The sequence below is a fragment of the Bacillus sp. FSL E2-8887 genome (assembly GCF_038007205.1).
Lineage (GTDB): Bacteria > Bacillota > Bacilli > Bacillales > Bacillaceae_G > Bacillus_A > Bacillus_A mycoides.
This window is the reverse complement of sequence record NZ_JBBOWS010000003.1, coordinates 1-106,805: the sequence shown is the minus strand read 5'-3', so window position 1 is coordinate 106,805 and position 106,805 is coordinate 1. Positions and strand designations below refer to the sequence as shown.

90 protein-coding genes, 7 pseudogenes and 1 riboswitch are annotated in these 106,805 nt (G+C 33.6%); of the genes and pseudogenes, 60 read left to right on the top strand and 37 right to left on the bottom strand.

The genetic code is table 11. The features are described from left to right. The first annotated feature begins 215 nt into the window (after positions 1–215). Positions 216–1,070: a phospholipase C gene (locus NSQ08_RS29615; protein ID WP_193658943.1), complete on the top strand. Its 855-nt coding sequence runs from the start codon at positions 216–218 to the stop codon at positions 1,068–1,070. A gap of 143 nt (positions 1,071–1,213) precedes the next feature. On the opposite strand, the pseudogene NSQ08_RS29610 reads toward NSQ08_RS29615, so the two are convergent. The 4 genes and pseudogenes from NSQ08_RS29610 to NSQ08_RS29595 form a co-directional block, all read right to left on the bottom strand. Beyond that, a pseudogene (locus NSQ08_RS29610) lies at positions 1,214–1,695 on the bottom strand (helix-turn-helix domain-containing protein); the annotation flags it as partial. 428 nt (positions 1,696–2,123) lie between these two features. Continuing rightward, positions 2,124–2,435, bottom strand: coding sequence for a heavy metal-binding domain-containing protein (locus NSQ08_RS29605; protein ID WP_000637500.1), 312 nt, complete (start codon positions 2,433–2,435; stop codon positions 2,124–2,126). A gap of 233 nt (positions 2,436–2,668) precedes the next feature. Next, a pseudogene (locus NSQ08_RS29600) lies at positions 2,669–2,945 on the bottom strand (discoidin domain-containing protein); the annotation flags it as partial. Between the two features lie 36 nt (positions 2,946–2,981). Continuing rightward, a complete protein-coding gene (locus tag NSQ08_RS29595; RefSeq protein WP_193649153.1) occupies positions 2,982–3,188 on the bottom strand; it encodes a hypothetical protein in 207 nt (68 codons plus the stop codon). Positions 3,189–3,712: 524 nt separating this feature from the next. Between NSQ08_RS29595 and NSQ08_RS29590 the strand changes: the two genes are divergently transcribed. Then, complete coding sequence (locus NSQ08_RS29590; RefSeq protein ID WP_340780627.1) at positions 3,713–6,175, top strand: PAS domain S-box protein; 2,463 nt, start codon at positions 3,713–3,715, stop codon at positions 6,173–6,175. 443 nt (positions 6,176–6,618) lie between these two features. On the opposite strand, the gene NSQ08_RS29585 is transcribed toward NSQ08_RS29590, so the two are convergent. After that, on the bottom strand, positions 6,619–13,662 hold the full coding sequence (locus NSQ08_RS29585; protein ID WP_340780626.1) for a Cna B-type domain-containing protein: 7,044 nt from the start codon (positions 13,660–13,662) through the stop codon (positions 6,619–6,621). A gap of 2,224 nt (positions 13,663–15,886) precedes the next feature. On the opposite strand from NSQ08_RS29585, the gene NSQ08_RS29580 reads away from it, so the two are divergent. Both NSQ08_RS29580 and NSQ08_RS29575 read left to right on the top strand, forming a co-directional pair. Then, positions 15,887–16,699: a carbonic anhydrase gene (locus NSQ08_RS29580; protein WP_340780625.1), complete on the top strand. Its 813-nt coding sequence runs from the start codon at positions 15,887–15,889 to the stop codon at positions 16,697–16,699. A gap of 10 nt (positions 16,700–16,709) precedes the next feature. After that, positions 16,710–16,949 (top strand): annotated as a pseudogene (locus NSQ08_RS29575) (zinc ribbon domain-containing protein); the annotation flags it as partial. Positions 16,950–17,118: 169 nt separating this feature from the next. On the opposite strand, the gene NSQ08_RS29570 reads toward NSQ08_RS29575, so the two are convergent. The 4 genes from NSQ08_RS29570 to NSQ08_RS29555 all read right to left on the bottom strand — a co-directional run bounded on the left by NSQ08_RS29570 (position 17,119) and on the right by NSQ08_RS29555 (position 20,630). Next, on the bottom strand, positions 17,119–18,528 hold the full coding sequence (locus tag NSQ08_RS29570) for an amino acid permease (protein WP_340780624.1): 1,410 nt from the start codon (positions 18,526–18,528) through the stop codon (positions 17,119–17,121). A gap of 1,144 nt (positions 18,529–19,672) precedes the next feature. Then, positions 19,673–19,885 (bottom strand): hypothetical protein, encoded by a 213-nt coding sequence (locus tag NSQ08_RS29565; protein ID WP_340780622.1) that lies wholly within the window; start codon positions 19,883–19,885, stop codon positions 19,673–19,675. A gap of 114 nt (positions 19,886–19,999) precedes the next feature. Beyond that, positions 20,000–20,200 (bottom strand): helix-turn-helix transcriptional regulator, encoded by a 201-nt coding sequence (locus NSQ08_RS29560; RefSeq protein ID WP_000790480.1) that lies wholly within the window; start codon positions 20,198–20,200, stop codon positions 20,000–20,002. 13 nt (positions 20,201–20,213) lie between these two features. Then, on the bottom strand, positions 20,214–20,630 hold the full coding sequence (locus NSQ08_RS29555) for a hypothetical protein (RefSeq protein WP_340780621.1): 417 nt from the start codon (positions 20,628–20,630) through the stop codon (positions 20,214–20,216). A 269-nt stretch (positions 20,631–20,899) separates the two neighbouring features. Here NSQ08_RS29555 and NSQ08_RS29550 point away from each other — a divergent pair. Further along, positions 20,900–21,271 (top strand): annotated as a pseudogene (locus tag NSQ08_RS29550) (N-acetylmuramoyl-L-alanine amidase); the annotation flags it as partial. A gap of 198 nt (positions 21,272–21,469) precedes the next feature. On the opposite strand, the gene NSQ08_RS29545 reads toward NSQ08_RS29550, so the two are convergent. Next, the gene (locus tag NSQ08_RS29545) at positions 21,470–23,236 is read right to left on the bottom strand and encodes a M60 family metallopeptidase (RefSeq protein ID WP_340780620.1); all 1,767 of its coding nucleotides are present in this window, start codon (positions 23,234–23,236) and stop codon (positions 21,470–21,472) included. Positions 23,237–25,105: 1,869 nt separating this feature from the next. Here NSQ08_RS29545 and NSQ08_RS29540 point away from each other — a divergent pair. After that, positions 25,106–26,248 (top strand): SH3 domain-containing protein, encoded by a 1,143-nt coding sequence (locus NSQ08_RS29540; RefSeq protein ID WP_340780619.1) that lies wholly within the window; start codon positions 25,106–25,108, stop codon positions 26,246–26,248. Between the two features lie 313 nt (positions 26,249–26,561). Here NSQ08_RS29540 and NSQ08_RS29535 read toward each other — a convergent pair. Further along, positions 26,562–26,750 (bottom strand): annotated as a pseudogene (locus NSQ08_RS29535) (IS4 family transposase); the annotation flags it as partial. Between the two features lie 625 nt (positions 26,751–27,375). Next, positions 27,376–27,461: riboswitch (cyclic di-GMP riboswitch) on the top strand. A gap of 133 nt (positions 27,462–27,594) precedes the next feature. Between NSQ08_RS29535 and NSQ08_RS29530 the strand changes: the two are divergent. The 3 genes from NSQ08_RS29530 to hfq (NSQ08_RS29520) all read left to right on the top strand — a co-directional run bounded on the left by NSQ08_RS29530 (position 27,595) and on the right by hfq (NSQ08_RS29520) (position 30,781). Then, the gene (locus tag NSQ08_RS29530) at positions 27,595–29,991 is read left to right on the top strand and encodes a discoidin domain-containing protein (protein WP_340780618.1); all 2,397 of its coding nucleotides are present in this window, start codon (positions 27,595–27,597) and stop codon (positions 29,989–29,991) included. A gap of 238 nt (positions 29,992–30,229) precedes the next feature. Beyond that, positions 30,230–30,565, top strand: a complete 336-nt coding sequence (locus tag NSQ08_RS29525; RefSeq protein WP_340780617.1) for a transposase — start codon at positions 30,230–30,232, stop codon at positions 30,563–30,565. A 27-nt stretch (positions 30,566–30,592) separates the two neighbouring features. Beyond that, positions 30,593–30,781, top strand: a complete 189-nt coding sequence (gene hfq, locus NSQ08_RS29520) for an RNA chaperone Hfq (protein ID WP_098815943.1) — start codon at positions 30,593–30,595, stop codon at positions 30,779–30,781. 513 nt (positions 30,782–31,294) lie between these two features. Here the strand turns inward: hfq (NSQ08_RS29520) and NSQ08_RS29515 are convergent. From NSQ08_RS29515 to NSQ08_RS29505, 3 genes are all read right to left on the bottom strand, one after another. Continuing rightward, on the bottom strand, positions 31,295–31,783 hold the full coding sequence (locus NSQ08_RS29515) for a DUF2716 domain-containing protein (RefSeq protein WP_340780616.1): 489 nt from the start codon (positions 31,781–31,783) through the stop codon (positions 31,295–31,297). A 166-nt stretch (positions 31,784–31,949) separates the two neighbouring features. After that, positions 31,950–32,360, bottom strand: coding sequence for a DUF1878 family protein (locus NSQ08_RS29510; RefSeq protein WP_340780615.1), 411 nt, complete (start codon positions 32,358–32,360; stop codon positions 31,950–31,952). A gap of 217 nt (positions 32,361–32,577) precedes the next feature. After that, complete coding sequence (locus NSQ08_RS29505) at positions 32,578–33,285, bottom strand: IS6-like element IS240C family transposase (protein WP_142953757.1); 708 nt, start codon at positions 33,283–33,285, stop codon at positions 32,578–32,580. A gap of 541 nt (positions 33,286–33,826) precedes the next feature. On the opposite strand from NSQ08_RS29505, the gene NSQ08_RS29500 reads away from it, so the two are divergent. Beyond that, the gene (locus NSQ08_RS29500; RefSeq protein WP_340780614.1) at positions 33,827–34,057 is read left to right on the top strand and encodes a helix-turn-helix transcriptional regulator; all 231 of its coding nucleotides are present in this window, start codon (positions 33,827–33,829) and stop codon (positions 34,055–34,057) included. Here NSQ08_RS29500 and NSQ08_RS29495 read toward each other — a convergent pair whose 3' ends face one another. The 5 genes from NSQ08_RS29495 to NSQ08_RS29475 all read right to left on the bottom strand — a co-directional run bounded on the left by NSQ08_RS29495 (position 34,058) and on the right by NSQ08_RS29475 (position 39,176). Beyond that, complete coding sequence (locus NSQ08_RS29495) at positions 34,058–34,672, bottom strand: replication-relaxation family protein (protein WP_340780613.1); 615 nt, start codon at positions 34,670–34,672, stop codon at positions 34,058–34,060. It abuts the gene before it with no gap. Beyond that, on the bottom strand, positions 34,611–35,792 hold the full coding sequence (locus NSQ08_RS29490; protein WP_340780612.1) for an FtsK/SpoIIIE domain-containing protein: 1,182 nt from the start codon (positions 35,790–35,792) through the stop codon (positions 34,611–34,613). The genes NSQ08_RS29495 and NSQ08_RS29490 overlap by 62 nt, the downstream gene beginning before the upstream one ends. Before the next feature lie 100 nt (positions 35,793–35,892). Then, entirely contained in the window at positions 35,893–36,078 is a 186-nt protein-coding gene (locus tag NSQ08_RS29485) for a hypothetical protein (protein WP_340780611.1), read from the bottom strand. Between the two features lies 1 nt (position 36,079). Next, entirely contained in the window at positions 36,080–36,376 is a 297-nt protein-coding gene (locus tag NSQ08_RS29480) for a hypothetical protein (RefSeq protein ID WP_340780610.1), read from the bottom strand. Positions 36,377–37,475: 1,099 nt separating this feature from the next. Continuing rightward, entirely contained in the window at positions 37,476–39,176 is a 1,701-nt protein-coding gene (locus NSQ08_RS29475) for a hypothetical protein (protein WP_340780609.1), read from the bottom strand. A gap of 1,123 nt (positions 39,177–40,299) precedes the next feature. Here NSQ08_RS29475 and NSQ08_RS29470 point away from each other — a divergent pair. Together NSQ08_RS29470 and NSQ08_RS29465 are read left to right on the top strand one after the other, a co-directional pair. Then, a complete protein-coding gene (locus NSQ08_RS29470) occupies positions 40,300–41,979 on the top strand; it encodes a helix-turn-helix domain-containing protein (protein ID WP_340780608.1) in 1,680 nt (559 codons plus the stop codon). A 759-nt stretch (positions 41,980–42,738) separates the two neighbouring features. Further along, the gene (locus NSQ08_RS29465) at positions 42,739–43,323 is read left to right on the top strand and encodes a YrrS family protein (protein WP_340780607.1); all 585 of its coding nucleotides are present in this window, start codon (positions 42,739–42,741) and stop codon (positions 43,321–43,323) included. Positions 43,324–43,463: 140 nt separating this feature from the next. Here NSQ08_RS29465 and NSQ08_RS29460 read toward each other — a convergent pair whose 3' ends face one another. The 5 genes and pseudogenes from NSQ08_RS29460 to NSQ08_RS29440 all read right to left on the bottom strand — a co-directional run bounded on the left by NSQ08_RS29460 (position 43,464) and on the right by NSQ08_RS29440 (position 51,041). Further along, on the bottom strand, positions 43,464–43,910 hold the full coding sequence (locus NSQ08_RS29460) for a hypothetical protein (protein WP_340780606.1): 447 nt from the start codon (positions 43,908–43,910) through the stop codon (positions 43,464–43,466). Between the two features lies 1 nt (position 43,911). Continuing rightward, complete coding sequence (locus NSQ08_RS29455) at positions 43,912–45,099, bottom strand: ParM/StbA family protein (RefSeq protein ID WP_340780605.1); 1,188 nt, start codon at positions 45,097–45,099, stop codon at positions 43,912–43,914. Positions 45,100–46,010: 911 nt separating this feature from the next. Further along, positions 46,011–46,194 (bottom strand): annotated as a pseudogene (locus tag NSQ08_RS29450) (hypothetical protein); the annotation flags it as partial. Between the two features lie 2,045 nt (positions 46,195–48,239). Then, the gene (locus NSQ08_RS29445) at positions 48,240–48,794 is read right to left on the bottom strand and encodes a MerR family transcriptional regulator (RefSeq protein WP_340780604.1); all 555 of its coding nucleotides are present in this window, start codon (positions 48,792–48,794) and stop codon (positions 48,240–48,242) included. Positions 48,795–50,072: 1,278 nt separating this feature from the next. After that, on the bottom strand, positions 50,073–51,041 hold the full coding sequence (locus NSQ08_RS29440) for a Replicase RepFR55 (RefSeq protein ID WP_340780603.1): 969 nt from the start codon (positions 51,039–51,041) through the stop codon (positions 50,073–50,075). A gap of 438 nt (positions 51,042–51,479) precedes the next feature. Here NSQ08_RS29440 and NSQ08_RS29435 point away from each other — a divergent pair, with 438 nt between their 5' ends. Then, the gene (locus NSQ08_RS29435) at positions 51,480–52,610 is read left to right on the top strand and encodes an AimR family lysis-lysogeny pheromone receptor (RefSeq protein WP_340780601.1); all 1,131 of its coding nucleotides are present in this window, start codon (positions 51,480–51,482) and stop codon (positions 52,608–52,610) included. Positions 52,611–53,118: 508 nt separating this feature from the next. Here the strand turns inward: NSQ08_RS29435 and NSQ08_RS29430 are convergent. Beyond that, positions 53,119–53,502, bottom strand: coding sequence for a helix-turn-helix domain-containing protein (locus NSQ08_RS29430; RefSeq protein ID WP_340780600.1), 384 nt, complete (start codon positions 53,500–53,502; stop codon positions 53,119–53,121). Between the two features lie 131 nt (positions 53,503–53,633). On the opposite strand from NSQ08_RS29430, the gene NSQ08_RS29425 reads away from it, so the two are divergent. From NSQ08_RS29425 to NSQ08_RS29265, 33 genes are all read left to right on the top strand, one after another. Continuing rightward, entirely contained in the window at positions 53,634–53,843 is a 210-nt protein-coding gene (locus tag NSQ08_RS29425; RefSeq protein ID WP_340780599.1) for a helix-turn-helix domain-containing protein, read from the top strand. Positions 53,844–53,999: 156 nt separating this feature from the next. Continuing rightward, positions 54,000–56,276 carry a SpaA isopeptide-forming pilin-related protein gene (locus NSQ08_RS29420; protein ID WP_340780598.1) on the top strand — a complete coding sequence of 759 codons (2,277 nt, stop codon included), beginning with the start codon at positions 54,000–54,002 and terminating at the stop codon, positions 56,274–56,276. Positions 56,277–56,291: 15 nt separating this feature from the next. Next, positions 56,292–56,423: a hypothetical protein gene (locus tag NSQ08_RS29415; protein WP_309515460.1), complete on the top strand. Its 132-nt coding sequence runs from the start codon at positions 56,292–56,294 to the stop codon at positions 56,421–56,423. 25 nt (positions 56,424–56,448) lie between these two features. Further along, entirely contained in the window at positions 56,449–56,907 is a 459-nt protein-coding gene (locus NSQ08_RS29410) for a TRAG family protein (RefSeq protein ID WP_340780596.1), read from the top strand. Between the two features lie 40 nt (positions 56,908–56,947). Continuing rightward, the gene (locus tag NSQ08_RS29405; RefSeq protein ID WP_340780595.1) at positions 56,948–57,523 is read left to right on the top strand and encodes a TraM recognition domain-containing protein; all 576 of its coding nucleotides are present in this window, start codon (positions 56,948–56,950) and stop codon (positions 57,521–57,523) included. 103 nt (positions 57,524–57,626) lie between these two features. Next, on the top strand, positions 57,627–57,875 hold the full coding sequence (locus NSQ08_RS29400; protein ID WP_113710522.1) for a hypothetical protein: 249 nt from the start codon (positions 57,627–57,629) through the stop codon (positions 57,873–57,875). 561 nt (positions 57,876–58,436) lie between these two features. Then, positions 58,437–58,880, top strand: coding sequence for a hypothetical protein (locus NSQ08_RS29395; RefSeq protein WP_262787270.1), 444 nt, complete (start codon positions 58,437–58,439; stop codon positions 58,878–58,880). A gap of 29 nt (positions 58,881–58,909) precedes the next feature. Next, entirely contained in the window at positions 58,910–59,134 is a 225-nt protein-coding gene (locus tag NSQ08_RS29390; RefSeq protein ID WP_262787271.1) for a hypothetical protein, read from the top strand. 31 nt (positions 59,135–59,165) lie between these two features. Beyond that, positions 59,166–59,474 (top strand): hypothetical protein, encoded by a 309-nt coding sequence (locus NSQ08_RS29385; protein WP_215575560.1) that lies wholly within the window; start codon positions 59,166–59,168, stop codon positions 59,472–59,474. A 104-nt stretch (positions 59,475–59,578) separates the two neighbouring features. Next, positions 59,579–60,664, top strand: a complete 1,086-nt coding sequence (locus NSQ08_RS29380) for a hypothetical protein (protein ID WP_262787272.1) — start codon at positions 59,579–59,581, stop codon at positions 60,662–60,664. Between the two features lie 15 nt (positions 60,665–60,679). Next, entirely contained in the window at positions 60,680–62,275 is a 1,596-nt protein-coding gene (locus NSQ08_RS29375) for a hypothetical protein (protein ID WP_340780593.1), read from the top strand. Between the two features lie 78 nt (positions 62,276–62,353). Beyond that, the gene (locus tag NSQ08_RS29370; protein ID WP_262787233.1) at positions 62,354–62,863 is read left to right on the top strand and encodes a hypothetical protein; all 510 of its coding nucleotides are present in this window, start codon (positions 62,354–62,356) and stop codon (positions 62,861–62,863) included. A gap of 49 nt (positions 62,864–62,912) precedes the next feature. Beyond that, on the top strand, positions 62,913–63,344 hold the full coding sequence (locus tag NSQ08_RS29365; protein ID WP_262787234.1) for a hypothetical protein: 432 nt from the start codon (positions 62,913–62,915) through the stop codon (positions 63,342–63,344). Then, complete coding sequence (locus NSQ08_RS29360; protein ID WP_340780591.1) at positions 63,341–63,523, top strand: hypothetical protein; 183 nt, start codon at positions 63,341–63,343, stop codon at positions 63,521–63,523. Before NSQ08_RS29365 ends, NSQ08_RS29360 begins: the two co-directional genes overlap by 4 nt. Before the next feature lie 24 nt (positions 63,524–63,547). After that, positions 63,548–66,118 (top strand): VirD4-like conjugal transfer protein, CD1115 family, encoded by a 2,571-nt coding sequence (locus NSQ08_RS29355; protein WP_340780590.1) that lies wholly within the window; start codon positions 63,548–63,550, stop codon positions 66,116–66,118. A gap of 57 nt (positions 66,119–66,175) precedes the next feature. Then, on the top strand, positions 66,176–66,385 hold the full coding sequence (locus NSQ08_RS29350) for a hypothetical protein (RefSeq protein ID WP_201040208.1): 210 nt from the start codon (positions 66,176–66,178) through the stop codon (positions 66,383–66,385). A 23-nt stretch (positions 66,386–66,408) separates the two neighbouring features. Next, positions 66,409–69,015, top strand: coding sequence for a pLS20_p028 family conjugation system transmembrane protein (locus NSQ08_RS29345; RefSeq protein ID WP_340780587.1), 2,607 nt, complete (start codon positions 66,409–66,411; stop codon positions 69,013–69,015). 47 nt (positions 69,016–69,062) lie between these two features. Next, the gene (locus NSQ08_RS29340; protein WP_002130425.1) at positions 69,063–69,350 is read left to right on the top strand and encodes a DUF5592 family protein; all 288 of its coding nucleotides are present in this window, start codon (positions 69,063–69,065) and stop codon (positions 69,348–69,350) included. A 14-nt stretch (positions 69,351–69,364) separates the two neighbouring features. Continuing rightward, positions 69,365–70,174 carry a hypothetical protein gene (locus tag NSQ08_RS29335; RefSeq protein WP_098769585.1) on the top strand — a complete coding sequence of 270 codons (810 nt, stop codon included), beginning with the start codon at positions 69,365–69,367 and terminating at the stop codon, positions 70,172–70,174. Between the two features lie 15 nt (positions 70,175–70,189). After that, positions 70,190–72,127, top strand: a complete 1,938-nt coding sequence (locus NSQ08_RS29330) for a VirB4 family type IV secretion system protein (protein WP_219375879.1) — start codon at positions 70,190–70,192, stop codon at positions 72,125–72,127. A 4-nt stretch (positions 72,128–72,131) separates the two neighbouring features. Further along, on the top strand, positions 72,132–73,259 hold the full coding sequence (locus NSQ08_RS29325; protein ID WP_340780586.1) for a bifunctional lytic transglycosylase/C40 family peptidase: 1,128 nt from the start codon (positions 72,132–72,134) through the stop codon (positions 73,257–73,259). A 29-nt stretch (positions 73,260–73,288) separates the two neighbouring features. After that, entirely contained in the window at positions 73,289–73,558 is a 270-nt protein-coding gene (locus tag NSQ08_RS29320; protein ID WP_044440889.1) for a hypothetical protein, read from the top strand. A 13-nt stretch (positions 73,559–73,571) separates the two neighbouring features. After that, positions 73,572–74,150, top strand: a complete 579-nt coding sequence (locus NSQ08_RS29315; RefSeq protein ID WP_078203790.1) for a MerR family transcriptional regulator — start codon at positions 73,572–73,574, stop codon at positions 74,148–74,150. 21 nt (positions 74,151–74,171) lie between these two features. Then, positions 74,172–75,068: a hypothetical protein gene (locus tag NSQ08_RS29310; protein WP_340780585.1), complete on the top strand. Its 897-nt coding sequence runs from the start codon at positions 74,172–74,174 to the stop codon at positions 75,066–75,068. A gap of 259 nt (positions 75,069–75,327) precedes the next feature. Next, positions 75,328–75,588: a hypothetical protein gene (locus tag NSQ08_RS29305; RefSeq protein WP_002156580.1), complete on the top strand. Its 261-nt coding sequence runs from the start codon at positions 75,328–75,330 to the stop codon at positions 75,586–75,588. Further along, complete coding sequence (gene mobP2, locus NSQ08_RS29300; protein WP_340780584.1) at positions 75,581–76,774, top strand: MobP2 family relaxase; 1,194 nt, start codon at positions 75,581–75,583, stop codon at positions 76,772–76,774. The genes NSQ08_RS29305 and mobP2 overlap by 8 nt, the downstream gene beginning before the upstream one ends. Beyond that, a complete protein-coding gene (locus NSQ08_RS29295) occupies positions 76,775–77,212 on the top strand; it encodes a hypothetical protein (protein WP_289405429.1) in 438 nt (145 codons plus the stop codon). A 42-nt stretch (positions 77,213–77,254) separates the two neighbouring features. Further along, positions 77,255–77,530, top strand: a complete 276-nt coding sequence (locus NSQ08_RS29290; RefSeq protein ID WP_061530243.1) for a hypothetical protein — start codon at positions 77,255–77,257, stop codon at positions 77,528–77,530. After that, on the top strand, positions 77,523–80,762 hold the full coding sequence (locus NSQ08_RS29285; RefSeq protein WP_340780583.1) for an LPD25 domain-containing protein: 3,240 nt from the start codon (positions 77,523–77,525) through the stop codon (positions 80,760–80,762). Before NSQ08_RS29290 ends, NSQ08_RS29285 begins: the two co-directional genes overlap by 8 nt. A gap of 143 nt (positions 80,763–80,905) precedes the next feature. Beyond that, entirely contained in the window at positions 80,906–81,040 is a 135-nt protein-coding gene (locus NSQ08_RS29280) for a hypothetical protein (protein ID WP_340780582.1), read from the top strand. A gap of 15 nt (positions 81,041–81,055) precedes the next feature. Next, complete coding sequence (locus NSQ08_RS29275; RefSeq protein WP_340780581.1) at positions 81,056–83,713, top strand: type IA DNA topoisomerase; 2,658 nt, start codon at positions 81,056–81,058, stop codon at positions 83,711–83,713. A gap of 85 nt (positions 83,714–83,798) precedes the next feature. Further along, positions 83,799–84,776 carry a DUF3991 and TOPRIM domain-containing protein gene (locus NSQ08_RS29270; protein WP_340780580.1) on the top strand — a complete coding sequence of 326 codons (978 nt, stop codon included), beginning with the start codon at positions 83,799–83,801 and terminating at the stop codon, positions 84,774–84,776. Next, the gene (locus NSQ08_RS29265; RefSeq protein ID WP_098815942.1) at positions 84,769–85,431 is read left to right on the top strand and encodes a restriction endonuclease; all 663 of its coding nucleotides are present in this window, start codon (positions 84,769–84,771) and stop codon (positions 85,429–85,431) included. The genes NSQ08_RS29270 and NSQ08_RS29265 overlap by 8 nt, the downstream gene beginning before the upstream one ends. A gap of 214 nt (positions 85,432–85,645) precedes the next feature. On the opposite strand, the gene NSQ08_RS29260 is transcribed toward NSQ08_RS29265, so the two are convergent. Further along, positions 85,646–85,798 carry a hypothetical protein gene (locus NSQ08_RS29260; RefSeq protein WP_000290205.1) on the bottom strand — a complete coding sequence of 51 codons (153 nt, stop codon included), beginning with the start codon at positions 85,796–85,798 and terminating at the stop codon, positions 85,646–85,648. Positions 85,799–85,913: 115 nt separating this feature from the next. Here NSQ08_RS29260 and NSQ08_RS29255 point away from each other — a divergent pair, with 115 nt between their 5' ends. From NSQ08_RS29255 to NSQ08_RS29220, 8 genes are all read left to right on the top strand, one after another. Next, entirely contained in the window at positions 85,914–86,102 is a 189-nt protein-coding gene (locus NSQ08_RS29255) for a hypothetical protein (RefSeq protein WP_000440213.1), read from the top strand. Positions 86,103–86,131: 29 nt separating this feature from the next. After that, entirely contained in the window at positions 86,132–86,392 is a 261-nt protein-coding gene (locus tag NSQ08_RS29250) for a hypothetical protein (RefSeq protein ID WP_340780579.1), read from the top strand. Between the two features lie 429 nt (positions 86,393–86,821). Next, positions 86,822–87,100 (top strand): AbrB/MazE/SpoVT family DNA-binding domain-containing protein, encoded by a 279-nt coding sequence (locus NSQ08_RS29245; RefSeq protein WP_002193623.1) that lies wholly within the window; start codon positions 86,822–86,824, stop codon positions 87,098–87,100. A 288-nt stretch (positions 87,101–87,388) separates the two neighbouring features. Then, the gene (locus NSQ08_RS29240) at positions 87,389–87,724 is read left to right on the top strand and encodes a hypothetical protein (RefSeq protein ID WP_002130394.1); all 336 of its coding nucleotides are present in this window, start codon (positions 87,389–87,391) and stop codon (positions 87,722–87,724) included. A 27-nt stretch (positions 87,725–87,751) separates the two neighbouring features. Continuing rightward, on the top strand, positions 87,752–87,940 hold the full coding sequence (gene hfq, locus NSQ08_RS29235) for an RNA chaperone Hfq (protein WP_316281189.1): 189 nt from the start codon (positions 87,752–87,754) through the stop codon (positions 87,938–87,940). Positions 87,941–89,067: 1,127 nt separating this feature from the next. After that, complete coding sequence (locus NSQ08_RS29230; RefSeq protein WP_340780578.1) at positions 89,068–89,877, top strand: toll/interleukin-1 receptor domain-containing protein; 810 nt, start codon at positions 89,068–89,070, stop codon at positions 89,875–89,877. Between the two features lie 32 nt (positions 89,878–89,909). Further along, positions 89,910–90,563 carry a hypothetical protein gene (locus NSQ08_RS29225; protein WP_316281186.1) on the top strand — a complete coding sequence of 218 codons (654 nt, stop codon included), beginning with the start codon at positions 89,910–89,912 and terminating at the stop codon, positions 90,561–90,563. A gap of 399 nt (positions 90,564–90,962) precedes the next feature. After that, positions 90,963–91,535 (top strand): tyrosine-type recombinase/integrase, encoded by a 573-nt coding sequence (locus tag NSQ08_RS29220; protein ID WP_340780576.1) that lies wholly within the window; start codon positions 90,963–90,965, stop codon positions 91,533–91,535. A 206-nt stretch (positions 91,536–91,741) separates the two neighbouring features. Here NSQ08_RS29220 and NSQ08_RS29215 read toward each other — a convergent pair whose 3' ends face one another. The 9 genes from NSQ08_RS29215 to NSQ08_RS29180 form a co-directional block, all read right to left on the bottom strand. Continuing rightward, on the bottom strand, positions 91,742–92,134 hold the full coding sequence (locus tag NSQ08_RS29215) for a hypothetical protein (RefSeq protein WP_340780575.1): 393 nt from the start codon (positions 92,132–92,134) through the stop codon (positions 91,742–91,744). A 113-nt stretch (positions 92,135–92,247) separates the two neighbouring features. Continuing rightward, on the bottom strand, positions 92,248–92,358 hold the full coding sequence (locus NSQ08_RS30015; RefSeq protein WP_445686775.1) for an HU family DNA-binding protein: 111 nt from the start codon (positions 92,356–92,358) through the stop codon (positions 92,248–92,250). After that, positions 92,321–92,500 (bottom strand): HU family DNA-binding protein, encoded by a 180-nt coding sequence (locus NSQ08_RS30010; protein WP_445686773.1) that lies wholly within the window; start codon positions 92,498–92,500, stop codon positions 92,321–92,323. The genes NSQ08_RS30015 and NSQ08_RS30010 overlap by 38 nt, the downstream gene beginning before the upstream one ends. Positions 92,501–92,951: 451 nt before the next feature. Beyond that, a complete protein-coding gene (locus tag NSQ08_RS29205) occupies positions 92,952–93,746 on the bottom strand; it encodes a DUF817 domain-containing protein (RefSeq protein ID WP_340780574.1) in 795 nt (264 codons plus the stop codon). Positions 93,747–93,788: 42 nt separating this feature from the next. Beyond that, positions 93,789–94,565 carry an ABC transporter permease gene (locus tag NSQ08_RS29200; RefSeq protein ID WP_340780573.1) on the bottom strand — a complete coding sequence of 259 codons (777 nt, stop codon included), beginning with the start codon at positions 94,563–94,565 and terminating at the stop codon, positions 93,789–93,791. Further along, positions 94,565–95,470 carry an ABC transporter ATP-binding protein gene (locus NSQ08_RS29195; RefSeq protein ID WP_340780572.1) on the bottom strand — a complete coding sequence of 302 codons (906 nt, stop codon included), beginning with the start codon at positions 95,468–95,470 and terminating at the stop codon, positions 94,565–94,567. The genes NSQ08_RS29200 and NSQ08_RS29195 overlap by 1 nt, the downstream gene beginning before the upstream one ends. A 52-nt stretch (positions 95,471–95,522) precedes the next feature. After that, positions 95,523–95,738: a DUF3955 domain-containing protein gene (locus NSQ08_RS29190; protein WP_340780571.1), complete on the bottom strand. Its 216-nt coding sequence runs from the start codon at positions 95,736–95,738 to the stop codon at positions 95,523–95,525. Continuing rightward, positions 95,735–95,971 (bottom strand): helix-turn-helix domain-containing protein, encoded by a 237-nt coding sequence (locus NSQ08_RS29185; RefSeq protein WP_340780570.1) that lies wholly within the window; start codon positions 95,969–95,971, stop codon positions 95,735–95,737. The genes NSQ08_RS29190 and NSQ08_RS29185 overlap by 4 nt, the downstream gene beginning before the upstream one ends. An 11-nt stretch (positions 95,972–95,982) precedes the next feature. Further along, complete coding sequence (locus tag NSQ08_RS29180; protein WP_340780569.1) at positions 95,983–96,498, bottom strand: DUF2975 domain-containing protein; 516 nt, start codon at positions 96,496–96,498, stop codon at positions 95,983–95,985. A 465-nt stretch (positions 96,499–96,963) separates the two neighbouring features. On the opposite strand from NSQ08_RS29180, the gene NSQ08_RS29175 reads away from it, so the two are divergent. Together NSQ08_RS29175 and NSQ08_RS29170 are read left to right on the top strand one after the other, a co-directional pair. Continuing rightward, positions 96,964–97,524: a recombinase family protein gene (locus NSQ08_RS29175; RefSeq protein ID WP_340780568.1), complete on the top strand. Its 561-nt coding sequence runs from the start codon at positions 96,964–96,966 to the stop codon at positions 97,522–97,524. Between the two features lie 142 nt (positions 97,525–97,666). Next, positions 97,667–97,948: pseudogene (locus NSQ08_RS29170) on the top strand (DUF4158 domain-containing protein); the annotation flags it as partial. Positions 97,949–98,256: 308 nt separating this feature from the next. Here the strand turns inward: NSQ08_RS29170 and NSQ08_RS29165 are convergent. Next, complete coding sequence (locus tag NSQ08_RS29165) at positions 98,257–98,463, bottom strand: recombinase family protein (protein ID WP_445661884.1); 207 nt, start codon at positions 98,461–98,463, stop codon at positions 98,257–98,259. 894 nt (positions 98,464–99,357) lie between these two features. On the opposite strand from NSQ08_RS29165, the gene nheA reads away from it, so the two are divergent. From nheA to NSQ08_RS29145, 4 genes are all read left to right on the top strand, one after another. Next, positions 99,358–100,527 carry a non-hemolytic enterotoxin subunit A gene (gene nheA, locus NSQ08_RS29160; RefSeq protein WP_340780566.1) on the top strand — a complete coding sequence of 390 codons (1,170 nt, stop codon included), beginning with the start codon at positions 99,358–99,360 and terminating at the stop codon, positions 100,525–100,527. A gap of 51 nt (positions 100,528–100,578) precedes the next feature. Next, a complete protein-coding gene (nheB, locus tag NSQ08_RS29155; RefSeq protein ID WP_340780565.1) occupies positions 100,579–101,745 on the top strand; it encodes a non-hemolytic enterotoxin subunit B in 1,167 nt (388 codons plus the stop codon). 273 nt (positions 101,746–102,018) lie between these two features. Further along, positions 102,019–103,161 (top strand): non-hemolytic enterotoxin subunit C, encoded by a 1,143-nt coding sequence (nheC, locus tag NSQ08_RS29150; RefSeq protein ID WP_340780564.1) that lies wholly within the window; start codon positions 102,019–102,021, stop codon positions 103,159–103,161. 440 nt (positions 103,162–103,601) lie between these two features. Next, a complete protein-coding gene (locus tag NSQ08_RS29145) occupies positions 103,602–105,830 on the top strand; it encodes a M60 family metallopeptidase (RefSeq protein ID WP_340780563.1) in 2,229 nt (742 codons plus the stop codon). A 554-nt stretch (positions 105,831–106,384) separates the two neighbouring features. On the opposite strand, the gene NSQ08_RS29140 is transcribed toward NSQ08_RS29145, so the two are convergent. Continuing rightward, the coding region (locus tag NSQ08_RS29140; protein WP_340780562.1) for an Rpn family recombination-promoting nuclease/putative transposase at positions 106,385–106,805 on the bottom strand (421 nt) is incomplete at its 5' end.

Here is a 106,805-nt window from a genome sequence, read left to right as displayed (position 1 = left end):
TGCTACCCCATGTAGTTTTCTATGTCTCTTTCAAATGATTTTTGCACCAGAACCAAAATTCATCATATCGACCTAAATATATTCACCGTAATGTAATAATGAATTTAAATATGAAATTTTGCATATATTCAAAAAGCAATCTACTTCCTTACTGATCAATGCTAGGATTATACATGAGGGTGATGTTAGATTATATATCAAATGGAGGAATATTTATGAAAAGAAAAATTTTTGCTTTAGCTTCAGTAATTGCTTTATCAGCCCCTATTCAAAGTGTGGCGTTTGCACATGAAAATAGCCATCAATATGGGACATCTTTTGGTCATAAGTGGTCCGCAGAAGCCATCCATGATGAAGGAGTAAGTACTCATTTATGGATTGTTAACAGAGGCATTGAAGTTATGGCCCAAAATAAGACCGTTGTGAAGCCAAATGAGATATCTCTATTAAATGAATGGCGTAATGAGTTAGAGAAGGGTGTCTACTCTGCCGATTATGAAAATCCGTACTTTGATAATGGCACATTCGCTTCACACTTCTATGATCCTGATACAGGAAGTACGTATCTTCCACTTGCCAAACACGCAAAAGAAACAGGAGCAAAATATTTTAAATTAGCTGGTGAATCCTATCAAAATAAAGATTTTAAAAATGCATTTTTCTATTTAGGATTATCACTTCATTATTTAGGGGATGTTAATCAGCCTATGCATGCAGCGAACTTTACCAACGTTTCGCTTCCTATTGCCTTACACTCAAAATATGAAAACTTCGTCGATACTGTGAAAGACAATTATAAAGTAAAAGATGGAAATGGCTATTGGAACTGGAAAAGTGTAAATCCAGAAGATTGGGTTCATGCTTCTGCAGTTGGTGCAAAAGCAGATTTCCCACTAATTGTTAATGATAAGACAAAAAAGTTGTTTCTAGATGCCGCTATATCACAAGACGCTGCTGATAAATGGCGTGCTGAAGTAACACCGGTTACTGGAAAACGTTTAATGGAAGCGCAACGTATTACAGCTGGATATATCCACTTATGGTTTGATACGTATGTGAATAATAAATAATAAAATACGAAAAGATAGTCCTTTTTCAAAGAAGGCACTCTCTTTTTTCAATTAGATAGTTTCTCCATGATTTAAACAAATTAGATTAGCTTTAGCTGATGGCTCTTCAATGGATTGATTAGCAGCACCAACAGACGAATCTTTTTTTCTACTGGTTGCGCTTCTGATTCTCCAAGAATAGACACAAGGTATGTACCGCCCTGGGTTTCGTCTAATCGTAACATTTAGAATATGCCCTTTTATTGTCCATTACAGCAATATTACCGTTAGTTAGTTTGTTTTGTTGTATAGGATTGAACTTTATTGTTTTTAGACTTGAATCGTGGCATATCATTCTGTTTTGTGAAAAAACGTGAAAAAGCATCTGCGAGGTTTTTTTATGTGGATTGAAGAGCAATACTATCTACTTCTTTTAACCAAAGCGTATCCTATTGCTTCTTTAATTGAGTGGGCTCAGCAGAGCAAGAAGGATAGTTAATCCTTTGCCAGTTTCTTTAGAGGTGTCATTCCGAAGAGCAAGAAAATGATTAAATACAAAGCGACTGCACCCAATGGTCTTAGCAATTAATATTTCTTGTCGCTTATTTGGATAGATACGGAACTTATATGCTTTATTTACTAACACGGGTTGCACCTCGCTTTCTTGTATGATGCCTTCAGTATACAAAAAACGTAGGATTATGCCTACAGACATTCATCTCTTACCTAAAATTGGTGTTTCACACCTTCACATTTTTGAGGAAGAAGTTTTCTGTCGGAACAAGATAAATATAATAAGGGAATGCATGTATACTGATTTATACTGCATTCCCTTATTGTAATTGTATGTCCACTATATTTTATTCTTCCTTTTCTAAAATTTAAAAACTAACATCCAAATTTCTTAGTTTTCACCTCTTTCTAGATCCACTCCATTGTAAAAAAACTCTTCATTAAATGTCCAAACTATTAACTAGTGTCCCCCCTAAACTATAATAACTTTTAAAATTTTCCCAACAAAAAAATCCCCGTAAAGCATATACACTTTACGGGGAGAGCCTGTTTTCTATCTTATTATATACGTACAGCCGTACCACTTACAGCAACCATTAACATACCATCACGAACAACTTCGTAGTCTACGTCAACACCAACGATTGCATTAGCACCTTTTTGTCTTGCAAGTTCTTTCATTTCGTCCATTGCAATATCACGTGCTTCTTTTAATTTACTTTCATAAGCACCAGCACGACCACCAACAACATCACGGACTGAAGCGAATAAATCGCGGACAATATTCGCACCCATAATAGCTTCACCATTTACAATATCAATATATTCACTAATTTCTTTCCCTTGAATTCCCTGCGTTGTTGTTACAATCATGATTGACACTCTCCTATAACTTATAATTTTTAATCGGCGTTTCTTATGTCTTTATTATGACATGGAAAAAGTAGCTAGACTATCTAATAACCTTACAGGAATGTGACATTTTTGTAAGGAAAACTTACTCATTTTCTATTCGGATTTCTTTAAATATTAGACGAGAAATCTAAAGCAAATACCACGGAAAATATATGTTTTTTTACAGATGATGGTTGAGTTCAAACATATTTTTAATATCCAAAAATATCTACCTCAACTGCAGAAGCATATCCATTTTTTCCATTTGTCACTTCTATTTTTACATATTTAATAGCAAACCGGTTCAAATGTTACAGTTTTGTTATCCTTATTATTTTCCCATGTTCCAAACGATACTTTTTCATACTTAAGACCATCCACACTCGTATAGATATTGTAATTTAAAATATGACCATTTTCTGACCAATCTTGTCGGGGTAGATATACTAATTCTGTAATTGTTCGCTTTCCATCAAGCTCTAACGATAAAAAAGCCTTGCTGATTGCAAGACTCCTCTCCTCATTTCATACAATTGTGTATCGACTATTCTCTGAAACAAGTAAACTTGTATGATCAATCTTGACACGACATTTCCCTAACCTCCGCTTTACTTCCGATTGTAATTTCTTGTTTGCTTCTTCTAAAGAATGTGCTGGAATAATTGCTGATTGTAAGTCTGTTACCTTGCCATCATACATCACAGAAAAATCAATTTCATATCGATGTATCATAATTTCTCCACTTCCTTTCCAGTAGTTCGCTTACAACTCATCCTTACATGCTTTTTGTTTTCGTATATTTTTACAATTACACTAAGTTTCTTCACAATCCTCGCTAACCCTACCAAAATAACCTTTAAAAATTCCAATACTTAATAAAATATATGCAACAACCTTAAAAAATCATTCTCACACCTTTTTTCTGAAACTTCATTTAAGCTACTTAAAATCCCGAATAACAAGCATAATCTCATTCGATACCAAATGTATTAACAATTCATTAAAAATCGATTACAAACAAATCTGGAATGTTATTTTTTCTGGAATGGAAACTTTTTGTGCTGAAAATTAAATAAATATTATTATCCATCACAACCAATTGATAATCCTGGTAAAAAGGATCTAGATTTTCATCACTACTCATATCTCTCTCCCGAAAACAAACTTATTCTTTAGAATAATAAGTCTAATTATGATGTAATTTGTAGGATTTTTACACTCTTTGTCGAATACATGTAAAAAGGAGGGAATATGGCATGCTATTCACAGGATTCTTCATTAATCTATCTATTTTTTCTTTCCTAGCTAGTTCAGCTATTTTTATTCAAGTATTTATAAGGAAAACGGATCACAAATTTATCCATTTATTTCAGGGCACATATGCGGGTATCGTAGCTGCTATTTTGATGATTTTTAATTTTAAGCACATGGGATTGTTTTATGACTTGCGAGCCGTTCCTCTTATTATTTCGTTTATTTATTTTGGTCGTACAGCTGGTTGGATCACGTTAATGTTTATTTTATTTATGCGTATTTTCTACCTTGGTGGTGATTGGGGACCAGCTTTGATAGCTGCTTTAGGAATTGCTACTATATATACTATATTCAAAACATATCTCAAAAATACCCATCCCTTTAAAAGCGTCTTTCTTTATCTAGCTGTTTATCTAGCCATAATTCATTGGGTATTTGGATTCTTTTTTCCTTCTATCTCACTTATACTTCTTAACATCCAAGGTACATTATTTATATCTTGCGGACTCTTAATTGGCGTTTTCCTTATGGAATCCTATCAAAATTTATATAACTTAACACAAGACCTAGCTAAAGCGAATGAAACTTTATTAGAATCAAAGCAAGAATTAAGGGATACCGTACATGAACTACAAGGAGGTATTTTTAAATTTAAAAAAGCAAATGGGAAATTTATTCATACTCTGTGTGATGGACAATTATTTTATCAACAAGGATTTCACTCTGAACAAGTTGTAGGGAAGAATTTACCTACTATAGATTCTTCCATTATTTCATCCCATTTAGTTTCTCGAATACTAAAGTATTATCAACAGGCATGGAATGGTGAAGAAATAACTTTCGAACTACCATGGCCGAATGATGAGACTATGATACTTGTCTCTCTTAGGCCTGTTAAAAGAGAGGGAACAGTGGTTGAGGTGGTTGGTTCTACTGTTGATATAACGAAAAGAATAAATGCGGAAAATGAACTAAAGGTAACGAAAGAGCGACTGGAATCATTTATTAATCATAACGTAGATGCTATCACTATATTTGATTTAGACGGACATATGTTGCAAGCGAATAAAGCCTATGAGAAGATTTTTGGTTGGTCAGAAAAAGAATCCGTAGGAAAAAAATTACCTTGCGTACCTGATTTTTTAATGAATGAAACTTTAGAGTTAATCAAAAATATTAGTAATACCAATATACAAGACCCTATTATTACTAGGTTAGAAACAGTTAGACAACGAAAAGATAAAACTCTAATTGATGTAAACGTGACGGTTTCACCAATTCTAGATTTAAGGGGCAATATAATTGCTTTATCAGGAATTTGTAGAGACATTTCTGAAAGGAAACAAGCAGAAAGAGAACGCCGTCAATTACATCAACAATTAAGAGACAGTGAAATGAAATACCGTGCGCTCATCGAACAAGCAACTGATGCGGTTTACGTAGTAGAACTGAATGAGGATAAGGTTCCAACTCAATTCATTGAAGTAAATCCTGTCGGGTGTAAAAGATTTGGGTATAGTAGAGAAAAGCTTCTCTCAATACCGTTTTTCAATATTGTTTCTCAAGATTCTAGAATGATCATAAAAATGTTAGAAAAAATTAAAGAAGGACAATCTTTTTTTACTTTACAAGATGAATATACTTTTCCAACAGGAAAAACAATAACAACAGAATTTAGTATCCATATTTTCAGCTTGAATGGCAAAAACGTTTTCTTAAGTATCTCTCGAGATATCACTGAACGATTAAAAACAGAGGAATTATTACGAAAATCGGAGAAACTTGCTGTAGTAGGTCAATTATCCACTGCAATTGCTCATGAAATTAAAAATCCTTTAACAGCAATGAAAGGATTCATGCAGTTATTAAAATCAATGGAAAATAAGAACATTGAGCATTATATAGATATAGTGTTATCAGAGATTGAACGTATAGATAGTATTACTAATGAATTTATGACATTAGCAAAACCTGAGGCATTAGAAATTAAAACTAATGACCTGAATGTATTAATGAAGCAAATTGTAATGTTACTTGAACCTCAAGCGATAATGAATTGCATACAAATTACAACTGAGTTTACATCTGATACTTCATTCATACTTTGTGAAGGGAATCAATTAAAGCAAGCTTTTATAAATATCTTAAAAAATGCGATTGAAGCAACACCAATGGGAGGGCAAATCTTGATTCAAATCGAATATGCACCTGATAAAAAACAGGTAAACATTCAATTTACCGATTACGGGTGTGGAATTGAAAAAGAACGTTTACCTTATCTAGGGGAACCATTTTATAGTATCAAAGAAAATGGTATCGGTTTAGGATTAATGATTTGTTATAAAATTATTGAAAAACACCAAGGAAAGATACTTATTGAAAGTGAAGTAGGAAAAGGAACAACAGTTAATATAAATCTTCCTATATCTACTCTCGAAAAAGAAAACTCTTATTCATCTTTTTAGGTACATCCTAGAACCATGAAGTATTAGTTAACAAACAAGTAGTTTCTGTGAAAAAAACGGAAATTTCATTCCAAACCTAAAAGTTAGACTAAAGTCTTTCATACACTTTCCCATATCGCAAAACCTGTTATAACAAAAGATTTTAAAATAAGAAAAGGCCGTAAAGCGTTTTATACAAAGCGCTTTACGGCCTTTTGATTTTGAATCAACGGTACGTTATAAATCATAATGATGAATCCAGATTATAATCACTACATAAGCAATATACATTCTATTTTCACCTATTATTTCTACTAAGTCACTTATGATTAAGATTATTCCTAGTTGATAATAGTTTCCCATTGAAATTGCTTGGCTTAGATATACATAATCTCTAGTCTTTCTAAGTTGATAGTATTAGTATGTCCAAGTTTGATAGATTTTTTATACCATAACCAGTCTTTTTATCTCATTCGTTGACGAACAAATACGAATCCACCTAAAGCCATCAACAACATTCCTACAATATATGAAATCATCTCCATTGATGTTCCACCTGTGTTAGGAAGCCATACTGATGTCTTAGTATTTTCTTTAGTAGGTGGAACTTTTGAATCCGTGCTTGGATCTTTTGGATCTACGCTCGGATCTTTTGGATCTGTGCTCGGGTCTTTTGGATCTACGCTCGGATTTTTTGGATCTTCCTTGATTTTTGTATTCGTAATATCATAACCTTTTACTTCAGATTTATATCCATCTACCGGTTGTTCTTTTACTTCATACTTATACACCTTACCTTCGGCATCATATGCCGCTAAGCCTTTGAATCCGTATTTCCAACCTGTTGCTTCACTTACTTCTTGCGTCGCAACTACTTGGCCATTTTGTAGTAGGTCGACCTTGATCATTGCCGGACGATCTTTCGCATTGTCGTCCTTCCATGTCTTCGTTCCTTCTACTGTTGTTTTACCAACCTTTGTATTTGTAATGTCATAACCTTTTACTTCGGATTTATATCCATCCACTGGTTGTTCTTTTACTTCATACTTATATACCTTACCTTCGGCATCATATGCCGCTAAGTCTTTGAATCCATATTTCCAACCTGTTGCTTCACTTACTTCTTGCGTCGCAACTACTTGGCCATTTTGTAGTAGGTCGACCTTGATCATTGCCGGACGATTTTTCGCATTGTCGTCCTTCCATGTCTTCGTTCCTTCTACCGTTGTTTTACCAACCTTTGTATTTGTAATGTCATAACCTTTTACTTCGGATTTATATCCATCCACTGGTTGTTCTTTTACTTCATACTTATATACCTTACCTTCGGCATCATATGCCGCTAAGTCTTTGAATCCGTATTTCCAACCTGTTGCTTCACTTACTTCTTGCGTCGCAACTACTTGGCCATTTTGTAGTAGGTCGACCTTGATCATTGCCGGACGATCTTTCGCATTGTCGTCCTTCCATGTCTTCGTTCCTTCTACTGTTGTGTTACCAACCTTTGTATTTGTAATGTCATAACCTTTTACTTCGGATTTATATCCATCCACTGGTTGTTCTTTTACTTCATACTTATATACCTTACCTTCGGCATCATATGCCGCTAAGTCTTTGAATCCGTATTTCCAACCTGTTGCTTCACTTACTTCTTGTGTCGCAACTACTTGGCCATTTTGTAGTAGGTCGACCTTGATCATTGCCGGACGATCTTTCGCATTGTCGTCCTTCCATGTCTTCGTTCCTTCTACTGTTGTGTTACCAACCTTTGTATTTGTAATGTCATAACCGTGAACTTCGGATTTATATCCATCTACTGGTTGTTCTTTTACTTCATACTTATATACCTTACCTTCGGCATCATATGCCGCTAAGTCTTTGAATCCGTATTTCCAACCTGTTGCTTCACTTACTTCTTGTGTCGCAACTACTTGGCCATTTTGTAGTAGGTCGACCTTGATCATTGCCGGACGATCTTTCGCATTGTCGTCCTTCCATGTCTTCGTTCCTTCTACTGTTGTGTTACCAACCTTTGTATTTGTAATGTCATAACCGTGAACTTCGGATTTATATCCATCTACTGGTTGTTCTTTTACTTCATACTTGTATGCATTGCCTTCGGCATCATATGCCGCTAAGTCTTTGAATCCGTATTTCCAACCTGTTGCTTCACTTACTTCTTGCGTCGCAACTACTTGGCCATTTTGTAGTAGGTCGACCTTGATCATTGCCGGACGATCTTTCGCATTGTCGTCCTTCCATGTCTTCGTTCCTTCTACTGTTGTTTTACCAACCTTTGTATTTGTAATGTCATAACCGTGAACTTCGGATTTATATCCATCCACTGGTTGTTCTTTCACTTCATACTTATATACCTTACCTTCGGCATCATATGCCGCTAAGTCTTTGAATCCGTATTTCCAACCTGTTGCTTCACTTACTTCTTGCGTCGCAACTACTTGGCTATTTTGTAGTAAGTCTACTTTGATTGTTGCCGGACGATTTGTTGCGTTTCCGTCCTTCCACGTTTTTGTTCCTTCTACTGTTGTTTGCGCTACTTTTGTATTTGTAATGTCATAACCTTTTACTTCAGATTTATATCCATCCACCGGTTGTTCTTTTACTTCATACTTGTACGCATTGCCTTCGGCATCATATGCCGCTAAGTCTTTGAATCCATATTTCCAGCCTGTTGCTTCACTTACTTCTTGCGTCGCAACTACTTGGCCATTTTGTAGTAAGTCTACTTTGATTGTTGCCGGACGATTTGTTGCATTTCCGTCCTTCCACGTTTTTGTTCCTTCTACTGTTGTTTGCGCTACTTTTGTATTTGTAATGTCATAACCGTGAACTTCGGATTTATATCCATCTACTGGTTGTTCTTTTACTTCATACTTGTACGCATTGCCTTCGGCATTGTATGCTTGAAGTTTTTCAAATGTATACTTCCAGTTTGTTGCCGCTGTTACTTCTTTTGTGTCTACTACTTTACCGTCTTGTAGTAAGTCTACTTTGATTGTTGCCGGACGATTTGTTGCATTTCCGTCCTTCCACGTTTTTGTTCCTTCTACTGTTGTTTGCGCTACTTTTGTATTTGTAATGTCATAACCGTGAACTTCGGATTTATATCCATCTACTGGTTGTTCTTTTACTTCATACTTGTACGCATTGCCTTCGGCATTGTATGCTTGAAGTTTTTCAAATGTATACTTCCAGTTTGTTGCCGCTGTTACTTCTTTTGTGTCTACTACTTTACCGTCTTGTAGTAAGTCTACTTTGATTGTTGCCGGACGATTTGTTGCATTTCCGTCCTTCCACGTTTTTGTTCCTTCTACTGTTGTTTGCGCTACTTTTGTATTTGTAATGTCATAACCGTGAACTTCGGATTTATATCCATCTACTGGTTGTTCTTTTACTTCATACTTGTACGCATTGCCTTCGGCATTGTATGCTTGAAGTTTTTCAAATGTATACTTCCAGTTTGTTGCCGCTGTTACTTCTTTTGTGTCTACTACTTTACCGTCTTGTAGTAAGTCTACTTTGATTGTTGCCGGACGATTTGTTGCATTTCCGTCCTTCCACGTTTTTGTTCCTTCTACTGTTGTTTGCGCTACTTTTGTATTTGTAATGTCATAACCGTGAACTTCGGATTTATATCCATCTACTGGTTGTTCTTTTACTTCATACTTGTACGCATTGCCTTCGGCATTGTATGCTTGAAGTTTTTCAAATGTATACTTCCAGTTTGTTGCCGCTGTTACTTCTTTTGTGTCTACTACTTTACCGTCTTGTAGTAAGTCTACTTTGATTGTTGCCGGACGATTTGTTGCGTTTCCGTCCTTCCACGTTTTTGTTCCTTCTACTGTTGTTTGCGCTACTTTTGTATTTGTAATGTCATAACCGTGAACTTCGGATTTATATCCATCTACTGGTTGTTCTTTCACTTCATACTTGTATGCATTGCCTTCGGCATCATATGCCGCTAAGTCTTTGAATCCATATTTCCAGCCTGTTGCTTCACTTACTTCTTGCGTCGCAACTACTTGGCCATTTTGTAGTAAGTCTACTTTGATTGTTGCCGGACGATTTGTTGCGTTTCCGTCCTTCCACGTTTTTGTTCCTTCTACTGTTGTTTGCGCTACTTTTGTATTTGTAATGTCATAACCGTGAACTTCGGATTTATATCCATCTACTGGTTGTTCTTTCACTTCATACTTGTATGCATTGCCTTCGGCATCATATGCCGCTAAGTCTTTGAATCCATATTTCCAGCCTGTTGCTTCACTTACTTCTTGCGTCGCAACTACTTGGCCATTTTGTAGTAAGTCTACTTTGATTGTTGCCGGACGATTTGTTGCGTTTCCGTCCTTCCACGTTTTTGTTCCTTCTACTGTTGTTTGACCTACCTTTGTATTTGTAATGTCATAACCTTTTACCTCGGATTTATATCCATCTACCGATTGTTCTTTCACTGTATAGATGTAAGCTATCCCGTTTGTATCGTATGCTTGGAGTTTTTCAAATGTATACTTCCAGTTTGTTGCCGCTGTTACTTCTTTTGTGTCTACTACTTTACCGTTTTGTAGTAAATCTACTTTAACTGAGCTTGGGCGATCTGTTGCGTTGTTATCGTTCCAAGTCTTTGTTCCTTCTACTTTCGTTTCGCCTAATTTTGTATTCGTAATGTCATAACCGCTTACGCTAGATTGATATCCCACTACTAGTTGTTCTTTCACTTCATACTGATAAGCTATTCCATTCGCATCGTATGCTTCTAAATCTGCAAATATATATTTCCAACCCATTACTGCTAGTACGTCTTGTGTTTTGATCACGTTTCCGTTTTGTAGTAAGTCTACTTTGATCATTGTCGGACGATTTATTGCGTTTCCGTCTTTCCACGTCTTCGTTCCTTCTACTGTTGTTTGCGCTACTTTTGTATTTGTAATGTCATAACCTTTTACTTCAGATTTATATCCATCCACCGGTTGTTCTTTTACTTCATACTTGTACGCATTGCCTTCGGCATCGTATGCCGCTAAGTCTTTGAATCCATATTTCCAGCCTGTTGCTTCACTTACTTCTTGCATCGCAACTACTTGGCCATTTTGTAGTAAGTCTACTTTGATTGTTGTCGGACGATTCGTTGCGTTTCCGTCCTTCCACGTTTTTGTTCCTTCTACTGTTGTTTGCGCTACTTTTGTATTTGTAATGTCATAACCTTTTACTTCAGATTTATATCCATCCACCGGTTGTTCTTTTACTTCATACTTGTACGCATTGCCTTCGGCATCATATGCCGCTAAATCTTTGAATCCATATTTCCAGCCTGTTGCTTCACTTACTTCTTGCGTCGCAACTACTTGACCATTTTGTAGTAAGTCTACTTTGATTGTTGTCGGACGATTTGTTGCATTTCCGTCCTTCCACGTTTTTGTTCCTTCTACTGTTGTTTGCGCTACTTTTGTATTTGTAATGTCATAACCTTTTACTTCAGATTTATATCCATCCACCGGTTGCTCTTTTACTGTATATGTATAAGCAACACCGCTCGCATCATATGATTCTAAATTTGTAAATGTATATTTCCAACCATTTGCCGCTGTTACGTCCTGTGTTCCGATTACATTGCCATTTTGTAGTAAGTCTACTTTGATCGTTGCCGGACGGTCTGTTGCATTTCCGTCTTTCCACGTCTTCGTTCCTTCTACTGTCATTTTCGCTACTTTTGTATTTGTAATATTGTAGCCATTTACTTCCGATTTGTATCCCGCTACCGGTTTTTCTTTTACTGTATACGTATAAGCAACACCATTTGCATCATATTGTGCTAGGTCTGCAAATGTATAATTCCAACTGCTTGCTGCTGTTACGTCTTGTGTTTGAATTACGTTTCCATTTTGCAATAAGTCTACTTGGATTGAGCTTGGACGATCTGTTCCATTGTTGTCATTCCAATTTTTCGTTCCTGAAACAGATGTTTTTGCATCTTTTGTATTCGTAATGTTGTAGCCATTTACTTCCGATTTGTATCCCGCTACCGGTTTTTCTTTTACTGTATACGTATAAGTATTACCATCATTATCATATGCTGGTAGATCTGCAAACGTATAGTTCCAGTTATTCGCTGCTGATACATCTTGTTTTTTGATTGAATTTCCATTTTGCAGTAACTCTACTTGGATTGAGCTTGGGCGATCTGTTGCATTGTTGTCATTCCAATTTTTCGTTCCTGAAACAGATGTCGTTTTCACTTTATTCGGAATAGCAAGCTTTACGCCTTTTTCAGCATTTGCATCAATTGTAAAAGGCACTTTTACTTGAGGATCAAAATCCAAATAGTTTGGACCTGCAATCTCTTGTACATAGTAATTTCCTGGGTCTAGATTAGGGACCTCAACCATACCTTGTCCATCCGTTGTATAAGTATCGCCAATTTGCTGACCTGACTCTGTATATAAGTTAAATGAAACATTCGGTATAAATTTCGTCTCATCTCCGGCAATGTGCTTCACAATTCTTAACGTTCCTTTAGGGGGTAAATCGCCTTGTGCACCGCCGCCCTGATCTATATTGTTAACTCTAGCATTACCCGAAGTTGATACAGGATTTTCATTCGTAATCTTGTAATCAACCGTATATTGATTATCAAAATATGATTGACTCTTTCCGCTTGCAGTTATAGTAGATGTATAGGAGAAAGCAAAAGTAATACCACTTGCCTTATCCTTATTAATCACAACTTTAAACGCGTTATCACCGATAAAAGTAACCGTTCCATAACCTTGGGCTTGAAATTCTTGAGGTGGCATTGGAGCGGCAAATCCTCCAATACGGAAACTATCTTGATTAAGTGTTTGTCCCGGTTGCAAAGTATCTGTCAAAACAATATCTGTATCTACATTTTGTTTTGCACCATTTATATTTAACCACCAATTTACTATACCGGTGTCTTCGGGTTTAATACTGCCCCCTTTAGAGTGAAATGTTCCAGGGCTACTTCCCCCATTATTAGTTGGACCAGTAATCGTTACCTTTTGAGCCTCTAAATTTGTACCTAGATCCGTATTGATTGTTTTCTTTTCTCCCGATGCTACATCCTGAGTCGCTTCAATTTGAAAATAAAAATGCCCCCTAACATTTAGAAGTTTCTCAGCTACATCACTAAATGTACATACCACATTAGTTGTATTTATTTGACAAGTACCAAAATTTTGCCCTTGCTCATTGTTCAATGGAATCGTTCCTTTGAATCCTTTTAATTCCGGGGGCAACGCTAACATTAATGTATCTCCCGTTTTTATTTCCAATCCAGGTTTTTCACTAAAATTAACGCGTATTCTCGTCTGTTCACCGACACTTAGTTCCGTTTTATCAAATATAAAACTATCAACTAGTCCTGTTTTATTTAATTCTTGTGCATTTGCTATTATAGATGTGAAATTCTGACCTATAGTAAATATAAAAATCATTATAATCGAAAAAATCGAAGTCACTCTTTTTATCATGTCATTCTCCTATAAATTATATTTAGATGGATTCTAATATGAATATACAATGACAATGACTTAATAGGCTGATGGCATACCGTTTCCTTCAACTGTTATAAACTAAAAAACTTGAAAATAGATTTCTATAAACGATTTCTCTACCCTCCAATAAGCTTCAATTCTTTAATCTAACATTAATTTTACTAAGTTTACTATTTACAAATTTAATAGTTATTGATATCATTGTAACTATTGAAGTTACGTTTATCATCATCCCTATCAAATCTTGAAAGCTTGTATCATATCTACCATCTTATGGATAGCATAAATTTCTGATTAATAATGTTTTCATTTCAATGCTATTAGTTTATTCATACTACTTTCCATTATTTTCAGATTCATAGCATCAGTATGTCCCAATTTGATAGAACCTTTTTATTGATTCACAATTTTATTTACCAGAACCTTTTGCCCCCTCCTACAGGCATTACCCCCATGCTCTCATCCATACTATAAAACTATTTGGATACCAAAAATAGTTTCCGTAACTTTTGTAACTGATTTTGTAATTTAAAAAACCAAACATAAATTAATACCTCATTTGGGATAAACTTCTTATTTTATAATCCCTCCTACATACACTCAAATATCATCCTTAAGTGCTTGTGCTAAGCCTCTACCTCATTTTTGATTCATTTAGTAAAAATCACAAACAATTTTGTTTATTCATGTACCTCTTACATATCATTTCTTAGGTTTATAATTAAGTAGTCCTATGCTTTTTAAAAAAATGAACAGTAACGTTCACTAATTTGTGTTAGCTTATGAATTTAGAATTTTAATCTACATGACTTATAAACTTCATGGTTAAATCTCACTATACCAAACCTTCAATTAAATTCTCAGCATGACGACTAGATTCATAATTAATTGTAGTTGCTTATTTCTTTATTTGCATGAAACCAAACTTCACATTGCTAGATTGGCACAATGGGCCTCAATTCCCTTTACAAATATTTGTAATAAATGTGCACTTAAGTAATTAGGGTGTTATAAGAATAACAGAATACTCACACTCTACTTTTACCAATTAATCACATCTCAGTCACCTCCTTATCTATACCCGATATAATATATAAAATAAAACAAAGAAAGAGTAGTAAACGTAAATATCAATCAGACATACAACAAACTGAATTTTCAATATTTTCAGTTTAAATTAGGGTTTTTCAGCTACTCTTTCTTTGTATTATGAGTTTAGCACTAAATATAAAGTATAACAAGACAAAAAAATTCAAATTTCGCATAATTTCGACATTTTTTTCACAAAACAATACCAGTCGTTAATTAACATGGATTTCTATATATATCCATCAAATTAAGAATTTTATGACGCTCTCAAAATAAAAAATTGTACATTTTCATCTTGAGAAGTCATTTTTTTATTTTTGGGATATTTTCTTAGCTTGATGGTGATGGAAAGTGACCCCAATTAAGCTAATTCCCCCATTTCACAGATTTGAGCAAAAACACCCCAATAATATCTTGTTTGAATTGTTTTACTTTAAAACATTTAACTTATTACGCTTCCGTTTATCTTTTCAAAAACATAACTTCGTTTCGAAAGATTTGCAACAGAACTAGAAATATATAGTATCACATCAAAAAATATAAATCTATATTGATTTTTTTTTAATAATTTATATATAATTATAATGAATATAAATTGAAAGTCAATCTCAATTAGATATAAGGGGGGAATATAGACAAAACAAAACATTTAGTCGGAAAGCAAGCCCATGTTTCAAAATAAATGAAGTAGTGCCAAATAAAAATGACCAGATTAATAAAATTGGAACCCAAATTAGGCTACAAAATCGATTTTGGGTATTGGTAAGATATCATTCTATTTAATGCTACATAAGGACACACAGAATAATAGCAATTTAGGAAATATAATATGTTCTTGCTTCTATTTCTTATAGTATTTAATAACTTTTGACTTCAATCTGGCTTTGTATAAAGCTTTTCTAACTTGAGAAATGATCACAGTTACACCTTTGTTCGCAAATTAACTGTATAACTTCTGATATCCCATTTTTCTATTTAAAAGTTTAAATTGCATAACAATGGAACGATGCTTCTCTAGATTCTTGATATTTTTGGTGAATTTGTAACAGAACCTTTAGTTACACGCAATATTCTTTAAATACAATATTTTATCATCTTAGGAGGAAACAGTATGAAAGGCTTAAAGTTTCTTTATAAAACTCCCCTTATATTGACAATGAGTGCGGTGTTAATGGGGTGTAACACAGCAAAACAAGAACAGTCAAACAAGGATACAGCTACACAAGAAAAATCTACGAAAAAAAATACGCAATGGTCATATGAAGGGACTACTGGTCCAGAACACTGGGGAGAATTGAAACCAGAATACAAAATGTGTTTAAATGGGCAAGAACAATCTCCGATAGATATCAAAACGGAACAAATAAAATCAACAGTTGAGGATGCTAATCATTTGCAAATTAATTATCAACCAATATCATTTTCTATTAAAAATAATGGGCATAGTATTGAAGGGAAAGCAAATAGTTCTGATGATTATCTCACGCTTGGAGAAAGTCGTTACACATTAAAACAATTCCACTTTCATACACCAAGTGAACATCAATTTGAAGAAAAACATGCAGACATGGAACTACATCTGGTCCATCAAAATGATCAAGGTCAGTTAGCAGTAATAGGTATTATGATAAAAGAGGGACAAACAAATGAAGGTTTTGCAGAAATGTGGAAAAATCTCCCGAACAGCAAAAATACACAGAGTGATGTGCAGCATACCATTGATATAAAACAGCTTTTTCCTTCAGATCATTCGTCATTCCGTTACATGGGTTCTTTGACAACACCTCCTTGTACAGAAAATGTCCAGTGGATTGTGATGAAACAGACAATAGAGATGTCCAAAAAACAAATTGAAACGTTTCATAAATTATTCCCAACGAATAACCGACCAGTTCAGCCAATTAATGGAAGAGAAGTATCGTAAACATAAGGAATTGTTGGAATATAAAGCAAAGTGGTATAGCAAACAAGTGGTTTTGGTATCTAAAACATTCGCTTCTAGTCAATTATGTTCCAATTGTGAATATAAAAACAAAGGCGTAAAAAATCTAAACATCCGTGAGTGAGAGTGTCCTTCTTGTGGCACACATCACGATAGAGATCGAAATGCAGTGCTCAATCTTAGAAACGAAGCAATTCGCCTTTTAACCGTAGGAACTACGGGGATAGCCTAATGAATTAGAAACCGTTAGGTTTCTGTACTTAGGAATCTCCTACTTCAAACAGTCCATAAGGATGTTAAGTGGTGAGTAGTTCAAGAATAATTTCAGTATACACAATGATATTATTTTTTGTACCAGAACGGAAAAAAGCTGCTGTCATAATGGGACAACAGCTTTTTCATTATGCTACGTCTTCTTTTTGTTCCTTTTGTAGTGTACTATTTTTGTAACCGTAACTGAAATAGACACCAAGTCCAATTACAAGCCATATTGCAAAGCCTATCCATGTTGTTGCTGGGAGTTGTAATGCTAAGTATCCACAGAATAGAACAGCTAAAGCAGGAATCCATGGTACCAAAGGCACTTTAAAAGCGCGCGGTAGTTCTGGTTGTTTTTTACGTAAAATAATTACTCCAATTGATACAACGATGAATGCGAATAATGTACCGATATTCGTTAATTCTGCTAGTTTACTTAAAGGAACAAAACCAGCAAAGAAAGCAACCATAGTGGCAGTAATCCAACTATTGATAACAGGTGTTTTTGTTTTTTTATTTACGCGAGAAAGTACTTTTGGTAGTAAGCCATCGCAGCTAATTGCATAAAATAATCGTGTTTGTCCATATAACATAACAAGTAATACAGTTGTAATTCCAGTAATCGCTCCTAAAGAAATGAAACCAGCAACCCAATCTTGTTGAATGTATTGTAGTGCAAATGCAACAGGGTTTTTCACACCTAACTGACCGTAAGGTACAATCCCAGTTAAAACTAATGAAACAACGATATATAGAATCGTACAAATTGTTAAAGAAGCAATAATGCCGATTGGCATGTTACGCTGTGGATTTTTGACTTCTTCAGCAGCAGTTGATACAGCGTCAAATCCGATGTAAGCAAAGAATACAGTTGCAGCCCCAGTTGTTACGCCAGAGAAGCCGAACGGCATAAAGGGTGTCCAGTTTTCAGGTTTTACATAGAAAGCGCCAACGCCGATAAATAGTAAGACAACAAAAAGTTTGATAGCTACCATGATAGCGTTAAAACGCGCTGATTTTTTTGCTCCTCTTGTTAATAACAACGTCATTAGAAAGATGATACAGATTGCTGGCAAGTCTATATATGTTCCCGCTTCAGGATTATATGCGCTTGTTAAAGCCGTAGGTAATGTAATCCCAAATCCACTTAATAGACCTTGTAAATACCCTGACCAACCAGATGCAACAGCTGAGGAAGCTAATCCATATTCTAAAATTAAATCCCAACCTAAAATCCAAGCGATTAATTCTCCAAATGTTGCATAGCTATAAGTGTACGCACTACCGGATACCGGTACAGTTGATGCAAATTCAGAATAACATAATGCTGCAAATACACAGGCTAAACCGGATAAAATAAACGACAAAACAAGTGCGGGTCCTGCGTGTTCTGCTGCGGCAACACCGGTAAGAACGAAAATCCCAGTTCCGATGATAGCGCCGACCCCGAGCATAGTAAGATCAAATGCACCGAGTTCTTTTTTTAAAGATGCTCCTTTTTGTTCTGACTGTGCTAATAATGCTGAAACAGATTTTTTTCGAAATAGATTCATATAGATACCTTACTTCTAGTTGTTGTAATATTCTGAAAAATTATATCATTTTGTCGTACAATGTCGAATCTTTGTAGTTCGTATTTTAATTCAAATAAATATTTTTGTAAATGTTTTTTCAGAAAATTCAACCTCTTAAGAGGACTTTAAGTATCTCCTTATTTCCTTTTGGCTATTTCCCATCATTCCAAAAGGTATTAAATATCCAATCTATTACCTGTCGCCTCCCTATAAACCATAATAATTTTAAAATAGTAATCCCAACTGTTATAAAAACAACAAATTAAATTTTTACAAAAGAAAACAACCTGTATAAAAACAGGTTGTTTTCTTTTATAGGGTAAAACAAAGAAAGAGTGGAAAAAAATGCACAAACTTCTACGGCACAAGAAGTAAACTGATCTGAGAAAACTAAAAATTCTGACATCTTACTAGATAAGGGTTTTTGTTTTCTCTTTCTTTGTTGTTATGAGTATAGCATTAAAAACGACATAAATCAACAAAAAATCTCATAATTCTTTTTTTTCGACATTCTACCATAATTCCTCCACACATTATTTTTTTAAGCGTTATGTATATTTTATATCTGTTACATGATTAATATATATATTACATTATTATGATTATTCCTAATTCCTAATTCCTAATTCCTAATTCCTAATTCCTAATTCCTAATTCCTAATTCCTAATTCATTACAAATCATGTCGTAGTAATTGGGGGAGCACCCCATCGCTATCAAACTAAGAAGACAAGTCACCCCCAAAACGATAAAATATGCTTCTTTGTTACAAGAAAGCCTGAAAATTTCATTCTGGGGGTGCAATAAAACTTTAACTTGATGGGCATGGGGTAATTCTGAGTTATTAACTTGATAGGCATGTATGGTAACCCCAACTAACGTAAAAACTCCATTTTGAATAAAGATTGTTCAAAACGGAGTTAATTCTTTAAATTATGTTTTTGATTTTTATAAAAAAGTTTAAGCATTTCTTGTGATTGTTATTAAAGAAAAGCGCCCGGTGCATCTTTGTTTCAAACCGACACTATATTATTGTTATTACAAACAACGTTTAATAAAGGAGACTACTTATACTTGTTGGTTTAGAATAAAGTTTGATTAAAGCTACCTCTTTTGTTTGCAAATTATTTAATTATAAAGGATACGATTACTGCAATTACAAGTAGAATTCCACCTAATAATTGTCCTAATCCAGAAGCTTCTCCGAGAATCAACAAATTGAAAAGATTTTTTCTTGTTTGAGTTTTTCCTACGAATGCATCATCTTTTTTCATTCTATATAATCCCCATAAGATTAATACCACTCCAAAAACGATACCAAATAATTTTAAAGCCATTATATTTACCTCCACTTATTATACAAATAATGAATTTTTTCCTACTTATATTCATTATTTGTATTTTGCTATATTGTTTGAATGTTTCTTGTCAATTATATTTGTATACTACTATTAGTCATCTTCTTCAAATATAAAAACTTCTTCAATTGATAGGTTGAAAACAGCAGATATTCTATATGCTAGTAAAACAGATGGATTATACTTTTGCTTTTCCAACGAAATAATCGTTCTTGAAGATACAAATACTTTATCAGCTAATTCTTGTTGTGTTATTCCATGTTTTAAACGTAGCTCTTTTACTATATTTTTCATAGTAACCTCCTAATTAAAGAAAACAACTATAATATTTTTTAGCTAATGTTTTAGTAATTAGGCAACATATTATAATGAGAAATAGCCCAGCATTAATTGGAATTATAATCCATTTCGAAAGAAACATCATAAGAATAATCATGACCATTAGAATACTTATGGTAAATTGTGAAGCTTTTCCTTCTATTAAATCATCCCTCTCATCATATTCTTTTGATAGCTCTCTCTCTAACTGTTTACGATTGGTATTAGATTTAGTTTGAGAAACTAAAGCGAAAATTAAAAAGATTATTCCTGTAAGTATCTTTAAATTACCTAAATAAAATCCCTCAGCAAAACTCGCTTCATTGTGATCAAAAATTATTTCACTAAAACCTATTGCAATAATTGCAAACGAACATAAATAAAGTTCTTTAAATCTATTGTTCAAACAAATCACTCCTAACACAACTTTATGTGAAGTTTATTTCATGTGAAGTCCTCTTCATGTTATACTACCTTGAAGAGGATGTCTAGCATTAATTGGTTCTGACGCGAAAACTTCAAAACATATGCAAGTAATCTCTAAATCTGGTTCTGGTGAAAATATATAATGAAGAACAAAAATAACAATAGATTCCTAACAGAGTTCCCCTTATACTACAAGATCAAATACTTTATGAATGAATTTTTTTTGATTTTGAACAGACTGGTTTTCTAAATTACGGTGCTATCCGTCAATTAGGTAAAAGTGAAGCATATCAAGTATGGGCAAAACAAGGAGATTGGTTAAACCTTGGCGGTAATCAATGGTTTTACTACAACCCATCTTATATCCGATATGAATGGGAGAAAACTTCTTCTGCAAGCTCTGTAGCAGGTAAACGCGTTGTTTCTAAAGTGGACAACCTACGTTTCTATGACTCTGCTTCCTGGTCTGATAAAGATGTAGCTGGAACTGTAGATGAAGGTTTAGGATTTGTTATCGATGCAAAAGTTACGGTAAATGAATCGGCGCAATATAAAGTACACAATAGCAGAGGAATAACATCCTATGTTACTACGAATGAAGCCTATGTATATATGAAGTAGAAAAAAGGGTATGTCCAAGTTTTGGCATACCCTTTTTTGTTGGTGGGACCCCATCGCTATCAAGCTAATATTTTTAATTACCCCCATAACGAAAAAAATGAGCTGGATTCTCATAAATAACTATACATTAATAAATTTTTTGTTTTGGGGCACTTCAAGAAATCGGTTTCTTTATTTACGATTTTTAAAATCAAAAAATTAATACCCCAAAATATCTATTTCTGCTGCTGAAGCATATCCATTTATTCCGTTTACTATTTCTAACTTCACATATTTAGCAGATACGGGTTTGAATGTTGCCAATTGTTGTTTTGTACTATTTTCCCATGTTCCAAAAGCTACCTTTTGATAATCAACACCGTCTGTACTTGTGTAAATGTTGTAGATTAAAATGCGACCATTTGTAGATGTATCTTGTCTCGGAAGATATGATAGCTGTGTAATTGTACGAGTGTCACCAAGGTCTAGTGTTAAATTGAACGGATATTGGTTTGGTGTACTCCATTTGCTATGCCAAATTGTATTTGGATTACCATCAATCGCATTGCTAGCAGGGTCATGCCATGATTCCTCACTGTTTGCATTTGCTTTCATGATTGTTTTAGATAATACAGCTAGCGGCTTCACAGGTTTAGAATCCTTTGCTTCCCAAATAGGCGCAGTTAATGTTGGGTAATGTAAAGCTTCTATTTTTTGTTTTGTTTCCGCTGATGCCATAAGCCCCCATTTATCAAAAAACGGAAGTAAATTTTGCTTTGCTACTTTAGATGCATTGTAAATAAAGGCTTGGGTTTTCTCTTCACTTGTTTTTGGAAGCTCTGCTCTAGGTATGGAGCGATACAATTGATGTAATTTCGGATAAAATTCCTCTCCAAAAGCTAAGTCCAATTGCCAAAACATTGTAAGTTTCACAAAGCCATCATCAATTTTATTATAGTCTTTTTCCGATTGAGGCTTACTTAAATAAGTAAATGCTTTTTCATATGTTCCATCCGTCTCTAATCTCGATGGATTTCCAAAAGCACGTTGGACAGACATACTATAAATGTTTGTAGTCACTTCTCCTAATCCATCCCACATCCAAGGAGTTTGTTGTCTTTGATGTCCCATTTCATGCCAAGGTCCCCATCCATCTTTTGTAAACTTATTTATATCTAATACGCTTTTAATCGCATCTCCAACGTATGCTGTTCTACTAGGATACGCATACATATAATAATCAGATTGATTATCCTCCACAAAATGCACGTAATGCTTATCTGCTTGTTCTTCAGTTAAACCAGAAACCCGATCTTCAATTCTAATCGCTTCGTCTATTTTTTTTAAGAGTTCGACAGGATCTGTATTAGAACCTACTAAATATTTTTTCACCCGTTCAGGAGTTGCCGTTATTAATGAGCGCTCTCCTTTTAATTCCACCGCATGGGCGTTAGGATATGTATCTAGCATATGAATTAAATCTTGTTTCGTATGTTTGCCTAATTCAAAGAAAGGCGTAGGTACTCCCCCAGTTTTTATCTCAGCTTGTACTGTTCCGCCTTGTAGTGGATTGTTGAAATAAATCATTCCACCGTTTGGAGATTCAATTGTATTTTCGCCTGGTGCTAAAGTAAATGATTTTATTAATGAATCTTGATTCCATTTGGCATCATATGAAAATGTTCCTATATAAGCTACAATAGGCTGTGTTCCTTCTACTCGAATTGTTATTTTTTCATTGGGGCTTGCATATAATCCGGTTGGTTCATATGGACTAAATTTAAATTGACGTCTATCCATATTTTGGATTATATCTACATTCCCCTTACCCATAACATGAAAAATTCGTTCGGTGAATACTTGTGTTGCAACAGTTTGTTCTTGAGTTTCAGCACGAGCAACTACATGATTTGTCATGATAGGTGTAAATAACGTAGTTGTTAAAATGGCAGAAGTTGCAAGTACTTTTAATGGTTTTTGTAACATTTGAAGCCTCCTTTTGTCACAAGAATTATTTTTTTACTTTAAGGATAATACCACATGTCCATCAAACTAAGGTTTTAATATATCCCCTAAATGAAAATTTTCTTTCTCTACAGGTAGCTACTTTAAGAAGTCAGCTCATCTTTTTGTTTTTGGGGCGTTTATTTTTCTTAAGTTGATGGATATGTATGGTGACCCCTATAAGAGTATTAACACATGCATGCTACCCGATTTTACAAGTATCTTCATACTACATTCATGACCAAAGTACTTTAAACAAACGTTTGATTAATAAAGAACACCTGATTAATAAGCCTCCCAAAAACTCATCTTAAAAACTATGTCCCTGATACGTACTTTCTTGAATTACTACCTCAGCTATCATGAAAAAATAAATTAAATCTTTACAGAAAAAAACAACTTGGATAAGGACAAGTTGTTTTTTTCTGTAGGGTACAACAAAGAAAGAGTGGAGGACACGATACACCCATGTCAATGAGGTAAAGCAAACTAACTAATAAAACTAAAAATTCTGATAATTAAATCACTAAGGGTTTTTGTTTACTCTTTCTTTGTAAGAATGAGTTTAGCATGAAAAATAAAATAAAACAACAAAATTATACAAATTTCCGATAAATTCGACATTTTCTTATTACCATTTCCAAAATTAACAATAATGAAATAAAAAAGAAAGTAGTAAGTACAGATCAATAATAGGTTTATGCTACGTAATACACACTAAATTTATGTAAATGTCTCTCATATATCGTTTTATTATTTATATTTTTGTTATTTCCTGTTGCAGAACCCTTAAGAAGATAAGAATTCTTTTTTTATATTAAATTTCTACAAAAAAAGATAAGATCGGAGAAGTCGATCTTATCTTTAACACATGGAGTAAACAATAGTGATGACCATCATATTTTTATTTTACTTTATTTTTCGTTAATTAAGAATATTAATCTCATAATCAACAAGTATATCTATATTGAGAAATATGTTGTAAATGTTTAAAAAATCGAATGTAAACTTTCATCCAAAAGTTTACATTAGTACATATTAATAGTTTGGTGTCGCATAGATCGCAAAAGTTTCCCCGATTGAGAATGCCCCAAAAAAATAACACCTACAAACATTTGTAGGTGTTATTTTGATTTATTTAGGATTGTAATAATAGAGCATTTATTTGATTCAAAACTGAGATGACTGCTGGTATCTATGAACAAAAAAATATAGAAAGAAAAAAATAAATATAATAAGGGAATGCAAGTATACTAATCTATACTGCATTCCCTTATTGTAATTGTATATCCACTATATTTTTATTCTTCCTTTTCCAAAATTTTAAAAATAACATCCGAATTTCTTAGTTTTCACCTCTTTCTAGATTCACTCTATTGTAATGCAAACTCCTCATTAAATATCCAATCTATTAGCTATCGCCCCCCTATAAACCATAATAACTTTTAAAATAGTAACCCCAACTGTTATAAAAACAACAAATTACATTTTTACAAAAGAAAACAACTTGGATAAAAACAGGCTGTTTTCTTTTATAGGGTAGAACAAAGAAAGAGTGGAAAAGCAATACACAAACGTGTAAATCACATGGAGTAAACCGATAATTAAGACTAAAAATTCTGAAAATTTAATCGATAAGGGTTTTCGGTGACTCTTTCTTTGTTGTTATGAGTTTAACATAAAAAATAACAAGAATCAACAAAAAAACTAAAAATTCCGTTTAATTCGACATTTTTTGATATTTTTTTACCACAACTTTTAAAAATCTGCTATTCTTTTTATATATCTTTCACTTTAATATTGTTTTCATTTTAATGTTGTAATACATTCCCGAAGGAGGCTTATTATTATATGAAGATGATCACTACCACTTTTTCATTAACAACTGCTGCAATTGCTACACTTCTCCCTTCAGTAGTAGCAGCTGATTCTCATGCTGTATCAATACAACAAAATGACAAAGTAAAAATCGGATTTGTAAATTTTGACAAAGTACATCTGTATCAGGGCGCTACTACAAATAGCAACTCTATTGAAAGTATTACATTCAATACTCCAGTTAAAATATTAGAAACAACACCTGACTGGTATAAAGTAGATGTACAAAATAAAATTGGTTACATGCAAAAATCTTATCTTTCTCCCACAAAACAAACACAACCAAAAAATCAATATATTGTAAATGCGATTGTATTAAATGTTCGTATAGAGCCAAATGCAGAATCTACTATTCTCGGTGTACTACCAAATGGAAAATACATCTCCATTTTAGAAGAATGTGGTGAATGGTATAAAATTTCTTATAATGGAAAAACAGGATATGTGAAAAAAGAATTTGTCTCTGATGGTTCCCATTCAATGGTTAAAGGAACCACCGTACAAGGAAATTCATCTTATTATGTTGCAACTCCTGTATTAAGAGTGCGAAGCGGAGCGGGAACTAACACTTCTATAATTGGATCTTTAAAAAATGGTACCCAATTACAAGTTGTAGAAACAGTAGGTTCTTGGTATAAAATACGTTTCGGTTCAGGTTTTGGATATGTAGCTAAACATTATGTATTACAAAACAAACCACAAGAAACTCCTTCTATTCCAGCTGTTTTCAAGTCCCCAACGAAAGGGATAGTCAGCTCTACATTTGATGTTCGTTGGGGAGAAATGCATTACGGAGTAGATTTCACAGCTCCAGGTGAAGTTCCAATCCTGGCAGCAACAAGCGGAAAAGTAATAAAATCCTACTACTCTAATTCCTATGGAAATGTTGTGTTTATTGCTCATACGATAGATGGGAAATTATATACAACCGTTTATGCACATTTGAAGGATCGTACAGTACAAGCGGGTGATCGGGTTGAAACCGGACAAATGATAGGACACATGGGGAATACAGGACATTCAACCGGGCAACATCTTCATTTTGAATTACATAACGGCGAGTGGAATTTTGAAAAAACAAATGCAGTGAATCCCATACCTTATCTAGTTCAGTAAAGTATTCTACCAAGTATTTGTAAAGAGAACCACTACGGATCTATTTCCGGGTGGTTCTTTTGTTTTCTATGAATAGATTATAAGAATTAACAGCTTTTTATTCGTGCAATCATCCTGCCCATCACTACATCACTTAATAATCCAATTATAAATATAATATTAAAACAAATTAATATAAATTTACAATAATTTCATAGGAATAACTTCCGCATCAAAAGGTACACTTTTCATAACATGTTGAATGATATGTCGGTAGGAAAAAAGTCGAGATTCACTTTAAGAATGATTTAAAGGTTATATTTTGTTACAACAATAAATTTGTCGAACTACAATAAATTATATTTAAATTTAAATATTGGTTAATAAGTAATAATGCTTGGTACTTACTGGTTCGTTGTACAAAACCAACATCTCTAGCAAAATCCCGTAAGGTATTTGGAGATAAAAAACTTTGAATCTTTTGAGCAAATAGTTGTAATTCGTCAGACACAGAAACAGACATAAAAAACGCCATCCTTTCCTATGATTCTACAGAAAGAATAGCGTATTTTTTCATTTTAGGGGGCATTTCTTTTTATTAGCTTGATAGCGATGTGGCGGTAGCCCTTCTATAGCTAATTGATTAAGTTTAGCGAGAGACATATAGCGATATAACTCTTCGGCAAATAAAGACAACTCTTGTTTTTGATGCATATTCATAAAAAGCACGTTACTAGTTAGATGAATTATACCCAAATCGATTTATAAAGAGCATGTTATTTGGTTATAAAGGCTGAGATAACATTAAGTTAATTTGCAAAAAAAATGTCGAATTCATGCGGATTTTGTTGTTTTATTTTATTTCCAGTGATAAAGTCTTAATTATAGATAGAGTGGAAACAAACCACTTTTCAGTTTTATTTTCTGAAAATTTAGAATTATAGCGATTGACATGTTTGTACACTTTCCATCTCTACTCTTTCTTTTTTCTTCCATGAAAGTTTTATTTATCATTTTAGATGTTACACGATGAACCGTAACGATAATAACTAGTGGTAAAAAAACTATAGAAGAGTTTATTCCTTAATTAAGGAATACCACATTATTAAATGAAATTGAATTTTGTTATGATTCCATCCGAGAGTGAAATTCGATAAAGGCAAAATTAGTGAAAGCTAATGGCGCAAAGCTATAGGGACTAAGGTGCATTCCACTATGTCAGCCAGTTGCCGAAAGGTTAGGAAACTACCAAATTATATTCATGTTGGCTGTTTAATTCCTCATGCCTTTAGGTGTGGGGAATTATTTTATATAAAGGAGGATAATGCAGCAGTTAAAGGTCAAAAACAAAACAAGGGGGACTTATTTTGAAAAAGATTTCATCTTTATTATTAACTATGCCGATTATTTTAGGGAGTATTGCTACGATTCCGTATACAAAAGTTTCAGCTGAAACGGTGTCATCCAATCTAGAAACATTCAATCTAGAAACATTGAACCAAAAGACAAATCAGGCAATTGCAAATGGTAATTTTGAGGGTCATTTGAGTTATCTCACAGCGTATCTGAATGGAAATATTGGGAATATCACTGAAGCGAATTTAAAAAATAAGCTTGGAGACCCAGTATTTGCAGCGGCTTTGGCTCAGTGGCAATTCATATCACAAACAGGCGCTGCAGCAATGAATACATTCGCTAAAAAAGATGCTGCTCATCAAAATTTTCTTAATTGGGTTATGAAAAATACAGATGTAATGAATACGTTTCTTGAAGGAGGTAGTCCAACTGGAAAGAATCCAGTAAATGCACTTGAAATATGGAATACAATATGGAATACAGATGCAGATTCTCATGAAGGATTGTATTTGAAATTAGCGATAGCGACATCGTTAGCTCATGCTGAACCTATAAAATATTGGACAAATAATACACCTATTAATCCATTAACAAGGTACCAACATTATAAATTAGCAGATCACAATAATGAGTTACTTCCTTGCTTTAGAACATATGATGTTTGGCATTTAAGATTAGTAGTGAATACTTGGTCACCAGAAGAAGATTTAACTTGGGCAAGAAAAATGATTAATACGGAACATCCAGAACTGAAAAGTCAAGAAAAGATAGGAAAAAGTGCATATTTGATTAAATATGTAACAAAGAACAAAGATGGGGTTAGCGTTCAAGCTGGAAATAATGCATTCTATGGTTTAGGTTGGAATCTTTCCTCAATTTACAGAAATGGTGCGGTATGCGGTGGTATTTCAAAGTTTGGTGTGCAAGTAAGTCAAGCCTTTGGTGTGGCAGCTATGCCTGTTACACAGCCTGGACATTGTGCACTCATATGGAATGACAAACCATCTTCTTGGAATTTAGGAAATGATATATCTGGATGGGGAGAGTCGGGCCGTCATGATGTAACTGTTATTCCTTGGTCAGATAATAGTTTGAAAAATCAAGTACCGAACATATTATTATTTGAAAATGCTGAACGTGATTCAGTAAAACTAGATCAATCAGAGCGATTACGCTGGTTAGCGAAAGCGATGTCTTCATCAGATAAGAAAAGTGCAATTTATAAAACGGCTACTAATATTCTACCAATTAATGTTTTAGTATGGAAAGATTACGTTTCTCTCATGTTACAAAATCCAAATGTAACAGATGCTGAGTGGCAAGAATTAAATAACGGTATAGTTACTGCTTTTGCTAATGAGCCAAGACCTATGTTGGATCTTCTTACTCAAATTAGAAGCCATGTTCTTAATACAGGTGATAGAGCTAAGCTTCAGCAATATACTTTAAATATATTAAATGCATTCTCCACAATAACAAATGTTAATGAGAAGCAAGTAGCTAATAATATAAAAGCCAAAATGCCAAGTTTAGGGTTGTCCCTTGCTACTTTTAGTTTTGATGGAGTAAATGCAGGGAAATTAATGGGAATTAAAACCGATACGGAATACAGTATTGATGGAGGGAAAACGTATAGAGCTGCTACAAGCAATGATATGCTTCTTAGTAATGAAGAAATATCAGCAATCAATTCAACGAATGATATTTTAGTAAGAGTGATTGGAACAACGCAGCCTTTACTAATTCCAATTGGACAAGCTGCTAAATTAAATGTTTCTTCAAATGATGATGAGAACTTAGTTTTTGGTATAAATGGTACGATGGAATTCAGCACGGATCAAGGTTCGAACTGGACAAAATATAATCCAACTTCACCTAACTTACCAGATTTAACAGGAAATGTTACTTTAACAGTTAGAAAGTTTGCTGTTGGTTCAAATCCAGCAAGTGATGCTGTTAACTTAAAGTTTACTGATAATTCTGTATTAGGATTAATACCGCATACAAGTTTATCTGTTGCAGGTTTCTCAAGTCAACAAAATGCAAAGGATAATGCTGCTGCAAATGCAGTTGACGGAAACTCTACAACAATGTGGCATACGTTATGGAATGGAAGCGATAAGGCTCCATACATTACGATAAAGCTTAATGAAGTTACTAACATATCGCAATTAGCTTATGTTCCAAGACAAGATAGTAATAATAACGGTAACATAACTAGCTATAATATATACACAAGTTTGGATGGAGTTAACTTTACAAAGGTTGCTACTGGAAGTTGGGAAAATAATAAGCTTACAAAGAATGTAAGTTTCAGTAAAGTAGATACGCAATATGTAAAGCTTGAAGTGGTATCAGGACGTGGTGGATTTGCTTCAGCTTCAGAAATAAAATTATATAATAACTAGTTGAAAGATGAATGGGGACTGTAGCAAAAGTATTTTATATTTTTGTTACAGTCTTTTTTCTATTTGTTCTTTTATCAAGGTTTATTAAGTTAATTTAATCAAACTTTATTCAAAAGCTACATTTCCATCTATATTTTGGATAGATTTCTTGCGAAATATGTCCCTAAAGCAGTATTTCAATTTAAATGTGATACGATAGTTATATATTCGTTTTGCTAGTAAAAGGAGATGAGTGTCGATGAAAAACCATATAAAAGTAAATGGCAAAATCCTTCAAACAAATAAAAAATGGTCACATCTCAAACAAAAACAAAAAGAACATATTTCTAATTGGTTACGTAGAGAATATACACAGTTTGTAAAAACATATCATAGAAAACCTAGGAAGTATGAACATGATGAGATTCTTCATGAAGTGATGAACCAAATACAGGAACGTGAAATTTGGATTCCTTATGGTGAAGTAAAAAGATATTATCTAAGCAAAATAGGAAAATGGTTTAGAAAAATAGAAAGTGAATGGGAATCACAAATATCCAACAGTGAAAAGCAGCAGGTATTAGAAGAAAAGTAAATACAAACAAACCAGGGGGCGCATTCCATGTTTAATTTACAAGAAGATATGTATGAACAATTGAAAGAGAAAAAAAGCGAGGTCACTATATTTTTAAAGAGTGGTGTTCGCATACCTGGGCAGATTATTGCAATGGATAAATTTACTGTCCTTATGATGGTTCATGGTAAGCAACAGCTAGTCTATAAACAAGCCATTTCTACAATTGCTACGTAATACATACTGGATTTATGTAAATATATCTCAATATTTCTTTATTACTATATACACTATAATATAAGTAATTCTTTTTATTATTTATATTTTTGTTATTTCCTGTTGCAGAATCCTTATAATAAGGATTCTGTTTTTTTTGCATTAAATTTCTACAAACAAAAAAATAAGATCGGAGAATTCGATCTTATCTTTAAAACAGGGGGTAAATAAAATTGATAACCATCATATCTTTATTATATACTATTTTTTGTTAATTTTGAACATTGATAACATTATTAACAAGTATATCTATATCAAGTAAATTTATTGAAAAATTAGTTGAGAATGTTATAAAAATCGAAAGTATTGACTTCATTAGCCTTATCCGACTTCAGCTATTTTTAGCAAAATCACAAACAAAAGTATACATTCAAAACTTGATGAGTAAAGAGATTAAAACACCCGTGATCAAAAAAGAAAAAGCTAGATTCATGCTAGCTTTTTTATATAATTCCCGTTAGCGGTAGTGAAAAATTATACTTTATCATTTTTTTTAATATTAGATCTCAATTCTTTAAATGTTTCAATTAATTTTTCCCCGAAAATATAAATAGTTTTTTCCCAAGGATGCCCTAAATAACCCCATTTAAAGTCTTTTTGCAAAAAGAAATAGTAATCTCCATCCGGAAAAAATGGGATTTTCCAGTGATTATCATCTTCGTTTAGATTTAGATTTAAACTAGGATTCATCCAGTAGCCAGCATGCTGCCAATCTAACGCATATATATATTCATGTTCCGTGGTACATAGAATAAGAGATCCCAATAATATATGATCAAAATTATCATAATCGTCATCAGTCCATTTCCCTTCAAAACAATCAGATAAATCATAAGTAATATATGGACAAGAAAATTTAAATGATTGGTCACCATCTATATTAGGATTAAAACAAAATTCATCTTCAAATCTATCCCAAACATCCTCATACTCTTTCGTATTTAACAAAATCCACTTATTCAAAATCATTACCTACTTTCTAGTATAATCACATAATTAAAAATAACATGATGGAACTGCTTATTCTATTCGCATCTGGTTACCATAACCCCACTTATCAGCAGTCAATCTATCTAGAATCCTATTAAAGTCCCTTTAGAATATCTGAAGGGACTTTTCGTTTACATGATCAAACGTTATTACTAATTTGTAATTGCTCTAAAAGATAATCACAGACATTCACAAAAATACATTGTTTTTTTAAATTTAATAACAAGTATTTCAATTCAAATTCTTGATAAAAAATCTTAGTAATATATAGTTTAAACTCATCTAAATTAGGCTTTTCTGAGCTGTATAGTATATCTAAAGGAAGTTTAAATTTAGAAAATAAATGATCATTTTGGGCAAAAATCGAAACTTCTTCTCTAGTTAATCGATCACGAAATGCAATTAAAATTTTTGTTAAATCCTTTACTTGTTCTTCTTCAAATTCATAATCTATAGCAAATCTATAAAATGGGAATTCGTCTGACTGAATCATACTTTGCATAAGTCTAAATTGATATCTTAATAAAGTCACTTCTTTGATTAAATCCATGTTCCTCCTCCTTTTTTTCCTAAATTAACCAGATTATCATAACAATATATAATTTGAAATACACATACTTATGATATATCACCCATACAATCTTTGCACCAGAACCCTACATTTCCAGATCTTTCACCCATTTGTATATCATCACGATTTAAAGGGTTTTGGTGCAAATAAAGGATACATCCCAAAAAACAATGAGGATTCCTACCGGAATCGTTCTTTACGCTGTTAATCCAAATAATTGATGAATGAATTGTTTTTGATTTTGAACAGACTGATCCCGTAAATCAATCTGTTCTTTTTTTATCATATGCATGGCTTCTACTCCTGCAAGAATAAATGTAGCTGTGCGAAAAGATTTAAGTCCTAACATAGAGCGTATACGTTTTTTAATGAAACGATGGTCTTGCTCTACGATGTTATTTAGATATTTTATCTGCCTGATTTGAATGCCTAACGGCATTTTTTTCTCTTTCTTCAACCCGCTGATAGCAATGGGATAGGCGGGATTTTTATCAACTGTGATTGCACGAGGTTTTGAAACATGAAAAGACCGCAAAGCCTTCTTGAAGAATCGCTTTGCAGCCTTATGGTTTCTAGATTTACTGAGATAAAAATCAATCGTGTTCCCTTCAGAATCAACGGCACGATATAGGTACATCCATTGTCCTTTTACTTTTATGTACGTTTCATCTACTCTCCAGGAGTCATTCGTTTGTTTGAGATGACGTCGAATTCGCTTATCTAACTCCGGCCCATATTGATGGACCCACCGCATAATCGTTGTATGAGCCAAGGATAGTCCTCTTTCCTCCATCATTTCTACCAAATCACGAAAACTAAGATTGTACCGTAGGTACCAACGTACAGTTAATAGAATAATATCTGGCTGATAGTGCTTCCATTTAAACAAAGTTTCCTTTTTCATACTGATTACACACCCTTTTGTAGAGTAATAGTATCAGTATGTCCAAGATTTACAGATTCATTGCACAAGTGTTATATTTTTTGCACTAGAACCCTTTATTCTCTTTTACTTTATTTCTGCACCAGAACCGTTATACAACCATTTAGGAAATATTTTTTTATTATCACTATGGTACGTGAAATTATATATATTCTTCAATATTCGACCACTGAACAATATAATATCTCTTAATTTATTAAACTCGTTTTCATTCCTCCATAAATTAAGAAAAGCCTAAACCCTTGTGTACCAACGGGTTTAAGCTTTTAATTTTATAGGAATACCTTTTGCAACAAGTTGCCATTAGAATAGTGTATCAGCAACTTGTAGCTATTACTATGAATGCTAGATTCCACAAAATTATTACAAGTTTTTTCACTTTATTATTTTGTTTATTCTATGCGTTTAAGATTTAAAACATGTTAATTAATTGACATGTTTTAAACATTGAACTTTAGGACAAGCTAATAGTAAAAAACTTAGATTAATTGAGGTGAATATAATGGATTGGTTTGATATTGGCAAACCCAGAAGTAAATTTGGTAAATTCCTAGATAAGCACCATTTAACTCAACAAGATATCGCTAAAGAGAGTGGCGTTAGTAGAGGAACCGTTAGTCGGTTGTGTAAAGGAAGTGCTTTTCATCCATCTCTAAAAAACGGTAACAAAATTATTAGAGCTTTAAAAAAGTTAACTAATAAAAATGTAGATCATCAAGATTTTTGGTTTTAATCAAAAAATATCATTCATCACAAAAGTTCTCATAAATACATTTTGTTTTACAGCATATTGCTCCAGCTTTGATTGTCTATAGTCTGATAATGTGAAAAAGATAATTACTGGAACAATAGCATTCTGTCTTTTATAGATATCTGTTATATGGCCATATAACTGTATTTTATGTTCGTTTGCTTTCATATGTTGCATACGATCTATTTCAACGAAATGGGGAACATTATCCTCAAAATACGTTGCGTCAGGAATAATCTGATACCGTTGACCATTGATTGAAAACTCGATAGGTCTTTCTGTTTTCCATTCTGGAAATCCAAGCCACATCCAACTCTCGTTTCGCATTAAAATGTGCTGTAATTGACTACTTTTCTTTACTTCTTTTGTAATACCTAATAAATCCCGTCCTTTTTTATTTAAATAATATACGTGTTCACGAGCCATTTTAGTAATGTGACAATACGGGTGCATATCCTTTAACACACGATTTGCATTTCGAATACTTCCTAGACAGTGGATGGCTTGCAATTGCCTCCTGGTTGCAAAATCCAACTTACTCAAAGTGGATAAAATCTCGATTTGTCTCGCTTTCTGTTTGAGTGTTTGATGCCTCATTTTGCTTCACCACCTTATATTGCTTCAGCAACTCCCACATGTCTGTATCCTTTAAAAAAGGTACCTGGATTTCTTCTGTACGATCTGTCTTAAATAATGCTCTTCCTGGAAGAGAAGGCAAATCCTCCAGACCTGGTTCATCCAATGCAACTTGGGAAGCAACCGCTGTTGGTAATCGAAAACCTAGCTTTGCATCAGCATTTTGTTTGATCTGTCTTGGCAATGTATCAGAGGTTGGATATTGAGTACAAAATATGAGCCGGAATCCTAAACCGCCTCCAATTCTTGCGATTTCAGATAACATCTCCTGGCACAAAAATAATACATCACGTTGTTTTTTAGGTAATCCTTGTGTAGGACAAAGGTTGGCTCCTTCATCTACTATGATGAAGCAACGTTCTCTAATCGATGTGTCTATGATATTGGTAAAATAGGACTTCTTCATCATTTCAATCTGTTTTACCATCTTTTCACGTACTCTCCCCAACATCTCTAACGTCTGTTCCGGGTTTTCAGCTACTTCTACAACTTGGGATAGCTCTTTGTAAGGACTAAATTCTAGTCCTTCTTTCAGATCAACAATAAAAAATTTCACGTGTTGAGATTGTTGTAAAATTAAACTAGTCATCACATTTTTTAAGAATACTGTCTTTCCAAAACGAGTCATTCCACTTACACACATATGCGGTGTTTTCTCGAAATCATGATATACGTATTTATCTAACGCTTTCCCCATCATAACGCTCCATGTGTGCTTTTTTAACAGATCCTTAGACCAATTCCGTATTTCAGGTATTTGTTGCTTAAATACGCGAATATGAAGCTCTCTTTGATGGAACGATATTTTAACAGGTTTGTATAGTCCTTCTTCTAATACTTCAACTAACTTCTTGATAAGTTGACTAGGTACGCCAAGTGGTAACTTGTAAACATAATTCATACTTATGTCATCTTCAATTTCTTTTATAAAAATGGGGTATTGTAATTCACCTTTATGTTGAACACATATCTTTGCAATTTCAAAAAACGTTGCAATTTTTTTCTTATCACTCATTCCGTTACTTTGATAAAAATAAGCTACAGTTATAAAGGTTGCTGGTATTAATAAAAGTGACAACATTCCCTCCATACCTCCTTAAGGTAGTTGAGCCTGTATGGAAGCTTAGAAACAAATGTTTAAGATGCGCTATTATAATCATTTTCAACTACCAGATATAATACTAACGTAGAAACACATCTAGTATATCCATTAGAACGTACCAAACACTCCCTATCAGCAAGCATTTAAGACCCGCATGTAGCAACCAATCTGGAAGGTAAAGACCTTTCTTTTTCAGCAATTTTATTCCTAAAACTGAAACTCCTGTCACGCCATAAACAATCCCTAGCTCTCCAATGATTGTCATGTTAATCCCATCCTTTTGGTTTAATGGACAAATTCCCCTTACGATCCCTGTAAAGTTGATATTCATCTAATAGCTCATTCCAAGACACAGTCTGTTCATCGCCATATAAATCCTCTTCAATTTTTTGGCTTAAATAATAATAACCTCGGTATTGTCGGTCCAGGTATACTTCATGGCGTAGCATGTGCTCTCGTATAGCACAAAGGTTATCATCCTTCTTGGTTCCTTTGTACATTTGTCTGAGCGTTTCTGAAGAGTAGAGATACGGAGTGCTGTATAACATTTGATATTGGCTCATATTTTCACCATCCATATAGATTTCTAGTTACACTAAATACATATGAGGATGATCCGAATTTTTGAAGTTGTACCTTAAAAAAGTACAAAAATACGCCTCCCCAATTTTGGGATGACGTTCAACAAAAATTTCAACTTATCCGAATCAACACTATAATGACAGCAGCTATTGGCATAAATCAATCTGGAATCACATAAAAATATTGCAGTAATATCTTTCTCTATATATTTTTTAGCATCTCATACAGGAGACATGTTTTGTAAAACGTAAAAATGATACTTTTATCCTCTGTCTAAAGAAAGACTTAATTCCTACAAGGATTTTCTTGTATCGTAAATTTGTAATTAAAAATTAGTTAATAAAATCTAATATAAATATATATCTTATATATATTTAAAATATAAAGATAAAACTTATATAGGACTGGTAAATGTACGTATATCCTTACTGTAACAAAGGCCTGTAGCATCTCAGAGTGTAAAAAATCATAAATAGTAGAATCTAACAACGGAAAATTAGGTATTATTATGATTTAAAATCTACAAATAATCATAAATGAAATTTAGTGTTCCTACATAAAAAATGAAACAAATTGATACATTGTTAAACATATTTATTCAATCGTAGAATTCCATATAAATCCACTGAATCTCCACAATTTTATTATCTTTATCCACAAAAGATTCACATTATGTGTTAATTAATCAACATCATCCAAATCCATCACATAACTCACATTAATATTGATGATTTTTGATAGATAAAGGTGTATAAGCTATTTATATCAATGATAATTGCACTAAATTATTCACATTATGTGCTATTTATCTACTTATCCACGAAATTTAATTTTTTTCTTATGATTTCTTGTAGATATTTGAATGTATTTAGACAGCTCATAACGTGTTTATATGAAAGTATGTGTGGAAATTTAGATAGGTACCATACTATTTTTGTATATGATTGCATAAAAAAAGACTCTATTATGAATAGAATCGAGTAAAGTTACTTATTGTGAAAAATGAGTAAAAGTCTTTTAAAGAAACGTATCAACACGAATAGCCCTCTATCTTGAATTTTTTCAAAAATAGAGAGCTGATTAGTTTGTTTTCATTGCTGTTAGTACTTGCTCAGCTGTTGTTACTGGGACACCAGCGCGTATTAACTGTTCAAAGGCACGCATAAATGTAATTAAATTGAAGCTATCTGGTACTTCAATAACGCGAAGCTTTTCTTTTGGTAATCTATCTATCTTTTCAATGAACAATTCACGAACATCACTTGGAATAAAGCGATCTTTATGTCCTCTTGCTTTTAAGAGTTCACGTATTTCTATTTCTAAAGCCATATAAGCGTTTAGGTTTGTACCTTGTTCATAGGCATACTTTCTAAACAACGTTTCTTCTTGATACTTTAGATAGTTGCGGTGATACGATTCCTCTGTAACAGGTACAGCAAATTTGTAGTTTAGTAATTCATACGTTTTGCGGAACAGCTTTTTGATGTTTCGAAGAGAGTACATAGAGAAATGCAATCCGAAATCAAATACAGCTTGTTCTTTTTGTTCTTTTGGAACATGTTGTGTAATAAGAGGATAAATACCTTCTTTAGCCGCTGTATCAAGAATTTGATATTGTGATGTTTGATTTAATAATTTTTTCAGTGTATATACTAACTTGCTTGGATATTCTTCATTACGATCTATCATGTCACGTAAGCTATGAATTACGCTTCGAATTTGTCGATGGCATGTATATTTAAGTACAGCAATAAATTTATTCATGTCTTGTGTAAACTCACCAATATTCATCTCTTGTAGCACGGATTCGATAAAACGAGCTTTACGAGCATAAGTAAGCTTTGGTGTGAATGGATCGCGATACTGTACTTCGCCTGTTTCTTTTGTACATAAGAAATCCGTATGTAAGGATAGATATAGAGTTGTATATCTTTTTTTATTCTTAGTCCCTTTTTGTAATTTACAAATTTTGAATAGTGGAGTCCCTGTACATGGTAATGCAGTCGTTAATTCTGTTATAACTGCGCGTATTTGATGTGGGTATTTTTTATGTAAAAAGCGGTACATCCCACCAAAATGAGTTCTATTCCCTCTTTCATCTTGTTTGTCTAAGGAACGTTTTAGTGTAGTTTCACTGTGCTGTTGCATAGCAATATCTAAGAATAGCTTCTTAGCTGCAACTGATAACTCAAAGAAAGCTTTCGTAAACACCACTGGGCTAATATAAACATATGCATTGGCCTTTTCAGTTTCTTCATTCATAAAATGAGTTAATTTAATTGTATATCGGCCATCTAATTCATTTTCAATCGTAATAATGTTATGTAGGTTTAATTTTTTTAATGAAATATAAAATTGAGAGTGCTGTATGTAAGCAAATTCTTCTTTATATAGTTTGTAATCTTCCCACATCATATGTATTGTTACATTTGGAATGACTCCATTCGTGTAACATTTTTTGTGTAAATATAAGAAGACTTCCAAATCTGCGTTTGTAATGCCATATAATTTATGCTTTCTTCCCATTGTTTCCGAAATAGCAGATAGTGTACGACGTGAAAAAGATGGTTTAGCCTGTGCTACGAAGCCATCCACATCGGCAATACGCTCCTCATATGTCATATGATCAACAATATCCTCAAGGTATGTATCTTTATAGCTGTAGTATTTCTCTTCGAAAGTTTCAACAAGTTTTTGCCAAGACTTCAGTGTTACTAAAACTGCATTTGTAGATTGTCCATTTAGACTACGTTGATTACGAATAATAAATGATTTTCCCATCTTTTTCACCTCCTACCTATAAATTCAGAAATAAATGCCAAAACAATATAAAATATACCAGTTTTAATTATACCAAATCGGAATTTGCTGAAATACGTCCCTTTAAGAGGAAAAATGAAAAGATGAAACGTCCTTTAATCCCTTGTGTATCAAGGGGTTTCAGGATTTGTGTATTTTTTTTTATGGACATGATATAGCTATGAATTTTCATATTGGTAGAAAAGATGAAAAATAGAAAAAAAGCCTTGTAAACATGATTAAATCAACGGTTATATCGATTTTTTTAAAAATAAAAGGGACATCATATAGCTATGGATTTTCATGTTTATAGTTGTGAGATAAACAGATAAAACCCTTTAAATAGTGATGTTAATGGGTTTTATCTGTAATTTTATAGTTTCAAAAGGAACATGAAGTGGCTAGATAAGTTTTCATGTTTGGTTAAAAAAAGGGACATCATACAGCTATGGATTTTCATGTTGCATAAATACGTGAAAATAAGGTTATAAACGCGTAAAGCCTTAAGATGAAAAGGTTTATGGGATTTTCATCTAAAAAAAAAGGGACATCATATAGCTATAAATTTTCATAACTAATAATATAGCGTAATAGAAAAGCTTATATATCAAGCTTTAAGCACTTTTATAAAAAAATTTCGAGTTAGTAAAAAGAGTTACATAATGTCATTTTTGTTTCATGTTTTGATGGAAAGGGGAATGATATGACTATAAATTTTCATTTTTGATGAATTTGGGGTATTCGAAGTAAAATGTATATTTTCATTTTTACATTTTGGGTTTTACTTCTCTTTTAAATATAAGAGCAACTTAGGGAGATAAATATGAATAATAGTACTGAAAATCTAATAGAAAAAGAGTTAATGAATGAAAGATAGGTTATTGTATAATTGCTATTTGGATTTTACAAATCGATTGAGTCTTGTATAATCAGTTACAGAGTGGACTATGAGTATGCAAAATAGAGGCCTTAACATGTTAACAGCGAAACGAAAGAATGAATATTCTGACTTTATTTCTAGTTTTATAAAAAGGAACATCATATAGCTAATTATTTTCAAATTAAGATCAATAATAACTAAATGTGTGTAAGGAGCCGAATTTATATGGAAGACGTTCTACAATTGTTTAGAGATGCACTATCAATAACAGAACAACTGTATAAACAAGATGAGCAATTGTGGCATAAATGGGTTTCCTATTATGTTGAGGTTGAAGCAGATCAAAGTAAAATTGTGACTTCAAAATACCTTTCTCCATCATTTTCAATGCTTGTACAGTGGCTAGAACAACAACAAAGAAAAGGTATTTCTTCTCTAGATATATTTAAAAATATAGATGATTACAGATTAATCATTCATGAGACAATAGGTGTCTTTATTGAACAAGAGTTTCGTAAAAATCAGACACCTAGTACTATAATGGATACAGCAACAAGTAAATCAGATGCAAACATATTGAATGAAAACTATTTAGAAGTAAATAACTCTGCTGTCTATTATAAGTTAAGAGATGGAATAGCTAAAAATCAATTTGAAGAAGATGAAAACACACGGTTAAAGTCATATCCCATTGAAACAAAGGATAGTAATGGAGTGGCCCAGCTGTCCTCTCATAAAGATGAAGATCTAAGGTTAACGAATATTGAAGAGACAGCAAGATGGAATACATTAGTAGATGGCGTAATGAGTAATATGGATGATTTAACTGCAGATTGTTTAGATACCATCACAATTCAATGGTTGAATGAAGCAAAATCGCCGGATGAATTTATTGATTTTTCATATGAACAAGTTTTAGAAATGTGCAGTATTTCAAAGGCTAAGGCAAATGGTGTCGAATATTATAGGGTAGAAGATAAAATTAAGGTAGCGAAGCGGATTGCAGCCCTAGCGAGTATTTTTATATATCTAAATGATGAAAATGAAGTAGTCGTATTAAATGATCGCGCTGAAACAGGTAAGCATTATGAAGTAAAACGCGAGGTAATTAAAAGACTATTTGTATTAGATTCCGTAGTTCTATGGAGAGATAAAAATACAAACGAATACATGGGGATAGAATCGTGCCGAATCAAACCGGGAAGTTTCTTATCCGGATATCTATATGGATCTAATAGTACTACCGCACTATTATCAAAGAAGGCACTTGAATATAATAGTTATAGACACAAATATCATAAAAGATTAATTCGGTATTTGACATGGCAATGGAGAATCCGTCAAATGTTTTCTAGCTTACAAAGACCTTATTCTATAGGTGGAGATAAAGGTTTGTTAGCAGTTGTGGGTATAAACCAGAAACAAAAACCTAATCGTATCCGCGAACAATTAGAAAATGTTCTTAGTGATTTAGAAAAAGAAGAAGTAATTTCTCATTGGGAATATCATAATGGTTTAGAAGAAGAAAAACTGACAAAGAAGAATTGGTTTAAAAACTATTATTCACAGTTAGGAATAGTAATATTACCACCAAAAGAATTAATTAGTTCAATGGAAAACTTAGCGAAAAAGAAAACAATTGATACAATACATGAGGAAAATCATCGAATAAAAATTGTAGAAAAACCATTAGATACGAATGAAAATGAACAACTAATCAGGGAGAAAATAGAGTTGATTCATATGAAAAAAAATATAACTATGCGAGAACTTTCAATAGAGATAGGTATATCACAGCCTACTCTTTCTAGATTCTATAATAAAAAAACAAAACGTCTCTCTGGTACTGCGAGAAGCAAATTAAATCAATGGTATAAACGACAGTTAATTATTGATAAGATGTAAGTTGAAAATTAAAGTCTAAAAAAAGAGTCCTATTTCTAGGACTCTTTTTTTTAGAGTATTTACATACTAATTCCCCCACTTCAGACAGTCCGTTAGGACGTTAAGTGGCGGGTAGTTCACGATGGATTTATAGCGTCATTCTCTTTATCCCCTCGAACTCGGTGTGAGCACACTCGACCTCGTCAAACGTTACAAAACTAAGAAAGTGTGGATGAACATAGAAACGAAGGTGGAGGCAGGTGCACCAAATGAAACCGTTCCCCGTGAAGAATTCGTGCAAATCGTAGCCCGCCAGGTTCGCGAGGTCAGGATGCTCGACTAATAGTCCGGAGTTCTTGTAGCCTGGACAACCTAGGGTATTTTCATTGTTGGGTGGTATTGACATCGTCGACTTTTGGGGCGATTTTGTGGGAGCAACCCACTCATCCGGCGTAGACGCTATCTCCCCCGTACATGGTTTCCCCTACCACAGAACGGAAAAATTACCGACGAGAACTACGAGCCCGACGTGACGAAACAAATGCTAGGACATGCATGAAGATATGTACATATTCATTATTGAAGCTATTAATAATAAAAAGTATTATAGAAAAGCGCAATTTATAATTCAAGTAATTAGGACTATTTATTCGGAGTAAATTAAATATTCAGAAATAACACTATTATCTGAAAAAAGAGGTGAAATTAATAGAAACAGTACATATTTAATGGTATGGATCGTATAGTTTAAATGATTTTTATAAACACGGAGGTTTGAAAATGGGACAAGGAAGCAGGTTTCAAGAAAAACAACAAAATCGTCGTCAAAAGGGAATTTTTAATATCGCATTTAGTTTAGTATTAGTGACAGTTGGTCTAGTGACATATCAGTTGTTTTTCATTTCTGATACATCAAAGAAAGCAATTGCTCAAGAAAAGAAAGCAACAAAGATAGAAGAGAAGAAAAGTGAAGATAAAGAAGTAGCAAAGTTAGAAGAGAAACAAAAAGTAGAAGAATCAGTAAAAACGAACGGAAATGAAAATAAAGAGGGAGAAAAAACGATACCTCAAGAAAAAGGTTCTCAAACCAATTCTTCTTGGAAGCCAATTGGTACAGAGCAAGGAGCAAAACCTGCAATGAAATTTGAAGAAGGAACAGTAGATTGGAATGAGATGAAAAAAGCAATTTCTTATGCTGTTGATGTTCCAGAGAGCCAATTGATTTTTGAATTCATTGGAAATAATGGTAATAATAAAGCCTACGGTAATGTACGAGATAAGCAAAGTAATAAAAAATATAAGGTTGATATTGATTGGGTAGAGAATCAGGGATGGAAACCTGCATCTGTTCAAGTGGTAAAATAAATGAGAGAAATGTAAACGTTCCCCTCTCTCGTTATGAGGGACTAAGCTATTAAGATAAACCTGGTTCTATATGATGTTTGACGTAAATGCTCAAAAAAGAGTCCGTATCACTCAGGACTCTTTTTGTTATGTTGACAGCATTAATTACCAAATAAACTTGCTGTATCAAGATCTTCATATTCATCATTCAAAACGTTTGTTTCAGATTTAGAAACATCTTCTTTTTTTACATCTTTATTATCGGATTGCTCTTCAGAAGTCTCAATTTTCTCATTAGGAGATTTTCTTTCATTATGGATGGTATGGATGCTTGAGTCTTCATTTTCGATAATGAGATTTGAATCATTTAATATGACCCGTTTAATCTCATTTAGAAAATCTTTATCTTGAAGCAAGATTTCTCTTTGCATTTGTTGTTGAATCTTATAATCCCCAACATCTTGTAAGCCATGTTTATCAATAAAGTAACAGACAAGTTTATATAATGAATCTGCTATATTTCCTTGAGATTCAAACCATTTAAAGAATTCCTCGTTCTCAATTTTTTTGAGATTCCAAAAGAAAGATTCTCTTTTCTTGTCAGACATATTATCTCACCTTTTTTCGAGTAAGAATTTTCTTGATAACTTGCATCCCTCTAGCATTCATATCTACAGCATATTTTTCTGGAATCCATAATAAGTACATACCCACTCGCTCACAGTACTCTAATAATTGGTCATATAATTCATCTTTAAAAGTAACACTTCCCCCACCATATACACATAAAATTTCAGCTTCACTAGCTGTATTACTTACATATTTTTCACCTGTATCTTCTAAGATAAGTTCAGCCTGTTCCACTTTTGTGATATTAAAGTACCCAGTTGCTTCTTCATGATATTTATGGTCTGGATCTTGAAGGATTTGTGAGAATTGTTGGCGTTTAATGTTTGTTCCACGCTCTTGGTTTAATAGCTTAACAGCTTCTTCTGTAGCATGCCCAACTCCACGTCTTTCTCCACTACAAGCATCAATTACTGGATTTACGCCAACTGTGTATATATACTCAGTTGTTCCATCTCCAATGTCACTATGCAAGATTTTTTTGTTCTTAAAGAATGATTTTTTTACAGTCTCTACCTCAAGTTTGTCTTTATATAGTTTAATAAAATCACTAAACATATCTTCTTCGCCTTCAAGGATTGCATATAAAGGAGGAACACCTTCTTGAGTAATGTTTGCACTGTTAAATGCTAAGCTGACCGTTACTTGTTCGTCCCCTACATAAACAACTACAACATGATTTGAATTAGTAAAACGTTGCTCTAGGTGCTTAGCATTTACAGGTGTCCATTGGCTTGCTGGAATAGCTGAAATAAGATCAACAGTCACATTAATTGATTGTGGTAGTTGTTCAGTTCTTTCCCACTCAAGCTGAACTGATTTATTTGCAATTAGTCCTAGCATATTAATTAACGGTAAATCATCATTATATTTTTGGCCTACTTTAATGTTCATGTTTTTTGGGTTCTTCCCTGTTAGCATTGCTCGATTACCAATAAAATACATCCCGGATCTTCTAATTGATTTACTAGCAATATTTACAAACATGTTGTCTACTAAATTGATTACATTTTTTTGAGTGTTTGTTTCAGTTACATTGGGCATTGAGTAAACGCTTTGATATACGTTTTTCATTTTTATGTATTCACCATTGATGTAACCTTTAAAAGAATCGTTTCCAATATCGCCTTCAATGTCTATATGAAGATTATTCCCTTTTAAATCTGTCATTATACATCACCTCTATAATTTTTATTTCTTATTTATATTCATTAACTATATTATAACTTAAAATCAGAATGAAATCAAGGGTTTGAAAGGAATTGATATCAATAAAATATAAAATAGATATATTTTGGATATAATTAAAATATTCATAGGATTAATGTTATTTTATGAGTTGGTGTGTTAGGGATTCTATTCCAATGAAATATATAATAGATATTTATTTTATATTTCATTTCAGTGTATTGGATAGATTTACTTTTTTAAAGTTAATAGTATGTTTGGTACTTCATTTGTATAAGTCCTGGAGAAGTTTTCTATATTCGTTGATAGGATTCCTTTAAGGTATATTTAGAAATTAAAGTTAGACTTAAAAGTTTAAATTGTAATATTCTTAAGAGAATTTGATGTTTTAGAGGGTGTATCCGAATCCCCTAACAGCACAAACGTTATCGAAGTGTTATTTTAGTGTTTAACATTACATGAACGCTATCCGTTTTCATAGCGATTATCCCTTTAATATCAACGTTTATAAGTTTTTTGAGAGGGATGCGAATGATACAAACGATCTACTTATTCTATATTTGTAATAAATAAACATACTTTAAGGAACATCCCAAGAACCAATCTATAAATTAATATATCTATAACGACATATCAATGAAACCTGGAGAATATAGATCTGTGCTATAGCGACACATAAATTAGTTGCTAATATTAAAATTGCATCATTATGTCTAAATCGTATCGTTATATAGGACTAAGATATTCATTGCACACTTATTGAACGCTATGCGTTCATGAGTCGTTATATCCATTAATATACGGTGCTAAGATATCTTTGCTTCGGGTGTATAATGTAACTTTGTTATGATATATTTTTAATTAAGAGCATACGTTGTCATAGCGTTCTTGAACTACTCACCACTTAATGTTCTTACGGACTGTTTGAAGCGGGAGATTCCTACGATTAAGAGACGAATAGCTTCGTTTCTAAGATTTAGGTCCTGCGTTAACATCTTTATCGTGAAATGGGATACAAGAAGAGCAATCCCACTCACGAAGTTTTAGATTTTTAACGTCCTTATTTTGGTAACCACAACTTGCTTCCCGTATCAGTTTGCCTTTTTAGTTGGGTGAGCTCTGCAGAGCAAGAATTATAAGTTAATCCTTTTCCTGTTTCTTTGTAGGTGTCATTTCATAGAGCAAGTAAACTAATTTAGGGCGTTTTGCTTTCTTTGATCCATGTATATAATGTGAGTTCACAGTTTACATAATAAAGTTTGGTATTGCTCTCTAGGTCTAGAGTAATAACTGATAGGCCGCTTAAGTTGTAGTGTTCAGAGAGTAATAATGAAAGCATCGATTAGAGTGAGTATTTTGTATATGATCCAACTCAATTATTTAAGTTGAAATTCATTTTTAGCAAATAAAGTAGTTGGATTTGAAAGTTTAATACTTTCAAGAGAATTTGATGTTTTAGAGAATGTATCTGAATTCCCTACCGTATAAACGTTATCGAAGTGTTATTTTAGTGTTTAACATTACGTGAACGCTATCCGTTTTTGTAGCGACTATCCTTTTAATATCAACGTTTATGAGTTTTTTGAGAGAAATGCGACTGATACTAAGGTAGTTTATAAAGTTTGATAAAAGATGTACAAGTTGATGATCAAGAAGGCTTTGTTTGTGAAATTTAGGAGGACATTATTTTGACCTTGTAGTTTTATTTAAATGATACAAATGAGTTTATCATTCAATATTTGTAATAAATAAGCATAATTTAAGGAACATCCCGAGAATTAATCTACAAATTAATATAGTTATGACGGCATATCAATGAAGTCTGGATAAGATAGATCTGAGCTATAACTACATATATATTAGTTGCTAAAATTAAAGCTGGATCATTATATATAAGGTTAAAAGATTCATTGCAACATATACTGAACGCTATAATAACGATCAGTACTTAATGACAACCAAATTTTAATATAGTAAACGCTCTTCAACATATCTTAGCTCTTTGTAAAACTAGTGTTACAAAGAGCTATCTTAATAATAAAATATAGAAGATAATCTTTTAAGTATTAAATATATAATTTCATTACAACAAGATTAAAAAAATATAGTATGAGTGCTTGCAAAGCGTTAAATTCATGCTTTGCAAAACGTGAACGCTATGCGTTCATAAGCTATTAAATCCATTACCATAAGTTGTTAAGATATCCTTGCTTGGGTTGTATAATGTAAATTTATTAATAGCGTTCATAAAGCTCAATTATTTAGCGATAATGAAAGCTTTAATTAGTAACATTATTGTATGCTAATCGAATGTCGCACTTAATATGGAAGACACGACCTGGTAAAAATATTAAAGAAGACTTGCAAAAACATGGAGTTTCCTATGAAGATTTATTAAAATGTTGGGAAATTATAGAACCTAGTCAATCTTCCCTAAAAATCGATAAAAGAATTTGCTGATTTCTGCAAAGTATGATGAATATGTTGATATTAACGATACTGAGAATATTTGGAATTCACAGGAAAGGCAAAAGAGATATGTATATAATTGTGATCACGCTGAAATTTCCTTAAAACGCAATAAAATTGCAACCGATACTTCAAATTTCATACAAGATCGAATTAAAATTTGAGTTGAGGAACAACTATATAGAATTTAAGTATATACACACTGGAATTTAGCATGAACGCTAGGCGTTCATGGCGCGTTCGGCCTTTTAATATCAAGGGATTAAGATGTTTTTGATTCGTTTGAATTTAGAAAAGTATTTTGGATAAGGATGATAAAAGACAGGAATTCTTGAGGTTTTTTCAATTAATAATATTATAAATTAAATCACTTTACCTTCTCTTCAATGTACAAAGACGGTATGTATGAAGCTAAGTAAAAATGTATAGCTATATGAACGTTTGATGAGTGTTAGTTAGATGTATATTATAAAAAAATGTTTTACTTTCAAAGTTAAATGGCTATTAAAAAAAGATATAAGAGGAACTCCTTTTGAAAAATGTACACTCAGCATTGTGAAGATGAGTTAAAAAAATAAAAAAAGCGGTAATTACCGCTTTTTTTATTTTTTTACTAATTCGGATATGTATTTGATAGAAAATGCATATCCGAATTAGTTTCGATTGAACAAACGTTGAATGAACGTTTTCTTAGTGTTATCTTGTTGCTCTTGGCGATCTTCATTTAACAATTGAATTGTTTTATCCAGTTTTTCTTGTAGTAACTGAATTTGTAAATCTTTTTCTTCCTTTTCTGAGCGTTCCTGTAATAGTAAATTAATAATATCTTGGTTTTGTTGTACAATTTTTTCTTGTTGGTTAAACATATAGGAAAACTTATCTTGAATTATTGAAATATCCGTTTGTGAACGTTGCTGAAGTGTTACTTCAGTATCAGGTTCTTCTTGAACGCTATCCGTTTTTTTGGCGTTTTCTTCGACTATATCCATGCTTCGTGTAGCGGCCTCTTCTAATTTCCAGTTTTGATTTAGGTATTCCTTCATTTGTTTTAAAATATCTATATCATTTTCATAATAAATTCGTTGGTTACGTTCATTTCTTTCAAATATGTACTCCATTTTTTCTAGTTCAATTGACCATCTACGAAGTGTATTAGTGTTAATATCTAGTTGCTTTGCTACTTCTTGTGCAAAATATCCATATTCCAAACTTCACACCTCCATTATTTGTGTGTTAGATATTCTTTCTTTATTAGGAGGATCATTCCTCTAAAAATAGAAATCTTTATAGGGCTACAAGGTAAGATTTTTAATTACTTTCAAAAGGTTTCCTGTGCAGATACTTGTGTATTAGATTAGTCTATGTATCTAGTATTGAGGTTAATTAAATTATAAACGCTATCCGTTTTCATAACGTTCACCTTTGAAAACAAGAAAATATTTATTAGATTATACAATAATTAAAGAATTACTTGAAATTTTATTATTAGAAGTTTGTTTCCAATATAAGAATTTTACTAGATATATGTGCAAGAATCAAAGCTTTCATTAATAGAATTAGTATCTAGTTAATATTCTTTTAATTTAAAATACATGAAAAGTTAATAAGGAAATCTATTTGAATGCTATCCGTTTACGTAGCGTTTTACTAGTGAATAATAATTCTCGATTTAAAAGGTACGTATTATTTAAATCTTGAATAATTATTTTGAGTTTCTTATATATAACAATTATAAGTCCTTTATTGAGGGTCAAAAGGGATAATTCTAGATATTACTAGTAATATTCCTGGCTCCTAAAACGGCTTAATCTTCGCCAAGAATGGCTTATGGGGGTGTCTTAGACTTTTACAAAATCTGCCGGGCATTAGAGGTGTTTAGTCTTAGATCGAAATGATTTTACAAATCCCTATTTAGGAGTTCACATTTATTAGTATGGACCATCTTTTCAGAATGCATTCAATTGCTAATGATATTAGAAGTGGGGGAAGAAGGGGAGCATATTAATGTGCTTAATTTGAAACAAATAGAATTTCATCAGATTTTAGGGAAGCCAATAATAGGAATCTACATAATTATTTATATGTTTTGCAAGTTTAATCGGATTCCCTAAAATTAGACAATACAGAAAGATTTTCAGAATGCTATATTAAATAAATCTTGTTTTAATAAGTATAACCAATAAAAACATTAGAATAAATTATGATGCCTTTAAACATACTCTGGCAAGGTATTCAGGATTTTCTCTTAGTAAATTTCAAATTAAATTTGATAGTAAATGACGAATTATCCATAAATAAATTACGGTTAATCGTATACGTAAATTGTACGGGACTTCATAGAAAGATTCTATAAAATGATTTGTATTTTGAAGTTTCTTGTGTCGAAAAATAACAAGTTTATGACCTTTTATAAGAGGATATGACAAATAGCCTTGCTATATTTGATTTTTTTAAGCAAGGCTACATACTAGTATAATTTTTAAAATTTAATTATTCTCTTCTAAGAAATTATAGAAAAGAAATTTTCTTTTTTTATTTGTACCATGTAGGGAATTCTTTTCTATTGCGTTATGATTTCTTCGTTCCCAATTTTGTTTTGATTTTTGTCCAAACATTTTTATAAAATGTGCGGGATTACTATTTTGAGCTTCATTGTATTGGAACCATTGCACACATTCTTCAAAATCCCATCTAGCATAGCGGTCGATATAAGGTGGCATCCTTAAAGCAATTGTGTATGCATCCTTTTCACTAAGATGATTTAGTTCTTGACTTAAAATGTAGTAGTAAGCCTTTCTCTGATCCTCACTTAAATATTCTTCTAAATCTTGTAATCTGTTATTCTTTTCTTTTAATTCACAATCCGTATTTGATTTCGCTTGTTTGTTTGCGCTGAAAATATCTACAGAATTAGACGAGACTGGTATATCATTCTTTATATCTTTGTGATTGGCTACAACAGTTTTCTTAAAGAGTTTTTTACTTAGAAAATCAGTGAAAGTAGAGCACACATCAATTGCTACAGCCCATTTTATCTTGAAGTATTCAATAATTTTTAAATAGTTGTTATGTATGGATAAAATGTAAATTGAAGGGGCAATCTTACCATGTCTTCGTACTTTAATTTGTTGGCATACTCCCAGATCTTGCAGCCATGTTAACACGTAGTTAATGAGAGGTTTTGAAATACCTGATTTTTTGCTGATATGATCTTGCTTTACTTGGGAATATCCTTCTTGTACTAGGTATGATAAAACTGTTTCTAAAGCTTCATACTTACGTTTGGTGAGGTAATCCTTTGTAGTAACACCCTCATATTCTAGGACAACATTATCAATATAAGTAATAACTTTCTTAATTGATTGATTAATAGCCCCAGTTTTCTTTGATAAGTGATTGATGTGGGGACTTAGTTCCGCTTTTGCTCGACTGAGCAAAAAGTTGTGCAATAACACAGAAAAAACCTCCTATATTTCCCACCGCAAATAAACAGGAAAAACAGGGGTTTTATATTCACATTGTATATGCATTATGATATAATTTTAATATCAAGTATGATATTATAGAAAAACACATATATTTATAGTGTGAATTAAAACCCTATCTTAGGAGTTTTTAATTGGTTCCGGTCGCCAAACTAGAAGCCAATTAAAAACTGGACGGTGGGGTTTTATTTTTTGTTTTCTAAAAAACTTTCGTGCATAGATAAGTTATTTGTATTTTACAATTGTATGTGAATAATATCAACACCCTAAGTTCATATTTTTTGCAATTAATAAACGGAAAATTCTGTTAATATTTGAGCAAACACTTGTTTTTGGGTAATGTGGTATAATTTTCTTGATTATATGTACGTTTCTGAATGTTCGTGAAAAAAGACGAGGTGAAAATACATGAAGAAATTAGCCAAAGAAATTGATGATTATTTATCATCTAAAAATAGGACATATACTGATCTTTCAAAAGAAATTGGGGTTGCTAAATCTACAATTTCTAATTGGATTAATAAGGACAAAGAAATATCTGTATATACTTTTTCGAAAATTGCTTATGTCATTTTTGCATATGATAAAGATAAACAAGAACAAAAAATAATTGATTATTTAGGTACGTTAGACGATAGATTAAACATAAATGTGAAGGTTGCATTTGCACTTGCTCATTTGAACGATCACATAGTATTAATGGAATATCTCTCTAAAATATGTGAAGAGAGCAAGGATTTAGAAATGAGACGGTTTGCAGATATTTTTAATTTATATATCGACCGCTTGAAAGGGGGAAATGTCAGAAAAGTGTACTTGGATGTCCAAAAAGCTAGAAATTCAAATGCGGATGTAGAAATTTTTTGTGATATTCTGAGTATGTTAATTCTTTGTGATTTAGGGGATTTTGGACTAATGGAAGGTTATAAGTCGAGAGTTGAGAATAATATAATGGATGATAAATTAGTAACCAATATTTATTTAAAGAGTTTATACGGATTTTGGGTAAAAGAACTATGGAGTTATTCAATATTAAGGAAAAATAATTCTTTACAATTTGTAAGAGAAAATGGAGAATTAAGAACACATAAGGATATAAATTTCTTCCCTGTCATGGAAGCTTTGTTGAATATTAGGAGTGGAGAAAACCTCATGTTTTCTGATTATAAGAAATCTTTGTATTTCTTTCAAGAAGCGTTAAATGTATTGAAGGGTGCTAAAGGTAGTTTGAAATACAATATAGCTCTAAATGATATTAACTTCATTAGAATCTTTTGGTGGAAAGATTTAAATAAAATAGATTTTGATAAATTACATCCGGCTGAGTATGCTTTATTTTTAATCAAAAAAGGAAAATATCAACAAGCAATAAATATACTAGAAGAAATTAGATTAAAAAAGAACATGTTAACGCCACTTCAAACATGTTATCTAGGAATGGCTAAAAAAGATATACATTTAATTGAGCAATCTATAGATATGTTTAAAGCAAATAATGATTTTTTGTACGTGAAATTTGCTGAAGTAATATATAACTAATATTCGGAAATTATAATATAGTTGTCAAGGGATGGTGAGGAAATGGTGAAAAAGTTATACGTATTAATAGTAGCCGCTATACTGTTATTACCCGTAGTGAATAGTTCACTAGGTAAAATGGAAACACAACAGTACTCCCAACAAGCTAAAGATTCTGGGAAACAGTATAAGCTTTATAGAATGATGGTTGATCCTGGTGGAGGTGGATGATTTTTCTGTTTATTATTAAACTTTATATTTTTACAAAAGACATCGTTTTGAACGGTGTCTTTTGTGATTTTATAAACTGTTTTATAAATATCTACATGTGGAATTATGAAACTTTTGTGTTACTTTTCACAATGTAAAAATAAAAAATGGAGGGGCAGCAATGGGGAGAATAGGATTAAGTGTAAATGAAATAGTAGAGATTGTAAAAACGATTGATTTACAAACTTTTAGTGAAATTATGGAGTTATGTGCGAGTTACGAACAAGAGGAATAGGAGAGCCTCTGGAATGAGGTTCTCCTATTCTTCTTGTTCAACTTGCTTTTTTAATTGGCTAGCATATTTTAATAATTCTTCTTCAATACGAGGTTTATGTTTATCTGGTACACTCATGTATCGTTCATAGAGTAGTCTGGCTAAACGTTCAACTGGATCTTCGCCTCTAATACTTTTTAAGAGGTCTTCATCCGGAATTTCATTTTTTAATAAAGAAGGGACACTGACATTTAAATAATTAGCAATTTCCTCTAATTTATTTAAGCGTGGTGTTTTTTCTCCAGTTTCCCAGCTAGATACAGTTCTATATGTAGCATTTAAATCTTCAGCCATTTCTTTTCGGCTTACTCCTTTTATAGCTCTTAATTTTTTTATGTTTTTCCCTACAATATTTTCATCGATTGTCATTTTAATTATCACTCCAATTTCGCATAGTAAGATAGTTTTTGGAAAATACACTAAAAGTGTGTTAAATATGAACTTTAAGTGTTGACTTTAGGCTCAAAGACGAATAAACTGTAAATAAGGGGGTGAGACATTTGACAGTTTTAAGAGAATTTCGTGAATTAAAAGGTTATACAATTAATGAGGTTTCCAAAGGTTCAAAAATCCCAGTTAGCACTTTATATGATGTTGAATCGGGTAGAAAAGGTTTAATTTCTAGTCGGGCAAAAAGTATTTCGGATTTTTTTGGAGAACCAGTTGAAAACCTTTTTTTTGCAACATATTATCGAGCAAAGTTGGAATGAATTATTTTCATAAAAAATAATTATACATTTATATTGTAAATGAACAATCTATAAAAGGTACAATTTTGTAGTTATTTTTTTGAAAAATAAAGTCCGAATATTCAATTTTAACATCTGATCTTTGAAAACTGCATATCATTTGAGGGAGCTGTTAGTATGTTGAAACGATCGTATCAAACGTTACTCATTATCATGAGTATGCTTCTAATTGTCTTAAATTTTGTATTTCCACTTACGAAAGCGAGTGCTGAAGTCATTAATCGTGAGAAATACGAAATGAATTGGAGTTTTAGTCCCATGTATGGGAAAGAGTTACGGACAGAACTACTGAAGAATGCGAATGGGCAAATTGCGTATTGTTTAACTTATGGAAAATTAAGTCCCAACGGTAATGATCTTCCAGAGATGGGGCGCACAGATGATGTTGTGTACCGAGTTCTTCTAAATGGATATCCGCAAAAGAGTCCAGAAGAATTAGGAGTTTCTGACTGGAAAGAGGCGCATTATGCGACACAGCTTAGTGTTTGGGCAGCGTTAGGTCAAATTGACATTAACGAAGTTCAGCATCGCAATGGGAATGTTGCAAAAGCCGTAAAAACCATTATTGATGGGGCAAATGCAAGCCAGGAAACACAAGACGTGTACATGAATGTAACACCAACAGACAATCAAGAAGCAAAGTTAAACGGTGAGTACTTTGAAACGACAGTGTATCAAATTGAAAGTAACGCTAAGAACGGTGTATTTACAGTTCAACTAGCTAATGCACCGAATGGAACGAAAGTTGTTTCAACAAAAGGTGAAGCAAAACAACAATTCAATTTAGGAGAACAATTCCGTATTCTAATACCGAAATCCTCTCAAACAGGTAACTTTTCCTTAAAAGTAACATCTAATCTTTCTAATTTGCAGGCAGTCGCTTATCAAGGAACAGATAAAGTCCAAGATGCAACAGTCCTTTTAGAAAAAAATGAGGAAAAAGTAAGTGCCGATCTACAAGTAAACTGGAAATCTCTTGGTGGATTGAAAGTTGTAAAAGTTGGAGAACAAAAAGAATTGCTACAAGGTGCCGTATTTGAAGTCATGAACAGTGCAAATGAAAAAGTAGGCACAATGACTACAAATGAGCAAGGTTCAGCAAGCCTTTCCGGTTTGGAAATCGGAACTTATACTCTTAAAGAGGTAAAATCACCTACTGGATATGTACTAAATGGGCAACCACAACAAATTGAAGTTAAAACAGGTGAGGTTGCTACAATTACAGTACAAAACACGAAGGTAAAAGGAAATATCGAAATTAAGAAATTAAGTGACAGCGGAAAAACTCTTCCAAAAGTAGAGTTTACAGTGTATACAGCTGAGGGAAAAGAAATTACAAAAACAACTACAAATGAACAAGGAATCGCACAAATGAAGGATCTTCCATTTGGAAAGTATTATTTTGTTGAAACAAAAGGGGTAGAAGGATACCTTCTTAATCAAACAAAATATCCATTCGAAATTAAAGAACAAGGAAAAACTTTACCTTTCACAGTCGAAAATAAAGAAGTAAAAGGAAACGTGCAACTTCTAAAAGTAGATGGAGAGAATCCAGGTGGAAAATTAGAGGGTGCGGTGTTTGTTCTTCAAGATAGTAAAGGAAAGAAAATTAGTGAACACAAAAGTGATAAAAACGGTTTGATTGAAGTGAAAGACTTACCATTTGGAGCATATTCATTTGTTGAGAAGCAAGCACCAATCGGCTATGTGTTAAACAAAGAACCTATTCCTTTTAGTATCTCGGAACAAGGAAAGACAGTCATGCTAACAGCGAAAAACAAGAAAATAACAGGAGAGTTGGAGATTAGTAAGGTAGATATTGCGGATGGCAACAATAAACTTCCTAACGCTGAATTTACTATCTTTAATGAACAAGGAAAAGAAGTTGCAAAAGGAAAAACGGATGAAAACGGCATTGCAAAATTCAAACTTCCATATGGAAAGTACACATATAAAGAAACATTCGCACCAGACGGATATTTACTGAATGAAGAAGTATTCCCTTTTGAAATTAAAGAGGATGGTCAAATTATTAAGCACACGGTGAAGGATCAGAAGAAACCGACACCACCTACACCAGAGACACCACAACCAGAACAACCACAAAAACCAGAAATACCACAAAAACCAGATCAACCAGAAGCGCCACAACCACAGGTACCGGAACAACCAAAAGTAACCGAAAAACCTGTCATTCCACAACTAGAGAAACCACAACAGATTGTTATGAAACCACAACTAGAACAAACACCAAAGAAAATTGAAACGTATCTTCCGACAACAGGCGGTAAAGCCGAAAATCCATACATAAAATGGATCGGTCTTGCATGTGTCGTACTTGGCTTAATTGGAGCTGTATTTGCAGTGAGAAATCGCAAGAAAACTCAATCATGAAAGGACTAAGAGTATATGACAAAATACCAAGCTCGTTTTAGTGAAATAGATGAAAATCCGCTTGGTTTTGCTATTGGATTTCGTAATGCATGTATACTCGTAATTCCCATTTGGACAGTTGTTTTTTGGATAGGGAGCAAGATATAAGAAACCGAGAGGGAGATGAAATAAAATGTCAGAAATCTACGTCGGTAAAATGAAAAATTTAGGGAAACCTGGGGAAGGCGTTATGCGGCGCAAGAGTGCTTGGTTACCTGAAGAATTGATGCAAGCAATTTCAATCGCTCAAACTGTAATGAAACCATTAAAGCAACATGATTATTGGATAGAATCCGCTACAAAATTATTGGCAGGAAGTATTTTGTATCTGAATCAACGGCATAAAAACCTATATTACCTAGATGTGAAAAAAGTTATTGAGTTCACGGAAAAAATGTATGAGAGTGAAGCTAACTTGGTAGAGGTAGTAAATTCGCTCGAGAATGAGCATCCAGCTTATCATATCTTCCATGAGCTAGGTCTTTATTCAAAAGAAACAAGGGATGCGATAACTATTACTTTGCTATACATTCTTGAAAAACATCAACGTGAAAAGCAAGAGGAACAAAAAGAGTATTTTTGGTTTCAGTAGTAGTCAGAAGAGGAAAATGAAATAGGAAGGAGTGCAATACATGTTAGGCGTAGCTAAGAAGTATACAAAGGTGATTAGAGCGTTGAAAGAGATGAATGAAAGGGAAAAGGTTGCAGGTGTGATAAAAGCTCGATTTGGGGCTTATAAATCGGTCATAGAAGGTGTAAAAGAAACAAATGATGATTTTATTTTCATTTTTGATCCGAAAGGTATCTTTTTTGAAGACACATACAAAGAGAAACAAGAGCAAGGGTATCACATACTCAAACATAATTTACTGTCTGGTTATGAAACGCTTGAAATGGATGTAAAGAAAAAATCAGTTGTGTATATCAGTATAGAAACGGAAACAAGTACGTATCAAGAGAGAGGAGAAGCATTATCCAATTTTCTTCAGTATCTAACAGAATGCAAGAATATAAGACCGATTAACCTGGTATTTCATCAATATGATTTGTACCCGATCCCTCATATGGAGCAGTTTTTACAAGAAAGCGCAACATACCACATTCATCATTCAATCGTAGTTGAATCTCAATCCGCATTACAGCACATATACGGAAAAGAGGCAGCACAACGCATTATCACTTCGTACAACACAACAATCCTAGCATGATATGAAGCACTCGTTCACTATTTCATCCTATCTAGATGGCTAGAAAACTATACAAGGGAGAAGCGCTTTTCTCCCTTCTTTATCAAAAATAGGAGGCGTTCATATGAGAAAAGAACAAAGGCTCACATTCTATGATATTGCCGCATCACAAGCTCATAGTGTCAAAACTTTTGATGGAAAAACATACGAACTGAAAGGCACCATCGCAATTGAAAATAACACAGGAAGCATTGAAAATGTAGCTCAAATTTATTATCAAGTGCGTTCTGTCAGAGACGAACATCAAAACTTGATCGCAAAAAGGAAACATAAACAAGCGGAATTAGTAGCCGTAAAACAAAAGTGTAAATAAAAAAAGCGATTTTGAAGTGTGCTGAGAACATAGCACAAAGTAATTTGCTCTTTGACAATTTAGATATATATTGCGTATATCTTCCTTTCAGTAATGATGTAGAAGGATGATATACGGCTTTCAATATATATGCGTGCCTCCCTTGAAACGGTCACTAGAGGGGTTAGGTATACGATTATCGTTAGAAGAGTGCGTACGTAAAACTCATATCTGTGACCATTGGAAATGCATTGTATCAAAAATCTGTTTGCGCTAGTGATCGTGAGGAATATCCCATTTTGACATTCTAAAGAAGCGATAAACCATACAAACAGTAGATACATAAGGTTCTACGTTCATGCCAAAATACGTAGTGCGGTATTGGGCATATAGAAGCTAGGTCGGGGTTAGTTTCTATACGCATACCAATACAGGGTTCGTCATTCCAGCCATAAATGATATTTCCATTTTCTATCCCACTTTCCTTTAAATGTTATAAAATAAAGACAGATGTTGAAGTTTAAACGTGTCTCATCACACTTCAAAATCGCTTATAAAAATATGACATAGGGAGGAACATGTATGAGTCGTAAAGGGTGGATCATTTCCGCTGTTGTTGGACTGTTAATTGCAATTGGTATTGGTTCAACATTTGTCTTTAGTTCGGGAAAAGGGGAAGTAATGGAACTTAGTCCGTTAGAAATGAAGAAGTTCATGAGTGAGGATGGCACAGGTTTTGTTATGTTAAATTCCACTAAGAAAAAAAGGGAGGATTGGCTTCATGCTGTAAAAAAAATAGCGCAGCAAGAAAAGGTTCAGATACAAGAATTAGATGAAAAGCGTGAAGATGTACCAGGTTCAAGCAACCCTTATGATTGGGGCTTATCGCAAAAAAGAGATTCACTTGCATATTATGAAAAAGGAAAACTAAAAAAAGATATTAAAATTCCACAAATTAAACCATCAGAACTTGAAAATGAACTTAGTTTTTTTGTTAAAAATTGCAAAGAGCAATATCAGAAGTAATCACGTAATCATTGAAAGGTGGTGATACAGTGGCGATTACACAGAGGGAATTAAAAAAAGAAAAAGATATGGTAGCAAACTTACTAAGAGCCAATGGTCAGGATTATAACCATTGGCTTCATTTACATCATCAGAAATACATTGAAGAAAATCAAGATCTTGTAATGAAAGCTTTACAAGCTTATAAGGCAACATCAGCAGAAGTAAAAGAAGAAAGCAAGCCAAATGAGCCAAGTCAGCTTAGTAACGTATAAGCATTTAAAAATGAAAAGGGAGTGAATGTATATGTCAACGTTGGAAACAGTAGCTCAAATGTTAGTGCTAGGTGATGCGATGGATGGTCTAATTAATACGGGTACTTCATTTATTACATGGATGCAAAGAGGAGCAATAGTTAGTACAGCAATTGTTTTTTGTTTTGGCGCTTACCTCTTAATATGGGGCGGTGAACGAGGAAGACATAAATGTGTTTGGTGGTTTATTGGTGGGGCAGTCGGACTTGTTATTGTAATGGGATGCCAATACTTAGCGGAAAGCGTAAATACTAATGTTAAATTCGGTCAAATCATGTTCCCGTTTCTTTGGATGAAATAGTGAAAAAATATAAATAAGGCAATGAGGAAGCTATGCAAAGGGTATGGCTTTTTTTGTTGCCTTTTTTCATTGGAATTTAAAGTAAATGTGAGAAAGGAGAAGCCATGTTTGTCATTTTTAATAGTAGTAATGGAACAGAAATTGAGTCGGGTAAGCAATATTCTTTTCATGAAGCTTATACCTTAACGAAACGATTAGAACGAGTTTATAGAGAGGCAGGGCGGCAAGAACATATTGATTTCGATTTGTTAGATGGTCACTCTAATGAAATTTATAACGGTACATTATCACTTGGTTCGAGATATGCAGATCACATTTTTGATCACATTTCTAAAAAAATGAATGTGATGCAATTAGATCCAGAACAAGAGGAACAAAAAAAGGAGCTGTTAGAAACGTTAGAAAGGGAAATCAATGATTCTCCTTTTCATGAAGAATATGAATATCAAGAAGAATTACCAGAAAGGAAGGAAGAGCCCTCTTATCGTCCATCGGATGAAGTGAAAACACAAATAAAGCCTGGAAAGGAAAATAGAAAAGGATTCAAGATTATTGCGAGTGTCATAGGAAGCGTGGTGTTAATTGGAGCTGGTGCCATATTTGCCTTTAAGTTATTCTCTTCCGAGCCAGTTTCGAGTGCAAATGCTGGATCTGAACAATATGTAGTAAAAGGATTACAACAGGCAGCTATTCAACAGTATGGAGAAGCCGTTAAATACTTCGATAAGGTCAATTACACAGAATTAGATAAAGATAGTCAGAAGGCAGTTTTATTTACTTATTTATTAAATGGAAAGGCAAATAAGGCATTACAATATGAGCCGAAATTTGCAGAAAGTGTGGTTGCTTATTTTATTGGGATAGACAATATGAATAAAATCAATGAAATTGATGTCAAAAATGATGTAATCGACTTTGAAAAAGCAGCGCTTAATAAGAAATATGAGGAGGTAATTAAGCTTAAGGGGAAAGTCAATATGGACGGTAGACGTGAAAAACTCATTGTTGAAGCTTTTGTACATCTAAAAAAATATGAAGATTGTTATTCTTTTGCCAAAACGCAAGGAAATAAAAACGTAATGAAAGAGGTCAAAGAATTAGAGAAACGAGATATTCAACAATCTACGATAAGTGAAGAGGAAAAGAAAGCTAAGATTGAAAAAATTGATAAAGATCTACAGAACATCTAAGGGGGAGAGAATAACATGCCTTTAAATTATGAGAATCTGTACAAAAAAATGGGAATTGTTTTTCTTGGTGGTTCATTGATATTGAGTACGACAGGGTGCAGTTGGTTTGGAAGTAAGGAATCATCAAAAAGTAAATCAGCTATTACAAAAAAGGTAGATAAAAATAAGTCGGAGGAAAAGAAAGAAAATCTGAACAAACAAGATTTCGAAGCAATTACAGAGAATGCAATTCAAAGTAAGGATAATGAAGTTGCTTATGTACTCGAAGAGCTGGATAAATCAAAAATTAACTTTAAAGAAAAATCTATTGTAAGTAATCTTCAAAATGGGGATGACACCACTTCTCGTGTTCTAGCACTCTTTGATAAAGAAACGACAGATAAATCAATTCAAGATACAGCAAAAGATAATGTGATTGCAGCTATTACGGATAATAAGCCACAAGTCACCGTAAACGGAGATCATTTTGCATTTGGCGATCAAAATATTGATTCTCAAGTAGCGAGTATAGGGGATATTCTTCCAACAGAGAAGAAACCAGACGCAATTGTGAACCCACCAATTACACCGGAAGGTGAGAATGGTAATACGGAAAATACAGGGACAGAAAAACCAAAACCACCTATAGAGCCACCAACAGAACCGGAGAAACCAACAAATCCAGAGAAGCCAACAGAACCGGAGAAACCAACAAATCCAGAGAAGCCAACAGAACCGGAGAAACCAACAAATCCAGAGAAACCAACAGAACCGGAGAAACCAACAGATCCAGGTAAACCAACAGAACCGGAAAAACCAACAGATCCAGGTAAACCAACAGAACCGGAGAAACCAACAGATCCAGGTAAACCAACAGAACCGGAAAAACCAACAGATCCAGGTAAACCAACAGAACCGGAAAAACCAACAGATCCAGAGAAGCCAACAGATCCAGAGAAGCCAACAGAACCGGAAAAACCAACAGATCCAGGTAAACCAACAGAACCGGAAAAACCAACAGATCCAGAGAAGCCAACAGATCCAGAGAAGCCAACAGATCCAGAGAAGCCAACAGATCCAGAGAAGCCGACAGATCCAGAGAAGCCGACAGATCCAGAGAAACCAACAGATCCAGAGAAACCAACAGATCCAGAGAAACCAACAGATCCAGAGAAGCCAACAGATCCAGAGAAGCCGACAGATCCAGAGAAGCCAACAGATCCAGAGAAACCAACAGATCCAGAGAAACCAACAGATCCAGAGAAACCAACAGATCCAGAGAAACCAACAGAACCAGAGAAACCAACAGATCCAGAGAAGCCGACAGAACCAGAGAAACCAACAAATCCAGAGAAGCCGACAGAACCGGAAAAGCCAACAGATCCAGAGAAGCCGACAGAACCGGAAAAACCAACAAATCCAGAGAAGCCAACAGAACCGGAAAAACCAACAAATCCAGAGAAGCCAACGGAACCGGAAAAGCCAACAAATCCAGAGAAACCAACAGAACCGGAAAAACCAACAAATCCAGAGAAGCCAACGGAACCGGAAAAGCCAACAAATCCAGAGAAACCAACGAATCAAGAAAAGCCAGTTCTGAAACAAAATGAAAAGATGGTAGCGAGTAAATAAAGAAAAAACCAACTGATATTGTCAAAAAGGTACTCATAAAAAGAGTACCTTTTTAATTTGATGAAAGGGGTCATATAGATGTTTGTTAATAGTGCAAATTTAATACAAATTTCAAGTCTAGATAAAAGTCTAATGGTGGTAGGTCGAGTGGGAACAGGGAAAACGAGGGAATTGAAGAAAATGGCTTTAAGTTTATCAAAAGTTTTAGTGTTAGATCCATTGAAGGAATACGAAGAATTAGAGAAGCCAACAGAGGGGCATGTGACTTTACAATATTTAGATTGTGAATCAAATGAGGGATATAGGAATTTTAAAATTACAGAAGATGTGATAAATATAGCTAAACAATTTGAATATGTAATTGTAGATGAAACCAATTATTTATGTCAGGAAGATTTTATATACTTTCTTCAACAAATGAAGGATTTCGATATAAAAGTAATAGCGAGTTTTCAACAAATGCCAACAGATGCTCAAATTACTAAGAAATTTCGATACATCATATCTTTAGATGTAACGAATGATTTTGACAAGATAACAGAGTATGAAAAATATAATTATGATTCGGGTTTTGGTTTTAAGAAGTAAAGAAAAAATTAACTAGTTGTTTAATTTCTATTTAGGGAGGAATATAGAGGTGGAAAAATGGATATCACGTGGGGCTAAGGTAAGTTGGGGAATTTATATATTATTAGCAGCAATAGGTATTGGTCATATGATTTGGGGAATCAATGCTTTTGGTGATGCGTGGACAAAAAAGCATACGGTAATAGCGTTCATAGTTTTTGGTACATTTTATATCTTAATACTGATGCTTGAAATAGGAATTATGAATAAGAAATTGACTAAAAAAGCATTATTATTGGAAGTACCATTGTTGATTGTAATTACAATTGGTTTACTTGACATAATGATGATTTTAGAAGAGCATCCCATACGAGGACTTACGTTTTTAGTAGCACTTTTGATGTCCACACCGTTTGTATTTATCTTTCTTCGAATGGGATACAAACAATGGAAATTTTATAACGAATTAGAAGTTTTATTAGAGAAAGGAGAGCAAAAATGACAGAACTACTTACACAATTGATGATTATAATTGGAATGATGGTTCTTGCTTTTATTGTGTATACAGTCTTTTTACAACAAGTTACACAAGATATTGTACGTGAACTACTAAATCAGAAAGAAATAGAAAGAAAAAGTGTGGAAAATAATAAAAAAGATACCATTCAAATGAAAAGTTAGAGTGAACTGAGGTGATTTTCTGATATGTATAGTGAAAAGATATCAATCAAATATAAATTAGCTGAAAAAGAAGTACTCATTCCATTGAGTGCTTTTTTGTTTGTTGGAATGTTTTTAATCGCTAATTTTTTACTCAACTTATCTTTAGAGCTGATAGAAACAACATTTAGTGATTTATTACATCCAAAACCATTTCATATGGAGGTAGGATTTCTTTTTCAGATGCCAATTGCAGAGCATCCAATTTACTACTTGCTTGTTTTCCTTGTAGTGATTGGAACTATAGCGAGAACAGTGTACAAATTGAAATCTTCCTTTAAAAACTTAAATAATCATCAGAAAGGATCTAGTCGTTTTACAATAGTTGAAGAGCTGAAAAAGCAGTATCGAGCTGTACCAGATCGAGAGGAATCATTTAAAGGTGGCGGTGGTGTCGTTATCTCCCGACTAGGTGATAAGGTATTTATTGATGATAGCCCGGTAAACAATTTAATTATTGGTACAACACGCTCTGGTAAAGGGGAAACTTATGTATTTCCTACAATTGATGTTTATTCCAGGGCGGAGCATCAACCTTCTTTAATTATTAATACACCAAAAGGGGAACTATTTACGGCATCGAAAGATACCCTGGAAGAACGAGGGTATCACATTGAAGTTTTGAACTTGTTAAACCCACTTGATTCTATGAGTTATAACTTATTGCAGCTTGTCAAAGATGCTTATAAAGATGGAGATTATTCAACAGCGCAAGCACTATGTAAAACACTTTCTCACACTTTGTATTACAACCCAACTGTCAAAGATCCTTTTTGGCAACAGTGCGCTATGAGCTTGTGTAACGCCATGATACTAGCTGTTACGGATAAATGTATTGCAGAAGGTACAGAAGAAAAAATTACAATGTATGCAGTTGCAAATATGTTATCAGAACTTGGTTCAAAAGAGGTAATCGTAGATCCGGATGCAGATCCACAAAATGCATTAGATTTATACTTTGAAGGCTTACCAGCGGATAGTGTTGCGAAAATGCAATATGCAACCTCAAACTTCTCGAAAGGAACGACACGAGGGGGAATTTTCACCCAAACAATGAACGGACTTTCTATTTTTACATTTGATGAAATCGCTAAAATGACAGCAAAAAATAGTGTGGATTTAAAACGTGTCGGTTTTGGAAAAACAATAAAAGGAAAAGTGACATCTAGAAAACGAGTAGAAATTGTATTTCCAGATGGCTCAAAGGAGTCTATCAAGGCAGATATTACAGGACGTTTTGCATTAGATTTCAAACAAGTAATAAAAGTTGGAGATACCATTCAATGTAATGAAAAGGAAAATCCGCAAACGAAAACATCTATTTCTATTACAAAAATAGATGAAAAAACGGGTCATACAGAATTTAAAGTAGTAGAAGAAAATGAAGATATGAAAATAACAAAAGTGGATTATTTCGATAAACCAGTCGCTATTTTTATGATTACACCAGACTTTGATTCTTCGAATCATGTGATTGCTTCTATTTTTGTAAGGCAGCTTTATTTTATATTGGCAAAGGGTGCGTCCCTTGCTCGAGGGGGAGAATGCCACCGTGAAGTAGTATTTTTACTTGATGAATTTGGAAACATGCCGAGTATTGAAGGAATGGCGAATATTATTACGGTTTGTCTCGGTAGAAATATTCGCTTTAACCTTGTTGTTCAAGCATACGCACAAATAAAAAATAAGTATGGAGATGATGCAGATACGATTGATGGAAACTGTGGGAATACAATCTACATTCTAACAAACGATCAAGAAACAGCAGAAAAAGTGTCCAAAAAGCTGGGGAATCAGACAATTAATCTACCTTCTCGAAGTGGAAAAGGTCTTTCTACAGATAAAAATAAAACGGAAGGTTTAGATCAACGACCGTTATTAACAGCAAATGAGCTTATGAGTTTTAAAGAAGGAGAAAGTGCTGTTATTCGTGTCATAAAACGTCAAGATAATAATCGAAAGCGTATCAGACCACGTCCAATTTATAATACGGGAGAAACAGCTTTAAAATATAGATGGGAGTACTTAGGGAAAGAGTTCGATACAGATAAATCTATTTTAGATATAGATATCGACTCCTTACATGATGATGTAGAACCGAAAAAACTTATTGTAGATTTTCTAAGAGAAAGAAAGGAAGAACAAATTAAGAAAGAACCATCAGAGCCAGAACAGGAAGATTTGCCACCAGTAGAGACACCGCAGCCAGTAGAAGAGCCAACAATGATGGGAATTGATGAAGAGATTCCGGAAGAGGCGTTTCAGCAGGAAGATAGCCCGTTTGATTCCCTCTCCATTAAAAATTGGAAAGAAAAAACGGTTAATGAATTTTTTGAATCTGATTTAGCGGTTTTGAAACTGGTTGATAAGTTCTTTTTAGCACAGTTAGGGAAAGCAATAGATGAGGTTGAAAATCAAGAAATGGGCGAGTTTTACAGTGAATTTCAAATGTTAGCTCACAATGACCACATCGACAAAAGTGTTTATCAAGCAGTCGAAAACAAGATTAATCGAATCTTACGTGATTTAGAAGAAAAAGAACAAGTAACAAGTTAGAAAGCGCTCAAATAATTGAGTGCTTTTTTGATTCCAAACATAAAGGAGGAAGAGGGAATGTGCGTACCGACAATAACGGATAAAATGCAATTGATTTTAGATAGTTATTCGCCATTTGTTACAGAAGAAAATGAGGTCATCCTTGGTCTAGAAGATGCAGTTCTTTTCCTTTCAGTAGATCGGGAACAAAAAGGAAAATTGATTATTCGTATTGACAAACTGAATGAAAGAGTGAATTGGACAGCAAAGGAAGTATTAGGGCAGTAACAAGCATGAGAGGAGGATAAATGGTGAAAGATGAAGAGATTTTAAAAACTATAGAAGCGTTCTCGGATTATCTTCAAGTAGGAGACATCGTGAATTATGTATTGCGTTGGTTAGGATGGTTCCTAATTGTAGGTTTATCTTTAATTGTAGATGCTTTAGAAGGTGTCACAGATGCCATACTGGGGATTAAAGGATTCTTTAATTCACCGGAAATACAAAATTTTGTTGATATGTTATATCCATTGTTTGTCGTTCTTTTAGCCATATCATTTTTATATATTGGCTACATGTTCATTATGAACAAACAAATGAACCGTTCTCAAATTATCATCAATATTTTTGTAACACTGAGTGTACTTTGTTTATTAAGTACTGGTATGACAAAGGTTGATAAGTTCACCGATGATGCCATAGCAGTTGTAAAATCAGAACAAAAGGGTTCTTTAAGTGATGAAATTATTAAGAAGAACATAACAGATATAGCAGTAATAGATGAAAATAAATGGAAAAAGAAAGAAGACATGAGTCCGAAAAATCATATTCCAGAAAAAAACATTAGACAGATTGATATTACAGAAAAGATTGATTCGGATTTTGAGTTTGCAAAAGATAAAAAGTTAACAGATGATGGACAGGAAATCTTAAAAAATAAAAGAGTAATGGATGGGTTAGGAGTTGCATCTTTAGCAGAATTGAAAGATGGCTGGTTTGATTTCTTTCCCGAAAAGTATTATCGCTGGCATTGGAATTTTTGGAACATATTCTTCACTTTACTGATAACTGGCGCAACTTTGTTATTGGTGAGTATTAAATTAGCTAGGTTATTTTATGAATTGGCATTTAACTACTTGTTAGCGAACATATTAGCACCAGCGGATGTTGCGAATGGTCAAAAGTTAAAAGCCGTATTATCCAATATCCTCAATATATTTATAGCAACGATTATGATATTCCTATCTTTGAAGCTATATATAATGGGAACGGCGTTTCTCCATGACAAATTAAATGGTGTACCGTATCTGATTGCATTAGCGGCATTTAGTATGGCAGTTCTAGATGGCCCGGCGGTTGTAGAAAGGTTATTCGGTATAGATATTGGATTAAAGAGCAGTTGGGGCATGTTAGCAGGTGGTATAGCAGGCGGTTTCGCACTTGGTAAAGGAATTGGCGCTCTTGCAAACTCAAAACCAATGAAGAGTCTAGGGAATATGATTGGAAAAGGGGCGAAAGGTGCAGCAGAAGGAACGGGTGTTGCAGCAGCTAAAACGGCAAGTGCAGCAGCGATGGCAACAGGTGGCATGGCTGGTCTTATAAGTGGCTTGAAAAAAGGGAATGAGTCTGAAAATAAAGAGTCCTTGCAAGATCAAATGAAAAAAGCGGATCAAAAAAAAACACAAGGCAATGATGTAGCAAATAAGGAAAAGGAAAAAGGGGACTTAAATAAGGAAGAAAATAAAGAGAATGGTGGTGTTCCATCTATTCAAGAAGATATGAAAAAAGAAGGGAATGAAAACCCTGGGATGGCAAATGGGCAAGAATCGGGAACAACAAGTCTTCAAGATGAAATGAAAGAAGCTGGAAAAGCAAATGGAGCGAGTGAAGGAAATCCAACAGCCGGAACAGTAAGACAAGGAGCGAGTGGAGGAAATCCAACAGCCGGAACGGTAAAACAAGGAGCAAGTGAAGGAAGTCAAACACCAGGAACAGTAAGACAAGGGGCAAGTGAAGGAAGTCAAACACCAGGAACAGTAAGACAAAGGGCAAGTGAAGGAAGTCAAACACCAGGAACAGTAAGACAAGGGGCAAGTGAAGGAAGTCAAACACCAGGAACAGTAAGACAAGGGGCAAGTGAAGGAAGTCAAACACCAGGAACAGTAAGACAAGGAGCGAATGAAGGAAGCCAAACACCAGGAACAGTAAGACAAGGAGCGAATGAAGGAAGCCAAACACCAGGAACAGTAAGACAAGGAGCGAGTGAAGGAAGTCAAACGGCAGGACCAGTACCAAGCGGAAGTAGCCCGGGACCAATGGAAACATCAAGACCAGTACCAAGTGGAAGTAGCCCGGGACCAGTGGAAACACCAAGATCAGTGCCAAGTGGAGGAAGCCCGGGACCAGTAGAAACATCAAGACCAGTACCAAGCGGAAGTAGCCCGGGACCAGTAGAAACATCAAGACCAGTACCAAGCGGAAGTAGCCCGGGACCAGTAGAAACATCAAAACCAGTACCAAGCGGAAGTAGTCCGGGACCAGTAGAAACATCAAGACCAGTATCAAGCGGAAGTAGCCCGGCACCGGTAGAAACACCAAGATCAGTACCAAGTGGAAGTAGCCCGGCACCAGCCGACAATGTAACGGTGACACATAGTAGCCCAATTATTCCTTATGAAAGTGATAAGGAAGTGGCAGCAAGTAGAAATCAAGAAACACGGACATTAGGACAATATACAACGGATAAAGTTAAAAATACAACATCATCGGTGAAACAAAAGGTAATAGGAGTGCAAGATCGGATTCATAATTCTGAAACGGTACAGAATACAAAGCGTTTTTATCAGATGGGGCAAAACACAGGCAAAAGTTGGAGAGATATCGTGAACAAAAATAAAAATAATACGGATAAAAAATAAGCGTAATCGTGCGCTTATTTTTTATTGTCGAAAAGGAGGGAATCTCGATGAGAAGCTATCGGATTCCGAAGGAAATCAGTACAGAATTACGGATTAATAAAGTGCTTTATTTAATAGATTTCTTTTTATTAATTGGTTTATTAGTTGTAACAATGATTCTTAGGAATTTCGTACATGATTCCTTTCAGTTACCATTTGTTATTTTCATGGCAGCTATTGCAATTATCATGATTTGGCGACCAAGTACGAATCCTCAAAAACGAATGTATGAAGTGTTGATTATTACATTGCTAAGAAGAAAAGGTGCATATTGCGCCATTGATAACGATCAATAAGGGAGGGATCACATATGGCGTTATTCAGCGAAAAAGATGTGGAGAAAGAAGAGCCAAAACAACTAGAAATACCGAAGAAAAAAGCATTTCGATTTAATGAAAAAAATGTAAAAGAATCACTTTCTGAACCAAAAGAAATTGTGAAGATGGTACCCAATAAAAAGAAAGAAGAAAAACCAAAGGTAGAACCAAAAGTAAAAAAACAGAAGAAAGAAAAGCCAAAGAAAGATGTTTCGAAAAAGAAAAATCCAAAGCTTTTAGGTTTTTTATCTAGAAAAAAGAAAGAAGCACCACCAAAGGTAAAGAAAAGTATTGCGGAAATTATGCAAATCGTAGACATGACGGAGGATGGTATATTTGAGCTGAAAAATGAGGAGTTTTTAGAAATTCTTCAAGTGGAAGGTGACGATATGTTCTCTAAGAATAGCGATGAACAAGCATTTGTTATTTTCTCACATGCGTATTTTTATCAAGCCTACAAACATTCCATTAAACTCGTTTTTTTAAACTTCCCATGTCAAACTACCGAACAGCAACGATATATAGAGAAGAAAATTAAAGAATGTACCAGTCCTTTGTATGAACGAATTTTAAATCAGAAGTTAAAAGAACTTCAGTTTTTAGAATGGGGAAGAACAAATCGTGAAGCCTTCTTATTTATTTACGGAGAAACGGAATTAATCGTAAAAGAACGTGTGGATGCAGCAAAACGGTATATCAAGCGCTCTACTGAACTATTAGAAGTGGATGAAGAGAAAAAGTTAGAGCTTATGTTTAAATTGTTTAATCAAAATGCAAAATTAGGAACGAAAAATATATGGTAGTAAGGGGGAAACAATATGTTTGCGTTCAAAAGTAAAAAATCCAAAAAAGAAAAGCAAGAAGAACTAAAAAAGAAGAAAGGTTATAACCCTTATTTAGTGGCTAGAGTTCAGCCACAAGGGGGAATCAGCTTTAAAGAAAATTATGTGCAAACAGGTGATGGATTAGGTACTTGTATTCATGTTTTTGATTATCCAACAGAAGTAAATGATTTTTGGTTAGAGCAAATTATGAATATGCCAAATGTAATCACAACATTAGATGTAATGAGTGATGATCGAAAAGAGGTCGTTGAATCTATTAATAAATCCATGAGTGAACAAAGTGTTCGGCATGATACAGCAAAGGATAATATAGATCGGATTGATGCAAAAAATGAATTTTTAGAGCTGGAAGCTCTCTATACGGATTTGAAACAAGGTGAGGTCATGAAACGTATTCATATCCGTATCTATGTTTCCGCTAGAACTTTAGATGAGTTAGAAAAACAAGTAAAAGAAATCATGGAAACATTAGAGTCTTATAATTTTCGAGGAGCTGTCTTTTTAAATGAACAAGAGTATGAATGGGATGCACTCGTGACGAGCTTTGATACACAAAAAAATTATGTGAACCGAAGAAAAGGAAAAGAAATTCCGGCAGTCAGTTTGGCTGGTGGATGTCCATTTCACTATTCTTATTTGAACGATCCATACGGTACGTATTATGGGACAACGAAAACAAAAGGAAATGTTATTTTTGATATTTTTCATAAAGACAAACAAAGAAAGAGTTATAACGGTGTAATGGTTGGAAAGCCTGGTGCTGGAAAATCAACCTTACTAAAAAAGAAAGCCGTGGATTATGCAAGTAAGGGACATTTTATCCGTATTTTTGATATTGTAGGTGAATTTGAGGAAACAGTACGTGACTTGAATGGAAAAACAATTGCATTAGATGGATCACAGGGTCAAATTAACCCACTTCAAGTGTATAAGACAGCAGAAAGTGAGGAAGTTAGTTTCATTCAGCATTTATCCAAAGTAACAACTTTTTATCGCTTTATTGCACCAGAAGCAAAAGATGATGAAATTAAAGAGTATGAAAATTTGCTTCGAAAATTATATATTCGTATGGGATTATGGAATGATAAAAAGGGAGTAACAAATGAAATTACAACAAGAAAACCAAAAGAATACCCTATCTTCTCCGATTTTTTAAATTTTGTTCGTAACGAGTTATATCAAGATGTAGAAAGTAAAAAACACCATGAAAATTTAGGAGACAGTAGAATCCATCGTTTAGAATTAATTGAATTAAATCTAATGAACCTAGTAGAAGTGTATGCGCAATTATTCGATGGACATTCTACAATTGAAGATTTCAAGAAAGAACAAGTTGTATCTTTTTCCTTACGGAATATATCCAGTTCTAAACCAGAAGTGTTTCAGGCGCAAATCTTTAATGTGTTAAATCTTCTTTGGGATGAAATGATTTCAAATGGTGCTCCTCAATTAAGAGCCTTTAACAAAAAACAAATTGCTTTTGAAGATGTCATTCGATATTTCATTATTATTGACGAAGCACATCATATTATCAACACACGAAAAGAGAGTGCTCACGCTTTACAATTTTTAATTAAATTTAGCCGAGAAGACCGGAAATATTTTGCAGGGCTTTTATATGCAAGTCACACAATTCGAGATTTTGTACCGGAAGGATCTTCACAAGAAATGATTGATGAAATTAAAAAGCTATTTGAACTTACACAGTACAAATTTATCATGCAGCAAGATAATAACAGTTTAGATATGTTACGAAAAGTATTTGCAGGACAGTTAAGTGAAAGTGAAATTGCAGCGATTCCGCATTTGCCAACAGGGGATGTCATCTTAAGTATTGGGGCTGTAAAAAACATTCACTTCCATGTAGAAGTAACGGACGAAGAATTGATGTTATTCGGAGGAGGTGCTTAATACCATGCATCTAGTTTTAAAGATTATACCAAAGAAATGGCTCATCACTTTAGCACTAATTGTGATGGGTCTTTTTTCTTTTCTCTTACTTGGAGTTATGAGTATTTTTATTGCGGCAATGGGCGGAGAGAGTGGAACAGACACGGGTGATATTACGTATACAGGTGAAGGGCAAGTCATGAACGTTTCGCCCGAAGTTTTGAAATGGGAACCTACGATTCGGAAGTATGCAAAAGCCTTTGGCGTGGAACCGTTTGTCGCTTTAATGCTTGCTCAAATGATGCAAGAGAGCGGAGGACGTGGTAGTGATCCGATGCAATCATCAGAGGGTGCATTTAATACGAAATATTGTAAATCACCAAACTGTATTACTGATCCCGATTACAGCATATGGGCTGGCGTACAGGAGTTTAAACATGCGATAGAAAGAGCTGGTGTAACGAGTCCTGGTGACATGGATCATATCAAAACAGCCCTCCAAGCGTACAACTTCGGAACAGGATTTTTTGATTTTGTTGGTGCAAATGGTGGTAAATATACAAAAGAAATAGCAATCAAATTTTCACAACAACAGTATCAAAAAGTAAAACATACTGGCATGTATCATTGCCTTAGACCAGAAGCTGTACCGTATCAAGCGTGTTATGGCGATATCCTGTACGTCGATGCGGTTTTGAAATATTATCAACCGGGGTCTGTCGTTTCTGGTGGTGGAGGAAATCCAGGAAGTGGAGGAAGTAGCGGTTCAAAAGTTGCCGATGTAGGTCGTCAATGGATAGGGCGTTCTACATATGTATTTGGTGGTGGACGTAACACAAATGACATTGCAAGAGGGATTTTTGATTGTAGTAGTTTTGTACGCTGGGCATTCGAACAAGTAGGGATGTATACCAGTCCAATAGGAGCTGTAAGTACGGAAACATTAAATAAAATCGGTACAAAAGTATCAGCAAATGATATGAAACCGGGTGATGTTATTTTCTTTGATACCTATAAACATGACGGGCATGTTGGCATTGTAATTGATAAAAACACATTCATTGGATGCCAAACAAATAAAGGTGTTTCCATTGAAGATTTAAATAATCCGTATTGGCAAAAAGTCTTTTCTGGTCATGTAAGAAGGTTCTAAAAATATGAAAAAGTAAAGGGGAAATTACAATGAAATTAATAGAAGCACCAGTTAAGGGATTTGAAAATGCAGTTATAAAACCATCGAATTATTTGATTGAAAAAGATGGTGATAATTTTCTATTACATCGGGAATTGAAAGCAAACGAGATAGCACACTTTATAGAGCACAATATATTTGACTATGAAGGGAAAACATATTTATGGGTGGTAGCAAATTTCCCTTCAGAAGAAGCGGCTAAAACAGGAATACAATCCTACTGGAATGCTACTAAACAACTAAACGATATTACGAAGTAAAGGAGGAATGGATATGAAAGATAAACGAAAATCTTTGTTTATTGTGTTTGTCATTTTAGTTGTAGGTGTGACAGCTTTTAATATCTATTTGAGCAAAAAATCAATGAGTGATGGAAAGGAAAAACAGTTAAAACTTTCAAATGAATTACTAACAAAACAAAATGAAGACTTAAAAAAACGACTGGATAAGGTGCTTCCTTCCGCACAAGAACAACAGAGAAGGACGTACTTATCGACAGCCGAAACGTTCATTCAATTATCATTTCACCGAGAAAAAGAAGGATACAGTGAGCGAAAAGAAAAAGCAAAATCCATTATGAGTGAAGAACTTTTACAACAATTTTATCCAACTGATAAATACGAATTAGGAGATACGTATAAAACGAAACCAATAGAAATGAAGTTTTATTTACAAGAAAATGAACCCGATAAAGAGGAAGTAAATGTGTTAGCTGAATTTATAAATGTCACGACAGATTCAACGCAAAACCGAGAAGAAAAAGTAAACAATGTGTTACGAATCATCATGAAAAAAGAAAAGGAAACATGGCGAGTTACAAGTGTGGAAGAGTTAAATATGAAAGTTTTATAACGAAAAAGGTGGGGTGAGAGTGTGATAGGTGCAATTGGTAAGAAGAGTGAAAGAATCAATCTAAGAAAAAATAAGTCGTGGATCTACTTAACGATTATCAGCTTTCTATTTTTGGGTTTTTTCGCTTTCTTGACATCTAAAATTTACATGCCAAACGATGAAAAACTATTCCATACAGAGACAAATAAAGTAATTAAGTTGTCGGGTATGGGGAAATTGATTGTAGAACAAAGGGAATACAATCCACACAAAAACTTTATGCAAATTCGCTTTCGAATAGAAGGGTATGAGGAAACAGGATTTACGTTTAAAGCACAAGAAAAAGCAAAGTCTGGTGTTCAATTACCTGTCAAAGTGTTGTATGAAGAGAACGGAAATTATGTGGTGGAAGTAACAGAGTTATCTCCGAATTGGGGAGCGTTAGCTTTCGATATTTACAATAAAAACGGTGAAAAAGAACAAATGGATATTCGTAAATTCACGCAAGATGTTAACGAATATGAAGAAGAGAATGCATCAACAAAAAGTCCGAATAAACTCGTTCAAACGATTTTTACCGATCAGAGAAAAATAAAAGCAAATGATGAATTGTTAGCTGAAGATAAAAAAACATATGAGCTAGATTTTATAGAAAGAGACAAAAAAGATATCGAAACAAAAATCAAAAATTATGGGAAAGCAATCAAACTGGAAGAAGAAAATGCGAAGACAGTCTATGAAAAAGTAAAAGAATTAAAAGATGAAATGAAGTACCAAACTGAAGCGGAAAAAACGGAAACACAATCTAAAATAGCATCCTTAGAATCTAAAATAAAGTCATCAGAAAAGAACGTCGAATTGTTTAAAGGGGAACAAAAAATTGCACGAGATAAAATCAAAAAATTAGAAGAAAAGGCAAAAGAAATTAATAAAAAGTGAAAAAAGTCATGTCGTGAGTGAGTCTACATCAGTGGATTTTGTATCGTGAGTGAGTCCACATCACGAAAGAATGAGTCGTGAGTGAGTCTACATTAGAGGATTTTGGGTCGTGAGTGAGTCTACACCTAAAAGCTTTTCTTGCCCCCACCGTTTCGCTAGGCTCCGCCTAGCCCCACACCCTCGGTGGGGGCAGAAACCCCTTATGCTCTTCTCACTATTTTTGGTTCTCTACCCACAATTGCAGAAAGGAGCGGAAATTGTGAATCTAAAAATAAGAGATATAGATCCAGTTGCCTTAAAGAAAATAGATGAAATTGCAAAGGAAAAGGGAATATCCAGGCAAAAGTTTTTGAAAGCTCAAATTGAAATGCTGGCATTTTTTCAACAACAAAATAAAAGGGAAATGGAATTAGAAAATCTTATCGAAAAGAACATCCATATGATGAGTGATTGTTATAGCGCGATGGAAAAAATGAATGAATTTATTCAAATGATGATGCAGGATGTTGAAAATGAGTAATGCCGTTCCTGTTCAGTCTTCCATCACACCAGGTGTTGTTTTAAAAACGAAATTTGTGTTACCAAGTTCAGATGTTTTTCAGAACTATATTGAGTATGTAGATCGGGAGGAAGCGAAAAGTGAAGTGAAGCTGAATCCGAAAATGTTTGAAACGTATCAAGACTATATGGGGAATTCAGAAAAGACATCGGCATTATTTACAGAACACGCAAATCGTTTAACAGAAAGTGAGAAAAAGTCCTTAAAGGAAATGTTTAAAACCGCTCATGAGAATGGAAGTATCATGTGGCAAGATGTCATTTCTTTTCATAATCCCTGGTTAGAGAAACAAGGAATTTATGATGAGAAAACAAAAACGTTGGATGAAAAAAAGCTAATGGATGTAACACGACTTGCGATGAAGGAAATGCAGAAAAGAGAGGGGTTGGATAAAAGCTCTATCTGGTCGGCAGCCATTCATTTTAATACGGATAATATTCACATTCATGTGGCAACTGTTGAACCATTTCCAACGAGAGAACGTGGTAAAAGAAAACCAAAAACATTAGATGCGATGAAGGGGAAAGTCGTAAATAATCTATTAGATCGTAAGCAGGAACAAAAACAAATTAATGATCTGATTCGAAACAATATGGTGGGAAGGAAAAAAGAGGATTCCGTTTTTGATTGGCGTAATCAACATCTGAAACCGTTGTTTTTACAAATCTATAAACAGTTACCAAGTGATAAAAGACAGTGGCAATATAGCTACAATACGATTCAACCATTAAAGCCGGAAATAGATAAATTAAGCAGTCGATATATTGAACATCATCATAAAAAAGATTACGATCAGTTTCTCCAAAAGTTAGATAAAGAAGTGCAAGTTTTTAAAGAAGCATATGGCGAAGGAAAGTATGATAAGAAGCAATATGAAAATTACAAGACGAATAAAATTAATGACTTGTATAAAAGAATGGGTAACGCCTTTTTACAAGAAATGAAGGCATATGATAAAGAACAAAAGAGAATCCATCACATGAAAAAATCAAAGCCGTTTCAAAAATTTCAACAGAATGTATCTATTCAGTATTCTATGAGAAAAGTGGAACGTGCTTTTAAAAGTGAATATGAGAGTTGGAAGAACCAAAAGTATTATGAGCGTATGCAAAAAGAAAGTGCATATCAAAATGAGAGGGGTTATTAAATGAAAGACTTTCGCATGCAAATTACATTGGATGAGGAAACAGATACGTATATTAAAGATTACATGGAAGAACACAACATCAGATATAACGGTGAAGCAATTGTTAGGATTTGTAGAGAACATCAAGCATCAAAAAGTACAGAATGGTCATTGAATTATATTTCCGAAATTGTATCAAAAAATCTACACGATGTGTTGAAAAATGAATTAACAAAAATTCGTCTCGGTGCAAATAGTGCGGATAGAAATACACAAGTTTTAATCGAATTAATGAATGGATACTTTTTTGCTAATGACTTGGATTTAGAAAGTATCATTACAACCGATAAAATAGAAGTCGGTGGCGTGAAGATAGCAAAAGAAGTCGTAGCGGAACGGATTAGTCATGCAAGACAAAAACGTATAGATCACGAGGCATCAAAGAACAATGTAACATAAGCTACATTGTTTCTTTTTATAAAAAAACAGGAGGTCATTAGGATGTTATTATTTCACGAAGATATCGCATTAGGGGTCATTAAAGAGGTTGGAGAAGGTGAACTTGTTTTACTTGTAAAAGAGGAAGAACTAACAATCAAAATTACACGAGAACAAGAGGAAGAACTTGCAGTCCATGTCATGAATCAAGAAAATATGTTAGTTCCGGTTAATGTAAAAACTCATGAGCTTTTCTTTGATACAGCTGAGAGATGGAATGAAGAAGAAATGGAGGAATTACAAAAAGCGAGTGAAAGAGTAGGAGAAGATCATGAGTAAAAGTTATAAGAAAAAGTATCAAACGAAATCACCAGAAGAAAAGAAAGAAGCGGTGCAAGCTTTAACAAAAAAGATGGAAAAAAGCGTAGAAGGTTATTTTCGTACACCGGGAGATTTGAAAGAGTATTTATCGTTTATGGCAAAGTTTTATCATTATTCACCATCTAATATTTCACTAATACAGAGTCAATTCGAGGGAGCCAGGGCAGTGGGTTCCTTTTCTTTTTGGAAAGAAAAAGGATTTCCAGTTAAGAAGGGTGAGAAAGGAATTAAAATCCTTGTTCCAAACCGAACTGTAGCAAAGTTCAAAGACAAAGAAGGCACTTGGAAAACAGTAACTAAAGCAAGTGAGGAAGAGAAAAAACAAATCGAATCTAAAAGCGTAGAAGTGATACCTGGTCGCTTATATTTTGCTGTGGGTCATGTGTTTGATGCGTCTCAAACAAGTGCAACAGCAAAAGATCTACCTCGTATTTTTCCGAATCGTTGGCTAGAAGGGAGCGTTACAGATTACCAGAGTTTGTATAAAGGAATGGAAGCCATTGCGGAAAAAAACGGTGTGAAAATTATTGCGCCAAAATCAGAACTGGGTGTTGCAAAAGGTGTGAGCTATACCCTAACAAAAGAGGTTGCTTTGAATCCTAGAAACAGTGAATTACAAAATGTAAAAACACTTCTTCACGAATTGGCACACGCTAAACTTCATACAGCAGAGACACATATGAATTACACAGCACCAGAAAAAGAGTTCCAAGCAGAAATGACGGCTTATGCCGTTTCTTCTTATTTTGGGATTGATACAAGCGAATATTCTTTAGGGTATCTAGCAAGCTGGACACAAGGAAAAGAAATGAAAGATAAAACGAAGTTGTTGAAAGAAGTACATGAAACTTCAATTGAATTTATCGAAACAATTGAAAGCACGTTGGAAAAAGAAAAAGAAAAAATAAACGAAAAAGGAGTAGATCATATGGCAAAACAAGTGTCTGAAAATAAAGATGGAAATGTAAGAGACAATTTCGAAATTTTAACAGGCATTCAACAAAATGCGCAGCGACTTATTGATGAAAGGCTAGGATTAAATTTTGAAAAACATTGGGAAAACTATGAAATTCAACTTTCAGAAGATAGTCGTGTATTAGAAGAAATAAACCCTAATGTTCGTTTGAATTTAAGGGAGATGGAACAGATCGTTTATGAATTTGGTACAAACAGAGAACAAGATGCACTTAAAAAAATTACAGATACGTTAGAACCATATTATGAAGCTGATTTGTTAGGAGATAGTTTCAATGATATACCACTTGCTAGGGTTTCGTTAGATCGTGAAAAGAGTTTAAAAGTCGATTGTGTTAATGAGTATGTGAAAGAAAATCATAAGGATTTTTGGTTTCAAAATTCAGTGAGCCTAGCTTTGAATGTAATTAATCACCGAATTTCAACAGCGCATAAAGAAGTAATGAATAATGATATTGAATATAAAGGACTATATCCAAAAGACGAATCAGAAGTGATTTATTGCCAAGAAACAGGTAAGCCATTACAGCAAAATGAAGAAGTTTTTCATGTTGAGGGTCATGGATATACAGTAGCAGAAGAGGCAAGTTTTAAAGGTCTAGATAAAGAGGATGGGTATTATACAACGATTGAATATGAACATGTAGAAGAAAAAATACTTGCACCAATTGGACTAGAAAAAAACGATCAACCTAGTCTTGTAAATGAAAAACAGAATGAAAAAAATATTTTACTAGTGGAATACATGAGTTTAAGTAATACGACACAAGAGCTTGTTTCTGTTGCAGAGTTAAGGGAGCAAGCAGATAGAAATCGAGCGTTTGAGCCTGTAGAAGGTGGAGAAAAATTGAGTGATAAGGAATATATAGATGCATTTAACGTAGCAAATCAAGAAAAGTATGCAGCACTAAATCAGGATGAAATGAATCGACCAACTATGTTAGTTCAATGGAGCGACAACGAAAATTTTAAGGCTAATCAACTGATCCCATTTGGTGAAGCCAATGAAAAAATGTCTGAAGTCATTTCAGATATTGAAAAAGTAAGAGAGGTAGCCAGAGAAAGAGGTGAATCCGTCCCATACGATCAAGCTCGTTATCATATCGCCATTCCAAAAGAAGTCGATAGGGATTTTGGGAGAATGGAGCTTGTGAGTATGGATCGTATGAATATGGGAGATGGGGACTACAAGACACCGTATGAACAAGTATTAAACGAGAAAAGGTATCTATCGGATGAAGTAAAACAAGCGTTACGAGATGAAGTAGTAAATTATAGAAATAATAAAGAAATACCGATGGAAAAAGAACAGGAAAGTACATTAGAAAGCTTGAAAGAGGCACCTACTCATTTAGTTACAATTGAAGTGTTGGCGAAGGATATGCAAGATGAAGAGGTTGCAAGAATCCACATGATGGATGGTGTTACAAAAGATATTAATTATTTATCGGTATGGAACCAAGATAAAACAGATCCGGAAGATTTATATGTTTCCCTAATGGAAAAGAACGGGAAACGAGAAAATGTCTATTTGGATAATATTTTGAAGCCAGATTTATATGAAAAAGTTCAAAATTCTATTTTTGATGGAAGAGTAAATTTATCATTTGTCATTCATGAAAAGGATGCAAATATGAGTCTAGATGAAATCGTAAAAGATGAACGGTATGGACTCTTAGTTGATAAAGCGGAGGAACAAAAAGATCACACATTTAATGAAAAAGAAGTGGAACTGTATAAAGAAATGAAGAAGGATGGATATGCACCTATTGCATCTCTAGATCAACAAATTCAGCCTTTAAAAGAAAAGGAGCCAACTACGTTAGATAAGGATTTAAGCCGAAAATTTGAAGCGTACAGACGTTCACAATATGAAGAAACACCAGATGATATTGATAGTATTGTCACTCGTGTAAAAGCTGAAGAGCGATATTATACAACAAAGTATGTTTCGATTGATAATGAGCTGGTAAGCCAGGAACACGTTGTGAAATTAGAGAACCAGGTGAATGAGAAGCTTGGGAAAGAAGGAATAACGGTGAATCAGTCTACAACTTCAAAGGAAATGGATGTAGATAAAAAATTTCAGCCTTTAAACGGAAAACAAACGAATAATAAAGAAAAAGACAAGGAGCCAGAGCCAGGTAATGTAGAACAGTCGAAGGCTACAAAGAAATCAAGTAGAAAAAAAGAAACAATGGAAATGGAACGATGAAAAATTTTATAAATGGTAAATCAGATTAAATCATTTTTTGTTACTCAATTGAGAAACGGAAAGTGATTTTTTTATATCTAAAAATGAAAGAGGGTAAAAGGAAAGCCCTCTTTCTCATTTGTAAAACGAAAGGAGCGAATGTCATGAATGTATTGCTGTTTGGGGGCTGTATGTTCCTTGTAGCTGTCTTTTTGAACATATTGTTATTATTCGGTCACAGAGTAATGAAAAAGCGGAGAAATAAGAAATGGAAGCGTGAAACTGAAATTACAGATTAATAGGAGGTATTACGTATGGGGAAAACATTGTTTATTGCAGAAAAGCCGAAAGTAGCTGTTGAATTATTAAAATCACCTAGATTTAGAAACTCACAAAAGCATCCAGGAAGCAAGCCATATTATGGCTACTATGAAAATGAAAATTACATTATTAGTTGGTGCCGAGGGCATTTATTAGAACTAAAATATCCGGAGGAAATGGATGAAAGATACAAAGAATTTAATTTTAATCACTTGCCAATTATTTTAGAGCCGGAATATAAAGCGAAATCAGATAGTCTTGAACAAATTGAAATACTGGTTAAGTTGTTAAATCGTCCCGATGTAGATCATGTGGCAAACGCTTGTGACGCGGATAAGGAAGGTGAGCTTATCTATCGTGAAATAGTTGAATATGCAGGTGTGAACAAGCGAGAATCTCGCCTTTTTATCTCTTCCTATGAGGCCGCAGAGTTAGAGGGAGCATTGAACCGATTAGAACCAGGAAAAGACTATGAAGCACTTGCTCAATCGGCTAAAGCAAGGCAATACCTGGACTATATTCTAGGAATTAATGTTACGAGAGGCTGTACATCAAAACTAGCAAAAAACCAATTCTTATTGGCTTCTGGTCGTGTTCAAATGTGTATCTTGAATGAAATCCGTCAAAGGGAAATTGCAATTCAAAACTATAAAGAACAAACCTATTACAATTTGAAGCTACTAACCGAAAATGGTTTATCACCAGTAATGAAAACAGAAGAACAACGGATAGATCCATCGCTACTACAAAAGCTTGGAGATAGCTTGAAAGGAACGGATGCAATCGTAACGGAATTTAAAGAAAGTACGAGAAAAAAGAAACCAAAATTATTGTATAACTTAACTGACATTTACAAAGATGCTCACGCCAAACTGAAGATAAATGCGGAAACAGCAAAGAAACATATTCAGAGTTTGTATGAAGAAGGTTTTATTACTTACCCTCGCTCTTCATCTAGGCATTTACCCACTGAGCAAGTGGAACGAGTGAAGGAAGTAATGGCAGCGTTAGAAAAAAGCTCCTATGCAAATCTTGTACAACAAGTAATCCCATCTTCTATTACGAAAAAACACTCTACATTTAATGATGAATTAGTCAGTAGTCACTTTGCCATCATCCCAACAACAAAATTATATGTCGGGACCAACCGAAATCCATTAGAAAAACAGTTATATGACTTGATTGTAAAACGATTTATCGGGAATTTTATGAAACCAGCAATCTATCTGGTGAGAGAAGTACATTTTATAGATCAAGAGGGCAACACATACAGTACAAAAGAAAAGATCCTACAAGAGAAAGGGTTTCTAAGTGTGTTTCAAGAGGATATAGAAGAGGGATCAGTTGAAGCATTTCAGATACCTATTTTACGAGAAGGAGATTCTTTCAGAATCGTTCAGTATGACTTGATTGAGTCTCGAACCAAGAAACCAGCCTTTCATACGGAAAGTTCCATTTTAACCTTTATGGAGACAGCAGGGCGTAAATTAGATGATGAACATTTGAAAGAACTTATGAAAGGAAAACGGATTGGGACAGTCGCAACGGAAGAAACGTTTATTCCGAAATTGTTAGAGCGAAGCTATATTGATGTTACCAACAGTCAGATTCGAACCACTAATATTGGTCGTGCGTTTATAGATGCTTTTCCGGTAGATGAAATCAAAAATCCAGCTTATACGGCTGAAATGGAAGGGATGATCTACATGATCGAAAAGAAAGAAATGAAATATGAGGAATTCGTAGAGCAAACAAATACGTTTGTAAAAGACACGGTGGAACAATTAGGCGCAATGGATGATAAGGTGTCGGATAGCATTATTAATACTTGGAATCAACAAATTGAAGTGTGTAAATGCCCTTGTAGAAAAGGAAAAATCCTTCATAAAGGCAATTTTTACGGGTGCAGTACTTATCCAGAATGTGAAATCTCCTTACCGAAAAAAATTAAAGAAAAAGCGATTCCGGAAGCGCAGGCGAAAAAGCTGTTCGAAGATAAGAAAACAGATCTTTTAAAAGGATTTAAGTCCAATGAGAAAGAGTTTGCCGCTTATTTAGTGTTACATGAAGGAAAAGTAAAATTTCAGTTCCCAACACAAGAGGAGCTGTCATTTGGTAAATGTCCAAAATGTAAAAAAGGGGATATGCTTCATCGTAAAACATTTTATGGATGTACGGAGCATAAAAATGGATGTGATTTTATGTTACCAGCCAAGATGAAAGGGAAAGCAATCCCTGGTAATCAGATGAAAAAGTTAATTCAATATAAAACAACGGATTTTATCAACGGCTTTCAAGGAGAAAAGGGAGAATTTACAGCAGCTATCTATATGGAAGCGGACAGAAGTTTGAAATTCCGTTTTCCAACGACTGAAGATCGTACCATTGGTAAATGTCCATTATGTAAGAGTAGAGTTCTTGTAGGGAAGAGTAACTACTTATGTGAGAAATACAAAAAAGGCTGTGACTTCATTATTTTTGGTACATTCTCTGGTAAAAATCTAAGTAGTAACCACGTGAAAAAGTTATTAGAAAAGAATGTAACGGATCAGATTAAAGGGTTTATCTCGAACAAAAACGGGAAAAAATTTGACGCTCGTTTATCATACAGCGTACAGGAGAAGCGATTAAAATTCTTATTTGGCAAATAAAAATTGAATGTATGTAAAAGAGGACTAGGAAACGGAATAGTCCTCTTTTTTATTTCATTTTATAGAGTAAAGGGGGGATTCCGTAATGGCACGTGTCAGTACGGAGGATGCGATGAAAGCAAGAAAAGTTGACTTGATTTCATATCTGGAAGCAAAAGGAGAAACGTTTAAGAAAGAGGGAAACTATTACCGTCATACGGAACATGACAGTCTCATCGTTAAAGGGAATCAATACGCCTGGAATAGTCGAGGGGAAAAAGGATATGGAGCGATTAGCTTTGCGATGATGTACTATGAAATGACATTTCCGCAAGCTGTATTAGACATCAATAACGGGGATTACAAAGAGCTTGATCGTTCAAAAGCTGAAGAGGAACGCAAAAAAGAGCAGCAGCCTTTTAGTTATCCAAAACACTTAGAGGTGCCGAAACAAACAGAAATCAAGCAATACTTAATTGATGAGCGGAAAATAGATCCTCGCCTGGTGAACTGGCTGATTAAAAAGGATCTTATCGTCCAGGATAAGAAAAATAATGTCGTGTTCAAATGGAGAGAAGAAGGTGGCAAAGGGCAAATAATTGGAATGAACCGTCAAGGCACTGTAAAAATGGAGAATAAAAGAGGCAGCTTTAAACAAATCGTCCCGAATTATGAAAAAATCAATGCAGGTTTTACGGTTGATGTGGGTAAGCCGGATAAGATCTATTTTTATGAAGATCCAATCGACATGTTATCTCATTGGAGCATTAAACAAAATAATATCCAAAACGCTCGCCTGGTTTCTATGCATGGATTAAAGTCAAAAACAGTGATTCAATCTTTAATGGATGCGAAAAAAGAAGGGCACGATATTAAAGAGGTCATAATGGCAGTTGATAATGATAAGGCTGGGAAAGAATTCATTCAGACAATGAAATGCTTTGTAGATCTTAAAGAGGATATTCCAACGAATGAAAAAGATTGGAACGATGTCCGGAAGAAACAAGTGAGTGAGCAACAGGCAAAAGAAACAGCCCAACCAAAGAAAATGAAACCAATTAAAGAGGTGGAGCGAAGTGTCTAATCTACCAGAAATGCCAAACATATTACAAATTTTGATGTATGGTTTTATCCTGTATGTTCTTTTTCGTATTTGTAAATTCATGTACCGGAAGATCCAGGAGCGAAGAATATTAAAGCGAATGGCTAAGTCTGGTATTCGTTATATAGATAAAATGGACGGACATCAATTCGAAGTATACCTAAAAGCTCTCTTTCGAGAGTTGGGTTATTCTCCAACAGTCACAAAGCAGTCAAATGATTTCGGAGCGGATCTGGTATTGAAGGGGAAAAATCGTATTGTAATCCAGGCGAAACGCTATGGGATGAAAAATAGAGTCGGCATTAGTGCCGTACAAGAGATATATGCAGCACAAGCCTATTACAAAGCAAATGAGGGCTGGGTTGTAACGAACAGTGTGTATACAAGGCAGGCAAAAGAATTAGCGGAAGCTTGTCATGTCAAACTAATAGATCGTGTAGAACTTCAGAAATTGATTAATAAAATCAATCCCGAATATTCGGCTGAAGATGTGTATCAAGGGGTAAAACCTGCAGAACGGAAATGTCCAACATGTAAACATGATTTAGTCGTTCGTAATTCAAATAAAACAGGAAATAAGTTTTTTGGCTGTTCACAATATCCGACATGTACACATACAGAACCAATCAATACGTGAGCTGTGATGAAAATCCGGCTCTTTTTTCATTTGTTTAAAGAATTCTTGAAAAAAATCAGTTTAACTAAAAAATGACCCTTCAGATTTAGTTGTATGAGGTTTTGATGTGTTTATTAATATAATAAGTCATATTTGTTATAAAAACGCATGTAAAGGTAGAGAGGGAATTTAAATGCGTTTTTAGGTTTTTTAGGAAAAATAAAAAGGGTAGCCATTATTTACGACTTAACCCTTTGTCTACGATCTGACGAATTGCTTCGTTTCGGTTCTTCAGCTTATTTTCATGCCAATAATTTTCAATTTGTTCTACTTGTTCTTTTGTAAAAGTAACTAAAATTTGAGTGTACTTGTCTTTATTAACAGCCATATTACAACCTCCTTTATAAAAATAATTATAAGTTATATAACTTATATTGACAACTAGAAAAATGAGTAATAGAATGGTTATATAAGTTATATGACTTGATTGAGGAGGTTATTACATGGAACGAAAAGTTAAAAAGATGATGGCTGATCTTCAATTTATTATGAATCATGGTCAAATAAGTGTAGATTTTATGGATCTAGGATATAAAAGAATGCTTTTTAGTGCATTAGAAGCTACCGGAAAAAGGTTTAATGTGCATACCAATGAACATAATGAAACAACCTTGTTCTTAGAGTTAGTTTAGTAAATTTACGCAATGAGGAGCTGTTAATAATGGAGCAGTTAACTATTTTTGACGTAATGGATGAAACTAAAAATAAGCTTTATGAGGTATTAGAGAAAAATGGATTGAATTATAAAATTCATAAATACTATTTATATTCGAATTATGAAGGGGCTGTTCAGTATTATTATATAAGAACAACTGATAATACAATTATTGATTTGTGTCTCTCGGATTTTCCAGAAGTCTTCGCTGTCCATGAAGGATTTAGCGATAAACAAATTAGAAAGATTTACAACTGGAACTTATAAGCTATATAAATAACAAATTTAATTATTGGAGGAATGGAAAATGAAAATTGGTGTATCTGAGTGGAAAGCATTGAAAAGAGAGACAAAGTTAAAGCTATTGCGCTATGCGATGTTAGAAAGTAAGTATAAGTATGCAAAATAAAAGCTCTTCATTTGCAAAAGCAAACAAAGAGCAAAAGTCTGAGTGACTGTCGAGGAAAGAAATTAGCAGATTTCTTTCCTCTATATTTTAACATATAAAGAGTTGTAGAGAAAAGGGGCGTGTAGAATGGAAGAAGGGCGTATTTCCTTTCAGCAAGGGTTTAAAGAATTTCTTATTATGATGGTCTGTTTTTGGTTCATTATGTTTCTCATGTATGGTGAAAGCCTGTTACAATAGTAAAGAATAAATTGGGTACAAATTGATAATGAAATGGGGAAATATGCTAGATGAAAGCAACCGGAGTAACTAGAAAAATAGATGAATTAGGGCGTGTAGTAATTCCAAAGGAACTTAGAAATACGCTTGGTATAAAAGAAAAATCACCATTAGAGATTTTTGTAGAAGGGGAAGACATCATTTTACAGAAGTATCAGCCTGGTCATGTTTGTGCATTAACAGGAGAAGTGTCAAATCGTAATATAGCATTAGCAAATGGCAAGATAACATTAAGTCTAGAAGGTGCAGAACTATTACTAAAAGAAGTAGAACAATATCTTGTAAAATAAGTGCTCCTTTCAAGGGGCTTTTTTGTAAGGGGAATAAATAATTTCACGTACCGTAATGTTTAATAAAAAACAAACTACATAAACAATAGTCTACATTTAATTTTGTGCCTAATTAATCCGCTTAATGAATTCCGTCTCGTCTGTTTTGGATACTATTTTATGTGAAATGGAGATATTATTTTTATTTCGTATAGATTTCTTGCGAAATATGTACCTAGAGCATATTTCGATTTAAATGTGATACGATAGTGATATATTCGTTTTGCTAGTAAAAGGGGATGAGTGTCGATGAAAAACCACATAAAAGTAAATGGAAAAATCCTTCAAACAAATAAAAAATGGTCACATCTCAAGCAAAGACAAAGACAACATATTTCTAATTGGTTACGTAGAGAATATACACAGTTTGTAAAAACACATTATAGAAAACCTAAAAAGTATGAACATGATGAGATTCTTCATGAAGTGATGAATCAAATACAGGAACGTGAAATTTGGATTCCTAATGGTGAAGTAAAAAGATATTATCTAAGCAAAATAGGAAAATGGTTTAGAAAAATAGAAAGTGAATGGGAATCACAAATATCCAACAGTGAAAAGCAGCAGGTATTAGAAGAAAAGTAAATACAAACAAACCAGGGGGCGCATTTTATGTTTAATTTACAAGAAGATATGTATGAACAATTAAAAGAGAAAAAAGAGGCAGTTACAGTATTTTTAAAGAATGGCGTTCCAGTACGTGGGAAGATCCTTGCAATGGATAAATTCACCGTTCTTATGATTGCTCATGGTAAACAACAACTAGTCTACAAGCAAGCAATTTCCACAATTCTTACGTAATTCTTTTTCCTTTTTTCGAGGGAAGAGGAAAAAACAAAAAAAAATAGAAGATTGAGATCAATCTTCTTCAAAAAAAGGAACAGATGACAGATTACTACTCCAACTCTTAATCAATTATATATAAGCGTATAGGAATATTCAATCCGTTCTGAATTTTCTCAACATATTTGTCTTATTTTTAAATTATAATAGGCGTACCGCCCGCATTTTAACAAAAATATACGCTAAGCAAAGCATTTAATCTCAAAAACATAGGTATTTGAGACAAAGTAACTTCAACTTAAAATAGCTTGAATAGTGTCTTAAAACTCATCTTTATATCAAAATCTCAATTCAAATTGTATTATTGAGTTTTGAAAATCCCTTAGAGTATAAAAACGCTATTTTAGTTTAGCTGTAGTAATTGACAAAAAAGGACCCGCTATAAATAGCAGGTCCTTTCCTAAAATGACAAAGAGTAACTCTTACCTTACTCTTCTCTGAATATAATATAATATTTTAATTAATAATGCAATATATTGATATAAAAAATATATGTATTTTTAAAAATGAGAATACGCCCTAGTGCGGCGCATGACTAGGGCATAAAAGTTAGTTGGTAAATATCTTCATAATTAATACTAACACATTATTTATATGTAATGTATCAAAATTATAATATTCGAATTCTTTTCTAAATGGGATGATTTAGTATATATTTGGACGTCTACACAAGGGGCAATTGAAGGAAAGCAATTTACCCAAGAAGAAATGATGCAATTTGCAGTGCATATGCGAGAAAAAAGAGAGAAGTCATCATTGCATTAATCAAAAGAAATGCTATTATAGTGAACAATGCATTATTTTAATTTATTAAAAAATTCACATAATTTTCATAGATGTGTTCTTTAAAAAGCAATATTTGTTATATAAGGGGTCCCGCCAACCAAATGACATAAAACCCACGCTAAGCAAATTTCGACATAAAATGAGACTAATTCCCTAATCTAAGAGAGATTCGGCTCTAATCTTTTAGGTAGCGCTACAATATTATAAGAATCCAATCTGTATGTTATGATTAAGTAGATACGCCAGTTTTTATATGAATAAATCCATCGCTATATAGTAAAAGAAAGGGGATTTTTTAGTTGGCAGAGCAAATAGAATCAATTTTTATAAGTCACGCCCATCGTGATGAAGAATATGTGAAGCAATTGGCAAATTTATTAACTATGATGGGAGTTCCGAATATAATATGCAGTTCACATCCTGACTACCGTATTCCAAATGATGTAGATATATATGATTATTTAAGTGAACATCTAAATGGAAATACATGGGTAGTATTTGTTCTATCTAAGAATTATTACAATAGTGAAGCTTGTTTAAATGAAATGGGTGCATGTTGGGTGCTGAAGAAGAAATATACCACAGTTCTTCTACCTAACTTTGATTTTAGGGAAATGAAGGGTGCTATAAACCCAAATAAATTATCTTTTAAACTAAACAATGATGTTAGATTGCGTGAATTTTTAGAAAGTGCAGCTAAAGAATTGGATTTACCAAAGAAACCAGAAAACTTCTTAGTTGATATATGCCAAGGTGCTATTGAAAAAGTAAATACTCTAGCGGGTGACGAAGAAAGAGATGAGAAAAGGATACAAGGAAGTGTTGAAGCGGTTAGAATTAACTCAGAAGACCAGTCAAAAATAGATGTCCTCCTCAGGTTATCAAATCCGCTTGAAGAAACGACTATAATTAATGTAATTAAAATTAATCTTACAGATGAAAAGGATGAAGTTTTAGAGTTAATCAAGCAACCAACATTAAAGTTATACCCTAATGAAAATAGGTTTGATATCTATACCTTCGACATAGGTGAATCAATGTATGATCCTATCTATAGAGATGAAAACAAAGAAAGTGTAAGTCTGCGCTGTGAAAAGCATGTTTGGTAGTTTGATATATTCAATAATAAGGAGTGAATATAATGAGAGTGCAGTTAAATGAAGAACAGCAAGCTCTACGCAAGTTTATAGAAGAAAAAGTTTCTTTAATACATAAATATTTTAATGCAAGCAAGGAAGATCGCCATGAAGCCAGCTTTGATTTCGAACGTGACGGAAGGGAAATGGCAGATGCAGCACATAAACTTCATATGCAATTAGATCCAAAACCAAAACATCACCGATACATGATCAAAAATCGTGGTGTGTCACCAGAAAATCCAGATTTCTACTATCATATCCATCCTGTGGAAGATTTACTAAGTTATTTAGATGATACAACTGCAAATGATGATCCTGTTGATAAAACATTAGGTGATACCTTTTTTATGAATATATATACTAGTAGATGGGGACATGAAGATAGATACGAACTAATAAGAAATGAAAAGGGATGGCGCGTCAACCACATTAGTTATGATGAACAAGGTGGAAAAGATGCAGAACCAATTCTTGGCTATGTATTGCGTCATGACAGTGTTTCGTATCCACGTGATTTAAGTTCTTTTATGGAAGATATCTGGGTCCGAGCTGAGGAAGAAGGATTGTCACATGATGAAGTACAAGATATGCTTAACAAAGTTGCTGACTGGATTTCTTTAACAGAGCGTAACCGACCAAATGATATTTCTCGATAATAATAAAAGACTTGGGAATCCCCAAGTCTTTTATTATTCCTTAGCGTACAAAAATTAGGGTTTTCACTTCCACAAAAAGGTCTTAACGTGGGTTTTATGTCATTTGGTTGGCGGAACCCCTATAATAAATTTGTCAAAGTAGTTTCTAAATAGTTTACCCTGTCATTTCTGTTAAGATGGTTTGTTTTGCCCTTGTAGTTACATTATCTCAAAGAGAACTTGTAGAAATTCCTACAAGTTCTCTTTGTTTTTCTAATAAAAACCGAATGTAAACTTTTATCCAAAAGTTTACATTCATTTCCCTTTAAACATTGACTTTTATCTAATTTCATTGATATGATAAAAATAGACAAAAAAGTATACATTCAAATCATTGAAAATAAAGGGATTGAAAAACAGATGGATAAGAAGCAACATTTAATTGATGTACAACCAATTCGGAGCATAGAACAGCTTAATGATATGAAATGGTCGCTCAAACGTCATTGTTCAGATCGTGATTACATTTTATTTCTAATTGGTATTAATACGGGGTTACGTGTAAGTGATTTGCTAAAAATGGAAACGAGTGGAATTTTAAAACTGAAGCGAAAAAAACGAAAAGAATTTAAAGTAAAAGAAGGAAAGACAAAAAAGGAACGTATCATAAATATTACATCCATTTTTGAGGAAGTATTGCCATATGCTGAGGATCTAAAAAGTACCTGGTTATTTCCTTCTCGAAAAGGTGATAAACCTATTAGTAAAATTCAAGCCTATCGACAGTTACAAAAAGCCGGGGATTTTGCCGGAGTCGAATCTTTAGGTACCCATACCATGCGTAAAACATTTGGATATTGGTTTTACAAGCAAACAAAGGATATTGCTATGTTACAAGAAATATTAAATCATAGTACGCCAAAAATTACACTAAGGTACATTGGTATTAATAAAGAAGAAAAAGATAATGTACTTGATACATTCCGAATCTAATTTAGTTACTCTTTTCATTTTGTCGAATACGTATCGAAAATATTTAAGATGTTTATAAAAGGGTGTTTTTGCCCACCCCCTCGAAAAGGGGGAATAAGAAAAAAGCAAACTTCCCTTTTAAGAAGATTTGCTTTTTTCTAAGCTATATTTGTATTCTTTGACTCTTCTATATTTGCTATGGTAAGCACTTTTATAAATACAACGTATTATTGATTAACAAAAATATAAAATCCTTTTTCCCATCGATCTTTAAGCCATTGCAATTCATCTTTCATATTGGGAACGTATTCGTTTGTTCGCTCCATCAATCTATAGGTTTCCACTAGTTCCAAACATCGATTTGGACTAGTAAGAGAATGTATAAAGAGCATATCATGTTTTGTTACTGAACCAAAAGAGATCCCTTCTCGGCTCACCGATAGTAACTCTTGAATTTCCTCTTGATCCATATTTGTTTTCTTTAGGTAATTATTCATATCAATGAATGTAGTGTAACTCCATTTCATATTATCATAATCATTTTCTTGTAGGATCATTTCACGATAAGATTCCATATCCTGTATGAGGAAATTACGAATCGCGTCTATAGAAAATTGCATGTACCAAACTTCCTTTACTGTATAGGGTATGTGTGAGTTTTGAAGTTCCTTTAAAAAAGTATTCTCCTACTATGTAGGAGAATACTTTTTTACTTTACCATATATTTAAGTTCTTAGCCGGTTTTAAAAGCTGGTAATTTTGAAGGAAGAATCGTCATCGCTTCTCCTGTTTTAGGATTACGACTGTTACGGCTCTGCAAGTTCCTGGATTTCGGATGTCCCAAAAACAAGCAACTGTACTTTTACTCCTTGCTGTAAAGCTTTTGTGATTTGGTCCAATACTACTTGTATCGCTGAAGACGCATCTTTTGTGTTAAGTTTGCTTCTTGTTTGATGAGTTCCGTTTTGTTCATCTGTAACACCCATATATTCGGCAAAATTTCAGTAGCCATTATAACGTGTTTGCTATATATGAAACGAGTTTCTACCTATTGTTGATTCTTGGAGAGGCTTCTGGATTAGGACAATTCTTAGGTGGAATTTTGCTTGTCATTTTAGGAATCGTAGCCCTTATAATTAAATAATTTGTAAATAAGAGGAGCTAAGATATAATTTAGCTCCTTTTGTTGTGATAAAGTTTTTAAGCAAGACCGAAAATTTTTTAGAAATGGATATAGTCTATAGAAGGGGTCCCGCCAACCAAATGACTTAAAACCCACGTTAAGACATTTTTTGGAAAACGAATCCCTGATTTTTCTACGCTAGGAGGGGGACGGCTAACATTTCGGATAGGATCAATTTCACTGAAAGAAGACCATTTTACATTCAAGTAAAATAATCTCATTAGATATTTTAACTTCATTAAAAAGCTTTTAATTTATTTTAGAACTCCTACTTCTTTAGATATTGTGGAATCTTTGTAACAAATTTCTTTAAGGTGAGCGACAATCATTATGCTGATAACAACAAGCAAGAACCAAGAACTAATTTTACCAATATGTACAAGACGCCAAGAGTCTTGTTGATTCGGATATTGCCATGCTCCGAAAAAAGTGGCAATGTTTTCTGCAATCCATATAAAAAAGCCAATTAGGAAAAATGAAAAAGGAAGTGGCATTTTATATGTGTTGTTTCGCACTGTGAATTGCACATAAGTTTGAGCAAAGACAATAAATAAAAGGATCGTCAAAATCCAACGGAAATCTAAAATAAAATGATGTGTGAAAAAGTTTAAATAGATCATCACTCCAAGTGTTGTTATCCATATAGATTTTGGCCAGTTATTCATTCTTAAATGAAATCGATGCCATGCTTGGCAAATATAACTCGCAACACTTGCATACATAAAACCGCTATATAGTGGTACTCCAAAAACTTTCGTCCACGCTTCTTCTGGATATGACCATGAACCGACATGAACCTTATATACTTCTAATAGAAATCCGATAACATGGAACACACTGATTACTTTTAATTCGTCTTTTGTCTCTAAATTATTTTTGAACATGAGATATTGCGTAATGAGACAAATAAGTAGAATAAAATCGTAGCGATGCAATCCAGGAATTACAATTATCTTTGAAACAGCAAGTGTTACAAAGATAACGACTGGAAAAATGCAAGAGAAGGCTTGATAATAACCGAAATAAAAAAGATCTAGTATATATTTCATGTTTTCACCTTCTAACTGAGTAACGTCCTGTTCCATGTTGACTTAAAGTACATCACGTTTTTGGAATAATGTACTTGATACAATGAGTAATACTGCAAAGTGTATGATTACAAAAATTAATGATGTTGTAAAATTGAAATCTGTAAATAGTGACTTAGTTCCACCACTAATAAGTACATTACTGTCATACATTTCTAAATTCAAATGAGAGAATACGGAAAATTGTGCTACTTCTTTAAACGTCTTAAGCAATATAGTATTTATTAATCCTTGTAAGAAGAAGATAACTAGCGTAATAATTAATGGTAATACTGATTTTCTAAAAATATTTGCTAGGAAAAAGGCAAATGTTGTATAAAATAATATTGGTAAGGTTTTATAAGTAACTATTTTTAGTAGCATTCTAATCGTTAAATCTTCTTTTTCTCCACCAAAGATTATAAACCCAATTAGCATTGAAACCACCAAAGAGATAAAACAAACAAAAATCACAGTAAGTATAGTTGTTATATATTTCGAAAACAGTATGGTGATTCGTTTCCTTGGACGAATAAGCAACTGTTTAATGGTTCCTTTCTGAAACTCATCTGAAATAATTCGAGTTGCAAGTGTTATACCAAAAATTGTAACCAGAGTAGTTACCATTTCAAATGTCAGGTTTGTAAACGATAAATAACTTGCAAATCGTTCTTTAATTGGGAGCCATGAACGGATAGCGAATACTGATACAATTTCTAAAGCAACTAAGAATCCTATAAACATATAGATGCTTTTTCTTGCATGTAGTTTTAGCATCTCATTGTTAACTAATTTAAACATTATGATTTTCCTCCCTCTGTAATCTCTAAGAATTCATCTTCTAATGTTTTATTTTGTATTGTTACACCATAAACCAGTACATCAGCACAAATGAGTTTTTTTACAATTTGTGGGATATCTTCTTTCTTTACAGATGTAAGGACTACATTCTGCTTCACTACTTTTCCCTTTATAATCTTATTTGCTTCATTTACCGCATCAACTCCAAAAGCAACTTCGACCTTGTCTTCATTTTTTTGCTTTTCATGTAAATTATACGCTTGTACAAATTGCCCATCTTTTATAATAACAACACGGTCACACATGAGTTCAATTTCACTCAACAGGTGACTGGAGACGATTACTGCGATACCTTCTTCTTTCGCTAAACGCCGTAAATAATCCCGAATTTGACGAATGCCTGCTGGGTCTAATCCATTCGTTGGTTCATCTAAAATTAAAATCTTTGGATTATGCAAGAGCGCTTGTGCAATACCAAGACGTTGCTTCATCCCAAGTGAATATGTTTTTACCTTTTTATCAATCGCTTTCTCTAAATCTACAAGCTTTACAATTTCAGCAATACGTTCTTTGCTAATTGGTTTAACTGCCATATTAGCAAAATGCTTTAAATTCTGCATACCTGTCATATACTCATATAGTTCAGGATTCTCTACAATTGCTCCAATTTGCTCTAAAGCTTTTTCACGATTTGTACGAATACTATAACCACAAACGGTAATATCACCTTCTGTCATCGCAATAAGGCCAGTCATCATTCGAATCGTTGTCGTTTTCCCACTACCATTCGGACCAAGAAACCCATATACTTCGCCCTCTTTCACTTCAAATGAAAGACCTCGAATAATTTCATTTCCTCCAATTTTCTTATGGACATTTTCTAATTTTACTACTACGCTATTCATTTTTTCCTCCTTCTAACGAATTCTGATTTCTTTTTAGATGACATAATCAAATTCAATTATGTTTCAATTTTTTTATTACTGAAATGATAGCCAGCAACAATAATGCAGCAATACCACTAAAAACAAAAAGAATACTTAATGGAATTAGGAAGAAAGGTTCCGTTAATTTTCCGTCTGGTTCTAGGCTTGAACCCATCACAAAATAACTAACCATGCAAATGGCTCCTAGTAATATTGATATAAAAGCTAATAAATATATTTTTTTCATGATACACTCTCTCCTTCATTAACAGAGTTATTTTTTTGGTACTCTAAAATATCACCAGGTTGACATTCTAAAATTTCACATATTTTATCTAGCGTTGAAAATTTAATCGCTTTTGTTTTTCCGTTTTTCAATATTGAAACGTTTGCCATTGTAATACCTAATCTTTCAGAGAGTTCTGTAACACTCATTTTTCTTTTCGCTAACACTACATCAAGGTTTACTATGATAGTCATATTTCGGCACCTCAAATCGTTAGATCGTTATCTTGTTTTATCTTACTAGCGTTTCTAACTAAATAAGAAAGCATGGAAGTAAATATCGCAATAACGACAGCAAAAAATAGACTTGGTAACAGTACCATTAAAACATTTGTATTGTAGCCTCCGGATATCGAAAGATATAGTAACGCAAAAACGGATAGAACACTTTCAATCATTGATAAAATACTTATTCTTCTTAATCTATTGGCATTTTTAATGGTAAAGGCTTGATCGTAACCAATATCGGAACATATTTGCCACCCAAAAACTAATGCAATAAAGAATGGAATTCCAGTTATCCAAATGAATACAATAAAAAACGGAATCTTGGTAGTCCAGATAAAGATAATAAAGGGCTCATATAATGATTTCAGATTTTCTGAATTCTTTAAAATGTCCCTTCCTATTTCAGGACCAATATAAATGCAGAACAACAGACCAAAAATCCCGCAAAAAACAATTATTAATTTTAACCATACTGATAATTCTTTCTGTTTCAAAGAGAATCCCCCTCTTAGCTAGCTATAAATATAATAATTCAAGAAACATATTTTAGTCAATAAAAATTTATTGCTTTACGATAAAAATACATCGTTTTTTAGAATTTTATCTTTGTTTCACATTAATGGGCAGTAAAGGATACGGAGAGAAACAAAGAATACAGGTAGGAGTAGGAGATAACTACTGGCATATACTTGATCGGCTCAACTAACCATCAGTGTCGATGAGGATACTCCCAATTGATGGGAGTATCACTTTATAATGAAATTATTTTTTTACTTACAACGGAAAATTGTAAAGAATGATATTATCTCTGTTGTAACAAAAACGACCATTATTGTTACAGTCATTAGTAAGAAATTTTCAGTCTAATTAACTCGCATAATGAGTGTAACAATATTAATTGTAACAATATCCTCGTTTAATCGTTTTTGGTACAATGTTTGGTGAAGGAGATGATAAACATGAAGTTTGGTTATATGCGTGTTTCTACATTAGATCAAAATTTAGACCGCCAAAAGAAACAGCTTGAAGAATTTGGATGCGATCGCATTTTCTTCGGAAAAATAACCGGTACAAAACGAAACCGGCCGGAGTTAAATAGTATGCTAGAATTTCTTCGTCCTGAAGATACAGTTGTTGTAACGGATTTAACTCGATTATCACGTTCTACAAAAGACCTCATTGAAATTACGGAACAAATTTCTCAAAAAGGAGCGCACTTGAAAAGTCTAAAGGAATCATGGCTTGATACAACAACAGCACATGGAAAAATGTTGTTTACTATTTTCGCTGGTATTGCTCAATTTGAACGAGATTTAACTTCTGAACGGACAAAAGAAGGGATTGAGGCTGCAAGGAAACGAGGGAAACATCCTGGAAGACCAAAAACTGATGAGGAAAAGATAGATTATGCTTTATATCTTATTAATCAAGGTATGAGTCGTACAGATGCCGCCGAGAAAGCTGGTATCTCTAGAATGACTTTGTATCGCAAGATGCAACAAGATATCATAGCCAACTAATAATCTAATGGAGCAAATGAGTAGTTAAATTAATAGTTTACAAAGATGTTAGCATGAAAAGAAAATACTTCCATCTAACATCCATTGAGCTACAGCATCATATAGACAAGGTATTTTCTTGCATTTTAGAAAGGAGAAAACTATGTCTTCAAAACGTGCAAGAGAATTATTGACGTCAGAACAGCGTTTAGAGTTTGCATCTATTCCAGAACAAATTAGTGAGTATGAATTAGGAAGTTACTACACCTTATCCCCTCATGATATCGAAATTATCAAGCGTCATCGTCGGGATCATAATAAGTTAGGCTTTGCTTTACAGCTTTGTGTATTGAAATTTCCTGGTTGGACCTTATCAGACGTTCAACATATACCCGATTGTGTTGTGAACTATATAGCCAAACAACTCCAAATTAATGCGAAGGAAGAAAAGCGAAAGAAGAACGACAAAAACAAAATGGGAAATCAATTAATGAAAAAGTGGTTCACTTTGCTAACCTTGGAGAAGCGCTCATTACAACTGGATTAAGCAAAGTGAAGGCTGCTATTCTGATTATTGTTTTATTCATTATAGTTGCAATTTTTGTATTAATAACACATTTTTTACACGGTATGTCTGTATAATAAGATAGGATTAAGAAAACGGTTCATCAAGGAACCGTTTTTTTATGGTTCTGGTGCAAAAACTTTGAAGTATATGAAAATGGTTTATCAAACTTAGACATACTGATCGTACTACTCTATAAAAGGTGTGTGATCAGTATGTCCAAGAATGATAGATTTCTTGCACCAGAACCGCGCTTCCTCTAAGCCAAGTCTTTTATCTTTAACCCCACTCAATTTATCTTGAAATATTTTATCGCATCCATAGGATTTCAAAGCATCAATTTGTAAGCCTAAATTTTGACCAATTGTAGATACGCGAACATATCCAACCTTCACTCCTTGTTCTCCCCTTTTGTTCAATATTAACGTGTCCAGAAACATACAATATTCTGGATACATACAAAGAAAATCACATTTTTACACCAAAACGGAATTTCTATCCATTAATAATAATATGGAGAATTATTTCCAAACACTTATCGATAATACTTAGCACAGAGTAGTTGATACCCCTATATTTTATGTAATTTTACATATCCAAATAAAGGGAATCAGTATGCAGTGCATGATTAAATTATATTAATAACACTAAAAATATAATTATTTTTCTTGCAAATTAAAATAATTATTATTTAGGTTGATATATTAAGTTATAATTATTTCAGTTGTTTTAATACTATTAAGATAGTGTTTTATCAGTATAATATTTCCATCCATGTTAATAATTAATATCTGAATAATTTAATATATTCGACAAAATTCTACTATTTACGCATAAAAAATTTAATGTTTTAATAAAGGTGTAATTGGTGTGACCACTAAGGAAGGAGAAGATTGTACGAATAAAAGTGCAGTAAAGTTGTTAGTAACATTATGTCAAGTTGAATTATCTAAATGTTCAATTTGTTTATTTTGAAGTAATCTAGGATCAGAAAAATAACGTGTTTGTAAAAAGAATAACAATCTCAGTTTCTACATAACAAAAGTGATTTTATATAATTCTGTAGTAAAAGTATAAGCAATGTACGATATAATCTCACCTTTTGTAATTTTGTAGAAATAATGAAAGAAGAGCTAGTATGAAGCGTATTAAAAAATAATTTCTACAGCATTTGTATGAAGTACAGCTTTAATAGAAAAGAAACTATAGAACGCTATAAGGTGACCACTATATCATAAGCTTGAGTAGCTCTAATAGGGGATTTGCCGACAAAACTAGGAGGAATTACCATGAAAAAAGCGTTAGTCGCAGGGTTATTAGTTACAGCAGTATCTACAAGTTGCTTCTTACCTGTAAATACTTTTGCAGAAAGTAAAACAACTTATTCACAACTAACAAGTAGTCAAAATCAAGTTGCTATGAATAGGTTATCAGATTCAATTAAGACATTAGGATCACAGACGCCATTAATTCAAGGATATGGACTAATCATATTAAAACAACCCAACCTTGAAGTAACTGCTATACCTGGAATAACAACTGATCAAGGTACTGCAAGAAACCATGTTCAAGACTGGCTGGATAAATATAATCCAAAACTATTCAATGTAAATCAAGACCTGCAGGATTTTGGGGCAAGATTTACAGAATATTATGATATATTAGTTGAACTAGCTGGAAAAGTGAATGACGATTCGCAAGCAAAAGAAGACTTTGTAAGTATTTTTAATGCACTTCAAGACCAAATGCAAGCAATTCAGTATGATATGAAAGGAACTTCAGAGGACTTAAACATTTATAAAAATGACTTGGTTGAAGATAGTAAGAGCTTTTCTAGTAAAGTTAGCAGAGCGATTGAAGGTTATAAGAGTTCAGGCGGAGAAATTGAAAAATCAAGAACGGAAATTAGACAACTTGAGGAAAACATTCAAGATGATTATACAAAACTTCTAGCTCTACCAAAAGAAAATATAAAAGGTTCTATAAATATTGGAAAGACGGTTATTGATATTTGGATAGACGCAGGTAAGGATCATACTTTAGACACGTCTAATTTGGAAGTCATTTATAACCAAGTTGGACAAGTCCAAAATGATGAAGTAACAAAATTGAATAATGATGTTCGTCAGAAGCAACAACAAAAAATTCTATTGCTACAAAAATTATCGAAAATTGAAGTGCAAGCAACTCAAATGACACTTATTGATCTACAGTTAAATAACTTTACAAGAGTAGTTAAAAAGCAAATTGAGAGTTTTGACAAGCTAGTAAGTAGTTGGGACATCTTTAATGACACAATGATTCAAATGCAGAGAAGTCTTAGTACTGATGCGAAAATAGATTCTAGTACATTACAAGCACAATTAAAAGAACTCAAAACGTTTACGGATGAATTGAATAAACAAACAACGGAATATGAAAATAGTGTTACAAACATAAAAGTAACAGAGGCAAAATAGTAGAATGAAGAAAAAAATCTTAATAATATAATATAAGGAGATAAGAATATTATGAAAAAACCTTATAAAGTAATGGCTTTATCTACATTAATTGCAACAATCGCAGCGGGTAGCATTACGCCATCATATGCCTCGGCAGCAGAAAATACAACAAAATCAGCACCTATTTATGCAGGTGCAGAAAATAACTCCCCTGAGTACCCTGAGTATTCACTTGGACCAGAAGGGCTTAAAGATGCGATAGAGAAAACTGGATCCAATATGTTGGTAATGGACCTGTATGCTTTAACTGTTGTTAAACAAGCAAATGTTAATTTTGATGGTTTAACTGTAATTAACAATGATTTACAAAAAAGCATTAAGAACAACCACGATGCTTCTAAAACAAATGCAAAACAATGGTTAGATGGTTTGAAACCGCAAATAATCCAGACGAATCAAAATATTATCAATTATAATACACAATTTCAAAATTATTATGATACTTTGGTAGAATCTGTGAATAATAATGACAAAGAAACACTAAAAGCTGTGCTTACAAGTTTAGATGAAAGTATTTCAGTGAATAAAGATGCAGTGGACAAGTTAGTGCAAGATTTGAAAGCCTTTCGCGGCAAATTAGAACTGGATACACAAAATTTAAAAACTGATGCTAACAAAATCACAGATATTTTAGCTGGTCAAGATGCTGGAATTCCATTGATGCAGAAACAAATCGAAGCAAATTACACATTAATTGATGAGAATAACAAAGTTTATATTGCATCGTCGGTTGCAACTGCTCTCGGTGCATACTTAACTGCTACAATTATCTTTGCGCCTATTGGTGCAGGTGCATTAGGAGGCGGGATATACGGAGTTACTACATCGCAGCAGCAGATAAAGGCAGCACAAGAAGAGATTAAAAATCTAACAGAAAATATTTCCACTGCAAAACAACAGGTAGTTAAGTTAGAGGCCTTGAAAAAAAATACTAATAATTTAACAGAAACAATTGATGCAGCTATTACTGCCCTTGAAAATGTAAAGAATCAGTGGCAGACAATGGGGGCAAAATATAAATCATTGAATGACAATGTTGACAGAATTAACCCAGACAAACTTGCTACTATTATAAAAGTAGATCTGAAGATAGCTAAAAGTAGCTGGGAACAGGTTAACAAGTATGCTGAAAATATTCAAAAGTCTGAGATTTCATTCGTAGAAGAGAAAAAATAATAGTACTTCAAGAAATTGCCGAAGTAATGAAAAATATAATATACTGACTTTCCCTTTTGAAGAACACATAATGTGAGTCTCCTGTTCAAGTTTGAACAGGAGATTTCCTATATAGTTATGAAACTTGATAAAGATTATAGAATAAGAAAGTATGAAACCCCCTATTTTAATATGTTGTTTTATTTGCAATGATCGTAATTCATTTGAAGTAAAGAATAGAAGCTTATGAATTTAATAAAATACGTAATATATTTGAGAGAATAGGTGAAAAAGGTGAATAAAAAATTGTATAAGAAAGTTATTTTATCAACGATCATTTCTGGAATGGCAGCGAGTAATGTAATCCCACTTCATACTTTTGCAGCAGAACAAACTGTGCAAAATAGTGTGTCCCAACAGCAAGAAGATAGTAAGAGCTATGATTTGGGTCCTGATAAATATAAAGAAGTAATGGAGAAAATGGGGGCAAATATCCTTACAATGGATTCATATGCTCAAACAATCCGTAATCAACAACAGACAGATTTAAGTAAAATAAGTTCTATAAATGGTGATTTCAAAACAAACATGATTCAGCATCAAAAGGATGCACAAACGAATGCAACATATTGGTTAGATAATCTAAAGCCTGATATTATGAAAACGATTCAGAATAGTGTAAGTTATAATGATACCTTTCAAGCGAGTTATGATCAATTACTAGCTGCTTTGGATCAAAAAGATACAGTGACATTTAAATTTAGACTGGTGAGGTTATATCGTAGTATTTTGGACAATAGTCAAGAAGTGGATGGACTACTAGAAAAGTTGATAACATTCCGAAATGAAATGGCTGAAGATACAAGAAGTTTTAAAGCAGATTCCAATCAATTGAAGTCTATTTTAGAAAGTACAAACGTCGGTATTCCACTTTTACAACAACAAATCGAGTATAGTAATAATATAATTAAAGAAAACTATGATAAGCGTGGTGGCTATATAGCTTTATCTGTATTTATGCCTCCAGTTGGTATACCATTGATTGTCACTGCTGACAAGAATATCGCATCTGCACAACAAGAAATAGAACAATTAAAGTCCAGAATTTCTGGAGCAGAGGCAGAATTAGTTATTTTGACAGATGCCAAAAATAAAACGGAACATATGACTGAAACAATTGATACAGCTATTACTGCTCTTCAAAATATATCGAATCAGTGGCATACAATCGGATCAAAATATGATTCTTTACTAAAAAATGTTGATAACATTAACCCAGACAGGATTGCTATTATAAAAGTAGATCTGAAGATAGCGAAGGATAGCTGGCAAGACCTTAAAAATTATGCAGATAAATTATATGAAGGTGCTAAGATTGTACAAAATGGAGAGATTGTCCAAATAGGACAACCACAAATAGGACCGGATTGCACCTGAATACTATTAAAAACAGACAACCTTGTATTTGTTGGTAAGGTTGTCTGTTTTTTTTTATAGATCTAACAACTTCAGGTACCTTCAATATTTTTGTGTAAGGTGGCAAAAAATGTCGAAAAACTGCTGGAATTGTCAAATTTTATTGCTGTACGACCTGTTCGATGTTAAATTCGTAGTAGGAAGAAAAAAGGAAAGGGGTTCGTTCCATTCCCATATCCTACCTTTCGTAATAATTTAGTATGAATAAGGATGGAGATTTCTTTCTTCGGTTATGTTTTATATTTATCAAACTATAGGAAGATTTACGAGCACTTATTTCTTAATTTTCAAAAAATAAACCGGCAGGAAATCGAAATTAATTACATTCATTCAGCGAAAGGACTTTAATGGAACTAATTGAAACGGAAAGGATTATTTATATGCAGAAAGGGAATTATTATATGTTTCAAAAACCGATGAAAGTACTTGCGACATCTGCTATTTTGACAACTACATTATTTTCACCTATCATGACAAATAGCTTGATTATTCATGCTGAAACGATTGCTGCACAGACTACAAACCAATATGAACAGAGGGATTTTGAACTTCCGGGTGTAGGAAGTTTTAGAAGTGAAGCAAAAAGAGAAAGAAGAAGTGAGCAAAAAAACTATATACCAACTGGAATCTATGTAAAACCGAATGAACAAGTTACAATTGAAGTATCGGGAACACAAAAGATTAGAGCGATTATTGGGACGCATCAATATGATAAAGAATGGGGAAAAGAAATTGATCTTTCTTCTGGTTCTAATACCATCTCCTCTCCAAACGGTGGTTTAATAGGATTTGATAATCCTCAAGATACAGGAACAGTTAAGGTGAAAGTAACACAAGGCGGAAGCCCTGTTCCATTCTTTGAACTAGGGAAGCATACGAAAGAAGACTGGATTGCGATGATGAACAAGTATCCAGATGCACATGCGGTACAATTGAAATCAGAAAAAGCAGTACTTACTGTTACGCAGGATAGTGCCAAGAAATATATTGTGGATCAAGATCCTGTTCCTCTATTAAAAAAATATGATGAAATGATTCGAGCACAAGATAAGATATCAGGGTTATCTGAAAAAGACCCTAATCCTTTACATCGTCCGACTCGTCGCATTTGGGCTTTTGTAGAAAATCCTAACAAACCAGACTGGGGCATGTATGCAGGTTGGGATGGAGCCGTATTTACTACTGCTGGTAACGCAATCGAAAGTGCTTTAAATGTAAATAAATTTGGATGGGGACAAATGCACGAAGCGGGACACACAAGAGAAATACATCCTTTGACGTGGACGGACCTTCACGGTATGGTTGACGTAACGACTAATATATACTCTTTAGCTGCACAAAAGCAATTATTCCCGAATCAACCAACGCGTTTAGAAAAAGAGAGATATTACGATAAAGCTTTTGCATACTTAAAACAAACAGATAAAGACTACAAAAATATTGATAACTTGTTTGTGAAACTTGTTATGCTTTGGCAACTTAATCTAGCATACGGTGAAGATTTTTATCCGAACCTTCACAAACTTTATCGAGAGTTACCAGAAAATCAACTTCCAAAAGCGGATGAAGAGAAAAGGCAAGCATTTATTTATAATACATCGAAAGTAGCGAAACAAAATTTACTACCATTTTTTGATAAATGGGGTCTGAAAGCATCACAAGAAACGCGGCAAAAAATAGAAGCTTTGAATTATCCAATATTAATCGCTCCTATTTGGGAAGCAACTGATTCTAAGCCTGTTAAAGCGAATGTGCTCAAATTAGGTGGCCGAGTATGGGAAGATAGTAACCAAAATGGTATTCAAGATCAAAGTGAAAAAGGAATGGAAGGCGTTCGTGTTCAACTGTTAAATAAAGATGGGAATGGATTAAAAGAAGTAAAAACAGATAAAGAAGGCCACTATTTGTTTGATGGATTAATAGAAAACACATATCGTGTACAAGTAGAGAAGCTTACCGGGTATATATTCATGCCAAAACAAAGTGGGCAAGATGTAACAGTTGACTCTAATGTAAGTGAGGCTGGGGTAACAGATGCGATTACTCTTGTACATGATGATTTAACAATTGATGCGGGAGTAAATAGAAATATATTTAAGGATGTCCCACAAGGACACTGGGCATTTAATGCGATTCATCATTTAGCGAATGAAGGAATTATTGCAGGTTATGGGAATGGAATATTTGGTATGGGTGATAATGTAACACGGGAACAAGTGGCTGCATTAATTTACCGTACTTTGCATATAGAAAAACAAGATAAATATGAAAATCCATACGGAGATATCGATAAAAATTCAACAATGTTTTCTGAGGAAATACTAGCTTTAACTAAGCTAGGGATTTTCCAAGGTGATGATCAAGGAAACTTTAGACCGAAAGCTGCATTAACACGTGCAGAAATGGCTCAAGTTATTACGAAAGCTTTTAGACTAGATGTGAAGGCTCCACATAATTTCAACGACGTTCCAGCGAGTTTATGGGCAACAGATGCGATTAGTGCCGTACAATCGAACCATATTGCAGCAGGTATTGGTGAAGGGAAATTTGCTCCGGATATGAAAGTTACACGGGAACAGTATGCACAGTTTTTATATAATGCAATTTTAAATGAGCGATCTCATCAATAATAAGAAAATAAAGTTAAGTGTCATAATATAAGTTTATATTACAGATTTCGCGATACGGGAAAGCCCATATCGGACTTTAGTCCGCCTTTAGGCATGGGATGAAAGGATCGCTTTTTCATAGAAAAACAGTTCTGTTTTGGTTATACTTGAACTATAGACAAGTACAAGTCTTTAAAACGCCAATGTGTTCCTTGAAAACAAGATATCATATGGAGTTCGATAGCCGAATTCACGCTATCGGTAAAATGATATGTGTCGTCAAGAACAAGACGCTAAAACATATGAACACGAATCTGTACGGTATGGTGATAGTACCGTAGCTCACGAACCTATACGGTCTGTCGTGAGAGTGGTGATGGCACACCGCAATCTTGTACGTCAGCGATACCAGAAATGGACTTCGCCTTTGGTAGCAAGAATCCCACTGACGTTAGTCAGCTTGCCCCTTTAGGGGTGGGAGTGTCAATACCTATAAAAATTTATTTGGTGCTACCCTTAGTTGACAAATAGCTCAAAAAAAGAACCCAATTAATAGGTTCTTTTTTTGATGTTGATTATTTTTGTTCTAAAATACGTTCAATCTCATCTATGCCTAATTTACTGGCTTTAGCAATCGTTTCAAGTGGTACACCAAGTTCATGCATACCTTTAATCATCTGTATTTTCCCTTGCTGAACCCCTTCTTGAATTCCTTCTTTTTTCCCCTCATTACGAGCATGAGCAAACTTTGCAGCCTCATCCATTAAGGCCTTTTCTCTTGCTTCATATGCTTGACGGAAAGAAGAATCTTGACTCATACGTTCCCACTTATTCATTGCTTTTTGTAAAATCGGATCTTGGTTCATGGCAATGTCCTCCAATGTTTGTGTGAGATGTTCATCTTCATTCGCTGGTAATAATAATAACCAACGAACAAACGAATCTTCCCACGGATTGACTTTCTCTTCGCGCCATTGCTGTAGTAACTTTGGAATT

What these genes read in the sequence shown, in the direction of transcription:
- NSQ08_RS29615 (WP_193658943.1), top strand. Translation starts at nt 216, where the DNA reads ATGAAAAGAAAAATTTTTGCTTTAGCTTCAGTAATTGCTTTATCAGCC.
- NSQ08_RS29605 (WP_000637500.1), bottom strand. Translation starts at nt 2,435, where the DNA reads ATGATTGTAACAACAACGCAGGGAATTCAAGGGAAAGAAATTAGTGAA.
- NSQ08_RS29595 (WP_193649153.1), bottom strand. Translation starts at nt 3,188, where the DNA reads ATGATACATCGATATGAAATTGATTTTTCTGTGATGTATGATGGCAAG.
- NSQ08_RS29590 (WP_340780627.1), top strand. Translation starts at nt 3,713, where the DNA reads ATGCTATTCACAGGATTCTTCATTAATCTATCTATTTTTTCTTTCCTA.
- NSQ08_RS29585 (WP_340780626.1), bottom strand. Translation starts at nt 13,662, where the DNA reads ATGATAAAAAGAGTGACTTCGATTTTTTCGATTATAATGATTTTTATA.
- NSQ08_RS29580 (WP_340780625.1), top strand. Translation starts at nt 15,887, where the DNA reads ATGAAAGGCTTAAAGTTTCTTTATAAAACTCCCCTTATATTGACAATG.
- NSQ08_RS29570 (WP_340780624.1), bottom strand. Translation starts at nt 18,528, where the DNA reads ATGAATCTATTTCGAAAAAAATCTGTTTCAGCATTATTAGCACAGTCA.
- NSQ08_RS29565 (WP_340780622.1), bottom strand. Translation starts at nt 19,885, where the DNA reads ATGGCTTTAAAATTATTTGGTATCGTTTTTGGAGTGGTATTAATCTTA.
- NSQ08_RS29560 (WP_000790480.1), bottom strand. Translation starts at nt 20,200, where the DNA reads ATGAAAAATATAGTAAAAGAGCTACGTTTAAAACATGGAATAACACAA.
- NSQ08_RS29545 (WP_340780620.1), bottom strand. Translation starts at nt 23,236, where the DNA reads ATGTTACAAAAACCATTAAAAGTACTTGCAACTTCTGCCATTTTAACA.
- NSQ08_RS29540 (WP_340780619.1), top strand. Translation starts at nt 25,106, where the DNA reads ATGAAGATGATCACTACCACTTTTTCATTAACAACTGCTGCAATTGCT.
- NSQ08_RS29525 (WP_340780617.1), top strand. Translation starts at nt 30,230, where the DNA reads ATGAAAAACCATATAAAAGTAAATGGCAAAATCCTTCAAACAAATAAA.
- hfq (WP_098815943.1), top strand. Translation starts at nt 30,593, where the DNA reads ATGTTTAATTTACAAGAAGATATGTATGAACAATTGAAAGAGAAAAAA.
- NSQ08_RS29510 (WP_340780615.1), bottom strand. Translation starts at nt 32,360, where the DNA reads ATGGATTTAATCAAAGAAGTGACTTTATTAAGATATCAATTTAGACTT.
- NSQ08_RS29505 (WP_142953757.1), bottom strand. Translation starts at nt 33,285, where the DNA reads ATGAAAAAGGAAACTTTGTTTAAATGGAAGCACTATCAGCCAGATATT.
- NSQ08_RS29500 (WP_340780614.1), top strand. Translation starts at nt 33,827, where the DNA reads ATGGATTGGTTTGATATTGGCAAACCCAGAAGTAAATTTGGTAAATTC.
- NSQ08_RS29495 (WP_340780613.1), bottom strand. Translation starts at nt 34,672, where the DNA reads ATGAGGCATCAAACACTCAAACAGAAAGCGAGACAAATCGAGATTTTA.
- NSQ08_RS29490 (WP_340780612.1), bottom strand. Translation starts at nt 35,792, where the DNA reads ATGTTGTCACTTTTATTAATACCAGCAACCTTTATAACTGTAGCTTAT.
- NSQ08_RS29485 (WP_340780611.1), bottom strand. Translation starts at nt 36,078, where the DNA reads ATGACAATCATTGGAGAGCTAGGGATTGTTTATGGCGTGACAGGAGTT.
- NSQ08_RS29480 (WP_340780610.1), bottom strand. Translation starts at nt 36,376, where the DNA reads ATGAGCCAATATCAAATGTTATACAGCACTCCGTATCTCTACTCTTCA.
- NSQ08_RS29475 (WP_340780609.1), bottom strand. Translation starts at nt 39,176, where the DNA reads ATGGGAAAATCATTTATTATTCGTAATCAACGTAGTCTAAATGGACAA.
- NSQ08_RS29470 (WP_340780608.1), top strand. Translation starts at nt 40,300, where the DNA reads ATGGAAGACGTTCTACAATTGTTTAGAGATGCACTATCAATAACAGAA.
- NSQ08_RS29465 (WP_340780607.1), top strand. Translation starts at nt 42,739, where the DNA reads ATGGGACAAGGAAGCAGGTTTCAAGAAAAACAACAAAATCGTCGTCAA.
- NSQ08_RS29460 (WP_340780606.1), bottom strand. Translation starts at nt 43,910, where the DNA reads ATGTCTGACAAGAAAAGAGAATCTTTCTTTTGGAATCTCAAAAAAATT.
- NSQ08_RS29455 (WP_340780605.1), bottom strand. Translation starts at nt 45,099, where the DNA reads ATGACAGATTTAAAAGGGAATAATCTTCATATAGACATTGAAGGCGAT.
- NSQ08_RS29435 (WP_340780601.1), top strand. Translation starts at nt 51,480, where the DNA reads ATGAAGAAATTAGCCAAAGAAATTGATGATTATTTATCATCTAAAAAT.
- NSQ08_RS29430 (WP_340780600.1), bottom strand. Translation starts at nt 53,502, where the DNA reads ATGACAATCGATGAAAATATTGTAGGGAAAAACATAAAAAAATTAAGA.
- NSQ08_RS29420 (WP_340780598.1), top strand. Translation starts at nt 54,000, where the DNA reads ATGTTGAAACGATCGTATCAAACGTTACTCATTATCATGAGTATGCTT.
- NSQ08_RS29415 (WP_309515460.1), top strand. Translation starts at nt 56,292, where the DNA reads ATGACAAAATACCAAGCTCGTTTTAGTGAAATAGATGAAAATCCGCTT.
- NSQ08_RS29410 (WP_340780596.1), top strand. Translation starts at nt 56,449, where the DNA reads ATGTCAGAAATCTACGTCGGTAAAATGAAAAATTTAGGGAAACCTGGG.
- NSQ08_RS29405 (WP_340780595.1), top strand. Translation starts at nt 56,948, where the DNA reads ATGTTAGGCGTAGCTAAGAAGTATACAAAGGTGATTAGAGCGTTGAAA.
- NSQ08_RS29400 (WP_113710522.1), top strand. Translation starts at nt 57,627, where the DNA reads ATGAGAAAAGAACAAAGGCTCACATTCTATGATATTGCCGCATCACAA.
- NSQ08_RS29395 (WP_262787270.1), top strand. Translation starts at nt 58,437, where the DNA reads ATGAGTCGTAAAGGGTGGATCATTTCCGCTGTTGTTGGACTGTTAATT.
- NSQ08_RS29385 (WP_215575560.1), top strand. Translation starts at nt 59,166, where the DNA reads ATGTCAACGTTGGAAACAGTAGCTCAAATGTTAGTGCTAGGTGATGCG.
- NSQ08_RS29380 (WP_262787272.1), top strand. Translation starts at nt 59,579, where the DNA reads ATGTTTGTCATTTTTAATAGTAGTAATGGAACAGAAATTGAGTCGGGT.
- NSQ08_RS29375 (WP_340780593.1), top strand. Translation starts at nt 60,680, where the DNA reads ATGCCTTTAAATTATGAGAATCTGTACAAAAAAATGGGAATTGTTTTT.
- NSQ08_RS29370 (WP_262787233.1), top strand. Translation starts at nt 62,354, where the DNA reads ATGTTTGTTAATAGTGCAAATTTAATACAAATTTCAAGTCTAGATAAA.
- NSQ08_RS29360 (WP_340780591.1), top strand. Translation starts at nt 63,341, where the DNA reads ATGACAGAACTACTTACACAATTGATGATTATAATTGGAATGATGGTT.
- NSQ08_RS29355 (WP_340780590.1), top strand. Translation starts at nt 63,548, where the DNA reads ATGTATAGTGAAAAGATATCAATCAAATATAAATTAGCTGAAAAAGAA.
- NSQ08_RS29350 (WP_201040208.1), top strand. Translation starts at nt 66,176, where the DNA reads ATGTGCGTACCGACAATAACGGATAAAATGCAATTGATTTTAGATAGT.
- NSQ08_RS29340 (WP_002130425.1), top strand. Translation starts at nt 69,063, where the DNA reads ATGAGAAGCTATCGGATTCCGAAGGAAATCAGTACAGAATTACGGATT.
- NSQ08_RS29335 (WP_098769585.1), top strand. Translation starts at nt 69,365, where the DNA reads ATGGCGTTATTCAGCGAAAAAGATGTGGAGAAAGAAGAGCCAAAACAA.
- NSQ08_RS29330 (WP_219375879.1), top strand. Translation starts at nt 70,190, where the DNA reads ATGTTTGCGTTCAAAAGTAAAAAATCCAAAAAAGAAAAGCAAGAAGAA.
- NSQ08_RS29325 (WP_340780586.1), top strand. Translation starts at nt 72,132, where the DNA reads ATGCATCTAGTTTTAAAGATTATACCAAAGAAATGGCTCATCACTTTA.
- NSQ08_RS29320 (WP_044440889.1), top strand. Translation starts at nt 73,289, where the DNA reads ATGAAATTAATAGAAGCACCAGTTAAGGGATTTGAAAATGCAGTTATA.
- NSQ08_RS29315 (WP_078203790.1), top strand. Translation starts at nt 73,572, where the DNA reads ATGAAAGATAAACGAAAATCTTTGTTTATTGTGTTTGTCATTTTAGTT.
- mobP2 (WP_340780584.1), top strand. Translation starts at nt 75,581, where the DNA reads ATGAGTAATGCCGTTCCTGTTCAGTCTTCCATCACACCAGGTGTTGTT.
- NSQ08_RS29295 (WP_289405429.1), top strand. Translation starts at nt 76,775, where the DNA reads ATGAAAGACTTTCGCATGCAAATTACATTGGATGAGGAAACAGATACG.
- NSQ08_RS29290 (WP_061530243.1), top strand. Translation starts at nt 77,255, where the DNA reads ATGTTATTATTTCACGAAGATATCGCATTAGGGGTCATTAAAGAGGTT.
- NSQ08_RS29285 (WP_340780583.1), top strand. Translation starts at nt 77,523, where the DNA reads ATGAGTAAAAGTTATAAGAAAAAGTATCAAACGAAATCACCAGAAGAA.
- NSQ08_RS29280 (WP_340780582.1), top strand. Translation starts at nt 80,906, where the DNA reads ATGAATGTATTGCTGTTTGGGGGCTGTATGTTCCTTGTAGCTGTCTTT.
- NSQ08_RS29275 (WP_340780581.1), top strand. Translation starts at nt 81,056, where the DNA reads ATGGGGAAAACATTGTTTATTGCAGAAAAGCCGAAAGTAGCTGTTGAA.
- NSQ08_RS29270 (WP_340780580.1), top strand. Translation starts at nt 83,799, where the DNA reads ATGGCACGTGTCAGTACGGAGGATGCGATGAAAGCAAGAAAAGTTGAC.
- NSQ08_RS29260 (WP_000290205.1), bottom strand. Translation starts at nt 85,798, where the DNA reads ATGGCTGTTAATAAAGACAAGTACACTCAAATTTTAGTTACTTTTACA.
- NSQ08_RS29255 (WP_000440213.1), top strand. Translation starts at nt 85,914, where the DNA reads ATGGAACGAAAAGTTAAAAAGATGATGGCTGATCTTCAATTTATTATG.
- NSQ08_RS29250 (WP_340780579.1), top strand. Translation starts at nt 86,132, where the DNA reads ATGGAGCAGTTAACTATTTTTGACGTAATGGATGAAACTAAAAATAAG.
- NSQ08_RS29245 (WP_002193623.1), top strand. Translation starts at nt 86,822, where the DNA reads ATGAAAGCAACCGGAGTAACTAGAAAAATAGATGAATTAGGGCGTGTA.
- NSQ08_RS29240 (WP_002130394.1), top strand. Translation starts at nt 87,389, where the DNA reads ATGAAAAACCACATAAAAGTAAATGGAAAAATCCTTCAAACAAATAAA.
- hfq (WP_316281189.1), top strand. Translation starts at nt 87,752, where the DNA reads ATGTTTAATTTACAAGAAGATATGTATGAACAATTAAAAGAGAAAAAA.
- NSQ08_RS29225 (WP_316281186.1), top strand. Translation starts at nt 89,910, where the DNA reads ATGAGAGTGCAGTTAAATGAAGAACAGCAAGCTCTACGCAAGTTTATA.
- NSQ08_RS29220 (WP_340780576.1), top strand. Translation starts at nt 90,963, where the DNA reads ATGGATAAGAAGCAACATTTAATTGATGTACAACCAATTCGGAGCATA.
- NSQ08_RS29215 (WP_340780575.1), bottom strand. Translation starts at nt 92,134, where the DNA reads ATGCAATTTTCTATAGACGCGATTCGTAATTTCCTCATACAGGATATG.
- NSQ08_RS30010 (WP_445686773.1), bottom strand. Translation starts at nt 92,500, where the DNA reads ATGGGTGTTACAGATGAACAAAACGGAACTCATCAAACAAGAAGCAAA.
- NSQ08_RS29205 (WP_340780574.1), bottom strand. Translation starts at nt 93,746, where the DNA reads ATGAAATATATACTAGATCTTTTTTATTTCGGTTATTATCAAGCCTTC.
- NSQ08_RS29200 (WP_340780573.1), bottom strand. Translation starts at nt 94,565, where the DNA reads ATGTTTAAATTAGTTAACAATGAGATGCTAAAACTACATGCAAGAAAA.
- NSQ08_RS29195 (WP_340780572.1), bottom strand. Translation starts at nt 95,470, where the DNA reads ATGAATAGCGTAGTAGTAAAATTAGAAAATGTCCATAAGAAAATTGGA.
- NSQ08_RS29190 (WP_340780571.1), bottom strand. Translation starts at nt 95,738, where the DNA reads ATGAAAAAAATATATTTATTAGCTTTTATATCAATATTACTAGGAGCC.
- NSQ08_RS29185 (WP_340780570.1), bottom strand. Translation starts at nt 95,971, where the DNA reads ATGACTATCATAGTAAACCTTGATGTAGTGTTAGCGAAAAGAAAAATG.
- NSQ08_RS29175 (WP_340780568.1), top strand. Translation starts at nt 96,964, where the DNA reads ATGAAGTTTGGTTATATGCGTGTTTCTACATTAGATCAAAATTTAGAC.
- nheA (WP_340780566.1), top strand. Translation starts at nt 99,358, where the DNA reads ATGAAAAAAGCGTTAGTCGCAGGGTTATTAGTTACAGCAGTATCTACA.
- nheB (WP_340780565.1), top strand. Translation starts at nt 100,579, where the DNA reads ATGAAAAAACCTTATAAAGTAATGGCTTTATCTACATTAATTGCAACA.
- NSQ08_RS29145 (WP_340780563.1), top strand. Translation starts at nt 103,602, where the DNA reads ATGTTTCAAAAACCGATGAAAGTACTTGCGACATCTGCTATTTTGACA.